The sequence below is a fragment of the Paraburkholderia megapolitana genome (assembly GCF_007556815.1).
Taxonomy (GTDB): Bacteria; Pseudomonadota; Gammaproteobacteria; order Burkholderiales; family Burkholderiaceae; genus Paraburkholderia; species Paraburkholderia megapolitana.
Genome location: NZ_CP041745.1, coordinates 2,791,446 through 2,904,175, shown reverse-complemented (window position 1 = coordinate 2,904,175; position 112,730 = coordinate 2,791,446). Strand labels below are relative to the sequence as shown.

The 112,730-nt window shown below is 61.9% G+C and carries 109 protein-coding genes, 1 pseudogene and 1 riboswitch (2 of these 111 cut by a window edge); of the genes and pseudogenes, 68 read left to right on the top strand and 42 right to left on the bottom strand.

The window, feature by feature from the left end; all coding sequences use genetic code 11:
* The 7 genes from FNZ07_RS26235 to FNZ07_RS26205 all read left to right on the top strand — a co-directional run.
* Positions 1-466: the 3' end of an iron-containing alcohol dehydrogenase gene (locus FNZ07_RS26235; RefSeq protein WP_091014674.1), read on the top strand. The gene continues 683 nt to the left of window position 1, outside the view; 466 of the gene's 1,149 nt are visible here — the last part of the coding sequence; its start codon lies off the left edge, out of view; its stop codon occupies positions 464-466.
* Positions 467-526: 60 nt separating this feature from the next.
* Positions 527-973, top strand: a complete 447-nt coding sequence (locus FNZ07_RS26230; protein ID WP_091014673.1) for an acyl-CoA thioesterase — start codon at positions 527-529, stop codon at positions 971-973.
* A 6-nt stretch (positions 974-979) separates the two neighbouring features.
* Positions 980-1,918, top strand: coding sequence for a branched-chain amino acid ABC transporter permease (locus tag FNZ07_RS26225; RefSeq protein ID WP_091014672.1), 939 nt, complete (start codon positions 980-982; stop codon positions 1,916-1,918).
* On the top strand, positions 1,911-3,227 hold the full coding sequence (locus FNZ07_RS26220) for a branched-chain amino acid ABC transporter permease (protein WP_091014671.1): 1,317 nt from the start codon (positions 1,911-1,913) through the stop codon (positions 3,225-3,227). The genes FNZ07_RS26225 and FNZ07_RS26220 overlap by 8 nt, the downstream gene beginning before the upstream one ends.
* Positions 3,224-3,976, top strand: coding sequence for an ABC transporter ATP-binding protein (locus tag FNZ07_RS26215; protein ID WP_091014668.1), 753 nt, complete (start codon positions 3,224-3,226; stop codon positions 3,974-3,976). The genes FNZ07_RS26220 and FNZ07_RS26215 overlap by 4 nt, the downstream gene beginning before the upstream one ends.
* Positions 3,973-4,686, top strand: coding sequence for an ABC transporter ATP-binding protein (locus FNZ07_RS26210; RefSeq protein ID WP_091014667.1), 714 nt, complete (start codon positions 3,973-3,975; stop codon positions 4,684-4,686). The genes FNZ07_RS26215 and FNZ07_RS26210 overlap by 4 nt, the downstream gene beginning before the upstream one ends.
* A gap of 417 nt (positions 4,687-5,103) precedes the next feature.
* On the top strand, positions 5,104-7,353 hold the full coding sequence (locus tag FNZ07_RS26205) for a hypothetical protein (RefSeq protein WP_091014666.1): 2,250 nt from the start codon (positions 5,104-5,106) through the stop codon (positions 7,351-7,353).
* Positions 7,354-7,424: 71 nt separating this feature from the next.
* Here the strand turns inward: FNZ07_RS26205 and iolB are convergent, their stop codons facing one another.
* The 7 genes from iolB to FNZ07_RS26170 all read right to left on the bottom strand — a co-directional run bounded on the left by iolB (position 7,425) and on the right by FNZ07_RS26170 (position 16,516).
* Complete coding sequence (gene iolB / locus FNZ07_RS26200; RefSeq protein ID WP_091014665.1) at positions 7,425-8,231, bottom strand: 5-deoxy-glucuronate isomerase; 807 nt, start codon at positions 8,229-8,231, stop codon at positions 7,425-7,427.
* On the bottom strand, positions 8,228-9,142 hold the full coding sequence (gene iolE, locus FNZ07_RS26195) for a myo-inosose-2 dehydratase (protein WP_091014663.1): 915 nt from the start codon (positions 9,140-9,142) through the stop codon (positions 8,228-8,230). The genes iolB and iolE overlap by 4 nt, the downstream gene beginning before the upstream one ends.
* A 10-nt stretch (positions 9,143-9,152) precedes the next feature.
* A complete protein-coding gene (gene iolD / locus FNZ07_RS26190; RefSeq protein WP_091014662.1) occupies positions 9,153-11,129 on the bottom strand; it encodes a 3D-(3,5/4)-trihydroxycyclohexane-1,2-dione acylhydrolase (decyclizing) in 1,977 nt (658 codons plus the stop codon).
* Positions 11,126-13,150 carry a bifunctional 5-dehydro-2-deoxygluconokinase/5-dehydro-2-deoxyphosphogluconate aldolase gene (locus FNZ07_RS26185; RefSeq protein WP_091014661.1) on the bottom strand — a complete coding sequence of 675 codons (2,025 nt, stop codon included), beginning with the start codon at positions 13,148-13,150 and terminating at the stop codon, positions 11,126-11,128. Before FNZ07_RS26185 ends, iolD begins: the two co-directional genes overlap by 4 nt.
* An 83-nt stretch (positions 13,151-13,233) precedes the next feature.
* Entirely contained in the window at positions 13,234-14,037 is an 804-nt protein-coding gene (locus tag FNZ07_RS26180; RefSeq protein WP_091014815.1) for an ATP-binding cassette domain-containing protein, read from the bottom strand.
* Positions 14,038-14,098: 61 nt separating this feature from the next.
* The gene (locus FNZ07_RS26175; RefSeq protein WP_091014658.1) at positions 14,099-15,265 is read right to left on the bottom strand and encodes an ABC transporter permease; all 1,167 of its coding nucleotides are present in this window, start codon (positions 15,263-15,265) and stop codon (positions 14,099-14,101) included.
* A gap of 204 nt (positions 15,266-15,469) precedes the next feature.
* Positions 15,470-16,516, bottom strand: coding sequence for a sugar ABC transporter substrate-binding protein (locus FNZ07_RS26170; RefSeq protein ID WP_091014653.1), 1,047 nt, complete (start codon positions 16,514-16,516; stop codon positions 15,470-15,472).
* A 252-nt stretch (positions 16,517-16,768) separates the two neighbouring features.
* On the opposite strand from FNZ07_RS26170, the gene FNZ07_RS26165 reads away from it, so the two are divergent.
* The 4 genes from FNZ07_RS26165 to FNZ07_RS26150 all read left to right on the top strand — a co-directional run bounded on the left by FNZ07_RS26165 (position 16,769) and on the right by FNZ07_RS26150 (position 20,048).
* Complete coding sequence (locus tag FNZ07_RS26165) at positions 16,769-17,653, top strand: MurR/RpiR family transcriptional regulator (protein WP_091014652.1); 885 nt, start codon at positions 16,769-16,771, stop codon at positions 17,651-17,653.
* Positions 17,646-18,671: an inositol 2-dehydrogenase gene (gene iolG / locus FNZ07_RS26160; RefSeq protein ID WP_091014648.1), complete on the top strand. Its 1,026-nt coding sequence runs from the start codon at positions 17,646-17,648 to the stop codon at positions 18,669-18,671. Before FNZ07_RS26165 ends, iolG begins: the two co-directional genes overlap by 8 nt.
* Positions 18,668-19,729, top strand: a complete 1,062-nt coding sequence (locus FNZ07_RS26155) for a Gfo/Idh/MocA family oxidoreductase (protein WP_091014643.1) — start codon at positions 18,668-18,670, stop codon at positions 19,727-19,729. The genes iolG and FNZ07_RS26155 overlap by 4 nt, the downstream gene beginning before the upstream one ends.
* Positions 19,730-19,820: 91 nt before the next feature.
* A complete protein-coding gene (locus FNZ07_RS26150; RefSeq protein ID WP_091014813.1) occupies positions 19,821-20,048 on the top strand; it encodes a sulfurtransferase TusA family protein in 228 nt (75 codons plus the stop codon).
* Between the two features lie 28 nt (positions 20,049-20,076).
* Here the strand turns inward: FNZ07_RS26150 and FNZ07_RS26145 are convergent, their stop codons facing one another.
* The 9 genes from FNZ07_RS26145 to FNZ07_RS26105 all read right to left on the bottom strand — a co-directional run bounded on the left by FNZ07_RS26145 (position 20,077) and on the right by FNZ07_RS26105 (position 29,426).
* Entirely contained in the window at positions 20,077-21,042 is a 966-nt protein-coding gene (locus FNZ07_RS26145; RefSeq protein WP_245811535.1) for a glycosyltransferase family 9 protein, read from the bottom strand.
* Positions 21,039-21,917, bottom strand: coding sequence for a glycosyltransferase family 9 protein (locus FNZ07_RS26140; protein ID WP_245811534.1), 879 nt, complete (start codon positions 21,915-21,917; stop codon positions 21,039-21,041). The genes FNZ07_RS26145 and FNZ07_RS26140 overlap by 4 nt, the downstream gene beginning before the upstream one ends.
* A 231-nt stretch (positions 21,918-22,148) precedes the next feature.
* The gene (locus FNZ07_RS26135) at positions 22,149-23,438 is read right to left on the bottom strand and encodes an MFS transporter (RefSeq protein WP_144269491.1); all 1,290 of its coding nucleotides are present in this window, start codon (positions 23,436-23,438) and stop codon (positions 22,149-22,151) included.
* A 70-nt stretch (positions 23,439-23,508) separates the two neighbouring features.
* A complete protein-coding gene (locus tag FNZ07_RS26130; RefSeq protein ID WP_091014640.1) occupies positions 23,509-24,336 on the bottom strand; it encodes a phosphodiesterase in 828 nt (275 codons plus the stop codon).
* A gap of 52 nt (positions 24,337-24,388) precedes the next feature.
* The gene (locus tag FNZ07_RS34575; protein ID WP_091014634.1) at positions 24,389-25,447 is read right to left on the bottom strand and encodes an ABC transporter ATP-binding protein; all 1,059 of its coding nucleotides are present in this window, start codon (positions 25,445-25,447) and stop codon (positions 24,389-24,391) included.
* A complete protein-coding gene (locus FNZ07_RS26120) occupies positions 25,444-26,373 on the bottom strand; it encodes an ABC transporter permease (RefSeq protein ID WP_091014631.1) in 930 nt (309 codons plus the stop codon). The genes FNZ07_RS34575 and FNZ07_RS26120 overlap by 4 nt, the downstream gene beginning before the upstream one ends.
* A 35-nt stretch (positions 26,374-26,408) precedes the next feature.
* Positions 26,409-27,233 (bottom strand): ABC transporter permease, encoded by an 825-nt coding sequence (locus FNZ07_RS26115; protein ID WP_091014630.1) that lies wholly within the window; start codon positions 27,231-27,233, stop codon positions 26,409-26,411.
* Positions 27,230-28,321: an ABC transporter substrate-binding protein gene (locus tag FNZ07_RS26110; protein WP_091014808.1), complete on the bottom strand. Its 1,092-nt coding sequence runs from the start codon at positions 28,319-28,321 to the stop codon at positions 27,230-27,232. The genes FNZ07_RS26115 and FNZ07_RS26110 overlap by 4 nt, the downstream gene beginning before the upstream one ends.
* Positions 28,322-28,391: 70 nt before the next feature.
* A complete protein-coding gene (locus FNZ07_RS26105) occupies positions 28,392-29,426 on the bottom strand; it encodes a LacI family DNA-binding transcriptional regulator (RefSeq protein ID WP_091014806.1) in 1,035 nt (344 codons plus the stop codon).
* A 940-nt stretch (positions 29,427-30,366) separates the two neighbouring features.
* On the opposite strand from FNZ07_RS26105, the gene FNZ07_RS26095 reads away from it, so the two are divergent.
* Positions 30,367-31,482: a glycosyl hydrolase gene (locus FNZ07_RS26095; protein ID WP_091014622.1), complete on the top strand. Its 1,116-nt coding sequence runs from the start codon at positions 30,367-30,369 to the stop codon at positions 31,480-31,482.
* A 95-nt stretch (positions 31,483-31,577) separates the two neighbouring features.
* Here FNZ07_RS26095 and FNZ07_RS26090 read toward each other — a convergent pair whose 3' ends face one another.
* The gene (locus FNZ07_RS26090) at positions 31,578-32,585 is read right to left on the bottom strand and encodes a saccharopine dehydrogenase (RefSeq protein ID WP_091014621.1); all 1,008 of its coding nucleotides are present in this window, start codon (positions 32,583-32,585) and stop codon (positions 31,578-31,580) included.
* 128 nt (positions 32,586-32,713) lie between these two features.
* Here FNZ07_RS26090 and FNZ07_RS26085 point away from each other — a divergent pair, with 128 nt between their 5' ends.
* Together FNZ07_RS26085 and FNZ07_RS26080 are read left to right on the top strand one after the other, a co-directional pair.
* Positions 32,714-33,313 (top strand): TetR/AcrR family transcriptional regulator, encoded by a 600-nt coding sequence (locus tag FNZ07_RS26085; protein ID WP_177228299.1) that lies wholly within the window; start codon positions 32,714-32,716, stop codon positions 33,311-33,313.
* Positions 33,314-33,625: 312 nt separating this feature from the next.
* Entirely contained in the window at positions 33,626-35,014 is a 1,389-nt protein-coding gene (locus FNZ07_RS26080) for a phospholipase D-like domain-containing protein (protein WP_245811533.1), read from the top strand.
* Between the two features lie 77 nt (positions 35,015-35,091).
* Here the strand turns inward: FNZ07_RS26080 and FNZ07_RS26075 are convergent, their stop codons facing one another.
* Entirely contained in the window at positions 35,092-35,898 is an 807-nt protein-coding gene (locus FNZ07_RS26075) for a hypothetical protein (protein WP_091014593.1), read from the bottom strand.
* A gap of 423 nt (positions 35,899-36,321) precedes the next feature.
* Here FNZ07_RS26075 and FNZ07_RS26070 point away from each other — a divergent pair, with 423 nt between their 5' ends.
* Entirely contained in the window at positions 36,322-37,020 is a 699-nt protein-coding gene (locus FNZ07_RS26070) for a hypothetical protein (protein ID WP_091014590.1), read from the top strand.
* A gap of 172 nt (positions 37,021-37,192) precedes the next feature.
* On the opposite strand, the gene FNZ07_RS26065 is transcribed toward FNZ07_RS26070, so the two are convergent.
* On the bottom strand, positions 37,193-38,086 hold the full coding sequence (locus FNZ07_RS26065; protein WP_091014588.1) for a LysR family transcriptional regulator: 894 nt from the start codon (positions 38,084-38,086) through the stop codon (positions 37,193-37,195).
* 108 nt (positions 38,087-38,194) lie between these two features.
* On the opposite strand from FNZ07_RS26065, the gene FNZ07_RS26060 reads away from it, so the two are divergent.
* From FNZ07_RS26060 to FNZ07_RS25995, 14 genes and pseudogenes are all read left to right on the top strand, one after another.
* Positions 38,195-38,521: a carboxymuconolactone decarboxylase family protein gene (locus FNZ07_RS26060; protein WP_091014586.1), complete on the top strand. Its 327-nt coding sequence runs from the start codon at positions 38,195-38,197 to the stop codon at positions 38,519-38,521.
* A 10-nt stretch (positions 38,522-38,531) separates the two neighbouring features.
* Positions 38,532-38,948 carry a (R)-mandelonitrile lyase gene (locus FNZ07_RS26055; RefSeq protein WP_091014584.1) on the top strand — a complete coding sequence of 139 codons (417 nt, stop codon included), beginning with the start codon at positions 38,532-38,534 and terminating at the stop codon, positions 38,946-38,948.
* The gene (locus FNZ07_RS26050; protein WP_091014582.1) at positions 38,945-39,703 is read left to right on the top strand and encodes an SDR family NAD(P)-dependent oxidoreductase; all 759 of its coding nucleotides are present in this window, start codon (positions 38,945-38,947) and stop codon (positions 39,701-39,703) included. Before FNZ07_RS26055 ends, FNZ07_RS26050 begins: the two co-directional genes overlap by 4 nt.
* 110 nt (positions 39,704-39,813) lie before the next feature.
* Positions 39,814-40,365, top strand: coding sequence for a hypothetical protein (locus tag FNZ07_RS26045; RefSeq protein ID WP_143098100.1), 552 nt, complete (start codon positions 39,814-39,816; stop codon positions 40,363-40,365).
* Between the two features lie 50 nt (positions 40,366-40,415).
* Positions 40,416-41,006: a hypothetical protein gene (locus FNZ07_RS26040; protein WP_091014569.1), complete on the top strand. Its 591-nt coding sequence runs from the start codon at positions 40,416-40,418 to the stop codon at positions 41,004-41,006.
* A 151-nt stretch (positions 41,007-41,157) separates the two neighbouring features.
* Positions 41,158-41,583, top strand: coding sequence for a lipocalin-like domain-containing protein (locus FNZ07_RS26035; RefSeq protein ID WP_091014568.1), 426 nt, complete (start codon positions 41,158-41,160; stop codon positions 41,581-41,583).
* Between the two features lie 225 nt (positions 41,584-41,808).
* Entirely contained in the window at positions 41,809-42,186 is a 378-nt protein-coding gene (locus tag FNZ07_RS26030) for a DUF3592 domain-containing protein (RefSeq protein ID WP_091014567.1), read from the top strand.
* A gap of 21 nt (positions 42,187-42,207) precedes the next feature.
* The gene (locus FNZ07_RS26025; RefSeq protein ID WP_091014565.1) at positions 42,208-42,780 is read left to right on the top strand and encodes a hypothetical protein; all 573 of its coding nucleotides are present in this window, start codon (positions 42,208-42,210) and stop codon (positions 42,778-42,780) included.
* 161 nt (positions 42,781-42,941) lie between these two features.
* Positions 42,942-45,052: pseudogene (locus FNZ07_RS26020) on the top strand (type VI secretion system Vgr family protein).
* An 11-nt stretch (positions 45,053-45,063) separates the two neighbouring features.
* The gene (locus FNZ07_RS26015; protein ID WP_091014555.1) at positions 45,064-46,407 is read left to right on the top strand and encodes a DUF2169 family type VI secretion system accessory protein; all 1,344 of its coding nucleotides are present in this window, start codon (positions 45,064-45,066) and stop codon (positions 46,405-46,407) included.
* Complete coding sequence (locus FNZ07_RS26010; RefSeq protein ID WP_091014553.1) at positions 46,400-48,109, top strand: PAAR-like domain-containing protein; 1,710 nt, start codon at positions 46,400-46,402, stop codon at positions 48,107-48,109. Before FNZ07_RS26015 ends, FNZ07_RS26010 begins: the two co-directional genes overlap by 8 nt.
* 29 nt (positions 48,110-48,138) lie before the next feature.
* Positions 48,139-48,630, top strand: a complete 492-nt coding sequence (locus FNZ07_RS26005; protein WP_091014551.1) for an SMI1/KNR4 family protein — start codon at positions 48,139-48,141, stop codon at positions 48,628-48,630.
* A gap of 38 nt (positions 48,631-48,668) precedes the next feature.
* The gene (locus tag FNZ07_RS26000) at positions 48,669-49,028 is read left to right on the top strand and encodes a hypothetical protein (protein WP_091014548.1); all 360 of its coding nucleotides are present in this window, start codon (positions 48,669-48,671) and stop codon (positions 49,026-49,028) included.
* Positions 49,029-49,119: 91 nt separating this feature from the next.
* A complete protein-coding gene (locus tag FNZ07_RS25995) occupies positions 49,120-49,356 on the top strand; it encodes an alpha/beta fold hydrolase (protein ID WP_245811532.1) in 237 nt (78 codons plus the stop codon).
* 158 nt (positions 49,357-49,514) lie between these two features.
* Here FNZ07_RS25995 and FNZ07_RS25990 read toward each other — a convergent pair whose 3' ends face one another.
* Positions 49,515-50,060 (bottom strand): GNAT family N-acetyltransferase, encoded by a 546-nt coding sequence (locus FNZ07_RS25990; RefSeq protein WP_211367940.1) that lies wholly within the window; start codon positions 50,058-50,060, stop codon positions 49,515-49,517.
* A 69-nt stretch (positions 50,061-50,129) separates the two neighbouring features.
* Here FNZ07_RS25990 and FNZ07_RS25985 point away from each other — a divergent pair, with 69 nt between their 5' ends.
* Positions 50,130-50,573 carry a VOC family protein gene (locus tag FNZ07_RS25985; RefSeq protein WP_091014546.1) on the top strand — a complete coding sequence of 148 codons (444 nt, stop codon included), beginning with the start codon at positions 50,130-50,132 and terminating at the stop codon, positions 50,571-50,573.
* A gap of 57 nt (positions 50,574-50,630) precedes the next feature.
* Here the strand turns inward: FNZ07_RS25985 and FNZ07_RS25980 are convergent, their stop codons facing one another.
* Positions 50,631-52,421, bottom strand: a complete 1,791-nt coding sequence (locus tag FNZ07_RS25980; protein WP_245811531.1) for a chloride channel protein — start codon at positions 52,419-52,421, stop codon at positions 50,631-50,633.
* A gap of 123 nt (positions 52,422-52,544) precedes the next feature.
* On the opposite strand from FNZ07_RS25980, the gene FNZ07_RS25975 reads away from it, so the two are divergent.
* Complete coding sequence (locus FNZ07_RS25975) at positions 52,545-52,781, top strand: universal stress protein (protein ID WP_245811530.1); 237 nt, start codon at positions 52,545-52,547, stop codon at positions 52,779-52,781.
* Positions 52,782-52,850: 69 nt separating this feature from the next.
* The gene (locus FNZ07_RS25970; RefSeq protein WP_091014541.1) at positions 52,851-53,267 is read left to right on the top strand and encodes a MarR family winged helix-turn-helix transcriptional regulator; all 417 of its coding nucleotides are present in this window, start codon (positions 52,851-52,853) and stop codon (positions 53,265-53,267) included.
* Positions 53,268-53,294: 27 nt separating this feature from the next.
* Here the strand turns inward: FNZ07_RS25970 and FNZ07_RS25965 are convergent, their stop codons facing one another.
* Entirely contained in the window at positions 53,295-53,729 is a 435-nt protein-coding gene (locus FNZ07_RS25965) for a MarR family winged helix-turn-helix transcriptional regulator (protein ID WP_091014538.1), read from the bottom strand.
* Positions 53,730-53,950: 221 nt separating this feature from the next.
* Here FNZ07_RS25965 and FNZ07_RS25960 point away from each other — a divergent pair, with 221 nt between their 5' ends.
* From FNZ07_RS25960 to FNZ07_RS25930, 7 genes are all read left to right on the top strand, one after another.
* Entirely contained in the window at positions 53,951-55,039 is a 1,089-nt protein-coding gene (locus tag FNZ07_RS25960; RefSeq protein WP_245811529.1) for a substrate-binding domain-containing protein, read from the top strand.
* A 183-nt stretch (positions 55,040-55,222) separates the two neighbouring features.
* Positions 55,223-56,740 carry an amidase gene (locus tag FNZ07_RS25955; protein WP_091014536.1) on the top strand — a complete coding sequence of 506 codons (1,518 nt, stop codon included), beginning with the start codon at positions 55,223-55,225 and terminating at the stop codon, positions 56,738-56,740.
* 84 nt (positions 56,741-56,824) lie between these two features.
* Entirely contained in the window at positions 56,825-58,051 is a 1,227-nt protein-coding gene (locus FNZ07_RS25950; RefSeq protein WP_091014534.1) for an urea ABC transporter substrate-binding protein, read from the top strand.
* Positions 58,052-58,099: 48 nt separating this feature from the next.
* Positions 58,100-58,966, top strand: coding sequence for an ABC transporter permease subunit (locus FNZ07_RS25945; protein ID WP_091014531.1), 867 nt, complete (start codon positions 58,100-58,102; stop codon positions 58,964-58,966).
* The gene (locus tag FNZ07_RS25940) at positions 58,963-60,138 is read left to right on the top strand and encodes a branched-chain amino acid ABC transporter permease (protein WP_245811528.1); all 1,176 of its coding nucleotides are present in this window, start codon (positions 58,963-58,965) and stop codon (positions 60,136-60,138) included. Before FNZ07_RS25945 ends, FNZ07_RS25940 begins: the two co-directional genes overlap by 4 nt.
* Complete coding sequence (locus FNZ07_RS25935; RefSeq protein WP_091014529.1) at positions 60,135-60,854, top strand: ABC transporter ATP-binding protein; 720 nt, start codon at positions 60,135-60,137, stop codon at positions 60,852-60,854. Before FNZ07_RS25940 ends, FNZ07_RS25935 begins: the two co-directional genes overlap by 4 nt.
* Complete coding sequence (locus FNZ07_RS25930) at positions 60,851-61,573, top strand: ABC transporter ATP-binding protein (protein WP_245811527.1); 723 nt, start codon at positions 60,851-60,853, stop codon at positions 61,571-61,573. The genes FNZ07_RS25935 and FNZ07_RS25930 overlap by 4 nt, the downstream gene beginning before the upstream one ends.
* 111 nt (positions 61,574-61,684) lie before the next feature.
* On the opposite strand, the gene FNZ07_RS25925 is transcribed toward FNZ07_RS25930, so the two are convergent.
* A complete protein-coding gene (locus FNZ07_RS25925) occupies positions 61,685-62,965 on the bottom strand; it encodes a carbohydrate-binding protein (protein ID WP_245811526.1) in 1,281 nt (426 codons plus the stop codon).
* Between the two features lie 304 nt (positions 62,966-63,269).
* Between FNZ07_RS25925 and FNZ07_RS25920 the strand changes: the two genes are divergently transcribed.
* Positions 63,270-64,436, top strand: a complete 1,167-nt coding sequence (locus tag FNZ07_RS25920; protein ID WP_091014526.1) for a glycosyl hydrolase family 28-related protein — start codon at positions 63,270-63,272, stop codon at positions 64,434-64,436.
* Between the two features lie 22 nt (positions 64,437-64,458).
* On the opposite strand, the gene FNZ07_RS25915 is transcribed toward FNZ07_RS25920, so the two are convergent.
* Positions 64,459-65,172: an autoinducer binding domain-containing protein gene (locus FNZ07_RS25915; protein ID WP_091014523.1), complete on the bottom strand. Its 714-nt coding sequence runs from the start codon at positions 65,170-65,172 to the stop codon at positions 64,459-64,461.
* Between the two features lie 269 nt (positions 65,173-65,441).
* Between FNZ07_RS25915 and FNZ07_RS25910 the strand changes: the two genes are divergently transcribed.
* From FNZ07_RS25910 to FNZ07_RS25900, 3 genes are all read left to right on the top strand, one after another.
* A complete protein-coding gene (locus FNZ07_RS25910; RefSeq protein WP_091014521.1) occupies positions 65,442-66,833 on the top strand; it encodes an amidase in 1,392 nt (463 codons plus the stop codon).
* A gap of 57 nt (positions 66,834-66,890) precedes the next feature.
* Positions 66,891-68,207, top strand: a complete 1,317-nt coding sequence (locus FNZ07_RS25905; RefSeq protein WP_091014518.1) for an MFS transporter — start codon at positions 66,891-66,893, stop codon at positions 68,205-68,207.
* 91 nt (positions 68,208-68,298) lie between these two features.
* Positions 68,299-68,937 carry a VC0807 family protein gene (locus FNZ07_RS25900; protein WP_091014516.1) on the top strand — a complete coding sequence of 213 codons (639 nt, stop codon included), beginning with the start codon at positions 68,299-68,301 and terminating at the stop codon, positions 68,935-68,937.
* Between the two features lie 31 nt (positions 68,938-68,968).
* Here the strand turns inward: FNZ07_RS25900 and FNZ07_RS25895 are convergent, their stop codons facing one another.
* From FNZ07_RS25895 to FNZ07_RS25885, 3 genes are all read right to left on the bottom strand, one after another.
* On the bottom strand, positions 68,969-69,592 hold the full coding sequence (locus tag FNZ07_RS25895) for a LysE/ArgO family amino acid transporter (RefSeq protein WP_091014514.1): 624 nt from the start codon (positions 69,590-69,592) through the stop codon (positions 68,969-68,971).
* Positions 69,593-69,684: 92 nt separating this feature from the next.
* A complete protein-coding gene (locus FNZ07_RS25890) occupies positions 69,685-71,118 on the bottom strand; it encodes a nicotinate phosphoribosyltransferase (protein WP_091014512.1) in 1,434 nt (477 codons plus the stop codon).
* Positions 71,119-71,177: 59 nt separating this feature from the next.
* Positions 71,178-72,215, bottom strand: coding sequence for a bifunctional nicotinamide-nucleotide adenylyltransferase/Nudix hydroxylase (locus tag FNZ07_RS25885; protein WP_091014509.1), 1,038 nt, complete (start codon positions 72,213-72,215; stop codon positions 71,178-71,180).
* Between the two features lie 254 nt (positions 72,216-72,469).
* Between FNZ07_RS25885 and FNZ07_RS25880 the strand changes: the two genes are divergently transcribed.
* The 3 genes from FNZ07_RS25880 (at position 72,470) to FNZ07_RS25870 (ending at position 75,206) form a co-directional block, all read left to right on the top strand.
* Positions 72,470-72,853, top strand: a complete 384-nt coding sequence (locus tag FNZ07_RS25880; protein WP_091014507.1) for a DUF488 domain-containing protein — start codon at positions 72,470-72,472, stop codon at positions 72,851-72,853.
* A gap of 51 nt (positions 72,854-72,904) precedes the next feature.
* Positions 72,905-73,531, top strand: a complete 627-nt coding sequence (locus FNZ07_RS25875) for a TetR/AcrR family transcriptional regulator (RefSeq protein ID WP_091014505.1) — start codon at positions 72,905-72,907, stop codon at positions 73,529-73,531.
* 88 nt (positions 73,532-73,619) lie between these two features.
* Positions 73,620-75,206: a Na+/H+ antiporter gene (locus FNZ07_RS25870; protein ID WP_091014504.1), complete on the top strand. Its 1,587-nt coding sequence runs from the start codon at positions 73,620-73,622 to the stop codon at positions 75,204-75,206.
* 14 nt (positions 75,207-75,220) lie between these two features.
* Here the strand turns inward: FNZ07_RS25870 and FNZ07_RS25865 are convergent, their stop codons facing one another.
* Positions 75,221-75,949: a TetR/AcrR family transcriptional regulator gene (locus FNZ07_RS25865; RefSeq protein ID WP_091014502.1), complete on the bottom strand. Its 729-nt coding sequence runs from the start codon at positions 75,947-75,949 to the stop codon at positions 75,221-75,223.
* Between the two features lie 431 nt (positions 75,950-76,380).
* On the opposite strand from FNZ07_RS25865, the gene FNZ07_RS25860 reads away from it, so the two are divergent.
* The 5 genes from FNZ07_RS25860 (at position 76,381) to hydA (ending at position 83,634) form a co-directional block, all read left to right on the top strand.
* Positions 76,381-77,646: a Zn-dependent hydrolase gene (locus FNZ07_RS25860; RefSeq protein ID WP_091014500.1), complete on the top strand. Its 1,266-nt coding sequence runs from the start codon at positions 76,381-76,383 to the stop codon at positions 77,644-77,646.
* A 151-nt stretch (positions 77,647-77,797) separates the two neighbouring features.
* Complete coding sequence (locus tag FNZ07_RS25855; RefSeq protein WP_091014498.1) at positions 77,798-79,171, top strand: NAD(P)-dependent oxidoreductase; 1,374 nt, start codon at positions 77,798-77,800, stop codon at positions 79,169-79,171.
* 93 nt (positions 79,172-79,264) lie between these two features.
* Positions 79,265-80,572, top strand: a complete 1,308-nt coding sequence (gene preA / locus FNZ07_RS25850) for an NAD-dependent dihydropyrimidine dehydrogenase subunit PreA (protein ID WP_091014496.1) — start codon at positions 79,265-79,267, stop codon at positions 80,570-80,572.
* 56 nt (positions 80,573-80,628) lie between these two features.
* Positions 80,629-82,140, top strand: coding sequence for an NCS1 family nucleobase:cation symporter-1 (locus FNZ07_RS25845; RefSeq protein ID WP_091014493.1), 1,512 nt, complete (start codon positions 80,629-80,631; stop codon positions 82,138-82,140).
* 27 nt (positions 82,141-82,167) lie between these two features.
* Positions 82,168-83,634: a dihydropyrimidinase gene (hydA, locus tag FNZ07_RS25840; RefSeq protein ID WP_091014490.1), complete on the top strand. Its 1,467-nt coding sequence runs from the start codon at positions 82,168-82,170 to the stop codon at positions 83,632-83,634.
* A gap of 22 nt (positions 83,635-83,656) precedes the next feature.
* Here hydA and FNZ07_RS25835 read toward each other — a convergent pair whose 3' ends face one another.
* On the bottom strand, positions 83,657-84,184 hold the full coding sequence (locus FNZ07_RS25835; RefSeq protein ID WP_091014488.1) for a GNAT family N-acetyltransferase: 528 nt from the start codon (positions 84,182-84,184) through the stop codon (positions 83,657-83,659).
* A gap of 384 nt (positions 84,185-84,568) precedes the next feature.
* Between FNZ07_RS25835 and FNZ07_RS25830 the strand changes: the two genes are divergently transcribed.
* Positions 84,569-85,801, top strand: a complete 1,233-nt coding sequence (locus tag FNZ07_RS25830; RefSeq protein WP_091014486.1) for an aromatic ring-hydroxylating oxygenase subunit alpha — start codon at positions 84,569-84,571, stop codon at positions 85,799-85,801.
* A 162-nt stretch (positions 85,802-85,963) separates the two neighbouring features.
* On the opposite strand, the gene FNZ07_RS25825 is transcribed toward FNZ07_RS25830, so the two are convergent.
* The 6 genes from FNZ07_RS25825 to FNZ07_RS25800 form a co-directional block, all read right to left on the bottom strand.
* Positions 85,964-87,067, bottom strand: a complete 1,104-nt coding sequence (locus FNZ07_RS25825; protein ID WP_091014484.1) for a porin — start codon at positions 87,065-87,067, stop codon at positions 85,964-85,966.
* A gap of 123 nt (positions 87,068-87,190) precedes the next feature.
* Positions 87,191-88,312, bottom strand: a complete 1,122-nt coding sequence (locus FNZ07_RS25820) for a hypothetical protein (RefSeq protein WP_211367938.1) — start codon at positions 88,310-88,312, stop codon at positions 87,191-87,193.
* 4 nt (positions 88,313-88,316) lie between these two features.
* Positions 88,317-89,651 (bottom strand): MFS transporter, encoded by a 1,335-nt coding sequence (locus FNZ07_RS25815; RefSeq protein ID WP_091014481.1) that lies wholly within the window; start codon positions 89,649-89,651, stop codon positions 88,317-88,319.
* 90 nt (positions 89,652-89,741) lie between these two features.
* Positions 89,742-90,911 carry a DUF5624 domain-containing protein gene (locus FNZ07_RS25810; protein ID WP_091014478.1) on the bottom strand — a complete coding sequence of 390 codons (1,170 nt, stop codon included), beginning with the start codon at positions 90,909-90,911 and terminating at the stop codon, positions 89,742-89,744.
* Between the two features lie 63 nt (positions 90,912-90,974).
* Positions 90,975-91,853, bottom strand: a complete 879-nt coding sequence (locus FNZ07_RS25805; RefSeq protein ID WP_170275838.1) for an amidohydrolase family protein — start codon at positions 91,851-91,853, stop codon at positions 90,975-90,977.
* Positions 91,854-91,918: 65 nt separating this feature from the next.
* Positions 91,919-92,701: an HpcH/HpaI aldolase family protein gene (locus FNZ07_RS25800; protein WP_091014475.1), complete on the bottom strand. Its 783-nt coding sequence runs from the start codon at positions 92,699-92,701 to the stop codon at positions 91,919-91,921.
* A 104-nt stretch (positions 92,702-92,805) separates the two neighbouring features.
* Here FNZ07_RS25800 and FNZ07_RS25795 point away from each other — a divergent pair, with 104 nt between their 5' ends.
* From FNZ07_RS25795 to FNZ07_RS25780, 4 genes are all read left to right on the top strand, one after another.
* On the top strand, positions 92,806-93,699 hold the full coding sequence (locus FNZ07_RS25795) for a LysR family transcriptional regulator (protein ID WP_091014472.1): 894 nt from the start codon (positions 92,806-92,808) through the stop codon (positions 93,697-93,699).
* Positions 93,700-94,031: 332 nt separating this feature from the next.
* A complete protein-coding gene (locus FNZ07_RS25790) occupies positions 94,032-94,445 on the top strand; it encodes a FecR family protein (protein WP_245811525.1) in 414 nt (137 codons plus the stop codon).
* A gap of 2 nt (positions 94,446-94,447) precedes the next feature.
* Positions 94,448-95,056 carry an OmpA family protein gene (locus FNZ07_RS25785; RefSeq protein WP_245811547.1) on the top strand — a complete coding sequence of 203 codons (609 nt, stop codon included), beginning with the start codon at positions 94,448-94,450 and terminating at the stop codon, positions 95,054-95,056.
* 54 nt (positions 95,057-95,110) lie between these two features.
* On the top strand, positions 95,111-96,592 hold the full coding sequence (locus tag FNZ07_RS25780; RefSeq protein ID WP_091014463.1) for a CHASE2 domain-containing protein: 1,482 nt from the start codon (positions 95,111-95,113) through the stop codon (positions 96,590-96,592).
* A 21-nt stretch (positions 96,593-96,613) separates the two neighbouring features.
* Here FNZ07_RS25780 and FNZ07_RS25775 read toward each other — a convergent pair whose 3' ends face one another.
* Positions 96,614-97,096 (bottom strand): MerR family transcriptional regulator, encoded by a 483-nt coding sequence (locus FNZ07_RS25775; protein ID WP_091014460.1) that lies wholly within the window; start codon positions 97,094-97,096, stop codon positions 96,614-96,616.
* A gap of 68 nt (positions 97,097-97,164) precedes the next feature.
* On the opposite strand from FNZ07_RS25775, the gene FNZ07_RS25770 reads away from it, so the two are divergent.
* Positions 97,165-98,400, top strand: a complete 1,236-nt coding sequence (locus FNZ07_RS25770) for an NADH:flavin oxidoreductase/NADH oxidase family protein (protein ID WP_177228298.1) — start codon at positions 97,165-97,167, stop codon at positions 98,398-98,400.
* 27 nt (positions 98,401-98,427) lie between these two features.
* Here the strand turns inward: FNZ07_RS25770 and FNZ07_RS25765 are convergent, their stop codons facing one another.
* Both FNZ07_RS25765 and FNZ07_RS25760 read right to left on the bottom strand, forming a co-directional pair.
* Positions 98,428-99,762 carry an APC family permease gene (locus FNZ07_RS25765; RefSeq protein WP_091014456.1) on the bottom strand — a complete coding sequence of 445 codons (1,335 nt, stop codon included), beginning with the start codon at positions 99,760-99,762 and terminating at the stop codon, positions 98,428-98,430.
* Positions 99,763-99,967: 205 nt separating this feature from the next.
* Positions 99,968-100,810, bottom strand: coding sequence for a carbon-nitrogen hydrolase family protein (locus FNZ07_RS25760; protein WP_091014454.1), 843 nt, complete (start codon positions 100,808-100,810; stop codon positions 99,968-99,970).
* Between the two features lie 127 nt (positions 100,811-100,937).
* On the opposite strand from FNZ07_RS25760, the gene FNZ07_RS25755 reads away from it, so the two are divergent.
* Positions 100,938-101,774 carry a response regulator transcription factor gene (locus tag FNZ07_RS25755; protein WP_091014452.1) on the top strand — a complete coding sequence of 279 codons (837 nt, stop codon included), beginning with the start codon at positions 100,938-100,940 and terminating at the stop codon, positions 101,772-101,774.
* Positions 101,775-101,802: 28 nt separating this feature from the next.
* Here FNZ07_RS25755 and FNZ07_RS25750 read toward each other — a convergent pair whose 3' ends face one another.
* Both FNZ07_RS25750 and FNZ07_RS25745 read right to left on the bottom strand, forming a co-directional pair.
* Positions 101,803-103,716, bottom strand: a complete 1,914-nt coding sequence (locus FNZ07_RS25750; protein WP_091014450.1) for an SMP-30/gluconolactonase/LRE family protein — start codon at positions 103,714-103,716, stop codon at positions 101,803-101,805.
* A gap of 270 nt (positions 103,717-103,986) precedes the next feature.
* Entirely contained in the window at positions 103,987-104,547 is a 561-nt protein-coding gene (locus tag FNZ07_RS25745; RefSeq protein ID WP_091014448.1) for a histidine phosphatase family protein, read from the bottom strand.
* A gap of 14 nt (positions 104,548-104,561) precedes the next feature.
* Positions 104,562-104,704: riboswitch (cobalamin riboswitch) on the top strand.
* Between the two features lie 48 nt (positions 104,705-104,752).
* Between FNZ07_RS25745 and FNZ07_RS25740 the strand changes: the two genes are divergently transcribed.
* Positions 104,753-104,962: a CbtB domain-containing protein gene (locus FNZ07_RS25740; RefSeq protein ID WP_091014446.1), complete on the top strand. Its 210-nt coding sequence runs from the start codon at positions 104,753-104,755 to the stop codon at positions 104,960-104,962.
* A gap of 12 nt (positions 104,963-104,974) precedes the next feature.
* Positions 104,975-105,709 carry a CbtA family protein gene (locus FNZ07_RS25735; protein WP_091014444.1) on the top strand — a complete coding sequence of 245 codons (735 nt, stop codon included), beginning with the start codon at positions 104,975-104,977 and terminating at the stop codon, positions 105,707-105,709.
* Positions 105,710-105,772: 63 nt separating this feature from the next.
* Here the strand turns inward: FNZ07_RS25735 and FNZ07_RS25730 are convergent, their stop codons facing one another.
* The gene (locus FNZ07_RS25730) at positions 105,773-106,648 is read right to left on the bottom strand and encodes a LysR substrate-binding domain-containing protein (protein ID WP_091014786.1); all 876 of its coding nucleotides are present in this window, start codon (positions 106,646-106,648) and stop codon (positions 105,773-105,775) included.
* Positions 106,649-106,744: 96 nt separating this feature from the next.
* On the opposite strand from FNZ07_RS25730, the gene FNZ07_RS25725 reads away from it, so the two are divergent.
* The 8 genes from FNZ07_RS25725 (at position 106,745) to FNZ07_RS25690 (ending at position 112,313) form a co-directional block, all read left to right on the top strand.
* Positions 106,745-107,356, top strand: a complete 612-nt coding sequence (locus tag FNZ07_RS25725) for a LysE family translocator (protein WP_091014441.1) — start codon at positions 106,745-106,747, stop codon at positions 107,354-107,356.
* Positions 107,357-107,358: 2 nt separating this feature from the next.
* Positions 107,359-107,742, top strand: a complete 384-nt coding sequence (locus FNZ07_RS25720) for a cupin domain-containing protein (RefSeq protein WP_091014438.1) — start codon at positions 107,359-107,361, stop codon at positions 107,740-107,742.
* A gap of 196 nt (positions 107,743-107,938) precedes the next feature.
* The gene (locus FNZ07_RS25715) at positions 107,939-108,565 is read left to right on the top strand and encodes a LysE family translocator (RefSeq protein WP_091014436.1); all 627 of its coding nucleotides are present in this window, start codon (positions 107,939-107,941) and stop codon (positions 108,563-108,565) included.
* Positions 108,566-108,612: 47 nt separating this feature from the next.
* A complete protein-coding gene (locus FNZ07_RS25710) occupies positions 108,613-109,227 on the top strand; it encodes a glutathione S-transferase family protein (protein WP_091014434.1) in 615 nt (204 codons plus the stop codon).
* Between the two features lie 185 nt (positions 109,228-109,412).
* The gene (locus tag FNZ07_RS25705) at positions 109,413-109,601 is read left to right on the top strand and encodes a hypothetical protein (protein ID WP_091014432.1); all 189 of its coding nucleotides are present in this window, start codon (positions 109,413-109,415) and stop codon (positions 109,599-109,601) included.
* Positions 109,602-109,709: 108 nt separating this feature from the next.
* Positions 109,710-111,110, top strand: a complete 1,401-nt coding sequence (locus tag FNZ07_RS25700; RefSeq protein WP_091014430.1) for an FAD-containing oxidoreductase — start codon at positions 109,710-109,712, stop codon at positions 111,108-111,110.
* Between the two features lie 112 nt (positions 111,111-111,222).
* On the top strand, positions 111,223-111,798 hold the full coding sequence (locus FNZ07_RS25695; RefSeq protein ID WP_091014427.1) for a TMEM175 family protein: 576 nt from the start codon (positions 111,223-111,225) through the stop codon (positions 111,796-111,798).
* A 32-nt stretch (positions 111,799-111,830) separates the two neighbouring features.
* A complete protein-coding gene (locus FNZ07_RS25690; RefSeq protein WP_091014783.1) occupies positions 111,831-112,313 on the top strand; it encodes a metallophosphoesterase family protein in 483 nt (160 codons plus the stop codon).
* 132 nt (positions 112,314-112,445) lie between these two features.
* Here FNZ07_RS25690 and proP read toward each other — a convergent pair whose 3' ends face one another.
* Positions 112,446-112,730, bottom strand: the final stretch of a protein-coding gene (gene proP, locus FNZ07_RS25685) for a glycine betaine/L-proline transporter ProP (protein WP_091014425.1). It continues 1,179 nt past the right edge of the window; 285 of the gene's 1,464 nt are visible here — the last part of the coding sequence; its start codon lies off the right edge, out of view; its stop codon occupies positions 112,446-112,448.

Below are 112,730 nucleotides of genomic sequence, written 5' to 3'. Positions count from 1 at the left end.
CGCGACGCGCGACGGCAGCGACCGCGATGCGCGCCTGAACATGATGAGCGCATCGATGCAGGGTGCGATGGCGTTCCAGAAGGGACTCGGTTGCGTGCATTCGCTGTCGCATCCGCTGGGCGGCGTGCCGGTCAACGGACGCACGTCGCTACATCACGGCACGCTGAACGCGGTCGTGCTGCCTGCGGTGCTGCGTTTCAACGAAAGCGCGGAGACCGTGGTGGCGAACAATCGCTATGCGCGCATGCGTCGCGTGATGAATCTGCCGGACGGCGCGGACCTTGCGCAGGCGCTGTTCGACATGACCGCGCGCCTCGGGCTGCCGACCGGGTTGCGACAGATGGGTGTCGACGAGCAGGTGTTCGACAAGGTGATCGCAGGCGCGCTCGCCGATCATTGCCACAAGACCAACCCACGCGAAGCGAGTGCCGACGATTATCGGCGCATGTTGACTGAATCGCTCTGATCGCGCCGCCGCATTCGGCAATTATTCACTCGCTCATTTACGGACCCATACACCCGCCCGATGAACAAGCCCGCTCCCGCGCTGCGCAACGCTTACCGCCACTTCCTGCCGATCACGACACGCTGGATGGACAACGACGTCTACGGCCACGTGAACAACGTCGTCTACTACAGCTACTTCGATACAGTCGTGAACGAGTACCTGATCCGCGCGGGTGTGCTCGACGTCGAGCATGGCGAGACGATCGGGCTCGTCGTCGAGACACAGTGCAACTACTTCTCGCCGCTCGTGTTCCCGGAGCCGGTCGAGGCAGGGCTGCGCGTCGCGCGGCTCGGCGGTTCGAGTGTGCGTTATGAAGTCGGGCTGTTTCGCGCAGGCGAAGCCCAGCCGGCGGCGCAGGGTCATTTCGTGCACGTCTATGTGGACCGCGCGACGCGTAAGCCGATCACGTTACCCGATGCGTTGCGCGCGGCGCTCCTGCCGCTCGTGGTCGCGCTCGCGGAGTAGTCGCGCATGCAGTCGTTTGCGATCAACCTGCTGAACGGCGTCAGCTATGGGCTGCTGCTGTTCATGCTGTCGGCGGGGCTGACGTTGATCTTCAGCATGCTGGGCGTGCTTAACTTCGCGCACGCAAGTTTCTACATGCTCGGTGCGTATGTCGGTTTCGCGCTGACGGCGCACCTGGGTTTCTGGGGCGCTCTGGTCGGTGCGCCGCTCGTAGTTGGCCTGATCGGCGCAGCGTTCGAACGCTGGCTGTTGCGTCGCGTTCGACCGCATGGACATCTCGCCGAGCTGCTGCTCACGTTCGGTGCCGCGTATCTGATCGGCGAAGCGGTGAAGCTGGTCTGGGGTTTGCAGGCGATCGCCGCACCGGTGCCGGCCGCGCTCGACGGCGCGTTATTTACCTTCGATGGCGCCGCGTTTCCGCGTTATCGCGCGTTCATGATGGTGGTGTCGCTTGCGATGCTTGCGGTGCTATACGCGGTGTTGCGCGTATCGAAGACGGGCTTGATCGTACGCGCGGCGCTCACACATCCAGGTGCCGTCGAAGCACTCGGCCACAACGTGCCGCGCGTATTTACCTGCGTCTTTGCGGCGGGCACCGCACTCGCCGCGCTGGCCGGCGTGATCGGTGCGCCGCTCTTCGTGGTCGAACCGGCGATGGCCGAATCGGTCGGCTCGATCGTCTTCGTGGTCGTCGTGATCGGTGGACTTGGATCGCTGGGCGGGGCGCTTGCGGCGTCGCTGCTGATCGGCTGCATCCAGACTTTCGCGGTGGCGAGCGACGTGTCGCTCGGTGGTATCGCGGCGGCACTCGGGCAGCCGCTGTCCACTGCATGGGGTGGGCTCACGCTTGCACAACTCGCACCGCTCGTGCCGTATGTGCTGCTCATTGCGATGCTTGCGTTACGGCCGGGCGGACTCTTCGGTCTGCGCGACGACGATGTCTGAGCCGCGCGACACCGCTTCCCGACACGCAGCGCCGCAGACGCTTGCCGCCGCGCGCGCACGGCGCACGCCGACATGGCGCGCCGCGTTGCCGTGGCTCGTGCTGATCGCCATGCTCGCCGTGCCACCGCTCGTCTCGTCGCAAAGCTGGTTGTTCGCATGGCTCGCGCAGGCCGCGGCGATGATCGTGTTCGCGCTGTCGTACAACCTGCTGCTTGGCGGCACCGGCTTGCTGTCGCTCGGTCATGCCGCGCACGCGGGGCTCGGCGCGCTCGTGGCCGCGTATCTGTTCAACGCATGGCGCTTGCCGTTGCCGCTCGTTCCGCTGGTGGGCGGGGTCGGCGGGGCGCTGTCCGGTCTGCTTGCCGGTTATGTATCGACGCGGCGCGCAGGCACGGCGTTCGCGATGATCACGCTCGGTATCGGTGAACTCGTGGCGGCTGCCGCATGGACGCTGCCCGACTGGTTCGGCGGCGAAGCGGGCGTACCGATCGATCGCGCGAGCGGCCTTGCACTCGGCACGTGGACCTTCGGCCCCGCGCGCGAAGCGTATCTGCTGATCGCGCTGTGGTGTCTGCTTGCGTGTGCCGCGATGTTCGCGTTGTCGCGCACGCCGTTCATGCGCGTCGCGAATGCGGTGCGCGACAACCCGGTGCGGGCTGCGGCGATCGGTTGCGAGCCGCGCCGCATCCGTTATGCGAGTGTCGTGTTCGCGGCGTTCTTTGCGGGTATCGCGGGCACGCTTGGGTTGATCAACGTCGAGCTGGTATCGACGGAAAGCGTCGGCATGCTGCGCTCGGGCGCGGTGCTGATCGCGACGGTGATCGGCGGAACCGGTGCGTTCTTTGGGCCGGTGGCGGGGGCGGTCGTGCTGACGTTTTTCAGCGTCGCGGTGGCGAGCGTGACGCGTGCCTGGTTGTTCTATCTTGGGCTGTTGTTCATCGTGATCGTGGTGGGCTCGCCCGATGGCATCGCCGGGTTTGCGCAGCGCCAGGCCGCGCGGCTCGCGCAGCACGGCTGGCGGGTTTGCACGAAGTCGTGGCTATGCGGCGTGAGCGCGGCGCTCGCGTGGACCGGTGCGGTCGTGCTTGCGGTGCAATGGGCGTACGCGCGACAGTTCGGGACAGATGACGGCACCGGTTTGCCGTTCAGCGGTTTCTTGCTTGCCGGTGCGACGTCTTCCGGTGAATGGATCGCCGCTGCTGTCGTGTTGCTCGCAGGCGCCGGCTGGATTGCTTCGCGTGGTGCACGGCGCGCATGGCCGCGCGATGTGCAGGCGGCGAACGCACGCGAAGCCGGGAGCATTCGATGACTGCCGCGCTCGCCGTGCAACGGGTCCACAAAAGCTTCGGTGCCACCGAGGTGCTGCGCGGTGTCGATCTGTCGATCGAACCCGGCGAGCGCCATGCGCTGATCGGACCGAACGGCGCGGGCAAATCGACGCTGTTCAATCTGATCGCTGGTGGTGGCCGGCCGAGCGCGGGTCGCATCGAACTGTTCGGTGTCGACATCACGCGGCTTGGGCCGGCCGCGGTGAACCGCCGCGGGCTTGCGCGCAGCTTCCAGAACACGAGTGTGTTCGCGGGGCTGTCGGTGTTCGACAACCTGCGATGTGCCGCGCTGTTTGCGGAGCGCGGGCGCGGCAGCCGGTGGCGTCGCTGGACGCATGCGCGTGCCGCCTCCACGCGCGCCGAACAGGTACTCGATGCCGTGGGCCTCGGCGCACGCGCCCAGGTGCTGGCCGGTACGCTCAGTTATGCGGAGCAACGCGCGCTCGATCTCGGTCTAGCGCTCGCGGGCGGCGCGCACACGCTGCTGCTCGACGAACCGACGGCCGGCATGAACCGCGCCGAAGCCGCGCGCGCGATCGAACTGATCCGCAGCGCGACCGCTGGCCGCACGCTGCTGATGGTCGAGCACGACATGGATGCAGTCTTCGGTCTCGCGGACCGCATCTCCGTGCTCGTGGAGGGGCGCGTGATCGCGACCGGCACACCGGCCGCGATCCGCTCACACGCGGCGGTGCGCGCCGCCTATCTCGGCGACGGATTCGAACGATGACCGTGCTTCTCGATATCGCCGGTCTGCATGCGTGGCATGGTGCGAGCAAGGCGCTGCACGGCGTCGATCTGCGCATCGAGGCAGGCGAGATCGTGGCGCTCGCGGGGCGCAATGGTTCGGGGCGCTCGACGCTCGCGCAGGCGATCATGGGCCTCGTGCACACCGAGGGCGAACTGCGTTTTGCGGGCCGCTCGCTGGCGGGCCTGCGGCCGTTCCAGATCGCGCGGCTCGGCATCGGTTATGTACCTGAGCATCGCGATGTGTTTCCGACGCTCAGCGTGCACGAAAACCTGCTGCTCGGCGTAGCTCCGGCCAGGCGCGCGCGGCCGCCGCGTTTTACCTTCGACGATGCCTACGCGCTTTTTCCCGTGTTGCGCGAACGACAGCGCACGCGTGCCGCTGCACTCTCGGGCGGCGAGCAGCAGATGCTGACGCTCGCGCGCACGCTGCTCGGCGATCCGGATCTGCTGGTGATCGACGAGCCGGCCGAAGGGCTCGCCGCGCAGCGCGTCGCGCAGGTTGCAGCGTGCCTGCGGACCTTGCATGCGCGCGGCGTCGCGATGCTGCTGATCGAGCAACGGCTCGCAATCGCACACGAACTGGCGAGTCGGGTCGCGGTGATGGGGCATGGCGAGATCGTGTTCGACGGCAGCTTCGAGGCGTTTCGCGCGCGTCACGATGTGATGCAGGAATGGCTCGGCGTCGGCTAACGCGGCTCATTTGCGTGCGGCGCAGCGGGCGCAACCTGTCGTTCTCGGCCAACGCCGGTTTCCCTTCTGTTTGACCCGATTGCGCGCAGCGGCGTCGCATGTCCGCCCCGCGCGGGTTGGCGGCCCGTGCTCTGTTTCATTCAAACGTCTGAGCGTTTGGTGTCGGCCCTCCAGGAATCTTGTCGGCAGCGCGGCCACAAATAAAGACAATCGAAGGCAAAGATGCCCGGTCATCCGTGCCGGCGCGAGACAGTCCGGCGTCCCGCCTGCGCGGGCGCACCGGACCAGGGAGGAGACGATATGCACGATACCGACGACAGATTGCATCTGCCGCGTACCCACGCCGGCAGCGAACAAGGCTGCAATTCCAGGCGTAACGGAGGGAGTGGGCGGCACTCTGCGGCTGATAGCGGGCCTATGCGTCACGCGCTGAGCGTGTCCGCGGTTGTGATCGTCATCGCATCGCTGCTGGTGTGTGCGTGTGCCGATGCGAGTGCTGACGCGAGTTCGGCTGCGAGTTCGGCCGCCGGTGCGTCGGGTGCCGCGAGCGCTGCGAACGTAACGGTTCCTGCGGCGGCAAGCGCCGCAAATGTAGCCGCACCTGCGGATTCAAGCGCGACCGGGACCACCGCACAGAATCCCGGCGGTGCCGCCGCACCACAACCCGCATCCTCAACGCTACCCACGCTCGAAGTTGCGAAGGCGCGCCAGCTAGCAGAGCAGCAGCAAGTCGCGGCCCGCATACCCACCGCCGGCGGCATGCGCGTTACACGAACGCGGCCATTGACGTTACGCGACTCCGGCATCGACGGTTCGATGATGTTTGCGCGCGATGTCGATTTCCGCCTGACCGGCGACATCGGTTTCCTGATCCACCGCATGGCTGCAACGCTTACGCCGACGCGCGCCGGCAATCCGATCGTGTTCGACGATCCGAACAGCGTGACGATCAACGTCCACCGCGGCGAGGTCACGCTCGATGCCGCGAAGCTCACAGCAATCTTCAATCGCTATCTGTTCCAGTACCAGGGCTCGCCGCTGCGCAATATGCGGGTCGAGCCGCAGCAGGGGCAGTTGCGGATCACCGGTGAAATGCAACGCGACGGCTGGGTGCCGATTGCGCTCACGGGCACGCTGGCGATGCGCAACGCGACCGAACTCGTATTTCACGCGGACCATACCGAAGTCGCGGGCGTCGCTGCGGACCGTCTGATGAAGGCCGCACACGTGCGCATGGCAGACCTGCTGAAGGTGAACACGCCGATTGCGCGACTCGACGGCGACAACGTCGTGATGCTGGTCGCGAAACTGACGCCACCGCCCGCGTTGCGCATGACGATCACGCGGATCGACACGACGCCGGCCGGCGTGCGCTTCACGCTCGACGACGGTACGCTGCCCGACGTCGCGTTCCCCGCGGAGATGCCCGCGCGCGGCATGTTGCTCGAAGGCGGCGACGTGAAGTTCATGCGCTCGATCCCGATGAACATCGAGATGGCAATCACGCCGCTCGACACCGGCACGTCGGGCGCGCCGTTCGTGCTCGACCTGTATCACTATCGCGAGCAGATGGCGGCGGGGTACTTCACGTTCGACGAAAACGGTGCGCTCGATGTGCATCTGCCGTCGTACACGACGCTGCCCGGTGCTGCGCGCGATGCAGCACAGACAGCGCAAACCGGTAGTGCGGCGGCGCGCTACAACGACAGCTACATCCGTGCGCAACAGGCCGCGCTTGCGGTCGCACGCGAGCAATGGCGGCGCATCCCGGTGAATCTGCGTACGACGTCGGGCAGCGCGCTCTCCGACGAACGCCATTCACCGGGCGGCACACCGCTGATCCACGTGCAGAACGTCGACTTCTACGTGTCGGGACGCATCGGCTTTCACGTGCGCACACTCGATGCGCAGCTCGTACCGAAGAAGCCCGGTCAGCCCGTCGATCTCGACGATCCGAACCAGTACGACATTCATATCCTCGGTGGCGAGGTTGTCGAACCGTGGCCGGCGATGGCATCGCTCTTCAACGACTATCTGCTCGACTACACGCCGCGCTCGCTGAACGACATGCAACTGACGCCCGCCGACGGCGGTCTCGACGTAACCGGCGGCATCAAGCTATGGAATCACTTCCCCGGCGTCTGGCTACCGACGAAGATGCACGGTACGCTCGCCGTACGCGACGAACGGCATCTGGTCTACACACCCGAATCGGTGTCGGTGCTCGGTGTGCCGCAGGCAGGCTTGCTGCGCGCGCTGAATATTCCGCTCGCCTCGTTGACACCGTTTGCCCGCAAGGGCGTCAAGCTGGAAGGTAACGAACTGGTATTCGATCAGTACACGGTGTTTCCGCCGCCGGTGTTGCAGGGGCGTCTCGCGGGTGCGACCGTGACAAACGAAGGGCTCGTGCTGAAGTTCAAGCGGCAGACGGGCGCGGCCGTCGCGCATCCGCCGGCGGGCGCGGGCGGCAGCTACGTGTGGATCGAATCGGGCGACATCAAGATGTACAACTCGCTGGTCGTGAACGGCCATACGCTGATACGCGATAGCGCAAACAGCGACCCGATGCATTTCGATCTGTACGGGTATCGCCGCGATGTGGCGAAGGGGACGGTGCGGATGGCGGAGGATGGTGCGCTCGCGGTGGATGTCGCGGCGCGGAAGTGACTTACGGGTAACCACATGCACGATCATCTGGGCCGCGCGCATCGACGCGGCCCGGCTACGTTCAGTTGTCTTCAGCTACGCGCATCCCGTTCGATAATCCATTCATGCGCGGGATCGTTCTTGAAGTGCCACGTGCGCCGACTACCCGCCATCACGTTCAGATAGTACGAGTCGTAGCCATACGGCACGACCACCGGATGATAGCCGCGCGGCACCATCACGACATCGTGATCCTCGACGGCCATCGACTCGTCGATATCGCGCGCATCCGTATACACGCGCTGAAACGCGAACCCCTGCGGCGGATTGAGCCGGTGGTAGTAAGTCTCTTCCAGCGAACTCTCGACTGGCACATTGTCGGTGTCGTGCTTGTGCGGCGGGTAGCTCGACGCATGCCCCCCCGGCGTGCGCACTTCGACGACGAGCAGCGACTCGGCGGGTTCGGTTTGCGGCAGGATATCGCACACGTAGCGCGTGTTGAGGCCGGTGCCGCGCGTCGAGCGCGTCATCTGCGACGGCTGGATGAGACGCGCCGGATAGCGTCCGGTGGCAGGCGCACTGGCCACACCGATCTCGGCATTGTTGCGTGCGCGTATCGTGGCGCGCACATTCGGCGGCAGGTACACCGCATGCGGCGCCGCATCGTCGAACACGCTGCGACGCGTACCAAGACTGAGCCATTTTGCAGCGGGCGTATCGATGTCGATCGTGCCGGACAGCACGACGATGCACGACTCGCGGTTCGTCTCGAGCACCCGCATGACGCCGTCCGCCGCGAGCCGGTGGGCGGTGAAGCCGACATACTGCCAGCCGGCCGACTCCGGCGTGACGCGCGCGATCGTCTGACCTTCGCGCTGGGCTTTGACTAGCAAACTCATGCAGCCTCCCTGGCAGGATTGAGCGGCGCATCGACGAGGGCACGCAGCGTCTGGTAGCCCTTTTGCGCATACGCGAACGAAGGCGCGACGACCGGGTCCTGTTCCGCCTCGACGACGAGCCAGCCGCGGTAGCCGTGCCGCTTGAGCCGCTCAATGATAGCCGGGAAATCGATGGTGCCGTCGCCGGGCACCGTGAATGCGCCGGCGATCACTGCTTCAAGAAAGCTCCAGTTGCGATTGCGCGCGAGCTTCGCAACCGCGGGCCGTACGTCCTTGCAGTGCACATGGCACACGCGCGCGATGTGGCGGTCGAGCACATCAATCGGATCGCCACCTGCGAACGTGATATGCCCCGCATCGAACAGCAGACCGACGGCGTCGCTGGTTTTTGCCATCAGACGGTCGACGTCGGCGGGCGTCTCGACATACGCGCCCATGTGATGGTGATACGCGAGCCGCACGCCGTGGCTCAGCGTGTAGCGCGCGAACGTCTCGACGCGCGCCGCGTATTCGTCCCACTGCGCCTCGCTGAAAAAACGCGGCCGCTGATACAGCGGACGCGGCGCGCCCTGAATCGTGTCGGCGACTTCGCCGTACACCATCACAGTCGCGCCGTTCTTCGCGAGCAGCTCCAGATGCGGCCCGACCGCGGCAATTTCCGCTTCGGCGCTGCGTCGGGCCAGTTGACCCGAATACCAGCCGGAGACAAGCGCGAGATCGTATTGCGCGAGCAGTGCCTTCAGTGCTTCTGGCTCGCGCGGAAACTTGTTGCCGAGTTCGAACCCCTGGTAGCCGATTGCGCGGCCTTCGGTCAGCGCGAGTTCAAGCGGCGTTTCTCCGCCGAGCGACGGCAGATCGTCGTTCATCCACGACAGCGGGTTGATGCCGATACGTACGTCGAAGGAAGTCATGCGCGGGTCCTTAATTGTTGGCGTCGCTGGCGTCGTCGCTGGAGGGATGATTCGCGCCTTCGACGCGGGCCGCGAGATGAGTTTCGTACTGCGCGCGGGCCGTTCGAACAGCCTCGCGTGCCGACACTTCGGGTACGGCGACTTCCCACCACCAGCCGCCGTCGTCGGTGGTGCGTGTAGCGTCGGTGTCGATGCTGATCACGTAGGTGCGATCGGCGGCGCGGGCGCGTTGCAACGCGGTTTCGAGTGCCGCGACATCGGCGACGTGTTCCGCATGCGCGCCGAGCGAGCGTGCATGTGCCGCGAAATCGATTGCGGGAGCACCGAGCGGACCTTGCGCGCAGTCGTCGAACATATTGTTGAACGGTGCGCCGCCGCACGCCTGTTGCAGACGGTTGATGCAACCGTAGCCGCGATTGTCGAGCACCACGATGATCAGCTTCGCACCAAGCATCACCGAGGTTGCGATCTCGCTGTTCATCATCAGATAACTGCCGTCGCCGACCATCACGATCACTTCGCGCTCGGGCCGCGCGAGTTTCGCGCCGAGGCCGCCGGCAATTTCGTAGCCCATGCACGAGTAGCCGTACTCGACGTGATAGGCACCTGGGCGGCCTGCGCGCCACAACTTGTGCAACTCGGCGGGCAGGGTGCCGGCTGCGCAGACGACGATGTCGTCGGTGGTGGACTGCGGGCTCGAGCGCTGCACGGCGCCGATCACGTCGGCGTCGTACGGCAGCACGGTGTCGCGCTGTGGCGTGTGCGTCAGCGTGCCGACAGTGTGGCGCCAGTCGGTCGCGGCCTGCTGTGCGCGCGCAGTCCACGCGCGGTCCGCGTGCCAGTCGTGCAGGCGTTCGGTGAGTGTGTCGAGTGCAAGGCGCGCATCGGCTTCGACAGCAAGCGCGCGATGCTTCAAACCATCGAACGCGTTTGCATTGATCCCGATTACGTCGGCCTGCGTGAAGAGCGTGTTCGAGCCGGTCGTGAAGTCCTGCAAGCGCGTGCCGATGGCAAACACGCAATCGGCGTCGTGCGCGAGTGCATTCGCCGCGGGCGAGCCGGTCACGCCGAGCGCCCCAGTATTCAACGGATCGTCCCACGCTAGCGAACTCTTGCCGGCCTGCGTTTCCGCGACCGGCACACCATGCGTTGTCGCGAACGCCTGTAGCGAAGCGGTAGCGCCACCGTACAGCACGCCGCCACCGGCGACGATCATCGGCCGTTTCGCACGGCGTAGACGCTCGACGGCTACATCGATTTCATCGGTGCGCGGAGCAGGGGCGTGCGGTTTGACGACGCGCGGTTCGAAGAAACTGAGCGGAAAGTCCCACGCAGTTGCCTGCACGTCTTGCGGCAACGCGAGCGTGACCGGGCCGCATAGCGCGGCATCGGTCAGCACACGGATCGCACGCGGCAACGCATTGAGCAGTTGCGCCGGGTGGACGATGCGGTCGAAGTAACGCGAGACGGGCTTGAGCGCATCGTTGGCGGAGATGCCGCCGTCGTGGAAATCCTCGACCTGTTGCAACACCGGATCGGGCGCGCGCGAGACGAAGATGTCGCCAGGCAGCAGCAGCACCGGCAAACGGTTGACGTGCGCGAGCGCAGCAGCCGTGACGAGATTCGTCGCACCGGGTCCGATCGAGGTGGTGACCGCCATCATCCGGCGGCGGAAGTGCGCTTTTGCGTAGGCGATCGCGCTGTGCGCCATCGCCTGTTCGTTGTGCGCGCGCAGCGTCGGTAGTTCGTGGCGGTGCTGATACAGCGCTTCGCCGATCCCCGCCACGTTGCCGTGACCGAAGATCGCGAACACACCACCGAAAAGCGGTTCACTGCTGTTGGGATCGTCTTCCGTAGCGACACGTTGCGCGGCGAGGTAGCGTACGAGCGCCTGCGCGGTGGTGAGACGGATCGTGCCGTGCGTGTCGCCTGCGGCTGGAACGGCAGCCGGCGCAGCTTGATCCTGATGCAACACGCGTTGGTTCATGCCGCCTGCTCCTGATGAACGTTGCGCGGCTGCGCCGACTGTGTAGCCGACGCGCTGCGCGTATCGCGCCATGCGGCGATCAGCGTTTCGAATGTCTGCCGTACGCGTGCAATCAGTTCGTCGTCGCCGATCTGCCCGGCGAGCCAAGCATGGCTCGGCTCATGGAAGATCGTCCGGCCGACCGTGAAGCCACGACAGGTCGCCGATCCGGCCGCTGCCCGGAAGCCGTCGCTCAATTGCTCGACCCCCGCCGACAGCCCGAGCAGCACCACGCCGCGGCAATACGGATCGCGCTCCGCAAGCAGTGCGTCGATTGCTTGCCACTGCGTGGCGTCCACCGGCTCGAGCTTCCACCATTCCGGGTAGATGCCGATGTTGTACAGGCGCTTCAATGCACGATAGACCGTATCAGGTGCCTGCGGCAAATGTTTGGGTGGAATCACTTCGAGCAGCAGTTCGTGACCGCTTGCCTGCACGGCGTCATAAAGCGCGCGCAGTTGCGCTTCCTGTTCGAGCCGCTGTTCGATCGGCTCATCAGGATGAAACTGCACGAGACACTTGACGATATGTTCGCGCGGCCAGCTCGCCAGCGTCGTTCCGACCGAGCGGCCGTGATCGAACACGAGCGGCACCGAACCGGGCAGTTCGACCGGACGACCGACCCACCAGCCGCGTCCGGTTGCCGCGTTCAACGCGTCCTGACCGTAGCGGTCGTCGATCAGCACGGCGATGCGGCCTTGCAATCCCAGTGCGGTTTCCGTTTGCGCGACTGCTTCGACGAACAGCCCCTTCAGTTGCGCGATGCGGCTTTCATCGGCGCCGGTCTGCTGCGCGAGATCGAAGAACTGGTTGCGGTGATCGAATGCGAAGCCGAGCACTTCGTCGCGCTGTGTGCGCGGCGGTGTGACGCGATGCAGTCGAGCGAGCGTGGCGTCGCGGTCCGGCCGGCGCATGCGCTGCGGATCGGCTTGCGCTTCGCGCAGGAAGTAGTCGAGTTCGGCGGGCGTCGGCATCGCGGGTGCGCAGCCGTGGCGCGATACGACCAGCGCGCCGCTCGCGTTTGCGGCGCGCGCGCAGGCTTCGAGTGGTTGATCGCGCAGCCAGCCGGACAGGAAGCCCGACGCGAACGCATCGCCTGCGCCGAGCACGTTCAGTACTTCGACCTCGACGCCGCCATGCACCGGCACGCTGTCAAGCGACGCAGGTACCGCGCCGTCGACAATCTGGCAACCAAGCGGCCCGCGCTTCACGACAAGCGTCGCCGGTGTGACGGCGCGGACCATCGCCAGGGCTTCACGCAGATCGGTCTTGCCACCCGCAATGCAGAATTCCTCTTCGGTGCCGATCACCAGATCGAATAGCGGCAGGATGCGCTGCAGATGCGCGGTGACGCTTTCGTTGGCGATAAAGCGGGTCTCGCCATCGGCCTTGCCGGTGAGGCCCCACAGCACGGGCCGGTAATCGATGTCGAGCACCGTACGCACGTCGTTACGCCGCGCGTAGTCGAGTGCGCGGCGGCTCGTGCGGTTCACCTGTTCGGTGGAGAAGTGCGTACCGGTAATGAGCAGCGCCTTCGACGATGCGATAAACGCTTCGTCGAAATCGTGTTCGTCGACGGCCATGTCCGCGCAGTTCTCGCGATAGAAAATCAGCGGAAACGTGTCGCGATCTTTGAGGCCGAGCACCACGAGGGCTGTCAGCCGTTCGTGATCGATGCGCACGTGGCCGACATCGCAGCCTTCACGCGTGAGCGTTTCGGTCAGAAAGCGCCCCATGTGATCGTTGCCGACACGTGCAAGCATCGCCGCGGCGAGACCGAGCCGCGTGCAACCAAACGCGATGTTAGCCGACGAGCCGCCCAGATACTTTGCGAAGCTCGATACGTCTTCGAGTCGCGAGCCGACCTGTTGCGCGTAGAGATCGACCGCGAGACGGCCGAGGCAGACGATGTCGCGGCTACGGCCGGCGGCGAAGCGGCTCGGGCTCGTGGTCGCTGCGCTGGAGTTGCTGGAAAGTGCCATGGAATGTCCTGAGTGTCTGGGTTGCGCCAGGGCGCGCGAGCGGTGATAGCGCAGCAGCGTGGCAGCGTAGGGTGGCTCGTGCGTCAGATGACGGCGCCGTCGAGTTCGCCGATCATCTTCTGCATTTCAGCGCCGCCGGCCATCATGTCGAGCACTTCGTCCTTGCTGATGGTTTCCTTCGTATAGGTACCGAGCGATTTACCGCGATTGAGCAGCGTGAACGAATCGCCGATCGGATACGCGTGGTGCACGTTGTGCGTGATGAAGATCACCGAGATGCCTTTGGCGCGCGCCGTGTGAATCAGCTTCAGCACGTTGAAGCTCTGCTTCACGCCGAGCGCGGCGGTCGGTTCGTCGAGAATCAGCACGCGTGCGCCGAAGTGAATGGCGCGCGCGATCGCGAGACACTGCCGCTCGCCGCCGGACATCGTGCCGATCGGCTGATGCGGGTCGCGCACATGAATGCCCATTTCCGCGAGTTTTTCGCGTGCGGTGGTGGCGCTCGTCTGCAGGTCCATCACGTTCAGAAAGCCGAACATTTTCTTCTGCGGTTCGCGGCCCATGAAGAAGTTGCGCGCCACCGACAGCAGCGGTACGAGCGCGAGATCCTGATAGACGGTGGCGATGCCGAGATCGAGTGCGTCTTTCGGCGACTCGAAGTGCACGGGCTTGCCGTCGACGAGATACTGGCCCGACGACGGTTGATGCACACCGGCGAGCGTCTTGATCAGCGTCGATTTGCCGGCGCCGTTGTCGCCGAGCAGACAGTGCACTTCGCCGCGTTTCAGGCGCAATGTGATGCCGGACAGCGCGATGACCTTGCCGAAAAACTTGCTGACGTTTTCGAGCGCGAGAATCGTGTCGCCGGTATCGACTGCAGGAGTCATAGCGTTGGCAGGCGCGTTGTTACCGGGGAGGGTATCGGACATGTTTGTCTCCTCGTGACGGTTACGATTGCGCGACGCGGCGGCGCACGTAGTGATTGAACAGCACGGCGATCAGCAGCATCACGCCGAGGAACACACGGAACCAGTCGGAACTCACGTTGGTATAGGTGATGCCGATCTGCACGACGCCGAAGATCAACGCGCCGAAGCAGGCACCGATCACCGAGCCGTAGCCGCCGGTCAACAGCGTGCCGCCGATCACCGCGGCGATGATCGCCTCGAATTCCTTTTGCAGGCCGCGGTCCGCCGCAGCCGATCCGATATCGCACACCTGCAGCACAGCGAACAGGCACGAGCAGAACGCGGTCAGCACGAACAGCGAGATCTTGACGCGCCGCACCGGCACACCGACGTTCTTCGCAGCGTTCGCATCGCCGCCAACCGCGAGAATCCAGTTGCCGTAACGCGTTTTGGCGAGCACGAACGCGCAGATCGCGGCGAGTGCGAACCACCACAAGATCACCTTCGGAATGCCGGGCACGAGCGGTTGGCCGTTGTCGAGCATCTGACCGATGCCCATATGCGCGAGCGCCGTGAATAGGCCGGTGAACGCGACACCGTGAAACAGCGTATTGGCGATCCAGTCCTGCTTCGCGAGATCGCCTACACCGGAGATGATCGTGCGGTCCGCGACCATGATCGACAGCGCGAGCGTCAGGCCGCGCAGGATGAACAGGAACGCGAGCGTGACGATGAACGACGGCAACCGCGTGCGCATCACGAGATAGCCGTTCAGTGCGCCGAGCAGCATCGAACCGGCGAATGCGAGGAGGATCGACAGCGAGAGCGGCCAGTGGAAGTAGACCGACGGAATCGCGACCATCATGCCGGCGAAGCCGATCATCGAACCGATCGACAGATCGAACTCGCCGGCAATCATCAACAGGCACGCACCGACCGCGAGTACGCCGAGGTACGCGGACACCTGCGACCAGTTCATCACGCCGTCCAGGTTAAACATGCCCGAGCCGCCGGCTGCAAACGCGAACACGGCGAATACCAGCACGGCACCCGAAATAGCAGCGAATTCCGGACGGTTCAGCAGATGGCCAAACCACGATTCCTTGCGAACGCGCTCGTCGGCGCCGGCCGGAGCGGGCTGCCCCGACGATGCCGCGTCGGCGTCCTTGGCCGCGTGCGAAGGAAAGTGTTTACCGGCTACGCCCATGATGTCTCCTTGATGCCGGTCCCCCGACGACGCGACGTGCGCGCTGGCAGACCGGTGAAATACGGGGAAAACCGCGGCGCCTCGTGCTTCGCGCCCTGTGCGTGGCGGTAAGCGCACCGGAGTGTCCGGTGCCGGATGTACCGCTGTCTACGAGTGGCGCCGCGTGCGACTGACGGCCGGCGTGTCAGGCCGACCGGGTGACCCTCAACGGTACTGGCCCGCGTACTTGATGACCTTGTCGAGATTGTCCTTCGTGATGAAACCCGGGCCCGAGCGGATGTTCTTCGGTCCGTACGACGGTTGCAGCCCATACGCTTCGAGCCGCGCCTTGAACTTCGGATTGGCCTGCAGGATCTGGCGGATCTTCGTCGGATCGGTGGTGTGCTGCTGCTTCACGATCGCGAGCACGGCTACCGGGATATAGCCCTGCAGATACGGCTGCTGGTCGATCGCGAACTGGATCGTTCCGGCCTGGATCGCCTTCGCGATGTCGTCGGAGAAGTCGAACGTGCAGAAGTAGATCTTGCCCGCGAGGCCCATCTGTTGCACGGCCTTCAGCGTTGCCGCGGCGGGTACCGGGCCGAGCGTGAGGATCGCGCCAGTGTTCGGATGATTGCGCAGATACGCGCTGACCTTCGACTGGATTTCGGTCGGATCCTGGCCTGAATCGATCGTCGAGGTCTTGTAGTCGACGCCGATTGCTTCGGCGAAACCGCGGCAGCGATCGAACGACACCGTATTGGTGGCGAGGTGGTTCACGCACAGGAACGACTTCACGCCGGCTGCTTTCGCTTTCTCTCCGGCCGCATGACCGGCTACGTATTCGGGCTGGCCGACGTGCATGATCGCGCCGAGTTGCGCGCTTTGTTCTTCAGTGCCGGAGTTGATCGTGACGAGCGGAATCTTTTTCTCGGTCACTTTCGTGATCGAGCTTTTCAGTACGTCGAAGTCGGCGATGGTGACGATCACGCCGTCGTAGTTGCGCGCGGCGGCCTGTTCGACGAGGCGCGCCATGTCGGCGATGTCGCCGTTCGGCGGGTTGCGGTAGTCGGTCTGGACGTTGAAGTCCTCGTCGGCCTGCTTGATCGCGTTCTTGATCGTGTTCCACCACGAATCGGAGTCCGGTGCGTGGCTGATCAGGACGAAGTGCGCGTCTGCTGCCTGGGCTACCGATGTAGCAGCGAACCCCGCCGCGAACGTGAGCGCGGCCACCAGAATTCTGAGCGAAGCCTTGCCATTGCCAAGTCTCATGTCTCCACCTTTTGTCGGTCTGTCGTTTTTGAAGGAGCGTGACGTCGTGCGTCGCAACGCATGCCGCGTCGCTGCTCAAAATCAAGATTAGGCGATCTTTCCTGGCGATGCAACGAAAATTTCATTACAAATAAAAATGGAAAATCCGTTCCATTTATGCGGAGCGCTGCCTATAATCGGCAGCGTCGACAGGCCGTTCGGCGGCACGTGAAACAGCGGTTTTGCAGCGCAAAAAATATCTGAGGGAGCACCATGGCGGACGACAGCACCGAAGAGTTGCCGAGCGTCGAAGAATTGATGCAGCGCATCGCGGAAAACTACGAAGACCTGCCGCGGCAGTTGAAGAGCGTGGCGACGTATATCGAGCAGCATCGCGCGAGCGTGATGGTCGATCGCACGAGCGATATCGCCGCGAGTTGCGGTGTGCATCCGTCGGCGGTGGTGCGTTTTGCGCAGCGCTTCGGTTTCTCGGGCTTCTCCGATCTTCAGGCGGTGTTCAGGCAGGCCTACACGGGGCAAGGTGCGTCGTCGCCGAGTTACCAGCAGCGCATTCGTAAGCTGATTGACGAGAAACCAGGCGGGCGACTTTCCGGCGGCGCGGTGGCACGCGAATTCGTTGCCGCGTGTCGCGGCGGTCTCGATGAGCTGGAAGCGGGTCTCGACGATGCGCAGATCGATGCGGCGGTGAAGATGCTGCAGCACGCGGACAACATCTACGTGATCGGCGTGCGGCGTTCGTTTCCTGTCGCGAGCTACATCGTCTACGCGTTGCAGCACACACCGAAGCGCGTACATCTCGTGTCGGGTTTTGGCGGTATGTATCGCGAACAGATTCGCAGCGTGAAGAAGGGCGATGTTGTCATTGCGATCAGTTTCGCGCCGTATGGAAAGGAAACGCAGTATTGCCTGCGCGTCGCGCATCACCACCAGGCGAAGACGCTCGTGATCACCGACAGCCAGCTGTCGCCGCTCGCGCGCTACGCCACGACGCAACTGTATGTGAAGGAGGGGAGCGCGTTCGCGTTCCGCTCGCTCACGAGCACGATCTGCCTGTGCCAGGCGCTCTTCATTGCGCTCGCGTACAAGCTCGAACTGAACGTAGAAGAATCGAAAGACACTGGAGGATACGATGACTGACACAGCAGGCGGCAAGCCGATCGAAGTCGCGGTATTCGGCGCCGGCCGGATCGGCCGCATTCACGCGGCGAATCTCGCGCGCCAGCCGGGCGTGCGGCTTAAATACGTGGTGGACGTGAATCGGGAAGCCGCTGCCGCGCTCGCGGCGCAGCACGGCGCGCAGGTTGCGGATATCGACGGCGCGATGGGCGATGCCGCGATCGGTGCGACGGTGATCTGTTCGAGCACCGACACACACGCCGAACTGATCCTGCAATCGGCGGCGCAGAAGAAGCATGTGTTCTGCGAGAAGCCGGTCGACCTCACGCTCGAACGTGCGCGTGCCTGCGCAGATGCCGTGGCGCGCGCGGGCGTGGTCTGCATGATCGGTTTTCAGCGACGCTTCGATCCGACCTTCTCGGCACTGAAGGCGCGCATCGACGCGGGAGAAATTGGTACGCCGGAAATGCTCGTCGTGACGAGCCGCGATCCTGGCGCACCGCCGGTCGATTACATCCGTCACTCGGGCGGCATCTTCAAGGACATGCTGATTCACGACTTCGACATCTTCCGCTGGATTCTCGATGACGAAGCCGACACGCTGCATGCAACGGGTAGCGTGCTGACCGACCCGGCGATCGAGGCGGCAGGCGATATCGACTGCACCGCGGTGACAATCCGCACGAAGCGCGGGCGGCTGTGCCAGATCAATACCACGCGGCGCGCGGCCTATGGCTACGACCAGCGCTTCGAAGTGCTCGGCAGTGAAGGCCTGCTGCAGGCGGGCAACGTGCGGCCGACCGAAGTGGTTGCGTATTCGAAGACTGAAGTGTCGAGCGACGTGCCGGAAGCGTTTTTTCTTGAGCGTTATCGTGCGGCGTATGCACTGGAAATTACACATTTCTTTGAAGCTGTCACGCAGGGGAAGCCGGTGCGCACGACAGTTGCCGATGGTGTGAAAGCACTCGAACTCGCCGAGGCGGCGACGCGGTCGTGGCGCGAAGGCCGCACGGTGAAACTCGATGAGGCGGCGCGATGACTGTGGCGAACGGGGCGGGGCAGGAACCTGGCGGTAAGGGCAAGCAGAGCGTACGCGTCGGGGTGGTGGGACTGGGGCGACTGGGGCGTCGACACGCTCAGAATCTCGCGTATCGCGTGCCGGGCGCGCGACTCGTGGCGGCATGCAGTCCGCTCGACGAAGAACGCACATGGGCACGCGACACGTTGCCCGATCTGCGGCTCTACGACGATTACGCGGCGCTGCTGGCCGACACGACGGTCGACGCGGTGTGGCTCGTCACACCGTCTGCGTTGCACGCGCAGCAGATCGTCGATGCGCTGCACGCGGGCAAGCACGTGTTCTGCGAGAAACCGCTTTCGCTGGATGTTGCCGAATGCGAACGCGTGCTGGCGGAAGCGGCGCGCTATCCGCATCTGCAGGCGACGATCGGTTTCATGCGGCGCTTCGATCCGAGCTACCGCGATGCGTTCAACAAGGTGCGCGACGGGGCGATCGGCAGGCCGTTTCTGGTGCGCTCGCAGACTTGCGACTGGAACGATCCGGATGGCTTTTTCGTGCGCTTTGCGCCGACGTCGGGCGGCATTTTTCTCGACTGTACGGTGCACGACATCGACGTGGCCCGATGGTTGCTCGGCAAGCCGCGAGCGAAGCGCGTGTTTGCGAGCGGCACGGTAGCGTTGCACGAGGGCCTGCGTGAATTCGGCGATGTCGACAATGGCGTCGCGATCTGCGAATTCGAAGACGGACGGCTCGCGGTGTTCTACGCATCGCGCACGATGGCGCACGGCAACGACTCGGGCAGCGAAGTAATCGGCACGGCGGGCGCGCTGTCGATCGGCCGCAATCCGCGTTTGAATCGCGTCGAGATTCTGGATGCGCACGGCGTGCGTAACGAATGCACGCCGACGTTCTTCGAGCGCTTCGAAGACGCGTTTCTGGCCGAGGCGCAGGCATTCGTCGCGGCGGTGCGCGGCGGCGCGCAAACGGGCGCGAGCCTCGCGGATGCGCTGGAGGCGACGCGCATCGGCAGTGCGCTGCGGGCTTCGCTGGCAAGCGGGGAGGCGGTGACGCTGTGAGCGCGGAGCGGCTGCGGTAGAATCTGGGCCTCTGTGCGGTGCCGTTGCCGCCGCTGTTGCCGCTCTGGCAGAAAGGTTTTCCTCGATGCAGATCCAGATTCACAAGGAAGTCGACGCACGCGGGCTGAACTGCCCGCTGCCCATCTTGCGCGCGAAGAAAGCGCTTGCCGATATGGAAAGCGGTCAGATTCTCAAGGTGCTCGCCACCGATCCCGGTTCGCAACGCGACTTCGCCGCGTTCGCGAAGCAGACCGGCAATGAGATCGTCGAAGTCTCGACTCAGGACAAGGTTTTTGTTTTTCTGATGAAGAGACGGTAGGTCTTGTCGGCGCTCGACATGGCTACTGTCATGCGGGCGCCGGATATCGCCGCGTCATCCTCACAAACGCCGACAGCACCCGCGAACAGGTCAGCGTCTCCTTCCACAGACGCTCCTTCAATCGCGACGTCGGCACCCACTGCCACGGCAGAATGATCTCCACCGCACCCCATGCCGGTCGCCAGCGTGCCGACACGCCGCGGCGGCGAAACAGACTCACGGCTGGAATGTCGAGATTCGATGCCAGGTGCCCGATGCCTGAATCGTTGCCGATGAAGTAGCCGGATTCGTAGACCCACGCAGCCAGCGTACCGAGATCGGCGAAAACCGGCGCGGGCACACCGGACATATCGATGTCTTTCCAGCGCGCCCGCTCGTGTTCCGCGATCACGAAATGGGGTTCATAACCTTTGCGTTGCAGCCGCCGCGCCAGTTTCACGAAGCGTGCGGCGGGCCAGCGCTTGTCGTCGGTGCTGGCTTCGGGGTGAATGACCACACGTCTCGCGTGCCGCCGGTGCAGCAGACCGGCGGGCGCTACAACCCCGTTGGCCAGATCCACGTCGTCGAGATCCAGCTCGTTGCGGCAAAAGTCGGCGAAGCGTTCCGCCATGCACCCCGAATGCTCGCCGAACTCGACGTCGTGTAGCGTCCGCACACGCGAGTGTGCATCCAGCAAGCGGACGAGCGGCTGGTTCCACTGCATCTGCAGAACGGTGTCGTAGGCGGCGAAGGTGTTCGCGCTGTCTTCTTCGGCGGGCAGGCGGTGCACGACGACACCGGGAAACCAGTGTCGAAGCGCGTACGCGGGGTTGCCGTAGACCGCGATGTCGATGCCGTTCTTCAGCAGATTGCTCACGATGATCATCGAGATCAGCGTGTCGCCGATCGCGTTCGACATCGAGAACGCCATCCGGCCAAGATTGCTTTTGTGCAGACGGGGTTCGGTACTTGGATGTTGTCGGGCCAGCATGCGCGCTTCGAGGCGCGCGTTCATACCGTTTCCCGCACGAACGCCGGTGCCGTGACGGCCGGCGCCGCTTGCGCCGAGACTTGACCGGTAGCGTGCCGCAGCCGTGCGAACGCGCGCTCGACCCGGCCCACCGTCAGCGCGTATTTCCAGAACCGCTCCTTGAGGTGTGCGCCGGGAATAAACGAACTGCCGATCAATATCTGCCCGCCGCCCCAGCCCGGACGCCAGGTCCGCGCAATACCGCGCCGCATGAACAGCGAGAGCGTCGGTATATCGAGGTTCGACGCGAGGTGACCGATGCCGGAGTCATTGCCGATAAACCAGCCGCTCTCGTAGACCGAGGCCGCGACGTCTTCGAGCGTGTCGAATGCGGGCAGATTCAATCCTTCGCGCAGGACGTCGAGCCACTCAGCGCGCTCTTCGGGTGCAACCACGAAATGCGGGTCGAAGCCATTGTGGCGTAACCGTTGCGCGAGATTGACGTAGCGCGACTTGAGCCAGCATTTGTCGGTGGTGCTTGCGGTGGGATGAATGATCACGCGGCTCGCGTGCTTGCGATGCTGAAGGTCCGCCGGAGCAGTGAGGCCGTTGATGTTCTGCGTGACCGGCAGGTTGAGCTCATCGCGACAGAAATCGAACAAGCGGCGTGCCATCGGTTCCTGCGAACCGCTTCTGCAAAGATGGTCGAGCAACACGACGCGAGGATGGGTGCCGGTCAGATCGAGTGTGGGGTGCAGGGCGAGGACCAGCGAAAAATCGCCGAGTGCTGTTTGCGCAGTTGCGGGTTCGAGCGGAGGTCGGACTTCGACACCGGGGAACCACTTGCGCAACGCATGGATGTGGCGGCCGAATACCGTAACCGTTGCACCGTTCAGTTGCAGGTTGTGGGCAACCGTCATGAGCAACAATGAGTCGCCTATTGCTTTCGATGAAATTACAGCAACACGCCCCGTTATCGGAGAGTTATGACCCATGATTGCCCCGTCGGCCCTTTTCGAATTGGTGCCTGGTCAATGTTTACGACATCTTTCGGCGGCAAGTATAAAGTGCCGTAAGGATTTTGTCCCACCCGCCATAGTTACGGGTATTGCCCCTTTAGTTGCCGCTTTGGTTGCCCTTTCAATTGCCCCTCAAAGCGTGGGGTTTGCGTCGCAATTCCTCTGGGGATTCTGCTGGCGTCCGCGGGCATGGCTCCACGCCGCAAGCCCGGCAAACAGCAACCCGGCAACCGACACGCCAACCCATCCGAAGGCCGGCCAGACCACGGCACCCACGCCTGACCCCACAGCACCGCCGATGAAGTAACACACCATGTAGACCGTGTTGACGCGGCTACGCGCTTCCGGCTTGAGCGCATAGATGCGCGACTGGTTGGAAATCTGCGCACCCTGCACGCCGACGTCGAGCACGATCACACCGATAACGAGTCCGACGATGCTCGCCCCTGATAGCCCGAACACGACGAACGACACGGCTACTAGTGCAATCGACAGCGAAATGATCGCGCGCGGCCCGCGCCGGTCGGCAAACTTGCCGGCATACGGCGCGGCCAGCGCACCCGCTGCGCCGACGATGCCGAATAGTCCCGCCGCCTGCGGCCCGAGATGAAACGGCGCACCGGCAAGCAATAACGCCAGCACGCTCCAGAAAATGCTGAACGCCGCGAACAGCGCCGCGCCTGTCAGCGACGATTCGCGCAGGCCGCGTAGTTCGACGGTCAGATGCCAGAGCGAAGCGAGAAGCTTTCCGTAAGGTAGCGTCGAAGTGGGCTGACTGCGCGGCAAGCGCACGATGATCAGTACCGACAGCGCGAGCAGCGCCACCACCGATACGCCGAATACCGCACGCCAGCCGAAATACTCGGCGACGAAACCCGCCGCGGTCCGCGCGAGCAGGATGCCGAGCAGCAAACCGCTCATCACGGTGCCGACGGCGTGACCGCGCTGCGAAGTGGGCGCGAGTTCGGCGGCGAATGGCACCGCTTGCTGGGCGATCGTCGCGAGCACACCGATCGCGAGACTGGCGGCGATCAATACCTCTAGCGTCGGCGCGGTCGCTGCGACGATCAGCGCGACACAGATCGCGGCGATTTGCAGCAGGATCAGACGGCGCCGGTCGAAGCGGTCGCCGAGCGGCGCAAGCAGCAGCATGCCGGCCGCGTAGCCGAGCTGCGTGACCGCCGGTACCGCGCCGACCCACGACGCGCTATGCGGAAACGACAGGCGGAAATTGTCGAGCAGCGGCTGGTTGTAATAGATATTCGCAACCGAAACGCCGGCGATCGTCGCGAGCAGAAACAGCAGGCCGGCGAGCGACCGTTCGGGCACGGCGGGAGAAGAGGGGCGGGCGTAGACATGAGCGGGACGACTGGCGGTAAGCCGGCGCACCGGCCGGCAGAAGGCTTCAAGCGTGCCGATCATACCGGAGCCCCCGCGATCGTGCTGGCGGCCCGGCAGGCCGCCATACGACGTGCCGCACACGCTCAATCGCTCAATCGATCAGCGCGCCTTCGGGCTCGTAGAACGGATAGGGGCCGTCCGCCGCTTCGACATAGGCATGGTGCGTGACGATCCCGGTCGCCGCATCGTAGCGATGCAGCGCGAATGCGGGCGGTTCCATCGTGAACGCGGACGGCGCATCGTCGCGCAGATCGAGCGCGACCTGATGTGCTGGCGACGGAATCGCCGATGCGATCGTGCCGCCGAAACGCGCGAACATCGGCCGGTGCACATGGCCGCACAGTACGCGCTCGACATTCGGATGCTGCGCGATGAGGGCGGCGAGACGTTGCGACGACGGCGCATCGAGCCGGATCTCGTCCATGTGGCCGATGCCCGCGTCGAACGGCGGATGATGCAGCGCGACGACTACGGGTTTTCCACGCGCGTCATCGAGTTGCGTGGCGAGCCATGCGAGGCGCGCGTCGCAAAGCGTACCGCCGCTCTGGCCGGGTACCAACGAATCGAGCGCGATGAACCGCAATGGGCCAATGTCGAGCGCGTATTGCACGAATTCGCCGCCTGTCGACAGTTCCGGACGCTCGCCGAAGACCTCTCGCAACGGGCCGCGTGCATCGTGATTGCCGACCAGCAGGTAGTACGGAATGTCGAGCGTGGCGAGCAGGGTTTTCAGATGCGCGTACTGTTCGGCGGTGCCTTGATCGACCAGATCGCCGGTCATGACGATCGCGTCGGGACGCGGGTCGAGCGCATTCAACCTGGCGATGCAGCGCACGAGATACGCCGCGGTGTCGACGCGCCGATAGGCGAGCGCGCCGGGGCGCTTGATGTGGAGATCGCTGATCTGGGCTAGCAGCATGGGGAATCCTTGACTTTGAATGCGTGTGTCCGGGTTTGACGCGTTGTGGCTCTCACGATAACGCAATCAGCCCGTCCTGCGCGATCGAGATGCCGACCGGTGTGCCGCGCGCCAGTTCGACGCGGCCGGCGACATCGATGACGAGCGCATCGGGAGCCGCGCCGGCGATCGTCAGGCGGGTGCGTTCGCCGAGGAAGGCGGCAGTCTCTATGGTGCCGCGTAGATGGGCTTGTGCGGGGTCGGCGAGGTAGGCGTCTTCGGGGCGGAAGAAGAGCTCGTGTGGTGATGACGACCCTGCGTGCGTATGAGTATGTGCGGCGGGTAGTGGCACAGCACCGCCGGTCGTGGCCAGTTGTCCGTTACGCGTTTCGCCCGCGAGACGATTGATCGTGCCGATAAACTGCGCAACCGTGCGATTCGCAGGCCGGTAGTAGATGTCGCGCGGCGTGCCGATCTGCTCGATGCGCCCCGCGCTCATTACGACGATGCGGTCGCCGAGTTCCATCGCTTCAGCCTGATCGTGCGTGACGTACACCGTCGTGATGCCCAGGCCGCGCAGCAGCGTGTTCATTTCGCTGCGTAGCGTGTCGCGCAGACGCGCATCCAGCGCTGTGAGCGGCTCGTCGAGCAGTAGCACGCGTGGCTGCAATGCAAGTGCACGGGCCAGAGCGACACGCTGGCGCTGCCCGCCGGAGAGCTGATCGATCGGTTTGTCGGCATGCGCGGTGAGCCGCATCATCGCGAGCAGCTCATCGACGCGGCTGCGAGCGGCGCTCTTCGCGACGCGCTTGATCCGCAAACCGTAGCCGATATTGCCGCGCACAGTCAGATTCGGAAACAGCGCGTAGCTCTGGAACACCATGCCGACTTCGCGACGTTCGATCGGCAGAGCAGTGACGTCTTCATTACCGAAGACAACACGGCCACCCGCATCGGGCGTTTCGAGCCCCGCGATCATGCGTAGCGTCGTGGTCTTGCCGCAACCGGACGGTCCGAGCAGCACCAATGTTTCGCCGGCGGCGATATGCAGGTCGAGCGGCTCGAGCACGCGGGTACCGCGGAACGTTTTCGCGCATTGCGTGAGCGTGACCGGAACGGAGGCGAGTTTCATGGCGATTCGTCGGAAAGCGAAGAGGGATTCTGCAGATTGGCGGAGCGCGCGCGACGCGGTTTTGCCGTGTTGCGTTGACCGGTAGCGTCGACACCGAACCATTGCATCGCGACGAGCAGCGGCATCGTCATGATGAAGAACAGGATCGTGTACGCACTGCCGATCTCGATGCGCAACGACGCATACGTATCGGCGAGCCCGACCGGCAACGTTTTCGTGTCGGGCGTGTGCAGCATCCACGTGAGGTTGAATTCGCCGATCGACAGCGTGAGCACCGCGAGCGCACCGGCGACGATGCCAGGCCGCGCATTGGGCAGCACGATGGTGATGAAACGCTGCATGAAGGTTGCGCCGAGGCTCGCGGCGCCTTCTTCGAGTGTGCGCAGATCGGCGCTCGCGCAGATTGCGGCAACTGCGCGAACCATGAACGGCAGCGTGAACACGACGTGCCCGACGACGATGAACAGCACGCTCATCCGGAACGCCGTGAAACCGCCGTACACGACGAGCAGCGCGAGTGCGGATGCGAGACCCGGTAGCGCGATCGGCAGCACCAGCAGCTCCTCGATGAAACGTGCCGCTCGCGTCTTGCTGCGCGCGAGCGCGTATCCCGCAGGTACGCCGGTAATCAACGTGACTGCGAGCGTCAGCGCCGCGACTTCGAGTGACAGGAACACCGAGCCGTTGTACTGCGCCCATACCTCGGCGAGCCAGCGCAGTGTGAGACCGCTCGATACGCCCTTGAAATAGTTGACGGTAAGGCCGGCGACGATCGACATGACGACCGGCACGATCAGGAACGCGCACAGCAGCAGTGTGACGAACCATTGCCCGGCGGCGAGCGGGGTACGCGACGATATGCGCGGCAACGGTCGCGGTCGCGGCCGGGCGGCGGGAGGTGGGGCGGTGTCGGTGAGCGGGTTCATGCCTATCAGCGGATCGGAACAGAGAGAGACATCGTTCAGGCAGTAGCCGCAACCGCGGAGCCGGTCGCGTTGCGCGCAAGTGCCAGCACGAGCCAGGTCACGATGCCGAGCACGATCGACAGGCCAGCGGCCGTCACCATGTTCGCGTTCAGCGTGAACTCGGTGTAGATGGTCATCGGCAGGACGGAGATATCGGTGGCGAGCGTGAACGCCGTGCCGAATGCGCCCATCGAAGTGGCAAAGCACACCGCGCCGGCTGCGATCAACCCCGGCGACAACGCGGGCAGTACGATGTCGCGCATGATCTGCCACGGCGACGCACCGAGCGAACGCGCGGCTTCTTCAAGTGAGGCATCGAGTTTTGTCGCAGACGCCATCACCGTGACGATCACGCGCGGAATCGAAAAGTACAGATACCCGACGAAAAGCCCCGCCATCGAATACGCGAACACCCAGCGGTCACCGGTCAGCTTCAGCGACAACGCACCGATCAGCCCCTGACGGCCCGCAAGCATGATCACCATGAAGCCGACGACGACGCCCGGAAACGCGAGTGGAAACGTCAGCAGTGCAAGCAGCATGCGCTTGCCGGGAAACTCACGCCGCGCGAGCAGCAACCCCGATATCACCGACAACACGAGCGTAGCCGCCGTGACCGCCGCCGACAGCAACACGGTCGCACCCAGACTCTCCATGTAACGCGAGTTGGTCAGCAACGCGCGATAGGTGGCGAACGCATGACCGTCGGCGCTCACCTGGACGAGCGTGCCCATCGGCAGCAGCCAGAACGCGCAGAACACCGCGAGCGCCGGCGCAAGCAACGCGATGCGCCAGCGCAGCGGGAACGTGACGTCGTTCAATGCATCACCTGTAGATACTGCTCGCCGAAGCTTTGCTGCTGACCGGCCATCTTCGCGAAATCGACGGTGTGTGCGCGCGCATAGTCGCTGGCCGGCAGGAACTTCGAGGCGACATCGGGGCTCATCGCGCTCGCGCGGACCGGACGCAGCCATGCATTGGCCCACAGCTTCTGGCCTTCGTCGGAGAGCACGAAATCGAGCACCTTCTTGCCGTTTGCTTCATGCGGCGCGCCCTTGACGAGGCTCATCACGTACGGCACGGAGATCGTGCCTTCCTTCGGAATCACAAACTCGACGTTCGCCTGGTCCTTGTATTTCGCGCGATACGCATCGAAGTCGTAGTCGAGCAGGATTGGAATTTCACCGGACAGCACACGCGCGTAAGCGGTCTGCTTCGGCACGATCGGCGCGTTGGCTTTCAGCTTGCTGAACCAGTCGAGCGCCGGTTTGAAATTGTCGAAGGTGCCGCCAAGCGCCTCGTTGACGGCGACCGCACCCGCATAACCGACAAACGCGCTCGACGGATCGAGGTAACCGATCATGCCTTTGTATTCGGGCTTCAGTAGATCGGCCCACGAACGCGGCACCGGCTTGCCTTCAAGTGCATCCTTGTTGACGAAGAAGCCGAGCGTGCCCGAGTGGATCGCGAACCAGTAGCCCTGCGGGTCTTTCAGATTGGCGGGGATGTCGTTCCAGTGTGCGGGCTTGTACGGCTGGATCACGCCTTTATCTTTTGCCTGGAATGCCGACGACACACCCAGATAGACGACATCGGCCACCGGGCTTTTCTGCTCCGCCATCAGTTGCGCGATCGACTGCCCCGAGTTCTTGTTGTCGAACGGCACACGGATGCCGGTCTTTTGCTGGATCGCCTTGATCTGGCTCGCCCAGTCGGCCCATTCGGGAGGGCAGTTGTAGCAGATCGCGGTTTCGTCTGCGTAGGCGAACTGCGGTGCCGCAACGCCGGCGAGCAGGGTGGTGCTGAGCACGGCAATCGAGGTCGCGACGGGCGCGACACGGACCGCAGCGGCAAGCCGCGCGATGCCTGCCGCGGATGCGGATAACGCCGTGCGCGCGAGGCGTAGCAGCGGGACGGAGTTGCAATGGGAACGGCGGGTCACAGGAGGTCTCCTTGTGGTCAGAGCGGAACGTAGGGAGTCAGGCGGTGGTGCGAGGGGTCTCGCTTGTATGCGAAATTGCGGCGATCGTTGCGCCTGTGCGCAGCGTGTGCGGCAGCGTGAGCGCGAGTGACGTATCGGGTACGGTGCGATCGATGCGCGCGATCAACCGATGCCACGCGGCGCTGCCGATCTCGCGATTCGGCGCACAGATGCTCGCGAGCGGTGGCGATAGCAATTCGCCCATGGCGAGACCGTCGAAGCCGAGGATCGACATGTCGTTGGGAACTTGCAGGCGTGCACGATGCAGGCCGCGCATCACGACCATCGCAAGTAGATCGTTGCTGCAAAAGAGCGCGGTAGGGCGGTGCGGGCCAGTGGTTAGATGCGCGAGCACAGCAGGTGCGAGCTCGTTGGCGTTGAAGTCGATTTCGAGCGCGGGCGCAGCGGTAAGGCCGGCTTCTTGCATTGCTTGCGCGTAACCGAGATGACGTAACCGCGCGCGGTCCGAGGCCGCGAGCGTGCCGGCCAGCATCAAGATGCGGCGATGACCGTGTGCGATCAACATGCGCACGCCGTCGAACGCGGCGAGCCGGTTGTCGACCGATACCGCCGGACGACGCACCGTATCGTTGTGCATCAGCACGTAGAGCAGCCCGTCGCGGTCAAGCTCGTCGAGCAGCGGATGCGTGTCGGCATCGGCGACGGTCAGGATCAGCCCTTCGACGCGTTGCGCGCGCAGCGTTTCGATCGCGTGGCGCTCGCGATCGGCGTCGTATTGCGTCGTCATCAGCATCAACCGATAGCCGTGTGCGGCGGCGAGGTCATCGATGCCTTGTAGACATTCCGCGAACACGGGGTTGGCGAGCGTCGGCAGCACGACACCGATCAAGCGCGTGCGTTCGCCACGCAGTTGCCGGCCGAGCGGGCTCGGGCGGAAGTTCAGCGTGTCGATCGAGCGGCGGATTTTCTCCAGTGTGAGTGGATTGACCGTGTGCGGCGCGTTGATCGCGCGCGAGACCGTCGCGATCGAAAACCCCGCGTGGGCGGCTACGTCCTTGATGGTCGGAATCATCGAAATCGGCCTGTTGTAAACGTTTTCGTCGAGCGGATTATCGATATGCTTTATGACTACGCGATGACGTGCGGCGGGTGATCGGGGTGAGGGAGGCAGAGATTTTGGAGCGCCTGCGGTGCGATGGTAGAATCGCGTCCGCCCTTGCCGGGGTGATGAAATTGGTAAACATAGCGGACTTAAAGAATTGAGTGCCCGGCTGGAAACGGCCGGTGCAGAACCCCTCAAATTCGGTGAAACCCCTGGAGCGCGACGAGCGCTGCCGAGGCAACGCCGAGCCAAGCCTGCCTGGGTTTGTGGTCTTGATCTTGATCTCGATTGCGACGCGTGGTGTGGAAGGTGTAGAGACTAGACGGGGGGCGCCTAAGGTTGCGCGGCGGGTACAGCCCGACGCGCGCGATGGTGAAGGCATAGTCCAGCGCACGAACGGTCTGGTTTTTTCTTGCAACAAGACCGGCGTCGAAAGACGTGGTGTGACGAAAATCCGCCGCTTAACAGCTTGCCGGTTCGAGTCCGGTCCCCGGCACCACTGGACATTTCTCGACGTATTCTGTCGAATGTCTAATTCTGTAGAAACTGGGGCTTAAGCTCATCATCTTGTCGCCCCTGTGGCGCGCACGCACCTCGCGCTGCCTTCAACTTGCCCGTACCCGAGAGCGGGTCATAGCGGCAAGTGCCTGCGGCGCCCACCCGCCGGCATCCCTGAGCAATCGATCGGTTAGGTCCGAAAACTTCGCATCGCAAGTCGTAAGTTCGTGCTGCACGCCAACTCCCCGCAGCGCACGCCGTACATTCAAAAGCGGCCGTCGCGTTCGATACAGCCGATCTATCCCGTAGCCAGACGGCATCCAGATGCATCGGAAGGGCAGAACAGACGCGCAATGCGGAATGGCGCAAAGCAGAGTACGTCGACCATCTAATATTGCAGGCGAGGGCGATCATGTCAGGCATTACGCTTCAAGGCGGCTACGGCGTCACGCCGTACGATACGGGGACCAGTCCCTCAGGCGGCATCAACGTGCAGCAGATCGAGCAGATCATTCAGGAATTGCTCGCCATGCTGCAGAGCGCGATGCCTGGCCAGAACAACGACGATTTTTCGTCGCCGCCGGTCGGTGGAGCATCGGGAGCCAACGCACCGAGTTTTCCTCAGGCCTTCGCCAATGCGCCGCCGCCTCCTCCTCCGACCAATACGATCCCGCAGAGCTCTTCGGTCAATCCACCGGGCGGCGCATCGGGTGCGGTCGCACCCTCCGGCGCAACGAGCCCGTCGAACAACGCAGGCAGCGCTCCACAGGTGCCCGCGAACTATGCCTTTCTGAGCAGTGGCAAGGAGGGCCTGGGTATTTCGCCGACCTCGGCCAACGGAAATGGCTCGAATATGGGAGATTCAAGCTGGTATTCGAACTGGGGCATGCAATCGACGGGCGATGCCAAAGGGCAATTCATTCCAACGGTTTTCAATACCAATGACGCATCGAACGAAGGCCAGCTGGAAAGCGCGTTCAAGTCTTCCGGCTCTCCGCTCGCGTTCACCTTCAATGAGCCCGACAATGCCGGCCAGGCCAATATTTCGGTAGGCGACGCGGTCAAGAGCTGGTCGAACATTGCGACGGCCGCGAACAATACGGGAACGCAGCTGGCATCGCCGTCCGTTACCAACAGCACTAATCCTGGAGAGGGCCTGGACTGGCTGAAGCAGTTCATGAACTCGGACACCACGGTTAATGGGCAAACCAAGAAGGTGGGCGACACGGTTAGCGCGATCAATCTGCATTGGTATGGGAGTACCGGGAATCCCAATGATCCGGGCCAGGTCGGCCAGGCCGTGAACAATTTGAAGAGCTATCTTGAGCAAGCGCATAGCGAGTTCCCTGACAAGCCCATTGTCCTGTCGGAATTCGGCCTGAACCCGAACGGCAACAGTGCGGCGTCTAGCCCTGAATTTCTGAAGCAGGCGGAGCAAATGCTGAATTCACTGCCGTATGTGGAAATGTATGCGCCTTATGGGCTTGGCACGCCGGGTGGCAACGCCAGCGCGTCCAGCGCGACATAAAAGCTCAGACGTCCGGGTTGTTTTAGCAACGAGGTAGGGTGCAGGTTTGCGGCCCTATACCGGACGGTGGAGTATTTGCGACGAAGGGAAACCAGTTAGAGAACATCCAGTGTCATAACCGCTCCGCCGATTTCCTTCAGACGGGCAAGATAGGTTGCGGGATCAAGCAACTGATAGGGGAGGTAGAGGCCGGGGGGGACTACCGGTTTGTCACCGGGCCCAACGAGCCCTTCCAGAAGCATGGCAACGCCCAGAGCAGTTAGCGGCATCTGTCCTTGCGGATGGAGAACGGCATGGCGGGTGCGAAGTGGATGGCCCGCCCGATCTTTCCCGCTGAGTTCGATGACGATCTCGGTCGACATGGGTTTTCCACTGCGTCGCGTCGAACTCACGCCAGTGGCGAGGTTGAACTGCACATTCGGGGCGTCCGTTGCGACAGCCAAACCCATGATGTCATACGGTGAGAAAGCGACAGCCTCCATCCTGGTGCCGTCGATGGCGCGAAACTGAGCTTTGGCTTCTTCGCCGAGGCGCCAGAAGAAGGCGCCGTTGCGCCGGGTGAGTGCGGCGGGCATGATTTCACCGAGGCGATGCAGGTCGATGGCCGACGCGGGACCACCCGTATCCTGTTCGTCTAACAACGCACCGATGGTGATGTCGTCCACGTGGCTGAATTCCTTGACGAACTCTAGCGTGGGCACCGTTACGGCACCAACAAGCCATTCGGCGCCGAGAACCACCGGTGAAGCATTCGGCTTTTGAATATAGGCGGCTACTTCAGGGCCGATTTCGGACGCGCCCGATGAAATACTGATATGCGGTACGCCACGCGTCTGGGCGAACCGGAGGCACGCGATGGCGTCATCTTTCACGAAGACCGCGATGGCGCTCACCGCACGTCCACCGAGACTCAGGTTATCGACAGCCAGATCGAGCACGACGCCTTCGGCGTTTCCAATTTCGGCGGCGACCTCTTTGGCCTTACCCAGGTTGCGACCGCCGATCAGCAGAGGCAGATCTGGATAGGCAGCACGAAGATATTGAGCTGTGCAGCGGCCAACAATTCCGGAACCGCCGGCAAGGAGAATCGGAGCTAGTGTCATTGCGAGACCTCACAAGATTAACGATAACAACCTACGTTTAGTAAGTTACCAATAGTAGTTTATAGTGATGCTTGTTACGAGGAGGATCGAATTCGTGAAATGCAGATCGGCACCGGGAGGAACATAAGATGGCTACTCGTCGGCTTTCGAAGGCGGATCGACGGCGCCAGTTGCTCGATATGGCACTGGTTGTCATTCGCGAGGAAGGGGCTGACCGGCTGACTCTGGGATACCTCGCCACTCGTGCCGGAGTCTCCAAGCCCATCCCGTACGAACATTTCGGCACGCGATCAGGGCTGCTGATTGAGCTTTACAAGTCTCTCGACAAGGAACAGGTAGATGCTCTGCGCGAGGCCTTGGGAAGCGTCCAGCAAAGCTTGAAGGAAACCGCTGATGTTCTGGCGAGCGCCTATATTCACTGTTCTGCGGACACAAGTGGCGAATGGCACGCGGTGGGGGCGGCGTTGACTGGCAGCGGAGAAATGGGTGCGGTGTACCAGGAACTAATAGACGGGTATGTCCAACTGTTCGTATCCGCGTTACGGCCGCATAGCGGGCTGACGCCCGATGCGCTTCAACAGCGCTGTGTTGGTCTAGTCGGAGCAGGGGAAGCGCTCTCGGTTATGATGATCGGCGGTCATTGCAGCGAGAAGGACGCTGCTGAAGCGCTTTCGTCGCTGATCCAGGGTGGGCTTCTGGACATATTCGGACGTCAGGTCAGTGAGTGACTGCCTCAGGGTGTTCAGGAAACAGCCAGTCATAGCTGTCGTCTGGTTGTCCGGGTGGGGTTAACTGCGGACGACTGGATACAGTCACCAAGGCGCCAGTGCGAAACGAGGCGTTGTGTTTCTGCAGTGGGGTACCACTTAGGTAACAGGTTCGAATTCGGTCCCCGGCACCACGGGTTCTTCGATTGTCGATCGCCGTTCTGTTCACCTTCTCGAAGTAACAGCAAGCCACTTGACCACGCTAACGCGACAAAGCCTTCCAGACCTTCAAGGACATAGGGCCTGAGACACACCGAACCAGTTCGCCACATCATGACCACAACGAGAAGCCTGGCGCTCATTCTGGCATGCGTGTTTGCCTTTTCTCGGCACGGCCACGCGCAATGTGTCGACATGGTCGCCACTCTTGACGACGGTCAGTTGATGCAGTCGCGGATTGCGCTGATCGACCGTGCCACGCCTGCCGAGCAGATCCGCATCCTCGCCTACATCTTCGAAATCGATCAGACCGGCGGCCTGCTGTTGCGTCATCTGGTCGACGCCGCGCGCCGAGGCGTGCCGGTCAAGCTGCTGATCGACGGCATCGGACCCGAGCCGCACTATCCGTTCGAGGACGAACTTATCGTCGCGCTGCACGAGGTGGCTCCCGGCGTCGAACTCCGAATCTTCCATCCGCGATCAGATGTCGTCGAGCTTTCGCATCGCATGCACGACAAGCTGTTCCTGGTTGGCGACACGGCGGTGATCGGCAGTACCTCGATCTGGGATGAGAGCTTCCGCAACTGGCTCAGCGAGCGCGATCTGATGGTGTCGGGCGACGCCCGCCAGGATGCTTCCTCCCTGCACGCCATGTACCAGCATTTCGCCTTGTTCTGGAATAGCCCGCAAGTGGTTCGCCCCGAGCCGGAAAAATTCCTCCAGGTCGCAAGTCCTTATCGCGTCTCGCAGGGTCATGCGACGCTCGACCCGGTGCGCATCCGTTATTGGCGCGAACGGCTGCAGGCTCCGCTCGATGGTGCAGCCCGGGCGACGGACCTGGCCGCTACCGATACACCGGCTGCCTCCGATACGCCCAATGATCCCGCCTGGACACCGATCGCCTGCGAGCGCCTGCGCTATGTCCACGACTGGCCCGACAAGCGCTCGCCTGGCACGTTGCAGGACATGCTAGACGCGTTCGATACGGCGCAGCACGAGATCCTGATCATCAACCCCTACCTGATCCTGGTGCCGGAACTGCGCGAGGCGCTTGAGCGCAAGCGGCGCGAAGGTGTTCACGTGATCCTGGTGAGCGCCTCGCTGGCGAGCATCACGCAGGAATTCCCCGCGGTCGGGCGCGCCTACGCCAACGATCTGCCCGGCCTGGTGAATGCCGGGATCGAGGTGCGCGAATATGCCGACCGGGAGAACCGCATGATGCACGCCAAGCTGGTCCTCATCGACGGCCATCGATACTATCTCGGCAGTTTCAATTTCGACTCGCTGTCGGCCCGCTTGAATACCGAAAACGGCCTGTGGATAGATATCCCTGAGGACGGGCTCGATCCGTTGCAAGACAGTGTGGCGTACTTCCTGCGCAACTCGAGTTCGGTGAGCGACGCTAATGGCCGTCTTTTGGCGGATCCCGATGCGCGCTGCCGGGCCGTTGGGTGCGGGGGGGCGTGGCGGTGGGTGACGGTGCTGATCAGGGGGTTTCTCTGAGCGCGGTGAATCGTGTAAGAAGCGGAATTTCTCTGAGGAGAGTCCTATCGATGGAAAGATAGGGCTGCCTTCAGCTACTACACAGCTTTCAGTGAAAACCGATCATCGTATGGAAACTGATCAACGTTGTCCTTGGTGACGGTAACAAAACAGCGGTTCGCCACTAGTTCCATGCGCTCTCTCGGCGTCAGTCCTTCTTCATTGAGCGATTCAGCTCGCAGTCCCAAAAGATCAACCGCGCCATCGACATTAAAGTGAAAGGTGTCGCCCAAGTGGTAATCGCGCCTAAAAGAAGTTCGCCATGATGAGTTGTGTCCCCATCCGTGGGCGAGGTCGTGGTGCGGTCGTGTCTTTCTGCGATGGGCCCAATAAAGAGTGGAAGTGCCAGCGACCTCCGGGTGCATAACGCTGGAACTTGCAGATACGGTTACGCCTGCCCGGATCAAGAGAAGAGGACCGAGCATCAGGCATGGCCAGTGGTACTTGATAATTTGAGGTGATTGAGCGGTCTTTGGGGAGCAAGATAGCGCAGCGATCTCGTGATAGAAAGGCGAGTACCTATCGGGGCGCATGACATCTAAGCCGATGCGTTCTGCGAAGCACACAAGCTCGTCCTCTGAGATGGTCGGGCCAGGCCAGTCACTTCCATCGGCTCGTCCACTCTGGAAACGAAGCACTAGAAGCTCGAACACGCGGCTTGCCGCGTAAAGCAACCAGAGTTCGTCTTCGGATACATTCGGAATGAGTCTGCCGGTTCTTAAGCGGATGGATCGGAGCCATTCGATTTCAGCAGGATTCTTCTCTATCCAAGGAATCAACACATCGACGAAGGCGGTCTGGCCTTGGTATTCAAGCAGCTCATCGTGGAGGAATCGAAATGACATGTAGAAATACTTGCGTCAAGGGGCTTAACGTGATCGGGACCGCACTAACGCGCAGAGGGTATCTGGCGTTTGTTCTCTAGTTGATGGCGCTTTTGGCCTCGGCACTCTCCACAAACTGCCCGCGATCGTGCGGAGTACCGCGACGCCTATTGGTTCGAGTCCGGTCCCCGCACCACTGATTTTCTCAACGTTTCCCATCCACTATCAAAGCCGGGTGATGAGTCTGCTACTCGTCCACCGAGTCATCCCGATCGTTCGCAGCACATCAAGGGTTTAACCTAATACTACCTACCGGTACAACCATTACAGTGTTCAATGTAATTGTTGTGTAGGAAACCCGTGACTACTGATCCAGATCCGCACTAGAACTCCGACATTCCTCACCAAGCGACTAGTCAGGATGATCCAAGGATAAAACGAATCGTGAGCTCTTCTTACGCTGCAAAGCGAACGTTCTACGTGCCCAAGGCTTTCTTTTACATTCAGGGCGCAGTCGCCTCGGTTTTATTGAACGTCGTTCTTTACTTTTATCTGGCGAACTTCCACGACGGAACATCGATTCCTGCGATGTTGTCCGCTTATACGGCTCATGCTTTTCAGTTCAAAGCTACGACCATCCTGCTCGCGTTCTTGCTGGGGCCAATGATAGTAATATCGGGGATGCTGGCAGGCCGCCTATGGCACGCGGATACGAGCCAATATCATCAGTTGAGCTGGATCGCATTGATCAGCGATATTGCGTTTCTCGGCGCATGGGGCGCTGCCATTGGCCTTGGTCTGGCAGCCATGGGCGTTCAGGAGTATTCGCCGCAGACGGTGTCTTATACGCTGATCGCCGGTTTTGCGTCCATCGCATCTGTGCTTGGGGTTCTTTGGGCACCATTTGGACTTTCATGCTTTTGTATTTCGATTAAATCCGGGCTACTACCCGGCTGGCTGAATATCCTCACGCTGATTGCCGTCTTGATGAACTGTTGCGCCGTGTTCGGAATGTTCACCATGACAGGTCCGCTTAACCCAATCAATGGTCAGATCGCCGCTGGATTCCCGTTTTATGGTCCGGTGACGTGGTTCAACATGGTCCTCGCCTGGTTGCTGTCGCAGATGTTCAGCAGAAAATAAGTTTTGCGAACTTGACCGGTATGGTTGTCTGCGCCGGATAGTGCAGAGGGGTGCGCATCACGGGGCGCTGAACACGCCAGTACGGTCGTCGATACATCGACGTGTAACGCTCGACAACTGCTCCGTGTCGAACCCGGACGATGGATATCGCACTTGCCGAACCATCAGCTATTCATCCACCATTTCGTATGGCATCCACGACCACCGACAACGCGCGGGAATATTCACGGCGGCTGGGATAGAAGATGTGTAACCCGGAAAACGTCGGGAACCAGTCTTCCAGCACCCATCGCAGCCGTCCGGCAGACACATGCGGCTCCGCGAGATCTTCCGGCACGAAGGCTAATCCTGCACCATCGATGGCCGCATTCAACATTTGATAGACCCCATTGAATGTGAGCTGCCCGTCGACGCGGACCTGTATCTCCCGCTTCCCCTTCTTTAGCTCCCAGGCGTACAAACCACCTCGCGTGGGCAAGCGCAACTTGATGCAATTGTGATTGAGCAGATCTTTTGGCCGAACCGGCGCGGGATGCTTCGCCAGGTACGCAGGGGAGCCGACTATAGCCAGTCGAGCGCGGGGTCCAACGCGAACCGCAATCATGTCCTTGGCTACCTGGTCGCCCCAACGCACTCCAATATCGTATCGGTCAGCGACGATGTCCGACAGGCCGTAGTCCACCACCATTTCGACCTTAATGTCTGGATAGTTTGGGAGGACTTTCGCCAGGCGCGGCCACAGCACGGTATCGGCTGCGTAATCGGTGGTTGTGATGCGGATTGTGCCGGCCGGCTTTTCCCGGGTTTCGATAATCGCGGCAAGTTCGCTCTCGATTTCGTCGAAGCGAGGTGCAATGGCATGCATCAGTCGTTCCCCAGCCGCGGTCGGCGCAACACTGCGAGTCGTCCGACTGAGTAGCCGTACTCCCATGCGCGCTTCCAATGCGCGCAACGCATGACTGAGCGCGCTTTGCGAGACCCCGAGTGTGGCGGCCGCACGCGTGAAGCTTCCTTCGCGCGCAACGGCGATGAAAGCCAAAAGGTCGGAGACATTTTCGCGCAGCATTGATGAGCACCTCTCATAAGTCCTAGCAGATTCTACTGCCTAGTCGGCATGAGCATCCGCGCGCAGAATTTCGGATGTGCTGATCAGATACGCCACGCAAGGAGAAACATGTCAAGCAAACTAACTGCAGCGCGCCAGTCCTTCGGGGCAGTTGCGCCGAAGCTCGCGGAACTGAGCGATGAAATCCTGTTCGGCGATATCTGGGAGCGCCCGCAACTGTCGAGGAGAGATCGCAGTCTCGTGACCTGTGCCGCGCTTGTCGCGCAAGGCAAGACGGAACAGATGAGTTTTCACTTTCCGCGCGCCATCGAGAACGGTGTCACGCACGCTGAACTCGTCGAGCTTGTCACCCATCTCGCGTTTTATGCGGGCTGGCCCAATGCAATGTCGGCCGTGACGAAGCTCAACGAGTTGTTCCCGGCCCCGAACATCTAAAGGAAACGTCATGGAATTGAAGAGACCCGGTTCGCAGGCATCAGTCAGAGGCCCCGCTCAGTGGTTCACGGGCACGGTGCGCATCGATCCTTTAAACGCACCGCCGCCGCCCGCCCGCGTTTCATGCGCAAGTGTGACCTTCGAACCGGGCGCGCGGTCGAACTGGCACACCCACCCGCTGGGCCAAACACTGCTTGTCACAGCCGGCTGTGGCTGGACGCAGTGCGAGGGCGAAGCGATTGTGGAAATACGGGCCGGCGATGTGATCTGGTGTCCGCCAGGCCACAAGCACTGGCATGGCGCATCACCCACGACCTCGATGACGCACATTGCCATCCAGGAAGCCCTGGAAGGGAAGAACGTGGAGTGGATGGAACGCGTTACCGACGAACAATATTTCGCCGGGCTTCAAGGAGAGCAATCATGAATCCGGTCTACGATTTCAAGGGCAAGGTCGCGCTCGTGACGGGCGCGAGTTCGGGAATGGGTCTGGCGACTGCCAGGGCGTTCGCTGAAGCGGGTGCGGCTGTCGCCCTGGTCGATATAAATGCCGATAAATTGAGCGCCGCGACCGAAGAACTCACGAAGCTTGGTCACACGGCAATCGGGATCGTTTGCGACGTGGCCGACGAGTTGCAGGCAGAAGCCGCAGTCGAGCGCACGGTTGCGGAGTTTGGCCGACTCGACATGGTCTATAACAACGCTGGCATTCTTGGCCCCATGTGCGAGATGTCCGACGAAACGGTCGACGCATACGACCAGACGCAGGAGGTCAACCTGCGCGGCGTCTGGACGTTCATGAAGCATGAGCTACGCCAGATGAAGAAACAGGGTAGCGGCGCGATCGTAAATTGTTCATCGCTGGGTGGTCTGGTCGGGCTGCCAGGACGTGCGGCATACCACGCGAGCAAGCATGGAGTGATTGGGCTTACCAAGAGCGCCGCCCTGGACGTTGCCGCGCTAGGTATACGAGTGAATGCGATATGCCCGGGTTGCATCGACACCCCAATGAGTGACGGGATCGATCCCGAGGCGACGAAGATATTTCTCAAGGATCAGCCGATTGGCCGTGCGGGCAGGCCCGAGGAGGTCGCCGCAGCTGTACTCTGGTTGTGCAGTCCTGGCGCTAATTTGATTGTCGGTGTAGCGTTGCCGGTTGATGGCGCCTTTGTCGCGCATTGAGATTGTGCCGCCTGAGAGTTGTCGTGCCCCTTGCTATGCGACGTCTACATACATGATTAACCGATGCGACCGGTGACCGTTATCGCAACAGAACCATGGTGCGGACAACTATGAATATTCCGCGGAAGGTATCGACCAGGACGTGGCGAGCACTCGGCCTGAGCCTGTTGCTGGGGGCTGGTTTGGGCTGCCGCCAAGAAGCTGGCGCGCACGTTTCACCGACACAGGTGGGCGTTGCTCGAACGCAAAAAGAATCGGATATGAATCTGCAGATCGCCACGAATGTGGATACAAGCGATGGACATGTCATCGTGCACGTGACGTGGAAGAATACTTCGGAGACGGATACTTACCTGTTCAGTCCGTGGCAACTCTTCCGGGACAATTTGATGGAAGGTAGTCTTCTGGAAATATCGCAGGCGGGACAGGAGGTTGATTTTCTGGGGGCGATGGTTAAACGAAGGGCCACGGAAGAGAAAGATCTGGTACGGCTGGCACCCGGACAGAACTTGCAGGCGCAGCAGGACATCACCACGCAATACCGATTTGCGACAGGCACGCACGTTTATAGTGTGATTTATTCCGCTTTCGTACAGGTAAACAGTCCTGAAAAATACATGACGGTGCAATCGCCACCGGCGACATTTACCTTGATGCGTTGACGTTCGCCGTAACCAGATAACCGGGCAGTATTTTCGGCAAGGAAGGGTAGATGGACAAGTTCCGACCAATCAACCGGAGTAAAAGACCGGGTAGGCTGGTGCTGATCGTCCTGACAGTGTTTGCCCTGATCTGGGTGCTGCTCAATCCCAAGGACACGCTCGAACGGGTGCGTGGCTTCATGCCCGGCACTTCTTCCAGCTCTATCAAGGGCGAATGGGTTGGTCACATCGACATCTACGGTATTCAGGACCCGTGGCACCGTGCTCTCTCGAAACCGGCTGTCATCCGCTTTGAACTCGGCCCCCCCGGCTACTTTCTCGGCAACCACGGCGGAACCGGCGAAATCTCTATCGCCGGCCAGCCGCCACGGGCCTTCCGCATACAAGCACTCTCCATCTCTGCAAAAGATCCAACCCGCGAGTTTCGCACCAGCCTTTGGCTCGATAGTTATCATCCCAATGACCCGAACGACCTCGTATCGGGTGGCTTTCACGGGCAGTGGAAACCTGGCGAAAGTCTCTCCATCGAACGGGATCTGTTTACCGGGTACAGCATGAAAGGGTTGCTCGTCAAAGGCACCGACGACGACTACAACTCACTCGTACAGGTTATGAACGCAGCGGTCGGCGCGAAACCTTAACGGATTTCGGTACGAATGCGCTCATTGGATTGGTTAGGGTAGCGATCCAGTCAATCGGGTGGCCAGTGACGAGCAAGGAGTGGTTCGAGTCCGATCCCCGGCACCACCGATTTTTTCTGGTACATCCAGGCAAACTACAACAGGACTAAATATGTCTGAGCGCGACAGCAAACTCCACGGTAGCTGGCGGTTGATTTCTTTCGAAACTGAACTTCAGGATTCGAACGAGCGCAGTCAACCGTGGGGCACCGACCCCAATGGCTACCTTATGTTTGGCGCCGACGGGCGAATGATGGTGCTCGTTACCGCAATGGCGCGCGAGCCAGGGAATACGGATGAGAAACTGCTGGCGCTTTTCCGTACCTTGATGGCCTACACCGGACGGTATCGGATAGACGGGGATAGGTTCATCACGAAGATTGACGCATCTTCGAATGAAGCCTGGAACGGGAGCGAGCAGGAACGCTTCTACAAGCTCGATGGAGACACGCTCGAGGTCTCTACGGCCTGGATGCCGAATCCGTTGGTGTCGGGAAATCCAACAGGAAGGGCTACTCTGCGTTTTAGACGTGAGTGATTTTCCCAGGACTGAGTTTGCAACTGGTCGCTAGTTCGCAGGCCGCCGACTCAACGGTGAGTCTGACAACTCGGCAGCAACCTTCCCCACGAACTTCCCGCGACCGCGAAGCGTGATCGTCGCACAAGTCTGTTTTCATCGATCCAGCGATTGTTCGTCCAGACAGGCTCGGATTATGATGTGTCGGCGAATTTTCGATGTTAGACATTCAAGTGACCTTTCAATATGCTAAAAGCGATCATTGCTCTCGTCATCGGGATCGGCCTGCTGATCGCGGCGGCGGTTAGTGTGCAGTCAACACGTGAATTCCTGCAAACGTCGATCGTTGTGCCGGGGCGCGTGGTCAGGCTGAATGCCGGCGGTTATCACCCGCAGATCGAATTTGTCACAAAGGCGGGCGAATCGGTTTCATATCCGCAGGGTGGAATCACGACGCGCATGAACGTGGGCGATCAACCTGAAGTCCGGTATTTACCCGATAATCCAATTCCCACGGCGACGATAACGACGTTCGAAGCCATCTGGGGTAATACGATCTTTTTCACGGTGCTGGGCATCGGTTTTCTTGTGAGTGGGTTAGTGACCCTGCCGTGGCGAAAATAAACTGATGACGGAGCGGTGCGTATGTCTTTCATGAGGCGCAGCAAATGGACGTACACCACCGGGGCGGGTGGCGGTGCCGGCTTCGAATTCGTGATGGCGACAGGCGGCGACATTATCCTGGCGGATCCACAGGGAAAACCCCAGAGTTTTGGTTATGGTGGCGTTGGGGTTGGCCTGAGCTGGTCGATAAAGATACCCAAGATCAAGCTGCCGAAGTTTTCGATACCTGAGGTCAAGCTGGCGAAAGTTGGCGGTCACAGCGTGGGCGCAACTGGATCGACCTTCGACTTTCCCAGCTATGGAGACATCTTCATAACCCCTTCATTTCACGGCGCAGAGCTGACTCGCGCAGATCTTCAGGGTTCGATTCTCTATATCGATGCGTCGATCGGCCTCATCTACGGCTGGGGGGGAGATCTGATGCTGCTGGGCATCGATACGCCGATGTTTCTCCTTGGGCTTTCGAATCCTGCGTTCTCGATGCTGATGGAGGATGCGGTGGCGCATGCGCCGGCCCTGCTGTTTATGCGCGGTCGGACGTTGGGCCTGCAAGCTGGGGCCAGCATAGGCATCCTCGCCGGGTACATGCACTGAACCTGCGGTGGATCCGGGAATCCGCGTCCCAGGGGCAGATCGCCGTGAATCTCAATTGAAAGGGAAAAGTTAAATCGCGCAAGGTTGAGGCGCGGAGGTAGCATTTTAAAAACATCTGAGGTTAATATCGACACTCCTTCCGGAGGTGCTCCGAGGCAGCCATGCAAATGTCCGATATCGCAAGTTTCTTTCAGCTCCAGAACAACCGCCTGTTTTCGATTGATAGCCCTTTAAAAGGGAACTCGGAACTGGTGCTGGTCGATTTTCACTGCGATGAAAGCCTGTCTGATCTGTTTCATATAGACGTTCAACTGGCTTCGCAGGACCGGACAATTGAACTGAAGAAAATGATCGGCCAGGCTGTGACAATTACGTTACAGCTCACGGACGCGACCGCGAGTTCGGATGAACGATATTTTCACGGTTATGTCGTGTCATTTTCACATATCGATACTGACGGTGGCTTCGCGAAATACCGCGCGACGATCATGCCGTGGCTGTGGATGCTCTCACGACGCCAGGATATCCGGATTTTTCAGGAACAGACTACGCAGGATGTGCTCACGAAGGTGTTTCAGGAGTATGGCAATCTCGCGTCGTTCGAATTCCGTCTTTCGAAGGCGACGGCGAATCGCAGTTACTGCACGCAGTACAAGGAAACGGATCTTCAGTTTGCGCAGCGGCTGATGCAGGAAGATGGCCTGTTCTATTACTTCGAACACGCGAAGAACGGGCACAAACTGATCATTACCGACACGTCGACTACGGCAAAACCGATCGATGGCCAGAGCGCGGTACTGCAGTACAACAAGGGGGAAGCCCTCGACAACCTAGCCGTCGTCAAGTCGTTCACGGCGCGGCGGGAGCTGGCATCGGATACGGTCGGCGTGAAGACGTTCGATTACAAGATGCCGGGTGCTCGCCGTGCTGCAGCCGGCAGTACGGACGTCGACCAGGGGGACGTCCCATCGTACGAGATTTACGATTACCTCGGCGAACATGGTTTTCCCAACAGCGACCGAGGCGAGGAAATGGCGCGTTTCCGGACTGAGGCGCTAGCTGCGCACAGCAAGCTTTTCAGCGGTATGACCACAAGCCGGCGTCTGATGCCGGGCCGGTATTTCGAGCTCGATAATCACTACGATCATGAGCAGGCCGAGCAGGATGACAGGCAGTTCGTGCTGCTGAGTGTGGTTCATTCCGGCACGAACAACTATCAGGCGGGCGAGGGTGCGGCGAACTATGCGTGCAGCTTCACCTGCATCCGCAAGAAGATTCCCTACCGGCCGCCGTTCGTGATCGACCGGCCGACGAACATCGGCCCGCAGTCCGCAATCGTGGTCGGTCCAAAGGGCGAAGAGATCTATACCGATTCGCTCGGCCGGGTGAAGGTGCAGTTTCATTGGGACCGCCAGGGGAAGCGCGATCAGGGGAGTTCGTGCTGGGTTCGCGTGGGGCAGCCGTGGGCAGGCAGTGGCTTTGGGATGGTCCAGATTCCGCGAATCGGGGATGAAGTAGTCGTGATTTTTCTGGATGGCGATCCGGACCGGCCTCTGATTATCTCGCGGGTTTATAACGCGATGAATATGCCGCCCTGGGCGTTGCCTGACAATGCGACGCAGAGCGGGATATTGACCCGTTCGAGTAAGGGGGGAGCGTCAATACGGCGAACGCCATTCGGTTCGAAGACAAGATGGGGCAGGAGGAGGTCTGGATCCATGCTGAGAAGGATCAGCGGATCGAGGTCGAGCATAACGAATCGCATACCGTGGGTAACGATCGCACCAAAACCGTCGACCATGATGAGACTGTTCAGGTCAACAACAACCGGACGGAAACTGTCGGCAACAATGAGACGATTACGGTGGGGGTGAACCGGACGGAGACGGTCGGCAGTAATGAAACGTTGACGGTTGGCGGTAACCGCACCGAGACCATTGAGGGGATGGAGAATCTGGTGGTCGCGCTGACTTCGACTGAGACGGTCGGCCTGGCCAAGGCGCTTACGGTGGGCGGCGCCTATGGAGTGACAGTCATCGGTGCCGCAAACACTGCGGTCGGCCTGGCGAGTGCGGAAGAGGTGGGACTCGCAAAAACCACCAAGGTTGGCAAAACCTACACGATCACGGCAGGCGACAAGATTGAACTCAAGACGGGCAAAGCTGTGCTCATTATGGAAAGCAACGGGCACATCACATTGCGCGGGACGCAACTGCTTATCGAAGGCTCCGGTCCTGTCCAGATCAATGGCAAGGACGTTGACATCAACTGACGGGGGCGGCGATGGAGTTCTCCAATTTCACGCCCTTTCCGGCGCTGGCTTTTGAATCATTTGCGCCCAATGGAGCGTCATTTCATACCGTTGTCCTTCGACAGACCTTCGAACTACGCAACGGCTCGTTGGTGCTTGCGCAGAAGCAAAAGCCTCTGGCAACCACCGATCGTTTTTTTGGTGAACCGAACCAGTCGAGCGTCGTGGAGGAAAGCGATCTCGCGCCGTACAAACCGTTTTGTGACGTGCTCGTTGATGCAACTGCGTATGTCCCCCAAGGGAGGCCGTTACCGCGCTTCGCGGTGGGCGTCAGGCTTACTTCGGCACCGATGATTACAGATCGAGCCTCGGCCACTGCGTCGACTCAGGTCCTGCTTGATCGACGTTTGGTTGTCATGGGGGAAAGGTATTTTGTCCGGCGATCGACGCTCGTACGGTACCTGAACAAGGCCGTCGCCATAGGCACCTTCGGTGCAGTGCGTCGCGCGGACTGGAAACTTACAGCACCGAAGCCGATTGCCGCATTGCCTGTCCGCTACGAATACGCATGGGGCGGGCAGTGTCGCGTCAATGCTGATCATGCTGCGGCCGGGCGCGTACCGAAGGCCGTTCGACTCGATGACCAGCAGCAAGCCGGGCATCCGGATCAGGGGCAAATCCCCGTTGCCCATACGACGTGTGAGGCGAATCCGGTAGGCCTTGGATTTGCATGCCGGTGGTACGTAAAGGCGATGAAGTTGCGGCAGGTGGCCGCTCCGCAGATTGAGGCGGCAGGACAGTCGATTACGGTACAAGCATGGCTCCGTGCGTCGGAAGAGCAATCTCCCGCCTCATTGCGTCCTGCTGGTATTGGCGTTGTCGGTAAGGCATGGACTACTCGGCTCAGCTTGGCAGGGACCTACGACGAGCGCTGGCTCGCCGAGCGTCATCCAGGATTGCCTGACGACTTCCAGTTTCGTTACTGGAATGGTGCGCATGCGGACATGCAGGTTCCGCATCTGAAGGGTAATGAAACCCTCGTACTAACGAACCTCGTTCCGCACGGAACACTACATTCGAAGGTAGACGAGCGGGGCAATACCACTTTGCGCATTCCCTTGCCGGGTCACCTGCCGATGGGCTGGATTTACACCGATCAGGGACTCGGGTTCGCCCCCTTCCTGCTGGATACGCTGTCGGTGGATTTGTCGGAGACGACAAAGCCAGAAGTCACTCTAGTTTGGCGGGCCACACTCATGAAATCGGTCCGCGCCCAACGCTTCGAGGCGAGATTTATCGATAGCGACGAGATGGCACGGCTTTCTGCATCGACACCAACGGTTCTGGACGGTTCAGCGGGAGAACGCCATGGCTGATCCCGTTCCTGTAATCACGATCACCGGTGACGCGGGAGACGTCTTCCGCGAACAGTTCAACATCCAGAACGTCGAGCAGGCTCGCGACGCGGTTAATAATCTGGACGCGCTGTGGAATACCCCGAATCCCTGGAGTGAGCGCGGACGTCCGGTCGATCGCGAGACGTTCGATGAAGCGGCGCAGGAGGTGAAGCAGCGCTTCGAATCTGGCAGATATAAGCCCGAGGAACAGGCGCAACCCTCGGATCATTTTTCGACCGGCAACCCGATTGCGTCGAGACAGGACGGAACCTTCAAGGCGGTGAGCAGTACTCCGGATGTATGCAAGACTCCAATGGGAGGGGCAACGCCACCTGTGCCGTACCCGGTGATTTCTGATCTCGGTGGCTCGGCGGAGATCGTTCCAACTGTACGATTCAATGGCAAGCCGGCCTATGTTCTCGATCAGAGTGTGGTACCAACGTGTACGGGCGACGAGGCCGGTGTGGCCGATGGGGTGAAGTCCGGTACCGTTGGGGGTGAAACCAAGCCGAGCCGAGGCAGTAGTACGGTTCGAGCGGGAGGACATCAAGTCATTCGTGACGGCGATCCGTGCACGATGAACAGCGGCAATTGTACCGGCACGTATGTGACCGCGCCGTCACCGGGCACTGCAGTGGATGGCAGTGGAAATGTGGTCGGGGACGCCAATCCGCCGCCCGACAAGGGGGCTTTGCATCAGGTCGGTGGGTTCTTCAAGGGGGCTGGCGGGGCCTTGTGGGACATGGGGAAGGGGCTGGTGGGACTCGGAGTCGGAGCCGCGAAGCTATCGCCCGTGTCGCAGCTTGCGGAAGGCCTTTCCGACCTGACGGGAGCGAATGTCTACCATGGCTACTCGGAGACACAACAGGCGATCAATCAAACGGCACAGGCGGTCTATAACCATCCTGGAGCGATTGTTGATGGCATCACCAAGCCCTATATGGAAGCTTGGAGCCAGGGAAACTATGGTGAAGCTGTCGGTCGCGGCGTTGTTGATGTCGGAGGTTTCTTCGCCGGTGGAGTCGGAGTTGCCGGCAAGGCGGGAGAGGCGGGCAATATAGCGGGTAAGGTGGGTGAGATTGCGAATGCCACCGGTAAAGTAGGTGAAACAGCAACCACTGTCGGCAAGATCGGTGAGGGTGCTGACGCCCTGAATACCGCCGACAAGGTGGCGGAGGCCGGAGACGCAGCGAAGGTAGCTGATGCTGCTGGCGCGGCAGGAACGAAAGCGCCGGTCGTTCCAAAAGCCGAGTTCGAAAAATTGGCTGATATTTCCGGCGATGGTGTTCGTGTCAAACCTGCCGGAGGTGCTTGGAAGTACCCACCTAACTGGAGTAGCTGGATCAAGAAGGGCGGTAAGATCGTTACCCATGAAGATGGTTCCGTGACGTACATTCGCAAAGATGGTGTTCAAGTCACTTACAATAAGGAAGGGTTCCCTGACTTTTCTCCACATGCCACGCAGACGGTTGAGATTGACGATATGCAGTTCAACCATACTAGCGATTTCCGGAAGGCGAACGAGGAGATTGGATTGACTGGCAGTGATCCGCCGGACGGCTTCACCTGGCACCATGTCGAAGATGGGAAGACGATGCAACTGGTGCCTCAGTCGATTCACAATGTTGCTGAAGGCGGCTTCCCGCATGCGGGTGGGGTATCTGTGGGTGGTGGCGGTTAGCGGGTTCGAGCTTAGACACGGTGAAGGACATGAAAGAACTTACATATTCGAAGCATGAGCATTCGTCTGTTCGGCACGATGGTGCTAGCGACGAGGAAATCGATGAATTCTTTTCTTCCCGCGGTTTGGCGTGTCCAGCTGACTACCGGGCGTTCTTGCAGAAGTACAACGGTGGCTGTTTCAATGAGGGTTATCTAGCAGATACGTCATTGGGACCATTGCTTGTGTCCTATTTTTCGACGCTGGCTCCCAGCAAAAATCGCCACATCCCAACACAGATCGAAAATCTAGACGAGTACATCCCATCGGGCTTTGTACCTATCGCTGACGATCCGGGTGGAAACTTGTATTTGCTAGATTGTGACCGCAACTCGGAGCGTAACGGCAAAATCTACTTCTGGAATCATGAGAGTGCCGAGCCATCAGAGGATCCTGTCCTGAGCAGCTTTAACAACATAACATTGCTCTTTGATTCTTTTGCGGATTTTTTAGATGCGATGAAAGACAAGAGCGAGGTCTGACGAAAATGCGTTCAAAAGTGAATTTGTAAAGGTTTGCAATGGACTATCCGTTAAGCGGTGAAACTGAGGCACATGCTTCCTTCATCCTGAATGCCGTCCCACAGCAAAAACAGATTGGGAGTAAGGTTGTCAATTCTATCGAACGGGGCGATGGGGCGGTGACTGCGTATTCTCAGAACGGGAAAGTTTATTCCGTCCGCATTAGGAGTCCGTTTTCTGGCGATGTGCGTGGGATAAGAATCGGGTACACCAAAGACGAAGTGATTCGCGTGTTGGGGAAGCCGAATAAACTATGGCCAGTTCATGATGGGATTGCTCGCTGGTTCTACGATGCGGAATCGTTCATGAGAGTGGATTTCGATCCTGAGACCAACGTGGTTGAGGTTATATACGTCTGAGAGATTGTTGATATGATCGTTCGGTGCTCGAAATTCTAATGCGCTACTAGTGTCCTGCCTTGGCAGAATTGGACTCCTATCTATACTGAACATGCTGGCCACAGCAAATTTCGTCGATGACGTTCGCGGCCTTAAAACGCCGTATCTGATCGTTGTCGGCGACAAGGATCCCGGACTTGACTCCACAGCCATGCAGCACACTTTTCTGGCGCGGCATCCGAATGCAGAATTGCACGTCATTCCCAACTGCGGCCACTACCCGATGCAGGAGTGTCCACCGTATTTCGCAACCGTTATCGAGGGTTTCCTGAAACGCAAAGCCGTTTGACCTGAAGGGCGGAGGTCACGTTGAACGCGGACATATTCGGGCCTGGGCCTGGATTGTCCGCAAGGAGTCGACCGCGGACGGATGGAGAAGCGAGGCCCAACGTTCACATGCTCTCGACGGGCCTACACCCACAAGCACTAGCACTTAGAAAAAACTACTCACTTCACACGCTCTAGCACCACATGAAGCGAGCCTTTATAGCTGCGCTCAGCAAAGGGCTTATATCCCAGACGACTCGCGATCCGAAAGGACGGAAGATTCTCCTTCCCAATCAGACACACAGTACGCTTCGGCGATAGCGTCTCATCGATCCACCGATGCGCCGCAGCTGCAGCTTCGAGCGCAACGCCTTGCCCTTGCATGGATCGGGAAATGATCCAGGCTGCTTCCGGATATCCATCGAAGTCTTCACCGAGGGCACGATGAAAATCCGCCAGTCCGGTCTCACCAATGAACTGTCCGTCGGACTTTCGAAAAACAGCAAAGAGGCCGAAGCCTAGCAGCGACCAGTGCCCTGCATATCGCAGCAGCCGGTTCCACCCATCCTCGCGCGACAGCGTAGGCGCAGCGATGAACTGAAACAGCTCACGATCAGTAAACATGGCGTACCACGCCTCAAAATCGGCAAGGCGATGGGGGCGTAAGATAAGGCGTTCGGTCTCGATCATTGGGTGAATATAACCTAGGTGCAGAATCGGACGCACGAGTCCCTCAGTGCCATGGAAGCGGTTGGCAATCACCCTATAACCAAGGCCGGACGCCAAGGAGACATCATGCCCATCAAGAGTATGCACAACGTCGGCATCGTGGTCGAAGATATGGACGCAACCATCGAGTTCTTCACCGAACTCGGTCTCGATCTCGAAGGGCGTGCCCCAGTAATTGAAGGGGACTGGGCAGACGGCGTCACCGGACTGCGTGGCATGCGCGTCGAGATTGCCATGATGCGCACACCAGACGGTCACAGCCGGATCGAGTTCTCCCGTTTCCTCGCACCACCCGTGGCCGCGGATCACCGCATGGCCCCAGTGAACGCGCTCGGCTATCTACGCGTCATGTTTGCCGTCGAGGACATCGACGATACGCTCGCGCGCCTTGCCAAACTCGGTGCGAAGCTCGTCGGCGAAGTGGTCCAGTATGAGAACGTGTATCGGCTCTGCTACATCCGCAGTCCCGAGGGAATTCTCATCGGGCTTGCGGAAGAACTCGGGCAGTAGACTTCGCGGGAGAATCCCATCGAACACGGTCGTCGAGACGCGATACGACGCCTCGCGCTAACGCTGCGACGTACGTTCACCAACATCCACCGACCGCTTCCCACGCGTCAACGAAACACTCCGGAATTGTTCGCGCTGACGCTCTTCGTTAAAGATCGACAGCGACGGCTTAACCAGATCATGTCGCGACACGATACCCACTAACAAACGGCCCGTTTCATCCGCCACCACCGGCACACGATCGAGCGAGCGCGAGGCAAGACGCGCCGCGACAAGCCGGCATGTTTCGTCGGGCAACGCAACATCGGGATGCTGACCCACGCACAGATCACCGACGCTAGTTGTTCTGGCATCGTCCTGCGCTACCGCAATCAACATCTGCCGATCCACCATCCCGACCAGCACTCCAGCGCGCACGATGGGATACGCCCGGTGCAGTTGCTGCGAATCGAAGTACTGCTCAAGCGCATCGGTCACGCTAGCATCCGCATCGATGGTTTTTACCGTACGCGTCATGACTTCGTCGACGTGATGCCGTTCGAGCGGATCGATCCCGTATTCGCGGTAGATGTGGTATCCACGACGCGCGATCTTCTCGGTCAATATCGAGCGACGCATGAACAGCACCGTGAATCCGTACGACACGGCTGCGGAGGTCAGCAACGGCAGCAACGCATTCGCATCGTGCGTCAGTTCAAATGCGAACACCACCGCCATGATCGGCGCGCGCATCATCCCGCCGAGCGCCGCTGCCATGAAAACCAGCGGCCAGACAGCGGGGTCGCCACCCGGCATCATCGGACCGAACACAGCGCCTAGGCCCGCACCCATCATCAGCAGCGGGGCGAGTACGCCTCCCGACGTTCCGGACCCTAGCGCGATGACCCAGATCACCGCCTTGACGAGCACGATTGCCAATACAACGCTCACCGTCAGGTGATTCAGCAGCAAGTCGCCGATCACGTCGTAACCGACCCCAAGTGCACGAGGCTGAAAATAACCGCCGATGCCTACGGCAATACCGCCCAACGCAGGCCACCACATCCAGTGGATCGGCAGGCGCGCAAACAGATCTTCCACCTTGTAAAGCCAGCTCGACAGCGCCCACGAAAGCGCACCGGTCATGAGTCCCGCGACCGCACACGAAGCGAGGCCAATCGGGCCAAGCGGCAGCGTCTGCAGAGGAAACAGCGGGCCAGCGCCCATCAAAAGAGGTCGTGTAAACCCAGCCACCGCGCAGGCCACCGCAACCGGCAACAAACTGCGTGGACGCAGCTCGAACAGCAGCAACTCGACAGCGAGCAATACCGCGGCGACCGGTGTGCCGAACACAGCAGTCATACCGGCCACGGCACCCGCAACCAGCAGCGTCTTACGCTCGCCGCTCGACAGATGAAAGTACTGCGCGATGAGTGAGCCGATCGCGCCACCCGTCATGATGATCGGACCTTCCGCGCCAAACGGACCGCCGCTGCCGATCGCAATAGCAGACGCAAGCGGCTTGAGCACGGCGACCTTCGGCGACATCTTGCTCTTGCCGAACAGGATGGCTTCGATCGCTTCTGGAATGCCGTGTCCGCGGATCTGTTCGGAGCCGAATCGCGCGATCAATCCGACAACCAGACCGCCGATCACCGGCACGACGAGCACCCACCAGCCTAGCGTGTTAGTGGAGGGCGAGTGGTTCCCGATCGATACCGTCTGAAAGAAGAACAGATTGGTAAAGAAGCGAATCAGGTGGAGCAGGAAGCCGGCCGCGAGGGTACTCATTACGCCTAGCGTCGCCGCAATGAATGTGATTCTGAGCAGCCGGGTATCGGTGGCGAAATCGCCTTTGGAGGTGTTCACGTGTACGTCGAATCCAGATAGTCGGGTGTAAGAGCCAGTTTCAGGCACATGTTGCACGGAATTATACATCACAATATGATGTATAATCGGAGCATGGTCACGCGGCTTTGGGAGTACCGACCTGTGCTGACTCCGCTCAAACGGATTCTTCTGTGCTACGACGCGACGCCGGAAGGGCGGTGTGCGCTGCGGTGCGGCGCGATGCTCGCGCGACAACTGCAGGCTGAAACGCATCTGCTGTCTATTCTCGACATCAACTGCTGGATGAGCGGCTTCGACGTTCTCTCTTCGATGAGGCTCGAAGTCGACGAACTGGCGGCAAAGGAGACGCTGCACGATGGGAATGTCCAGACGCGCTGACTTCTTCCCCGGCGCTAACGCATATCATTCTGCGATATAGTTTCCGCTCACTGCATAGATGGGATTCCGATGAAAGAACAGATTCGTGCGCTAACCAAGGCCAACTTCGAGCAGTTGTCGGAATTCCGCTACCAGATGCGACGCTTCGAGCGCTTCTCCGAACAGGCTGCGCAAGACGAAGGCATCACGCCGTTGCAGTACCTGTTGCTGCTGCACATAAAAGGTTATCCGGAGCGCGACTGGGCGACGATCGGCGAACTGGCCGAGCGGCTTCAGGCGCAGCATCATGGAGTGGTTGCACTGGTTTCGCGTTGCGAGGCGCTTAGCCTGGTTCGACGTCAGGTGAGTGAGGTCGACCGCCGTCAGGTGGAAGTACACCTTGAAAAAGCCGGCGAGCGAGTGCTCGTGAAGCTTGCTGAGTTGCATCGTGCAGAACTGAAATCGCTTAAAGGCGCGTTTCAGATTCCGCAAATCGACTTTGAATAGCGGCGTTTAAGCGGCATTTAAGCGGCTTCAATCCGCTTGCGATTCGCGGATCAGCTTCCCAAGCAGGCGCTTCAGTTCTTTCGTGTTGCGCAGGCCGAGTGCTTCTTCGATCGCATCATGATGCGCGTCGACGCTACGCCTTAGACGCGCAACCAGTTCCAGACCCCGATCGCTGATATACACGAGCACCTTGCGGCTGTCGTTTTCATCCTGCGCGCGTTGCACAAGGCCGCGACTGACGAGCTTGTCGATGTTCTTCGTCAGTGCAGGATGATTGAGCAGCACCGTCTCGGCCAGTTCGCCCATTGCATGACCTTGTTCGTCGGACACCGCCTGAAGAATGCGCCAGTGTTCTTCGGTCACCTGTTCGTCGGCGATCGACTGGGTCACGCCGAGCTTCATCTGACGATTCGCTGACGCCAGCAAATAGGCGAGATAGTCTGAGAGTGCTTGTTCCGGCATGGTAGATGCATATCGTGGGTTGAATGCCATCGATCTTACGCAAGTAAACTTTCCCAGGAAAGTATCGGTGCGAAAATACACCGTGGCGGTGCGACGCGGGCCTCTGTGCGCCCGTTGATGGTGCGCGCGCGAGCGTAGAGTATGGAGTGTCGTGCTTCTTGCCAGAACCAGGAGACTGCCTTGCCCGCCTGTTCGACCGTCAACGTAGTACTCGAGCGACGATGAAGCGACGTTCCCCTTCGCGACGCCATGCGAAAGAACTGACGATTGCCCTGTGCGTGCCGCTAGGCGGCGCGGCGGGCCTTTGGGGGCCGGCCGCGCTCGCGTCGGCACGCCTTGCCGTGGCAGAGCTCAATGCATCGTCGGGCATTGCGGGCCGGTTTTGCCGGCTGGTCACGATCAATGCCGGCGACGACGCCCACGAAATCGAGGCAAGCCTGATCGAGCTGGTCGAAGCCGAAGAGGTCGACGCACTCGTCGGCATGCATACGAGCGCCGTGCGCCACGATCTGCTCAACGCCATCGGCGGAAGCATTCCGTTCGTCTATACGCCACTCTACGAAGGCGGTGAACGCACGCCCGGTGTGTTCGCGATTGGGGAAACCACCGTCAACCAGTTGCGTCTCGCGATTCATTGGCTTGGCGAGCATCGCCATCCGCGCCGCTGGATGTTTGTCGGTAACGACTATGTATGGCCGCACGTGACGCATCGGCTCGCGCATCGTTTCGTCGGCGAATCCGGCGCGAGTGTTGTGCGCGAAATGTATCTGCCGTTCGGCGGCGGCGATTATGGCTACGTGCTCGACCAGATACGTGCCCAGAAGGCCGACGCTGTATTGCTGTCGTTGATCGGTCAGGACGCGATCGACTTCAATCGCGCTTTTGGCGCCGCAGGTCTTGCGGGACGTGTGGTGCGTCTGTCGTGTGCGCTCGGTGAGAACGAACTGCTCGGCATCGGCGCGCAACATACCGACGATCTCTACGTCGCATCGGGATACTTCGCCAGCCTGAATACCGACGCCAATCTGTCGTTCAAGGAGCGCTACCACAGTCACTTCGGTGCCCGTGCGCCGACGCTCGATACCTTCGGCCAGTCCACGTATGAGGGCGTTCACTTTCTAGCTGCGTTGCTCGACGATGCCCGCCGGCGCAATCCCGCCGACGAAGGTGGACTTGCCCGGCTCGGCACCGCTCCGCTCGCGTATCGCAGTGCGCGTGGCGCGGCCTATGCCGGTGGCCGGGTCAATCGTGTACCGATCTACCTCGCTCGAGCAGCAGGTCACCAGTTCGAGGTGATCACACCAATTTGATCTCCATGCTGCGCAGCAACGATTTATTTTCCACGGAAAATAAATCGTTGACTTGGAAAATAGTCCTTCCTACCATTGCTCGCAGGTCAGGTGTGCCGCATCCAGGATACGGCTGACCGTCAAGGCACGTCGGCCTGAAGAAGAGGCCGACCTGTCCCGATTCCCATCGAGTGAGGAGTCGTCATGGCAGTCAAACGTCCTACGCCTGGTCAGCTTGACGAGGTTGCGTTGAGTCTCGGTATTCATCTGTCGGAGTCCCAGCTTGCCAGCTACAACCAGCTGTTGCAGGCCAATTTCGATGCCTACGATGTCATCGATGCGTTGCCTGACTATGTGCCGCGCGTGACGTACCCGAGAACGCCAGGTTACCGGCCGTCTGCCGAAGAAAACCGCTACGGCGCCTGGTATGTCAAGACCGAGGTGAAGGGCGCGCCGACCGGCAAGCTGGCAGGCAAGACGGTGGCGCTCAAGGACAATGTTTGCTTAGCCGGCGTGCCGATGATGAACGGTGCCTCGACACTCGAAGGCTATGTGCCCGATGTGGACGCAACGATCGTGACGCGCCTGCTCGACGCGGGCGCGACGATAGTCGGCAAGGCCACCTGCGAATATTTCTGTTTTTCGGGCGGCTCGCATACGAGCTCGCCTGCGCCGGTTCATAACCCACGACGCGCCGGTTATTCCGCGGGCGGCTCGTCGTCTGGCAGCGCGGCGCTCGTTGCAGCAGGGGAGGTCGATCTTGCGATCGGCGGCGATCAGGGCGGATCGATCCGTATGCCGGCGTCGTATTGCGGCGTGTATGGCATGAAGCCTACGCACGGACTCGTTCCCTATACCGGTGTCATGCCGATCGAACTGACCATCGATCACACAGGGCCGATGTCCGCGACGGTCGCCGACAACGCGCTGATGCTGGAGGTGCTCGCGGGCCCCGACGGTCTCGATCCTCGCCAGTATGCGGAGCAAACCTCGAAGCCCTACGCCGATCTGATGAAAGAAGGCGCGCGCGGACTAAGAATCGGTGTCGTACGCGAAGGCTTTGGCTGGCCGCAATCGCAGGCCGCATCCGACGACAAGGTGCGCGAGGCCGCCAATCGCCTCACCGATCTCGGCGCAAAAGTCAGCGAGGTGTCGATTCCCATGCATAAGCTTGGACCCGCCATCTGGCTGCCGATTGCAGCAGAAGGCGCGACCCAACAGATGATGAAAGACAACGGTCACGGCTTCAACTGGAAGGGTCTCTACGTGACGGGCATGATCGACTTTCATGCGGGCTGGCGCGAGCGCGCCGACGAACTGTCGGAGACACTCAAGATCACGATGGTGCTGGGCGAGTATTTCATCAAGCACTATCGCGGGCACTTCTACGCAAAGGCGCAGAACCTGTCGCGGCAACTGAAACTTGCTTACGATACGGCATTGTCCGACTATGATCTGTTGCTGATGCCGACGTTGCCGCTAACCGCCACACCGCTTCCCGAAGCGGGCGCGCCGCTGGAAGAGGTGATTACGCGCGCTTTCGAAATGCTGCCGAATACCTGTCCGTTCGACGTGACCGGACACCCGGCAATGAACGTTCCGTGCGGCATGATCGAAGGATTGCCGGTGGGCATGATGCTGATCGGCAGGCATTGGGACGAAGCGACGATCTATCGGGCGGCCTGGGCGTTCGAGCAATCCGCCGACTGGACCACGCTTTAAGTTGCATCGTACGAGCCATTCCTCTTAAGCGCGTGAAGAGACGCATACGCTGTTTAACCGCCGCATCTTATTCTGGACCCTTCCATGGATCGTCGTTCGTTCATCAAGTCGTCCGCTCTTTCCCTTGCCGCCGGCGTGGCCGGTGCGGTGCCATTTGCAGCGTCAGCTGCGGATGAAATCCTGGTTGGCGGCATCACGGACCTGTCGGGTGGTCTCGACATCTACGGCAAGCCTATGGCCGATTGCCTGACGATCGCAGTTGAAGAATGGAACGCGCAAGGCGGTTTGCTTGGCAAGCAGATCAAGCTGTTGACCTACGATCCGCAGTCCAGCATGCAGCTCTATACGCAGTTTGCGCAGCAGGCAGCGCTCAAGGACAAGGTCGCGGTCGTGCAGGGCGGTATCACATCGGCCTCGCGCGAAGTGATGCGGCCGGTGCTCGATCGCTATCGCACGCTCTATTTCTACAACACGCAGTACGAAGGCGGTGTGTGCGACCGCAATACGTTTTGCACCGGCGTGACACCGGGGCAGACCGTCGCGAAGCTCGTGCCGTACGCGATGAAGAAGTGGGGCAAAAAAGTCTATGTCGTCGCGGCCGACTACAACTACGGCCAGATCACCTCGCAGTGGGTCAAGAAGTTTGTGCAGGATAACGGCGGCTCGGTCGCATCGATCGATTTCTTTCCGCTCGACGTGACGAATTTCGGTTCGACCATTTCGAAGATCGAGGCGGCTAAACCGGACATGGTGGTGTCCGCGCTGGTGGGCGGCGCGCATATGTCGTTCTACCGGCAATGGGCGGCAGCCGGTTTGCACAAGAAGATCCCGCTTGCGTCGACGACCTTTGCGGGCGGCAATGAGCAGATCGTGCTCTCCCCCGAGGAATGCGACGGGTTTCTGGTGTCGTACAACTACTTCGAAAATCTCGACAATCCGGTCAACAAGGCATTCAAGGACCGCTTCCACAAACGTTTCGGCAGCAATTATCCGAACATCACCGAGCTCGCGATGGGCACCTATCAGGGCTTCAATCTGTGGGCGCAGGGCGTGAAGAAAGCGGGCACGCTAGAACGAACCAAGGTAATCGAGGCACTCGAATCCGGTATCAGCATCGATGCACCGAGCGGCAAGGTATCGATCGATCCGGCCACGCACCACTGCGTTCTCAACGTCAGTATTGCGCAGGTGCGCAATCACAAACTCGATATCGTCGAGACATTCCAGGCGCAGCCACCTAGCGATACGAGTGCCGTGTGCAACCTGATCAAGAATCCGCGCGACAACCAGCAATACGTGATCAAGCTGTAAGGCTCGCCTCGTCAGGTAACCGGCAATACGCGATGTGAAGGAGGTTCGATGGATCTCGCCGCCATTGTGGTCATTCAGGTGCTGTACGCAATCGCAAGCCTCGTCGTTGTCTCGGCGGGACTGGCGGTCATCTTCGGCATGATGAAGGTCATCAACCTCGCGCACGGCGAGTTCATGATGCTGGGCGCCTATGCGGCAATCGAATCGATCCGGTTCGGCGTCAATCTGTGGGTCGCGATTCTGGTCGTGGCGCCCAGCGTGGTCGGCGCGATCGGCATCGTGCTGGAGCGCCTCTTCATTCGCCGGCTGTATGGGCGCATGGTCGACACGATGCTCGCCACATGGGGACTCTCGCTGCTGTTGATCGGCATCGTCACTTCGATTGCGGGCAATACCACAGCTGGAATCTCCGCTCCGCTGGGCAATTTTTCTATCGGCGCCTATTCCGTCAGTACCTATACGCTGGTCATCATCGCGGTTGCGCTCGTGCTCGCATTTGCCTTGCGATGGGTGCTGCTGCATACGTCGCTTGGACTGATCGCGCGCGGCACGATGCAGAACCCGCAGATGGCCGATGCGCTCGGTATCAATCCGGGTGTCGTCTATTCGACGACCTTTGCGATCGGTGCGGCACTCTCGGGTCTGGCCGGCGCCTTGCTCGCGCCGATGACCGGCGTGGTGCCGACGATGGGCGGTGCGTTCGTCGCCAAAGCGTTCATTACTGTTATCGGTGGCGGACCTGCCATCGTGATCGGGCTTGTCAGTGCATCGACGCTGTTTGGCGCGATCAACCAGATCGCCACGTTCGCCATGACACCTGTCATGGGCGAAGTCGCGCTGCTGATCGGCGCAATCATTATGCTAAGACTGCTTCCACAAGGCATCACTGGGCGCTTCTTCAAGGGGACGCTGTGAGCACATCGACGCCGGATGCCCCTGTCATACCGGGACCGAATGCGCTAGAGCGTTTCTCCCGTTCGTGGAAAAGCGCGGCATTGACGCTCGCGGTCGGCGTGGTGCTGCTCGTCGCTTTGCCACACATGCTCGACGACTTCGCACTGGTGCAGGCCACGATCTACGTGGTGATGTCGATCCTTGCCGTGAGCCTCGGTTTTATCTGGGGTTTTGGCGGCATCTTGTGCTTTGGACAATCGGCGTTCTTCGGATTGGGCGCCTACACCTATGCGATTGCCGTCACGAACCTCGGCGACAGTACGGTGCCGTTTCTACTCGCGATTGTCTTGCCCGCCGCGTTTGCGGCCGTGCTGGGCTATCTGATCTTTTACGGTCGCCTTTCCGATGTCTACATGGGCGTCATCACGCTGACCGTCACGCTGATTCTCTTCAACCTGATCAATTCGACGGCAGGGCCGGAGTGGAAGATCGGCAATGCGCCGCTCGGCGGCTTCAATGGCATTCCAGGCATTGCGCCACTCAACGTGCCCGGCAATATCGACGATGTGATCGGGCCGCGCGGGTTGTTCGAGCTGTCACTCGGTGCATTGCTTCTTGTGTATGTGCTGCTGCGTGCGTTGCTGGCGCTCAAGGTCGGTCGTGTCATCGTCGCGGGCAAGGAAAATGAACAGCGTCTGTTGCTGCTCGGCTACGACACGCGTGCGTACAAACTCTTTACGTTCGTACTGGGTGCGGCGATTGCCGGACTAGCCGGATGTCTCTTTGCGAACTGGGGCGCCTTTACGAGCCCGACGATCTTTGGCCTTGCGCAATCGGCGCAGATCATCATCTGGGTGATTGTCGGTGGTCTGGGTACGCTGGTTGGGCCGATAGTGGGCTGCGTCGCCATTCAATGGCTGACGACGCAGATCGGCACGCAGCAGACCGTCAATTCGAATCTCGTGCTCGGAGCGATTCTCGTCGGCTTCGTGTTGATGCTTCCACGCGGTATCGTGCCCGCGATCGGTTCGTTGGGCGCCATGCTCGTTCGGAAGTTGCGCGGCGGTACCGTCGCAGCGACGACTGCGGAACAGCGGCGTGCGTCGACCGCGCGGGATCGTACGCAACGCACCGAGCAGGGTAGTGCCGCTGAAACCGCGCCCGCCGATCCGCATCAGGAGGCCGCACGATGACGACACCGTTACTCGAAACGCGCGATCTGAACGTGCGCTTCGGTGGCGTGCACGCCACACGCGATGTCAATTTCACGCTAGCCGAAGCCGAATTGCGCTGCGTGATCGGCCCAAACGGTGCCGGTAAAAGTACCTTCTTCAAGCTGCTAACCGGCCAGGTCAAGCCGACTTCAGGACAGATCCTGTTTCGCGGCAAGGACGTCTCCAACATGCGACCGCATGAGCCCGGCCGCCTCGGCATCGGGATCAAGACCCAGGTGCCGAGTCTTTTCAATGGGCTCTCGGTATGGGACAACGTCTGGCTTGCGGCCCGTCGCGTGCACACGCCCGCACAAACGGAGCGCGTGACACGCGAGGTCCTCGAACGGGTCGGTATGTCGGCTTATCGTGAAGCGACCGTCGGTCTGCTCGCACACGGCCAGAGGCAATGGGTCGAACTGGCGGTCGTGATCGCCGCGGACCCACCGCTGATCCTGCTCGACGAACCCGCCGCCGGCATGAGCGATGCCGAAGTCGCACGCACGGCGGATCTGATTCTGGACATCAACCGTCGGCACGCGCTCGTGGTGGTCGAGCACGATATGAGCTTCATTCGCCGCATCGCGAAGACGGTGACGGTGCTGCATCAAGGCGCGATCATTCGCGAAGACACGCCGGATCGCATCATGAGCGACCCGTTGATCCAGCAGATCTATCTGGGCAAGAAACCGCAATGAATGCAGATGGCGCAATGCTCGACATCACCGGGTTGTGCTCGGGCTATGGCTCGATTCCGGTGCTCTACGACGTGTCGTTGTCGATCGCGCGCGGCGAATCGATCGGCATCCTGGGGCACAACGGCATGGGCAAGACGACGCTGCTGCGCACGCTGATCGGCGCATTGCCGGCGACGTCGGGCACGATCCTTTTCGACGGTGCCGATGTGACGCGGCTCGCACCTCACGCGAGGTCGCGCCGCGGTATGGCTTACGTGCCGCAGGGGCGTGAGATCTTCGCGGCGTTGAGCACCTACGACAATCTGCGTCTCGGCCTGATCAAGACCGGGCGAAAGCCCGATGCGGTTATCGACGCCCTGCTCGAAGATTTTCCGCGTCTGAAGCCGTTGCTCGATCGGGCCGGCGGTTCGCTCTCAGGGGGCGAGCAGCAGTTGCTGGCACTTGCGCGTGCATTGGCGGGCAAGCCAGACTTGCTGTTGCTCGACGAGCCAACCGAAGGCATTCAACCATCGATCATCGATGAGATCGCGGAGACACTCGTCAAGTTGCGCGAGCGCAGCGGCCTGACCATCGTGCTGGTCGAACAGAACCTCGATTTCATTGCGGCAGTATCGCAACGCGTGCTCGTCATTCGACGCGGACAGATAGGCGGAGAGATTCCGCGCGAGCATCTGTCGGACGTGGAAATCGTGAGTCAGTATGCCGGCGTGCATGCGTGACTGTATGCTTTGCGCACGTAGCAGGCCGGGAGGACCTGGGTCACTCCCGGCCTGTACGAACGGCTACTCCGAAGGCATCGGGCCGTAGCCACTCATCTTCGGCTGCACGCGTTACTGGCCTAGATCGCTGGCAAAGTGGTTGGTATAACCCAGCGTGCCCACCCCGCCGATCGTATTGCACGTCGGCGATGCGGCACCGGGCGCACAGTCGACATCGCGATCGAACGACCAGAAATGCAGACCGGCCAGCCCGTTCTGTTTCACGAAGTTCGACACAGTATCCACATCGGACGGCGTGAACGTTTCACCGGCAGAGTCGTTACCGCCGATCATCGGCGTCACTTCGATCTGGCTATACGGCACGCCCCAGTGGTCATGCAGGTTTAACGCAGCCTGGACAGTCGATTGCCCCATCTGGCAGGCCCCCCCTGAAAGCACGCAATTACCCGGCAGTGCCGAGCCGTAGTCCATCGTCATCAGGTTGATCGTGTAGTTCTTCAGCCCGTAGGTCTGGATGGCCTGCATCACCCAGTCGCCGTAGGTGTTGAAGCTGTCCGGAGCACTCGAGCCCCATGAGGTGGCCTGACTCGCACCCGACGGAGCAGGCGCGACGGTAGCAAGCGTAAAGCTGAAGCGCAGATTCGGATACGTTTTCTGCGCCGCGACGACGCGCTGCACGAGATTGTTGATGATCGCCTGGGTCTGTCCGCCTTCGATGTCGAAATCGATCCCGACGAGGTTATTGGACGCATAGCGATTGATGAACGTCGTCATGCCCGCATCGGTGCCGCACGTAAATACCCCCGACGCGCCGCCTGTCGAAATCACATAGTTGATGTTTTTTGCAGTGAAGAGCGACACGTTCGACGAGGCGAGGGTACTGCCACCGAGGCCGGCCCAGCTCTCGCTGCCGCACTCGCCGGTTGCGAAGGCAAGCGTGAGTGCCCGTACGCTGGTCGGCAAGATGGACAGCACGGGGCTCAGGGTGCCGGTTACGTTCGTCGAGATCGTGTTGGTGTTCCAGTTCATCGAGATCGACGTGTCCTTGTAGGGGCTGTAGATGAATCCCGCTGCGGTTCCGGTAGTCGTGCCACCTGTGCCGCCCGAACCTGTAGAACCGGTGCCGCCACCCGAACCGGAATCGGGACCGACGAGCGTCCACAGGGAAGCCGTCGTCGGATTCCATCCGGTGCTGGAGTAGTCCGTCTGATTGACGAGTGCCTGGTAATCGTTGCCGTTGTAACTCACGATGGTTCCAGCCGTGTAATACGTATCGGGCGCCCATGCGCTGACCGCGAATGCCTGGCCCGACGACATTCCGAACAACAGCGATGCTGCTGCGGCGCCGAATGCGGCACGCAGCACGGTTGCAGATAGTCTCTTCGTCATCATGTATCTATCCTTTTCTCGTCTTGAGGGGAGTGACTGAAGCTCTACGATCTCTACGATCAATGAAGGCTGACTCGTATCCGGCGGTATGTGAAATGGATATCGGTGCTATGAAATATGCATGGCGTCCCTCCATTTTTTTGATTTTCGGTGTGCGATGAACGACGAGCCATGATCGGGAATTCCGGTCGAGCGGTGAACTGGCATGGTTGTCAGGTCCATGACGAAATCGATTGACCTATGACGCGAATGTGCTTTTCTTAATGTCGGGTTCCTAAGCTTCTGAGCATCATCGAGGAGGCGTGACATGAGAATCGAACTGATGCGTGTCGTATCGACGGCACTTATGCTGTGGGCATGTGTGGGCTGCAGCGGTGACGGGCCTGGTTCGTCGACCAGATCGACCGCGTTGTCCGCGGCTAATGCGTCTTCCAATGTCGCGGTGCAGAAAGCCGCGTCGAGTGCTTCGAGCAGCACACCCGGTGCGCAAACTGGCACGCCGATCTCACAGCCTTCAGGTTCGATCAACGTCGCGAGCTATGGCGCAGTGGGCGATGGGAACACCGACAATACGGGTGCGTTGCAGAACGCCTTCAATGCAGCGGCGTCATCGCATCAATCGGTCTACATTCCTGCCGGCACGTATAACCACAGCGGGACGTTGTCGCTAAACGGTGTGAACGTAACGGGCGCGGGGAGCCAGACGGTATTGCGCGCGACCAATCCCGACGAGGAAGCGATCAAGCTCGGCAGCAATTCGACGCTAGCGAACATCGAGACTTCCACGCGGGCGCTCGATCGTAGCTCGCAGCCCGATGCCGCGGCGATCGACGTAACCGGATCGAACGATGGCGTCAGCTACGTCACGACGCTAGGCGCTGCGTCGAATGGCATTCGCCTCGACGGCGCGACAGGGGCGACGATCAGCAGCAATCTCGTCGAAGGAACCAATGCGGATGGTATTGCGTTGATGAACGGCTCCTTGAACAACTTCGTCGCGAGTAACGAGGTCTATCAGGCCGGCGACGATTCGTTCTCGGACGATTCATATACCTTCGATAGCAGGCAGGATTCCGGCAACGTATTCAGCCACGACTTCGCGCTGGCGAATGCCTACGGGCGCGGATTTGCCCTGATGGGTTCGACTGGCGATACGATCGAGAACTCAGTCACGGACGGCTCTCAATGGATGGGTATCGTGGTCGGCACCGATTCGAACAGCAGGACCATGAACGGCTCGAACGACACAGTCTCGAACAATCTCATCGTGAATGCCAAAGGCGACGCCGTAGACGTCATGAACCCTGGCGGTTCATTGAGCCAGAGCGGTGCCGGTATGAACATCTGGGGCAACAGTACGAGCGGTTCGGAAGCGTCGGTGTTTGGCTTCACACCGGCGACGAATCTCGTCGACCGTTACTCGATCACCAGCTATCAGCCCGGAACAGGAGATGGTTCCCATAACGGTTCTTAAGCTGGCACGATCTCGTCGCCAATCAAAGAATGCCTAAAACCGTGGCCCGAATCACTGCCTGAACCTTATTCGTCACATCGAGTTTTGCAAGGATATTGCCGATGTGAAAGTTCACCGTCCGCGTGCCCACGCCGATGATCAACGCGACTTCGGCGGCTGTCTTGCCGAGCGCGGTCCACTTGAGCACTTCCAGTTCGCGCGAGGAGAGCCTGGTGTCGATAGGGGCGTGCCGGCGTCCGGGCCTGTTTAGCCGGGCACGGATGAGACTGCTGACCCACGCCAGATAGGGCGAGACCGAGGCGAATTCGGCAGCGCTAACGGGATCCGATTCCCGTGCAACGGTGAGCAAACCAAACATGGCGAGCCGGTCCCACGAAGGATGGGCGAGCCCATGTTTCAGGCCAAAATCCGCAGCATCGTCCCATAGCCGGTCGCCACCAGCAGGTCGTGCCTCGGCCCATGAGATCGTGGTCGATCGTTTCATGGCGAGCGAGACCGATGAATCTATTTCGATGTATTCCTCGGCCAGGTAATGCGACATCCAGCCAGACGGATAACTATCGAGCACTTCGACACTGCGGCTGCCCGGCAAATTTCTTGTTTTAACGCCGTAGGCCCAATAACGAAAGCCGAGTTTGACGGCAATCTCGTCGAGCATTTTGATGACCTGATCTTTATTGTCCGCAGCATCCAGCCTCGCGAACAGATCGATCCATGTCGATGGTTGCAGGGTCATGCGTGAGATTCCCGATCTATGCTTGCCGGATAACGGATAGATGCGCGCAGGGATACACGGGTAGAGGCAACCGTGCTGTCGACTCTACCAGTTGCTATCTGCAGATGCAGCGGGAATTCGGAGTGAACGATTACAGGTGTAATTAACGCGCCATACCGCGCACTAAAAAACGGGGCTTCGCATTGAATAACGGCGATAAAAAGAGAGCCTTGCTACGAAAAGAGACATCGCGCAGACTTCTGGAGAAATGCCGATCGGAGTTCGAGAACATGCCAGAGTTATACGATCTAACGGCCGTCGCGCTTGCCCAGCGCTTTAGCGAGCGCAGCCTGACACCGGCCGACTACGCCGAGGCGCTACTTGGCCATATCGCGTGCTGGGAGCCGCATATCAATGCGCTATACCGCTTCGATCCGCAACGTGTTCGTACTCAGGCGGCAGCTGCTACGCAACGCTGGGCAGCAGGCATACCGCTTAGCCCAATAGATGGGATTCCGGTAACGATCAAGGAACTGATTGCCACTGAAGGCGATCCGGTACCGCAAGGCTCGGCTGCAACGGTGTTAACGCCTGCTACGGTAGACGCGCCGATCGCGATGCGCTTGCGCGAAGCCGGCGCGGTCTTGATCGGCAAAACGACCAACCCGGATTACGGCATGCTGACGTCGGGGATGTCGAGCATGCACGGACTCACACGGAACCCGTGGCGACTCACGATGAACCCGGGCGGCTCGAGCAGCGGTGCCGCCGCTGCGGCAGCGGCGAGCTATGGACCATTCCACGTCGGCACCGACATCGGCGGCTCGATCAGGTTGCCGGCCGGATTGTGCGGTCTCGTCGGATTGAAGCCATCGCATGGCCGCGTCCCGATCGACCCGTATTACATCGGGCGCTGCGCGGGTCCGATGACCCGGACCATCGACGACTGCGCGCTGCTGATGCAATTCCTGTCCCTCCCGGACTCGCGCGATGCGACCAGCCTGCCATACGAAGCGATCGACTGGACAATCGACGCGGCGGACGTTCGTGGCATGCGCATCGGGCTGATGCTGGAGGCAGGTTGCGGGCTCGCGCCCGAAGCCGAGGTGGTGGCGGCAGTGCAAGCCGCCGCAGAGTTGTTTGCTCAACACGGTGCCGTGATCGTTCCGGTTGCGCCGGTGCTCAATCGCGAGATGCTCGACGGAATCGACCGCTTTTTTCAGGCCCGGTTGCTCGGCGATCTGGAAAAACTGCCGGAAGATCGGCGCGCGCGAATACTGCCGTACATACTCGAATGGGCGGGACAGGGCGCGGCCGTTTCCGGTGTCGAGGCAATCCGCAGCTTCAATCGAACCTTCGAGATTCGCGCCGCCGCGGCCCGGCCGTTCCAGGACGTGGACGCTATCTTGTCACCGGTCAACCCGATAAGCAGTTTCCCCGCGGAATGGGCCAGCCCAATCAACGATCCGCTACGTCCGTTCGAGCACATCGGCTTTACCTTGCCCTGGAACATGGGCGAACAGCCGGCGCTCTCGATCAACTGCGGGTACACGTCGAACGACATGCCAATCGGCCTTCAGATCGTCGGCCCACGTTTCGCAGACCGGTTGGTGCTGCAGATCGGCAAGGCATACGAAAACTGGCGCGGAGCAATGCCGCGCTGGCCCGTGCCACCCGCCTGAGCGCGTTGCCGATGTGTAGCGAAGTTCCGCGTCGTTGTTTCCCGATGAAGGATGCCCATGGAAAACACGCTTCGACCCGCGATGACCGAAACCGGTAGCGTGGCGTCCCGCACGGATGCGCGTCGCAGCGTGGTCGCAGTCGCGCTCGGTAACGCAGTCGAATTCTTCGACTTCGGCACTTACGCGACTTTCGCCGTGATGATCGGACACGCGTTCTTCCCGACCAAGAGCGCGTTCATGAGCCTGTTGTTGTCGGTCTCGGTGTTCGGGCTCGGCTTTATCGTGCGACCGCTCGGTGCGGTACTGATCGGCGCCTATGCGGATCGCGCGGGTCGCAAGCCGGCCATGATGCTGACGCTGCTGATGATGACTGTCGGCACCGGCGCGATCGCCGTGCTGCCTGGTTACGAATCGATTGGTATGGCGGCGCCGATCCTGCTCGTGTGTACGCGGCTTGTGCAAGGGCTCGCGTGGGGCGGTGAGGCGGGGCCCGCTACCACCTATCTGCTCGAGGCCGCACCGATCGAGCGGCGCGGCACGTACGCCTGCTGGCAGGTTGCGACTCAAGGGTTCGCGGCGGTCGCGGCCGGGCTCGCGGGATTTGTGCTGACGATGCTGCTATCGGAATCGCAACTGTATTCGTGGGGGTGGCGTGTGCCTTTCGTGTTCGGGTTGCTGGTGCTGCCTATCGGCATCTATATTCGCCGCCGCCTGTCGGACACCATCGACTCGCACGGCGCACCTGCTTCGACACGCGAGATCCTGCGCGAACTGAATACGCAGCATCGCCGCCCGATCGTGATTGGTCTTTTGATTCTGCTCGGCAGCACGATTACGCAGTACTTCCTCAACTACATGACGACGTTTGCGCTGACCGAACTGCATTTGCCGGGCAGCATCGCGATGCTCGCGACGTTGACGACGGGCGCTACGCTTGCAGCAGGGTGTCTCGTGGGAGGGCGTCTTTCCGATTCGATTGGACGCAAACCGGTGTTGATCTGGCCACGCGTGCTCCTGCTTCTGCTGATTTTTCCGGCACTGCACCTGATCGTGTCCCAACCGACACCCGCGGTATTTCTCATCACGCTTGCGGTGCTTTCCGCGCTGCATGGCATGAGCGGTGCTGCACTGATCATTCTGATCGCCGAGAGTTTTCCGACGCGAGTTCGCTCGACCGGTTTTTCGATTGTCTATGCCGTTGCGGTGTCGCTGTTCGGCGGTACGGCGCAAAGCATCATCACGTGGCTGATCGGGGCCACCGGCAATCCGATGGCGCCGACCGGGTATTTGCTCGTTACGACTGCGATCTGCATAGGAGCGGGGATGATGGCAAACGAAACTGCGCCGATCCGGCGCGGTGCTGCAAGCATCTGACGCAACGGCGTTGTTGAACTCGCAGCGACACGTGCCGCACGGCTTTCGGGCACGACGCTAACGTTGTCTTCCAGAGCAGCACACGGGACTTATGAAGAACCCATTGCGTTATCTGTCCGCGCTGGGCGTCAACCTGGTCTTGCCGTGGCTTGCGTACCACCTCGCGTTTCCGCATTGGGGATACGTCGGCGCGCTGGTCGCGTCGGCGGTGCCGCTACTCGCGTGGATCACGTGGGATCTGGTGCGCCTGCGGCATTTCGATGCGTTGAGTGCGGTCGTGCTGGCGGGCATCGCGCTGTCTCTGCTGGTGATGGCCTTCGTCGACTGGCCGGCCATGCATGCCGCGGGCGACCCGATGGTGTCGGGCATGATCGGCGTGGCGTTTCTGGTTTCTCTGCTGCTACCCCGGCCGATGGTGTACTACCTTGCACGCTCGACGTTCGCGCGCGAAAGTGCAAACGGGGCGATCCGCTTCGAGCGGCGCTGGCGCGAGCGACCCGAGCTGGCAGGAATGGTCCGGCATATGACGATCGTCTGGGGCGTTGGACTGATCGTCGAAAACGTCATGAGAAGCTGGGTCGCATTGACATGGACCGACCGGCAACACGCGGCGATCGCGTCGGCGCTGATCCGGTATGTCGTCTTTGGCGGGCTCATGCTCTGGACGATCTGGCAGCGGCGATCGTATCGGCACAGCGTGCAACAGCGCGCGGGCGGACTGGACGACTAGACCGTGCAACGAGCGCGCACTGACCGCGGGGCTACTGCAAACGTGCCGTAGCCAGATGCACGGCCATGCCGAACATCATCACGGCGACAAACGCATCGAGTGCCCGCCACGCGATAGCACTAGAAAATAGCCGGCGAAACGCGTGCGAAAAGCTCGTCAAACCGCAGAACCAGGCAAACGACGCGACGATCGCACCGAGCATGAACGGCCAGCGAGCGCCCCCCGGCTTGCTCGCCGCAATCGAGCCGACCACGAGCACGGTATCGACCCACGCGTAGGGATTGAGCAGCGAGACAGCGGCCGTGGCCATCAGCGTTTGCAGAAATGCATTGCGTGCGGGCGTAGCGTCGCCGTCGGCATGATGGTGGCCGGCAATAGCCGCGCGCAGCGCAAGCAACCCATGGCAGACGAGATAACCGATGCCGCTCCATAGAGCGACAGAGAGCAGGAGCGGATGGCGGGCGAGTAGTGCGGAGAAACCGCCGGCACCGAGTGCGATCAGCAGTGCATCACTGCCCGCACAGACCGCCACGATAAGCAGTAGATGCCGGCCCGCCAGCGAACGTCTGATGACGAACGCGTCTTTCGGACCCACCGAGGTGAACAGGCCGGCGCCAAGCAGCAGTCCTTCGACAAAAGCAGAGGTGTCTAACATGAATCATGCCGACAACCTCTCAAGCTGGACCGGAACCGTTAAGTTGCTTGCCACTATAGGGGCGGTTTGTGACGATTGCAATTGAGGCGATCTCAGCCTTCGTCCGCATGCGCACGAGCGCGCACCTCGGCAAACGTCGTATCGACGAGCAGCCGGCCCGCTTCGAACACCGTGACAAGCGCGTCTTCCCAGTCGTCCTCCATCCGCCTGTCGTCCCACGCAAGCGGCAATTCAATGGTCCGATACTCGCCGGTGCGGCGGTGGCGCAATAGCGTCAACCGACCCTTCTTCGAACGCTTGCCCGCATCGGTCACGGGGTCCTTGTAGACGCCTTGCCACGTATCACCGAGTCGGACGGCGGAGCATTTCATCGCGAAGCGCTGCGTGTCGCGATCGACCTGCTGCAACAGCGCGCCGCCCATTCCGAAGACGAGGTTGTCGGCGGCATAGCCGGCATCGTCGAGCGCGCTGAGAATCGCTTCGATCGATGTAGCGTTGACGCCGTCGCCCTGGATCACACGAACGTGATTGAGCACGCGCCGCGCCTTGCTGTTTAGCGTCGAGCCAAATGTTGCATCGAGCGCGCGGACGGTGGCCAGCACGATCGTGAGCGGATCGCCGGAGTCGGGGCGGATTACGAGCGTGGCACCCGATTCGATCACGTCCTGCTTGAGCTGCGTGCCCCACATGTCGAGTGCGGCGAACAGATCGTACGAGTCGGACACGACCGAGACGATCGTGCCTTCGCGGCCGAACTGCCGCAGCATGTTGCGATACGCATCCACCTCGCGCGGCCGGCCCCACGACGTGATCGTGCTGTGCTCGGCAGCGGGCACGGAGAACGCGGCCATTGGTTCGTTGTAGTAGCGATTCGCGGCGACCACACCGAGCACCGTATCCGAACCCATGAAGCTAACCAGATGCGCCGCGCCGCCGATCGCCGCCGACTCCGCACTCGACACACCACGCGCGCCGAAGTCGTGCAGCTTGAATGGCAGTTGCGAAAGATCGTCGCTGGTTTTAGCGAGGAAACCGCGGATCGTTTGCCGCAGATGCCAGCTCTGCGTCGCTACGGTGACCGGATACCAGACGCGCAGCAGCATCGTCTCGAGATACGACGCGAGCCAGAACACGGCCGGATCGTCGCATTCGACGGTAACGAGCACGTTATGCGTCGGCACCACCGATCCTTCGGCGACCGCCCGAATCCGCACCGGCAGATAGCCATCGTATTGCTTCACGATGTGGCGCCAGCCTGCTTCGTTGAACGGTTCGCCGTGCGCGGCGAAGAAGGTCTTCGCTTCGTCGATCATCTCGTTCGTGATCGGACGGCACAGATATTCTTTCAGCAGCATTTGCAGGCCGAAAAACAGCGTGCGCTCATATCGTCCGCCGCGCGATTCGATGTACGAAAACATCGCGGACGCTTCGGGCGGGTATTGAAGAAAGTGGGACGCCTTGTACGAATCCGTGTTGAGGATCGGATTGGACAGGATCGACGCGAGACTGCCGGTGGTGGCTTGCATGGCTAGAGCTCCTCTAGGCCGTTGATGTACCGCCGGGTCTATCCCGGCGGGTGAATGAATCAGAGTTTCCCCAGAAAGTGATAGGCGATGTCGAAGTGATCCTCGAACATGACGTTGCGCATGCGCGCGAACACGTTGAGCGGTACCCAGCGCGCCTTGTCCGCATCGTCGCCGCCCTTCACGCGCGGCAGGTCGCCGACCGGAAAGCTGAACAGGAACGCATGCGTGATCGTGCGGCCACGCAGCGAGCGCTGCGGGTGATCGAACACCTGACGGTCTTTGAGCGAGCCGCGAATCACGGGCTCCGGCAGCTTGAGGCCGGTTTCTTCGCGCAATTCGCGAACGCACGCGGTTTCGAGTCGCTCGTCCTGATTGACGAAGCCGCCCGGCAGCGCCCATAGCCCGCGTCCCGGTTCGCTGCGGCGGCGCACGAGCAGGATGTGGCCCGAGTGCACGACGAGCGCATCGACGGTGACGAAAGTGACCGGGTAGGGCGCCGCGGCCCACGCCTTGCGATATGCGGCGATAAATTCCGCTTCCGCTTTCAGCTGCGCGAATTCGGGCTGGGTGCGGAACTGTTCGAGCCACTCGAACACCGGTGCGGGCACGGCCCACGAAACAAAACTGTTGCTGCGCTCCGCAAGCAACTGTTCGCGTACTTCCGTTGCCGAGATGTCTTCGGATGCGTCGACTTCGACCAGTTCCCACTGCGGGAACATCCGCAGGTAGTACGACGAGCCGTCTTTCTCGTGACCGATCAGCCCGATTTTCGCGCTACTCGCGTCGCCGAGTTCGGTAGCGACGGCATCCTGTACCCAGCGGACCCAGTCGCTATCGTTGTAGGTCGAATCCTGCACCGGCGAAATGATGACGCGCTCGCGTTCGCTGTCCGTGAGCACCGAGGTGATCATCTGACGGCGTTCGTCGAAGGAAAAGGGATCTTTGATCGTGCGCGGCCGATCGGTCGAACCGATCAAGACGCAGACTCGCGTGGCGAGACTCAACGCGCGCCGCAGCACTTCGACGTGACCGCGATGCAGGGGTTGAAACCGACCGATGAAAACGAGCGCATCGAAGCGCCTGGACAACGTGCTCATGAGGCTCCCTCAAGAGATTGGCGGCTGCAGGTCTGTCCTTTAGCCGTATCGGCATGATAGTGCGCCGATGTGCGGATGGTCAATGTGCGCTTTAGAGCCTTCTCTTTAGAGGGTTTTCTGACAGATCCGTGAACATGCTCGTCTATGCGGCGCACGTGTGCGGATTGCGATCGCGCATAAAGCCGGCTACTGTCGCACGATAGGCCATCGCCCGGCGGCGACGGAGCATCTCCCGATCACAAGGAAACCAGCGTATGAGCATCAGCATCGTCCGGTTAGGTTCGCCACGCGCCCCGGCAGAAGGCGTACGCATCGGCACCGTGCGGCGGCCGCCACGCGGCGTGCCGAAAAGCGAGTTCGGTTCGCGCAACTACTACGACGTCTGGCTACCGATCCTCTCGCCCAGCCCGTCATTGGTGGCCGACGCGAAAGCGGCGGAGGACGCCGCCGCCTGGAAAGCCTTCACGCGCAAATTCCGCACGGAGATGGAAGGCGACGCCGGCAAGGTGCTGGACCTGCTTGCGGTACTCTCGCACACCGCACATTTCTCGATCGGTTGTTACTGCGAGCACGAAGATCACTGCCATCGCGGCGTTCTTCGCCAGATGCTGGCGGAGCGGGGCGCGTCGATCGTGTGATGTACAAGATCGTTACGCACCTGCCGTGATATTCAAATCCCGCATCCGACCATGACGCCAAAGCCTCCAGAAAACCCGCTCTCGCCCCGCAAGGCGCCGCTGCAGCGCCGCGCCGCGGCAACCGTCGACGCGATCGTCGAAGCCGCCGCCCGCATTCTGGAGACGCAAGGCCCCAGCGGCTACACGACCAACGCGGTGGCCGAGCGCGCGGGCGTCAGCATCGGTTCGCTGTATCAGTACTTCCCGAATCGCGATGCGTTGACCGCGGCGTTGATCGAGCGCGAGACCGGCACGTTGCTCGAACAGGCCCGCAGTGCAGCTGCCGAGCCGACCTGCGCGGCAGTGCTCGGCGCCCTGATCGACGCGGCGATTGCGCATCAGATGCGCCGACCGGCGCTCGCTCGCGTGATCGATTTCGAGGAACGTCGTTTGCCGCTCGGCGACCGCAACCTGCATGTGGCGCAGCAACTGCATCGGGTGATCGTCGAAGCGCTCGGTCGACCCGATGCGCCGGCCATTACGGATCGCGAAACCGCAGCGCAGGACGTGCTCGCGCTTGCACACGGCATCAACGATGTCGCCGGCGAGCGCATGGAAACCGATGCGCAGTCGCTGCGCGAGCGCGTGTGGATCGCGGTGCGCGGCTATCTGGTGGGCATGGCGGAGATTGGGCGTTGAACGGGCATCGTGCGTGGCCACCGCGCTGCAATGACGAATACGACCTAACGCGACCGCATACGATCTTTCTTTTCTAACAGGCGCTTTCATGTCTTCTGTACTGGCATTCAAGCTGGTGTTGCTGTCGTTGATTGCGATCATCGTTCTCGAACTCGTCGCGAAGCGCCTGCGTCTGCCGCCCGCCGCCGCGCTACTGGTCGGCGGCGCTGCGATGGCGTTTATACCCGGCCTGCCGCCGGTGAACCTCGATCCGGATCTCGTCCTGATCGTGTTCCTGCCGCCACTGCTGATGGACGGCGCGTACTTCTCCGTATGGGACGATTTCAAGCGCAACCTGAGCGGCATCCTGCTGCTCGCAGTCGGTGCCGTGGCGTTTACGACGTTCGCGGTCGGCGTCGTCGCGCACTGGGCCGCACCTGGCTTGCCGTGGGCGGCATGCTTTGCGCTCGGGGCGATCGTTTCGCCGCCCGATGCGGTCGCCGCCAAGGCCGTGCTCGAACGGGTCGCGTTGCCGCGCCAGTTGATGGTGCTGCTCGAAGGCGAGAGCCTGCTCAACGACGCAGCCGGGCTCGTGCTGTTTCGTTTCGCGGTCGCCGCAGCGCTGACCGGCGTGTTCAGCATCGAGCACGCGACGCTGAGTTTCGCGACGCTCGCGGTGGGCGGCGTCGCGGTCGGATGGATTGTCGGGATGCTGGTCGTGCTACTCGTGCGAGTACTCGACGACGATTACCTCATCATCATTGCATCGGTGATGGCGGGATGGTGCAGCTATATCACGGGCGATCTGGCCGGGGTATCCGGTGTCATCGCCACCGTGACCTGCGGGATGGTGCTCGGCTGGCATCAGCACGAAGTGTTCTCGGCGGCAGTGCGCACGCGTGGCACCGCATTCTGGCAGGTCATCGTGTTTCTGCTCGAAGCGCTGGTGTTCGTGTTGATCGGGCTGTCGCTGCGCGGCGTGATGGTGCGCCTGGGCGGGATCGGCGACGTGATGGCCGCTTTTGCGCCCGCGGTCGGCGCGGTACTCGGCGCTGTCGTCGTGTCGCGCTTCGTCTGGGTGTTCGGCGTCGATGCGTTGCGCGCGCTGTTGCCGCGCATCGTACGGCGCGTCCCGCGTGCCTTCGAATGGCGTGCGGCGACGGTCGTGAGCTGGGCCGGCATGCGCGGGGTCGTGACGCTCGCCATTGCGTTGTCGCTGCCGGAAGCGATGCCGGGCCGCGATCTGATTCTGGTGGCCGCATTCGCGGTCATTCTCGTGACCGTGTTGTTGCAGGGTACGACGATCGGTCCGTTGATTCGCCTCGTCGGTCTCACGGGCGGCGACGCGCGAGCCTCGCATCATCTGACGGAAACGGGGGCATGGGCGCGGCTCGAAGCCGCGCAGCTCGCTGCGATCCTGCCGCTCGTGCACGCACCGGACGGCACCGTGATTCACCCGCGGTTGCTCGAGCAGTACAGCTATCGCGCGCGCATTACCGCTGAGCACCGGGACGAAGAGGCGTATCCCTCCGAGGCGCGCAGTGCGCACTACGATGTGGTGCTGGCGGCGGTTGCCGCCGGTCGCGCGGAACTGTTGCGTATGCATCGAGCGGGCATCGTGCACGATGAAATGCTGCATACGCTCGAACACGATCTGGACTTGCAGGAGGTGGCCGCGCGGCATGCGCGCGGTTAGCGTCGATTGTCGCGTCAGTCGCGGCGCGTGCCTGAATCTGCCACTGCGCCCGACGCATCACCCGCATCCACCGGACTCGCCCCGCACGCCCGCAGCACGAGCGCGACGACTTCTTCAGTCGTCGCCTCGAACGCTTTCTTCGACAGCGCGCGCTTGCCCGCCAGTGCCTGGATCTGTGCGTCGAAATCGGCGAAGTGCTGCGTCAGCGCCCAGATCGTAAACAGAAACGTCCGCGCATCGACGCGCGCAAGCAGGCCGCGTTCGATCCAGTCGTCGATCATCGTGATGCGGGTTTCCATCCACGGCTTCACGCGATCCGTGAGGATGTCCTGCATGTGCGTCGCACCATGGATGATCTCGTTCGCCCACACCTTCGAACCGAGCGGTCGCCGGCGCGATAGCGCCATCTTCGCGCGCACGTAGCCGGCAATCGCGTCGGCGGGATCGTCGCTGCTCTCGAACGTATCGGCCGCACGATGCCATTCTTCGAACACATCTTCGAGCACGCGCCGGTACAGGTCGAGCTTGGTCGGGAAGTAGTAGTGCAGGTTGGCTTTGGGCAGCCCTGCGCGCTCCGCGATCATCGCAGTGCTCGCGCCGTCGAGACCGCGTTCCGCGAAAACCGCTTCCGCACATGCGAGCAGATGCGCTTCGTTGCTGTGACGGATGTGTGCCTTGCGTCGCCTCGGCGGCGTGCTGGCTTCGGGTTCGGTCGCCACGGCGGGCGTGTCGTCGCTTTTCATTGTCGGTTCTCGTTCGGCGGGTCGCCTGATCGCGCCTCGGTAGCGCCTCATTGTAGCCACATTGCCGCGCTGCACGTTTGCCTCGCGCGATGACCTCGCACACTACCCAGGGTTTCTGCTATATCGCAATGGCATACTTTTCGCTCACAAAGAAGTCATTGAAATATAGGCGTTAATCGTATAAAACCTGTCCATTCGGACAGGATTAGAGCAGCAACAGCAGAGAAGCGAAAGCAGGGTTTGCATCGTTGCACCGGCTACGGGCGCGCAGCCCCAAAGCCCGTCACGGATGCACTGGTTGCGCGCACTCGCGCACAGGTCGAATCATGGAACAAGGAAGACGCTGTAGAAGCGTCCGTCATCCCCACCCGTCGTGCGACGCACGGCGGCCTTCAATACGGATCGCCCGATCCGGATGAGGAGTGCATGCGATGAACGCAGTAACCGAAGCCGCGCTGGACGTATCGATCAATGTGAACGGCCAGCGTCTGTGGGACAGCCTGATGACGGTGGCGAAGATCGGTGCTACGCCCAAAGGCGGTGTGTGCCGCCTCGCGCTGACCGATCTCGACCGCGAAGGGCGCGACCTGATCGTGAGCTGGGCCAAAGAGGCGGGCTGCACGGTCACGGTCGATCAGATGGGCAATGTGTTCATGCGCCGCGCGGGGCGCGACGCTAACGCAACGCCGGTGATCACCGGTTCGCATGCGGACTCGCAACCCACAGGTGGGCGCTTCGACGGTATCTACGGCGTGCTTGGCGGGCTTGAAGTGATCCGCAGCCTGAACGATCGCGGCATCGAAACTGAACGTCCCGTAGAAGTCGTGATCTGGACCAACGAAGAAGGCTCGCGCTTCGCGCCGGCCATGGTCGCCTCGGGGGTATTCGCCGGAGTATTCACGCTCGACTACGGGCTTTCGCGCAAGGACGTCGATGGCAAGACGATCGGCGAGGAACTGCAGCGCATCGGTTATGCGGGTGACGTGCCGTGCGGCGGTCGCCCGATTCACGCCGCGTTCGAACTGCATATCGAGCAGGGGCCGATACTCGAAGCCGAACACAAGACCATCGGCGTCGTGACCGATGCACAGGGTCAGCGCTGGTACGAAATCGTGCTGACCGGACAGGAAGCGCATGCGGGCCCGACGCCGATGCCGCGCCGCCGCGATGCGCTGCTCGGTGCGGCGCGCGTGGTGGATCTGGTGAACCGGATCGGTCTGAACCACGCGCCGCTCGCCTGTGCGACGGTCGGCATGATGCAGGTCCATCCGAATTCGCGCAACGTAATTCCCGGCCGGGTGTTTTTCACCGTCGACTTCCGTCATCCGGAAGACGCCGTGCTCGCGCAGATGGATGCGGAACTGCGCGAAGGCGTCGCGAAGATCGCGGGCGTCATCGGCCTCGAAACGCAGCTCGAACAGATCTTCTATTACGCGCCGATCGCCTTCGATGCCGCCTGCGTGAAATCCGTGCGCAACGCGGCGGAGCGCTTCGGCTATCCGAATCGCGACATCGTGTCGGGCGCAGGTCACGACGCGTGCTACCTGTCGAAGGTTGCGCCCACATCGATGGTATTCGTGCCGTGTGTCGACGGCATCAGTCACAACGAAATCGAGGACGCGACGCTCGAATGGATCGAGGCCGGCGCGAACGTGCTGCTGCACGCGATGCTGGAACGCGCACGCGAACCGGCGTAGTGATGGTGTGGTGAGCGCGCGGTCGCGAGGTGGGTCCCATTGCGCCGCGTGAGAAATAAAAGATTGTGAGCAACCCTTGTCGGACAAGCCGGTCCTCGTACTGCAAGGCCGGCGATTTTCATTCGCCTCTCTTTTACGAAACGGAGTGTGCATGGCTATCAAGGAAACCGGCGACATCGCCGCCGGCCGTCTGCCCGCCGACCAGTTGGCCTGCCAGTTCAGCGACGTCGCGCCGCTGCTCGATGCACAGGCGGCTGCCGTCGCGGCCAGTCGCTGTCACTACTGCTATGACGCGCCGTGCGTCCAGGCTTGCCCGACGCAGATCGACATTCCCAGCTTCATCCGCAAGATCGGCAACGGCAACCTGAAGGGCGCCGCGAGCGACATTCTCTCTGCAAATCCACTCGGTGGCATGTGCGCGCGCGTGTGCCCGACCGAGATCCTGTGCGAAGGAGCCTGTGTGCGTAATCATCAAGACGGCGATCCGGTTGCGATCGGTGCGCTGCAACGCCACGCCACCGACTGGGCCATGGCAAGCGGCGTATCGCTGTTCCACCGCGCGGCGCAGACCGGTCGCCGCGTTGCGGTGGTCGGTGCCGGTCCGGCAGGGCTTGCCTGCGCGCATCGTCTGGCGCTGGCCGGGCACAGCGTGACGCTGTTCGATGCGCATGAGAAAGCGGGTGGCCTGAACGAATACGGCATCGCTGCGTACAAGACCGTGGACGATTTCGCGCAGCGCGAGGTGGCGTGGCTGCTGTCGATCGGTGGCATCGAATGGCGCGGCGGTCATGCGCTCGGTCGCGAGCTGCATCTGGCGGAGTTGCGCAAGCAATACGATGCGGTGTTTATCGCAATCGGTCTCGCCGGGGTGAGGGCGCTGCAGATCGAAGGCGAGCGTTTTGCCGGCGTGTACGACGCGGTCGATTTCATCGCGCGGCTGCGCCAGGCCGACGATCTTGCGACGCTGCCGGTAGGCCGTCGCGTCGTCGTGATCGGCGGCGGTAACACGGCCGTCGATGCCGCGGTGCAGAGCCGCAAGCTCGGTGCGCAGAGCGTGACGATGGTGTACCGGCGCGGCGTCGACACGATGAGCGCAACGTGGGCCGAACGCGAATTCGCGCAGACCCAGGGCGTGGCATTAATCGTCAACGCCCGGCCGGTGCGTGTGCTCGGCAACGGTGCAGGTGTGACAGCAGTCGAGTTCGAATTGACCGGTAGCGACGCAGGCGCACTCACGGGAACAGGCACAGGTACAGGCGAACGCTTCATCGTCGCCGCCGACATGGTGCTGAAGGCGATTGGCCAGACGCTCATCGTGTCGGAACTGAGCGCGGACATTCTGACGCTCGACGGTACGCGTATTTCGGTGGACCAGGAGCGCAGAACCTCGTTGCCGGACGTATGGGCGGGCGGCGATTGCGCGGCCACCGGGCTCGACCTGACCGTGCAGGCGGTGCAGGACGGCAAGCTCGCGGCCGCGTCGATCGACCGGATGTTTGCGCGCACGGCGGCTCGCGCAGCTTAAGGTGGTTCCAGAGCAGGACGGTGCAACGGATCGCCAGACATCGCGGCGTGCACCGGTTGCCGATATAAAAAAGCTTTCCCCACGGAGCCGAATATGGCCGATCTTCGCTGCACGATAGCCGGCATCACCTCGCCGAATCCTTTCTGGCTCGCCTCCGCGCCGCCCACCGACAAGGCCTACAACGTCAACCGCGCCTTCGAAGCGGGCTGGGGCGGCGTGGTATGGAAGACGCTCGGTCTCGACCCGCACGTGGTCAACGTGAGTTCGCGCTACGGCGCGGTGCAGTGGAACGGCCAGCGCATCGCCGGGTTGAACAACATCGAACTGATCACTGACCGCCCGCTCGACGTGAACCTGCGCGAGATCGCGCAGGTGAAACGCGACTGGCCGGATCGCGCGATGATCGTCTCGCTGATGGTGCCGTGCAACGAGCGCGACTGGAAATGGATTCTGCCGCTCGTCGAGGACACCGGCGCCGATGCCGTGGAACTGAACTTCGGTTGCCCGCACGGGATGAGCGAGCGCGGCATGGGCGCCGCGGTGGGTCAGGTGCCCGAGTATGTGGAGATGGTGACGCGCTGGGTGAAGGAGGGAACGCGGCTGCCGTGCCTCGTGAAGCTCACGCCGAATATCAGCGACATCCGGCTCGGTTCGCGGGCTGCTTTCAAGGGCGGCGCGGATGGCGTGTCGTTGATCAACACGATCAATTCGATCGTCGCCGTCGATCTCGACCAGATGGCACCGATGCCGACCGTCGACGGCAAGGGCACGCACGGTGGCTACTGCGGCCCGGCGGTCAAGCCGATTGCGCTGAACATGGTCGCTGAAATCGCCCGCGATGCGGAGACACCTAACCTGCCCATTTCCGGCATCGGCGGAATTACGACGTGGCGCGATGCCGCGGAATTCATCGTACTCGGCGCCGGTAGCGTGCAGGTTTGCACGGCCGCGATGCATTACGGCTTTCGCATCGTGTCCGATCTCGTCGACGGTCTCGCGAACTGGATGGACGAAAAAGGCTACGCGACACTCGATGACATCCGTGGCCGCGCGGTACCGAATGTCACCGACTGGAAATACCTGAACCTGCAGTACGACATCAAGGCACGCATCGATCAGGACCGTTGCATCCAGTGCGGGCTGTGCCATATCGCCTGCGAAGACACGGCCCACCAGGCGATCCTGGCCGAGAAGGATGGCGTGCGGCACTTCGAAGTCGTCGACGAACACTGCGTCGGGTGCAATTTATGCATGCATGTATGCCCGGTTGACGGCTGCATCACGATGGAGCGCGTCGACTCGGGCGCGTCTTCGAACTGGACCACGCATCCGAACAACCCGGCGCGCGTCGTTGCCGATGGCAGCCCGGATGGTCAGACGATCGCAGCGCACGCAGCCTGACTCTGGACGCATCGCGACGACGACGCGCCAGCCTTTCGACGATTGGAGAACTTTCAATGAATCAGTCCGCGGGAACCGGCGCTTCGCCGCTGCAGGCAGACGTTCACAGCAGTGCGCTCTACAACGACGACCTCGCGCCGACCGGCAGCGCGCAACGCACGTGGCGCTGGTATCACTTCGCGGCGCTGTGGGTCGGCATGGTGATGAACATCGCGTCGTACATGCTGGCCTCGGGTTTGACCGAGCAGGGTATGTCGCCATGGCAGGCCGTGGCGACGGTGCTGCTCGGCAACCTGATCGTGCTCGTGCCGATGCTGCTGATCGGTCACGCAGGCGCGAAGCACGGCATTCCCTACGCGGTGCTGGTGCGTTCGTCGTTCGGCACGCAGGGAGCAAAACTACCGGCGTTGTTGCGGGCGATCGTCGCGTGTGGCTGGTACGGTATCCAGACGTGGCTTGGCGGTAGCGCGATCTATACGCTGCTCAACATTCTGACCGGCAACGCATTGCAGGGCGCAGCACTCCCTTTGATCGACATCTCGATCGGGCAGGCCGCGTGCTTTCTCGCGTTCTGGGCGCTGCAGATCTATTTCATCGTCAACGGTACTGACTCGATCCGCTGGCTCGAAAGCTGGTCTGCGCCGATCAAGGTCGTGATGTGTATCGCGCTCGTGTGGTGGGCGACTTCGAAGGCGGGCGGCGTCGGCTCGATGCTGTCGACACCGTCGCAGTTCGTCGCCGACGGCAAGAAGGCCGGGATGTTCTGGGCCACCTTCTGGCCGAGCCTCACCGCAATGGTCGGGTTCTGGGCGACGCTCGCGCTGAATATTCCGGACTTCACGCGCTTCGCTAAAACACAGCGGGACCAGATGGTTGGCCAGGCGATCGGCTTGCCGCTGCCGATGGCGCTGCTGTCGGTGATCTCGGTGGTGGTCACGTCGGCGACTGTGGTGATCTACGGCAAGGCGATCTGGGACCCGATCGACCTGACGAGCCGCATGACCGGTATCGGTGTCGGCCTCGCGCTGATCATCCTGACGCTCGATACGATGTGCTGCAATCTCGCGGCCAACCTGGTCGGTCCGGCCTACGATTTTTCGAGCCTGTGGCCGAAGGGCATTTCGTATCGCACGGGCGGGATGATCACCGCGACGATCGCGATCGTGATGATGCCGTGGAAGATCCTCGCCACCACGCAGGGCTACATTTTCACTTGGCTGGTCGGTTACTCCGCGCTGCTCGGACCGGTGGCCGGCATCATGATGGTCGATTACTTCCTGATTCGCGGTACGCGGCTCGATCATCGCGAACTGTTCGACGAGCACGGCGAGTATGCGTATGTGGGCGGCTGGAACATCGCAGCTGTAGCCGCGCTCGTGATCGGCGTACTGCCGAATCTGCCGGGTTTTCTGAACACCGCGTTTCCGGCGGCGTTTCCGAATGTGCCCGATGCGTTCAAAAGCCTCTATACGTATGCATGGTTCGTCGGGCTTGCGCTGGCAGCACTGGTGTACGGCTTCTGGATGAAGTTCGCTGGCAGAGGGAGCACGCGCATTGCGCGTGCGTAAATGAAACAGGAACCAGGAGACAGCAACATGGCAATCCTCATTCGCGGCGGCACCGTGGTGGACGCCAACCGCACGTGGCGCGCAGACGTCCTGTGTCACGGCAGTGCGGCAGGCGGCACGATCGCGCAGATCGGTCCCGACCTCGCGGCACCCGCGGGTGCCACGGTGATCGATGCGGGCGGCCAGTACGTGATGCCGGGCGGTATCGATCCGCACACGCACATGGAGTTGCCGTTCATGGGCACGAAGGCCAGCGACGACTTTTATACCGGCACGGCCGCGGGTCTTTCGGGCGGCACGACGAGCATCATCGATTTCGTGATTCCGTCGCCGCGCCAGCCGCTGATGGCCGCGTTCAACGAGTGGCGCGGCTGGGCGGAGAAAGCCGCGGCCGACTACGGTTTTCACGTTGCGGTGACGTGGTGGGACGAGTCGGTGCATCGAGACATGGGCACGCTCGTGCACGAACATGGCGTGTCGAGCTTCAAGCACTTCATGGCGTACAAGAACGCGATCATGGCCGACGACGGCATCCTCGTGAACAGTTTCGCGCGTGCGCTCGAACTCGGTGCGCTGCCGACCGTTCATGCCGAAAACGGCGAGCTCGTCTTCCGCCTGCAGAACGAACTGCTTGCGCGTGGTTTTACCGGGCCGGAGGCGCATCCGTTGTCGCGACCGCCGGAAGTCGAAGGCGAAGCGGCGAATCGTGCAATTCGCATTGCGCAGGTGCTTGGCGTGCCGGTCTATATCGTGCACGTGTCGGCGAAAGATGCGCTCGATGCAATCGTGCGCGCGCGCAGCGAAGGGCATCGCGTGTTCGGCGAAGTGCTCGCCGGCCATCTGGTGATCGACGAAGCGGTGTATCGCGATCCAGACTGGACCCGCGCGGCAGCCCACGTGATGAGCCCGCCGTTTCGCTCGAAGGAGCATCGCGATGCGTTGTGGCATGGCTTGCAGGCCGGCCACCTGCACACGACGGCCACCGATCACTGCGTGTTCTGCGCATCGCAGAAGGCGATGGGGCGCGACGATTTCACGCGGATTCCGAACGGTTGCGGTGGCGTAGAAGACCGCATGTCGGTGCTCTGGCATCACGGCGTCAACGCAGGTCGCCTGACACCGAATGAGTTCGTCCGCGTGACGTCGACGAACGCCGCGCAGATCTTCAACCTGTATCCGCGCAAAGGAGCGATCGAGGAGGGCTCGGACGCGGACATCGTCGTGTGGGACCCGCAGGCGACGAAGGCGATCTCGGTCAAGACGCATCACCAGAACGTCGACTTCAATGTGTTCGAAGGGATGCAGGTGCAGGGGCTCGCCACGCACACCGTGACGCGCGGCGAACTCGCGTGGGCCGACGGCGATCTGCGTGCGCAGCGCGGTGCGGGCCGCTATCTGAAGCGTCCGCCGAACCCGGCGTATTTCGACGCGGTGCGTGTCGCGAACCGGCGTAAGGAAGTCGAGCCGGTGGTGCGTGAGCGGCAAGCGGGGTGAAATCGCTGTGCGGCTGCGTCGCCTATCGTGACGCAGCCACGCGGGCCGCCTTGAAGACGAGGCTCGGCGGCTGTCCGCTGATGTCGTCTATCTCGCCGATCCGGCGCATGCCGGCTTTTTCGAGCACGCGTATCGATGCGGCGTTGCCCGGCGAGACGACGGCCAGCACGTCGGCGGATACCTTGCGATGGGCGAAGTCGATTGCGTCCTGCGCGAACTCGGTGGCGAGGCCGCGACCCCAGGCGCCCGTGGCGAAGCGATAACCGAGTTGCAGCCGCCCCGTGTAACCGCGCAACGGGCGCCAGAGCAAACCGCCAAACCCGATCACCGTGTCGGGCACGTCGGTTTCATGAATGGCCCAGTAGCCGAATCCATACTCGTCCCAGTGCGCAATCCATGCTTCGAGACGCGCCCGCGCCGCGCCGATATCGCGCATCGGCCCGGCCGGATTGAAACGGCTGGTGGCCGGATCGCCGAAGATCGCGAGTACGGTGGCGGCGTCGTCGAGCGACGGTTTTCTGAGGCGCAGCCGGGCGGTTTGTCTTTCCATGAGCGGGTCCGGAGCTATCGATTGCGTTCGTGCGCAGGGCGACATCGACCGCGCAGGACATCCACACGCTTGCGCTGCGATACGCGAGGGCAGGAATGCAAATCGGCCGTTGCAGGTCCAGAAATTGCTGGCACGTTGCCGACCATGATGCGTCGCAATGCCGCCTGTGGCAACGCTCGCGTCGCAACCGTTGCCCATCGACCTGTCGACTCATCTTCTGCCGACAACTTTACGCTGCCCATATTGCGTTAAATGCCGGCCGAAACCCGGTGTAGACACCAGGCCCATGGCGTCGCAAGGTTCGAGTAAACTGTGCGGCGATGTCGACGTTCCGTTTGTGGCTTCGGCCAACCCAACTCCCCGTCGTGCAAGGAGGCATTACCCGTGCATGCAGTTCCCCCGCTGGAAGGCAGTGCAGTCGGTTCTGCCCCTGAAGTCCCCGAAGCGCCGGAAGCCCTCGAGCGCGATCTGCGCCGGGTCGATATCCACCCCGATTTCTGGTATCCGCTCGCCTGGTCGCGTGAGGTCAAGCGCGGCAAGGCGCATGGCGTGCGCTTCGCGGGCGAACCGATCGTGCTCGTGCGCACCGAATCCGGCGCCGTGTTTGCACTCGAAGACCGCTGCGCGCACCGCCAGGTGCCGCTGCACGGCGGTGTGGTCGACGGTGAATCGATTCGCTGCTGCTATCACGGCTGGACCTACGACTGCACCGGCCGCTGTATCGACGTCCCCTACCTCGGGCGCGAGCGTCTGCCGAACGGCGTGCGCTCGTATCCGTGCCGCGAAGTGGAAGGCCTGATCTTCGTTTTTCCCGGCAACGCCGCGTTGGCCGAAACCGTTGCGCTTCCCGTAATGAACGCCGCAAGCGACCCCAAGTACAAGACACGACGCTTCGGCCGCGAAGTCGCGTGCCACTACTCGTTCATGCACGAGAACCTGATGGACATGAACCATCAGTTCCTGCATCGCAAGCAGATGGGGCAGATGCGCGCGCGCTCGCTCGGGCGTCGGCGCGGCGAGGGCTGGGTCGAAGTCGATTACACGTTCGCGCGGATGGAAGGCCAGCAGCCCGTCGGCGAGGCGATCATCTTCGGTCAGAGCCGGCAGGGCGCGTCGGGCAACGACAAGGACGTGATGACGATTCGCACCGAGTATCCGTACCAGACGCTGCGCATCGTTAATTCGTCGAAGACGGTCGTGATGGATCTGTGGATCGTCTATGTGCCGCTCGATGCCGAACAGCGCACGAATCGCACGTTCGGGTTGCTGTCGATACGCCGGCCGGGTGTCGGCGTGTTGCTCGATATCGCGTGGCCGTTGCTGGTGTGGTTCACCGAACGCATCTTCAAGGAAGACCGCTGGATCGTCGAGCGCGAGCAGGAAGCGCACGATCGCCAGGGCGCCGACTGGAATCACGAAGTCTTTCCGGTGATTAACGAACTACGTTCGCTGCTGCGCGAAAGCGGCGCAGCGGAACGCGCTGCTGCGCCGACCGGGCCGTACCATCGGCGCATTCCGATCGAGGTCGTCACGCAAACCCAGCATGAGGCGGGTGCGAGGCCGGTTCTGCGCACAGCTGCGGCAGCAACCGAAGTCCTGCAAGGCAGCGACGAATAAGCGGAGTAGGTGGGGTAGGCGAACTAGGCGAACCACAAGGGCCGAACCCGCAAGAGCCCACCTGCTGCACCTGCTCAAAGTCACATGAAGTAATTATCGCAGCGCACGACGACCCCGTGCGCTGCGATCATCTCGCCAGCAAGACCCTCCGCTACGCTCCGCTCAAAACCGCGTGCGAACCCCGATGCGCACCGCGGTCGATGAATTGCCGGTTCCCACATACGTACCATTGACGAACACCGGCGCCGCCCCACCGCCGAGAAACACCGGCGCCGCGCCGCCCGACGCGCGCAGATAGGTCGCGCTCGTATAGATATCGGTGCGCTTCGACAGCGCGTAGTCGAGCAGCAGCGTAGCGTTCTGCCAGCGCTGGTCCTCGAGCTTGCTGTACCAGTAGCCTGCAAGAACCGTAGTGGTGGGCGTGAGCTGCAGCACTTCGTTGATTTCGTAAGTCGGCATCGAGCCGTTGTCGTCGCGAACCCGGAAGTGGGTGTCCGTGAACAGGATGCGTGTGAGCGAGATGCCGTAGGTATAGCTCGCGCCCGCACCGAACGTGCTCATGTTCGTCACGAGGGTAGGTCCAGCTGGCAGGTCCGCAAACAAGGTCGTGCCGGCCTGAGTCGGGGCGTTCAGCCCCATGTCGTGGGTATTGGTGTACGCGAGGCCGATATGCAACGGACCGTTGTCGTAGCGGGCACCGAACGCCATCACGCGCCCGGTACCCGCCGATATCGACTGCGACGGAAACGCATACAGCGCTCCCACCGTGAAGCCGTAGAAGCTCGGCGAGCGATACTTCACCGCGTTGTTGATGTGCAGCGTGCCCGCGAGGTGATCGAAGTCGCCGGGGTGCCACGAGTACTGGCCCGCATACTGGCCCATTGCGAACTGCGTGAGGTTGTCCCAGAAGAAGTCGTACTGTTTGCCGAACGTCAGCGTACCGCGCCGGTTGTCGGCGAGACCGAGCCAGGCCTGGCGGCTAAACAGCACGCCCGACTGCACCATCGTGCCGCTGTACAGGTTGAAGCCGTTTTCGAGTGTGAAGATCGCTCGCGTTCCGCCGCCGAGATCTTCAGTGCCAGTCAGCCCCCAACGGTTCGACTGGATCGAGCCGTCGTTTGCGACGAACGCCGAGTGGCCGTTCAGGTTGCTGAAATACGTGAGCCCCGCGTCGATGATCCCGTACATCGTCACGCTGCTCTGCGCGTGCGCCGTCTGAGCGGCGCACGCGGCGAACAACGCACTGCAAACAAGCATCTTCTTCATCGTGTCGTCTCCATTGGTTTAGCTTTTTTCGGGCAAAGCAACGCCCTGTCCCTTCGGCGAGGGACTTTGGGAGGGCGTCGAGAAACTGCGTGAAACGGGCGCGCTAAAGCGCGCGCCTTTGGGTCAACCGTCGAACCGGTACAGCACGGTATCCGCGCGGAAACGTACGTCCGCGCTCAGGCTGTTGCTGACGAGCAGATAGCGCTGAGCGTCGGCGACGAAGCTCGCGGCATCGGTGCCGCCGGTGGTCGGAAAGGTGTCGGCCAGATCGAAGCCGTTGCCGTTCCAGCGATAAATCTGCGAAGTCAGCGAGGTATGCGGATCATGCGGCGTGCCGGTGATGAAACACACACGCACGAGATAGCGGCCATGCACGCCGTCGATCAGTTTCAGCTCGCGCCCGCCGGCTTCGCCGAGCGTCTGCACCGGCTCGAACTGCGTACCGTCGAACCGGTACAGACGGGTTGTGCCGCTCAGATTCGCGTAGACCATCCACAGCGTACCCGCGTCCTCGAAGAAGCAGAACGCGCGACCGCCCGTCTGATCGAAGCGTTGCAGCGGCTCGAAGCGTTCGCCCGCCCAGCGATAGATCAGCGAACCGTCCACATGGTCCGCATACGCAAGCAGATGCTGCGCACCGATGCTAGCGAAGGCCCAGTTGTAACCCCAGCGTCCATCGAACTTCTGGAATGGCACGAAGCGTTCGCCATCCCACTCGAACAGATACGATTCGCGCGGATGGCGCGGCACGACACCTTCGAGCGTCACACCCTGCGCCAGCGCGAGGAAGTGCCGCTCGCCGAGTGTGAAGAAGCGCCACTGCTTCGCCGCGAAAACGGCAAAGCGCTGAAACGACTGCCACTGCGTGCCGTCGTATTCGTACAGCACGGCTTCGGTATCGAGCGAATACGGACCGCGGCCGGAACGCACGCCACAGGTCGCAAGAAAACGGCGAGTACCGAGCGTGAAGAATTCGATATCTTCGCCGCCAGGCAGCGGCAGCGTTGCGGCTTCGACAAAGCGACCGGCTTCCCAGCGATAGAGCAACGCGTCGGTGTCGCTGTCGCCGCCGTTCATCGCGGCTGGCTGGCCGGGAATGTCTAACGCGAGCTGCGGTATCGCGAGGTGCAGTGTGCCGTCGATCATGAAGGTTTCGACGGCCCGCGCACCGCTCGTCGCGAGCGTTTGTACGGGAGTGAGCAGGCCGCCCATCGTCACTGCGGGCGATACCGTTGCCGTTGTCATTGACTCAAGACTTTCCATTGCCTGACTCTGCGTGGGTGATGGTGAACGGAGAGGTTGGCGCGCGCGCATCGACGTCCTCGCGTGGCCGCCATGCGGCGACGAGTGCGATGCCGAGCGAGCCGCACACGGCGAGCAGCGCGGCGATGACGAAGATCTGTTCGAGCGGCAGTTTCTGTGCGAGCAGGATGCCGCCCACCAGCGGTCCGATGATCGATCCCATTCGTCCGATCGCCATCGTCCAGCCGATCCCTGCCGCGCGGACGGGCGTCGGAAACAGCCGGCTCGCGATCGCGGGAATCGTCAGTTGGCCGCCGACGAGGCATGCGCCAGTGATGAAAAGCATGCCGAACGCCGCGTTGCCCGTGCCGATCACGCGGCCTAGCGCGAACACCAGCACTGCGCCGCACGCGAACGAAATGGCCACCGGCACGAACGGTCCGATGCGTCCGACGACCGCTGAAATGAGCAACGCGCCGACGATCGCACCGAGGTTCAGGATGACTGCACCAAGTGCTGCGCGATCGGGTGCGATGCCGTTGAGATTGAGAATGGTCGGCATGAAGCTGACGAGAAAGCCCGACAGGATCATGCTCGACAGCACACCGAACCAGAGCGCGAGTGTCGATGCGAGTCGGCCGTCCGCGAGCAGGTCGCCGACGAACGAACCGAATGCGCGACCGGCGAGACTACGGTGCGTGGATGGCGCGACGACCTCGGTGCGTGCGGCGCTCGTCGACGGAATCACCAGCAACACCGGCACGATTGCGACGAGCGCGCAAATGCCGCCCATCAGAAACACGAAGGGCCAGCCGAAACGCATCATCAATGCAGCGGTGATCGCACCGCCCACCACAGCGCCAAGCGGAAAACCGATAAACATCAGGATGACCAGCGACGAGCGGCGCTGTGTCGTACTGCTCTCGGCAGTGATGGCCGCGACCGCCGGAATCGCGCCGCCCATCCCGAGCCCGCCGAGAAAACGCAGCGTCGCGAGCGACGTCGCCGAGCCGGCGAACGCACACGCCAGCGTAAACACACCGGTGACAGCGAGCGCCAGCAACAGCATCGGGCGACGTCCGAAACGATCGGCGAGCGGACCGGCAATCAACGAACCGAGCACGGTACCGACAAAGCCCGCACCGAACACCCGGCCGAGCGCCGCGTGATCGATGTGCAGCGAATGCGCGAGCAGCGGGGCGACGAACGACAGCATCAACGTGTCGAATCCGTCGATCATCGATACCGCGAAGCAGATCAGCGTGATCCGCACGACGGTTGCGGTCGGCAGGACCGGTGCTGTGCTGCGCGGGTTCAGCGATGCTGCGTCGAAATGGGTCATGGTGATGCGTCTCCGTGGCGGGCTTTCTATGTCGGCCGGCTGCGTCGCCCTGCGCGCCGGTATGTGCGGGATCGTGTGCGATCGCGTGCGTCAGTGCGGCGCAATCTCCGGATAGCGAACGTGCGTGAAGCCGGGAATCGTCACGTCGGCGGGCCGGTTACCGTTGTCGTGCAACTGGTCGATGATCAGGTCCGCGACGCAGTTCGACAACAGCTGTGACGGGTCTTCCATGATGCGGCGCAGACGCGCGCTTATCGCGTGGCGGTCGTCGGGGGCGGCGAAGGGCGGCATGCCTTCGGCGGCGCTCGGCTCGAACCGGTAGCCCTCGTTGTCGGGGAACAGTTCGCGCGCCACGTCGATGCTCGCGCGCGTGTTCTGCCACAGCGTGCGATAGGTCTGTTCGAGCGCGGCAAGCCCGGCGGCGTCCGGCAACTCGGCCACCGAAAACGACGGCGCGTGCGGCGCGATGAACAGCCGCTCGGGCGGCAGCGCGCGGCCCGATGCGCGCCAGATCAGATGACACATGTTGTTCGACGCCCACGTGGCGCCCGCGGTCGGCCGCCCGGAACGACCGCTGACTAGCACCATCGTGCGGCTCCAGTCGAGTGATTGAGCGCGCAACCAGTTGCCGATCCGGTAGACGATGTCGACGAACGCGAGCCCGAAGGTCGCGAACATCACGTCGTTCATCGGCACCGGCAGAGCGTGTTCGTCGAGCGGCGCGAAGTAGCGATCGCGCAGCGCGTCGAAGGTTAACAGGTCGGGTTCGTGTTGCGCGCGCTCCAGCATTTCCAGTGATACGGCGCATGTGTAGTCGACCAGCGCGGTGAGCTTCGTTTCCTGTCCTGCGAGACTGTGCACCGCGATGTCATCGCGCCAGAGCGCGACCGAATTCGCTTCGCGCACGTGCGCCGCATGCACGGCGAGTTGCGCGGCGGCTTGACGCCAGCTGCTGTCGGCGGCGTCGCGCGTGGCGGGCTCAGCGAGTTCGCGCATGCGTGCGAGGTAGGCGAGCGCGAGCGGCAGATGCGATACCGCGGTCAGCTCGATAAAACCGCGCGTCGACTTGCGAAAGCTTTCGATTAGCGGCGCGCGACCCGCGCCAGGAAACAGCGCGATGTCCGAACCGGTCGATACGATCAGCGGTGCGTCGGCGTCCCGCTCGTTCATCTGCTGCGTGAGCTGGTTGCCGATGCTGGCCGGGTCCGACGTGAATGCACGGAACAGGCCCGCAAACGCCGCATTCGGTTGATAGGTCATCGCTGTTTGCCCGATCCCTGGAGTAAGTGGAGAGGTGTTGCCCAGTAGTCGCTCAGTAGCCGCTCAGTAATCGAACAGCCGCGCCGGATTGTCGGCGAGGATCATCTTGTGTACGGCCGGATCGGAGGTCCATGCGCCGAGCAGGTTCAGCAACTCGCCGCTGTCGCGCGTCGAATCGGGAATGTGCGGCCAGTCGGAACCCCAGATCACCTTGTGCGGTGCAGCCTCGATAATGCCGCGCGCCATCGGCGCTACCGCATCGTAACCGCGGTGCTTCGCAATGCGATATGGCGCGCTCAGTTTTAGCCAGCAACTGCCGGTTTTCAGCAACGCGAGCAGGCGTTCGAAGTCGGCGGGCGTGAGGCCGTCTTCTTCGAGCATGTAGCCCATGTGATCGATGACGAAGTCGGTTTCGACATCGCCGAGAAACGGAATCAGGTTGCGCACGACCCATCCCGGCGCATAGAACTGCAGATGCCAGCCGAGGCCCGCGCAGCGCTGCGCCATCCGCGAGATGTAGTGCTGGATTTCCGCGGTGGGTTGACCCGAGCGCGCGAACAGATCGAGACGCACGGCGCGCACGCCGGCTTCGTGAAAGCGGGCCAGCGTGGCATCGTCGGTGTCTTCTTCGATCATCACGACACCGCGTGCGCCTGGGCCGGCAACCTGCAGCGTGTCGAGCAGACAGCGGTTGTCGGTGCCGTAGAAGCTCGGTTGCACGATCACGAAGCGCTCAAGGGCGAGTACGTCCATCAGCTTCAGGTAATGCGCGAGCGCGCCGTCGGGCAACGTGTAATGCGGATGCGCAACGCATGGATACTGGTCGAGCGGTCCGAAGACGTGCATGTGCGCATCGCATGCGTGAACGGGCATTGCGAAGGCGGGGCGCGACAGCGTAGCGGGGTCGCGCATCGGTGTGGAGATCAGCGGGGTTTCTGCCATGACGGGTCGATAAATAGGTAGATCGATTGGTTCGATTGAAGAACGATGTAGTCGTGTGTGCTGTATCAGGAAAGCGCGGCGCGGCTGCTGTCGATGCGCTGCCGCAACGCGCCGAGAAACAGATCGGTGTCGATGCCGGCGAAGATGTAGCGCACCGCGCCTTCGCGGCGCAGTGTGGTGAGCGCTTCGCCATCGGGCATGCCGCCGACCAGCGCGACCTTGCCGTGCCGATGCGCGGCGGCGATCACGCGACGGCACGCGTCGACCACCTCGGGATGCGTCGATTCGCCTGCATGACCGAGATCGGCGCTGAGGTCGTTGCAGCCCACGCCGATCACGTCGACGCCGGGGACTGCAGCGATCGCATCGGCGGCGTCGACACCGGCGCGGCTTTCGATCAGCACCTGGACCGCGGTGGCATCGTTCAGGCGCTGGTTCAGTTCGCGAGCGTGCAGTTTTTCGAAGTGGACGTAGGGAAGGGTGGCGAGTTGCGAGCGCTGACCGAACGGCGGGAAACGCGTCGCGGTGACTGCATCTAGTGCCTGAGTTGCCGTTTCGACGCGCGGCACGATGATGCCGAGCGCGCCGCCGTCGAGCACGCGATTGATCGTGCCGTAATCGCGTTCCGGCACGCGTACCCACGGCGACAGACCGATGTCGAGCGCGCATCCGCACATCTGCGCGACGGTGTCGACGGGCAGCGTGCTGTGTTCCATGTCGATCCAGACCGTGTGATAGCCCGCGACCTTGGCCCAGCGAATCACGTCGGTCGTGCGCGAGGCACGAATGCCGAGTGCATAGACCGGTTCGCCCGCGCGCAGCCGTTCGGTCAGTTCGATGCCGTTCATCGTGTCTCCATCGTGTTTCGTGTTATCGGTGCGAACCAGTATCGCCCTGAAAACAGATTTGATTTATTCTCTAAAACCAGTTTATTGATTTGGAGAAAAAATCAATGAATCTCCGGCATCTCGAGTATTTCGCGGTTCTTGCCGAAGAACTGCATTTCAGGCGCAGCGCCGAACGGCTCGGCATTACCCAGGCGCCGCTGAGTCTCGCGATCCAGTCGCTGGAGACCGAACTCGGCGCGCGGCTGTTTCATCGCACGCGTCGTACGGTTTCGCTGACCGAAGCGGGGCTCTCGCTGTTCGACGATGTGCGCGGCGTGCTCGCGCGCCTCGAGATGGCGAAAGAAAATGTCTGGCAGACGGTGAGCGGCCAGGTGGGTCGGTTGCGGGTGGGGTTTACGAATGCGTCGTCGCTGTCGCCGTTTTTCCCGCGGCTGATTCACGCGTACCGGACGAGTCGCCCCGGTGTGCAGATCGTGCTGCGCGAGCTGTCGTCGTTACAGCAGATCGAAGCGCTCGATACGCGTGAGCTCGATGTTGGGTTGTTGCGGTTGCCGCCGGAAATGCCGGCGCCCGCGCAGGATCTCGTGCTTGCGCCGCTGCTCGAAGAACCGTTGCTGCTCGCGGTGCATGCGGGTCATCGGCTGGCGAAGAAACGCACGGTGTGCATCGCCGATCTGCGCGGCGAGCCGTTTATTGCGTACCCACGCCAGGCCGGTGTCGCGCTGTTTTCGCAGACGCTTGCGCTGTGCGAGAAGCGCGGTTTCACGCCCGATATCGTGCAGGAGGCGCAACAGGCGTCGACATTGATTGGTTTGACTGCGACGGGGCTCGGTGTGGCGCTCGTGCCGGCGTCGCTACGCGCGATCTCGGTGCCCGGTGTTGTGTTTCGCGAACTGAGCGATAGCGATACGACCGCTACGCTGTATATCGCGCATCGGCGGGGGGATGCGAATTCGCGGGCGGTGCAGTTTGCGGAACTGGCACAAACAGTGCAGTAGGCCGGTATCGATCTGCGGCCATTGATAGAACGGGCGATGGTAAAAAAGCGCCAGGTCTGCCGAAATGCTTGTGCTGGCGTTCTATTCAGTCAAATACTATTCTGTTACAGGTTTCGGGTTGCTGCCTGCGCTTATGCACCGGCTTTCGACAACGTCATTCAACACAACCTCGCCTTAGGCACTCTGAGAAGAGCCCTCTCGCGACGCACGTTTCAAGGGCCGGGCTGCAACGCGGCACGGCGGAACTGACGAGTAACTCATCACTACGGTGGTCGCCCATGCATAGCCAAGCCATCAAATGTGTCTTGCTTCTCGTGTGCGGGTGCCCGCTTGTGGCGAACACTTACGCCGCCGAATCGATTGGCACGGTCAAGACCGTCAAAGGGGCGGTACATATCGAGCGCACCGGGCAGAACCTGGATGCTGCGATCGGCAGCGATGTGTTCGGCAGCGACCGCGTCGTGACGGGTCCCGCTTCCTCCGTTGGCATCACGTTGCGCGACAACACGCTGTTATCCGAAGGCTCCAACTCCGTACTCGAACTCAACAAGTTCGCCTTCAACACCACCACCTACCAGGGGACGCTCGACGCCACCATCCGGCGCGGCTCGCTCGCCGTCGTGGATGGCGAGCTCGCAAAGGCGAATCCGGAATCGGTGCGCTACAGCACGCCGACCACCACGCTCGGCGTGCGCGGCACCGAATTCATTATCGAAGTCGGCGGCGAAAGCGGGAGCGGGCGTTGAAAGTGTCCATCCAGAGCGACCGGTTGAGACCGGCGGCGTTAATCGTCACAACCTGCCTTTGCGCGTGCAGCTCGACGCCGGACAAGATCACCTTGTTGCCGGATCCGGGCGGGAGCGTCGGCGCCGTCGTCGTCAAGAGCGTTAACACAACGCAGGTGATCGACACCGCCTATGCGCAGGCCAGTGTTGCGAGGAACGGCGCGATCGAAGTGACCGAGGGGAACCCGTCCGACGTGCAGGGGCGCTATGGCGATCTGCTGGCCGCACGCCCCCCGCGTCCCATGACGTTCACCATCAACTTTCTGTTCGACTCCGCTACCCAGATGGCCCCGGATTCGGCGGCCACTGTCACGAAGCTGAAGACTGCGCTGGCAACGTGGCCCGCTCCCCATCTCACGGTGGTCGGTCATACCGATTCACCAGGTTCCGTCGAATTCAACGACAGGCTCTCGATACGCCGCGCCCAGACTGTCGCCGCATTCCTCACCAAGGCCGGCATACCCGCGCAGCAAATCGAAACCGCCGGACGCGGCAAGCGCGAGCCGATCGTGCACACGGCAGACGGCGTGCCGAGCCAGATGAACCGCCGTGTCGTGATCACGATTCAGTGAACCGGACCATGGCGCACCGCCTCGCGTGATCGTCGCCTCTTTTCCGCCGTCGACATGAAGCGCTATCTCAACACCGGGCTCATCTTCATTAGAAGCATGCTCAGAGCGCGTAAAGGGCGGCCCTGGGCGCTCGTCGTGCTGTTCACCCTGGTCCTGCTCGATCTATGCGGCGAGTGGCCGACCAATGTGTCGCGTCCGGCCTTTCTCAATACGTTCAACGGCGTGCTTCCGGACGCCTTCGGTTCGGCGCGGCAACTGCTGTTCGACCACTACCAGCGCCGTTTTCCGCGCGTGCCGACGACGCAGCCGGTAATCGTTGTCGAAATCGACGACAAGACGCTGGAAGCCGTCGGTCAATGGCCGTGGCCGCGCAACCGGCTGGCTACCCTCGTCGACGCGATCGCCGCACAGAAACCGCTGGCGATCGGTCTCGACATCTACATGCCGGAACTCGATCAAACCTCACCGGCCACGGTGGCCGACAATCTGCCGCCCTCGGCGGCGGACATTGCGACCCAGTTGCGGACACTACCGAGTCACGAGCGCATTCTTGCCACGTCGTTGCGCGCGGCGCCGTCCGTACTCGGCGCGGCTGCTTTCGATCACGCCACATCCACGACCAGTACGGACCTGCTGAGCACGCCGATCCTCGTGCATGGCCCGGACCCGCTGGGCAAGATGCAGCGCTTTCAGTACGTGCTGGCGAGCCTTTCAGAGCTGCAGGGCGCGGCGCATGGCCAGGCGATGCTGAACGTGGCCCAGGAACAGGGCACAGTGCGGCGGGTTCCGCTCATCATGGGTCTCGGTGACAAGATGGTTCCCGGCCTGCCGATCGAGATGCTGCGGGTCGCTATCGGCGCTCCCGCGGTGGACGTGTACGCGGACGAGTCAGGCGTGCAGGCGGTGGGTGCCGGGGACCTGCGGGTTCCCACGCAGCCCGACGGCGACATCTGGCTATATTTCGCGTCGATCCAGGCGACGCAGCAACGCTATGTGTCGGCAAGCGATGTCCTGCAAGGCAGGATCAGTGCGACGCGCTTTCGCAACAAGCTGGTGCTGGTCGGGCTGACAGGCACTGGCCTGACCGACACGCGCACCACAGCGCTGGGCGAGCTGGTGCCCGGCATCGAAATCCAGGCGCAGGGTATCGAAACGATCTACGAAGGCCGGCTCCTGCGCAGGCCAATCTGGCTTCAATGGGCGGAAATCGGCTTTATCGTCGCGTTTGGCCTGCTGTTCGTCTGGTACGTGCCGCACTCCGACTCGCGGATCGCGGTATTCATCAACACGGTGCCGAAGGCGTCTGCGCTTCTCGGCCTGTCGCTCAACCTGCTGATACTTTCCGTCTGCATGGTGTTGTTCAAGTATTTCAACCTGCTGGCCGATGCGACGTCGGCCTTCATCATCCTTTTCGCGGTCATCGGCAGCTTTTTCTCTACCTCGGTGCTGGCTCAGGAGACGCGAAACCAGCCCGATGACGCCGAGGCCCACACGTCCGAGGATGACGTCCGCACGGGCAGCAACGCGGCGGAGTAGTGCGACGTCCTGCGAATAGATTTACTGCCGATGGGCCAACGGTTGCAAAGGCCGCTGCGCTGGTTGCTTGCGCTGCTTCGATGGCTTCTTGCCATGCAGACTAGCCGGCCCTCCCGCCACATCATCCGCAAGCTGGCCCGCGTCGACGCACTTGCCCGCTTCCCACGTATCAGTCAGCGTTTTGCGCAGTTTGCGCAATTCGTCGCGCTGCGCACGCAACGTAGCCATCAACTCCCCGATCTCCCCGAGCCGCATGTCGACCCCGTGCAGCAGATCCTCTTTCGACAGATCCTGCTGATTGGCAAACGCACAACGCAGCCGCTCAAGCGAAAACCCCAGACTCTGCGCGATCTGGATCAACCGCAGGCGCTCGAGCGCCGTATTCCCGTAGTCGCGATAACCATTGGCGCCGCGCTCCGGCTCCGGCAGCAGCCCGCTTTGCTCGTAATAGCGAATCGCGGACGCTGCCAGCCCCGTTTTTGCCGCCAGTTCACCGATTTTCATGGCACTTGACCTTCAAGTTGACTTGAATCTTAGTATAGCGGCATCTCATCTTTTGTTTGTGTGCTGACATGACTACATCTTTGTTTACGCCGCTCCGTTTACCGAACGGGACCACCTTACCCAACCGCATTGCCAAGGCCGCGATGGAGGAAAACATGGCCGCTGCCGGGCAGCTTCCCGGCTCGGCGCTGTACCGGCTGTACGGCGCATGGGCCGACGGCGGCTCCGGGTTGATCATTACGGGCAATGTGATGATCGATGGGCGCGCGCTGACCGGCCCCGGCGGCATCGTGCTCGAAGCGAACACGCCGCTTGCGCCGTTCGAGGAATGGGCGCGCGTCGCGCGCCGCAAAGGCGGCCATGTGTGGATGCAGATCAATCATCCGGGCCGTCAGGTCAACGCCGATATGGGTGGAACCGCATGGGCGCCGTCGGCTGTCGCGCTCGATCTCGGCAAGTACAGCAAGCGCTTCGCGCAACCGCAGGCGATGAACGAAGCGCAGATCCAGGAGATCATCGAGCGCTTCACGGCGACATCTGTGGCGGCCGAACGGGCAGGCTTCACCGGCGTCGAAATTCACGCGGCCCACGGCTATCTGATCTCGCAGTTTCTGTCGCCGCTCACCAACCAGCGCACCGATGCGTGGGGTGGCAGTCTCGCCAATCGCGCGCGTCTGTTGCTGGAAGTCGTGCGGGCGGTGCGCGAGCGCGTGTCGCCCACATTCTGCGTGAGCGTGAAGCTGAATTCCGCCGATTTCCAGCGCGGCGGTTTTTCCGAGGACGACGCGAAGCAGGTCATCCTGTGGCTGAACGAAATGCAGGTCGATCTAGTCGAGTTGTCGGGTGGCAGCTATGAAAGCCCCGCGATGCAGGGACGTACCGCAGACGGCCGCACGCTCGCGCGCGAAGCGTACTTCCTCACGTTCGCGAAGGAACTGGCGGCCGCGGCCAAGATGCCGGTGATGACGACCGGCGGCATCCGTCGGCGCGCAGTTGCCGAAGACGTGATTGCGAACGGCGTGGCCGTCGCGGGCATAGCGACCGCGTTGGCGCTGGCGCCCGATCTGCCAGCGCGCTGGCAGGCAGGCGGCGATCACACCACGGTGAACCAGCAGGTCGGCTGGAAGGATCAGGTGATGGCGGCGCTCGCCCGCATGGCGCTCGTCAAGCGCCGCCTGCGGGCGCTCGGAGCGGGGCGGCTGTCACCGCAATCGTACTCGGCGGCATTTACGCTGGTGGTCGACCAGTTGCGCACGCGCCGGCTCACGCGTCGCTATCGGCGCTGGAGCCAGGCGCGCGCGTGAACCTGGGTCGAAGAAGAAGTCTGTCCGTCAGATCACCACTTCCGGTGGCGGCTGACGGAACAGACGCGTGATCCAGCACAGGTACACGAGGCCGAGCGCAAACCAGATCGCGCCAAGCACGAGTGCGGTCTTCTCGAGGCTGACGAGCAGCCACAGATCGGCAATCGCGCCGATGAGCGGAAACAGCAGCCCGCCAATCACACCCATGCGTCGATCGCCGTGATTGCCCGACAGGTAAATGCGGATCACACACACGTTGACGGCGGTGAACGCGAGGAACGCGCCGAAATTGATGAACGACGTCGACGTAGCGACATCGAGCTTCAACGCAATCAGCCCGACGATGCCCGCAATCGCGATGTTGATCGCCGGCGTCTTGAAGCGCGGATGGATGAAGCCGAAGATGCGCTTCGGCAGGATTTCGTCGCGGCCCATCGCATACAGCAGACGCCCGACGCTTGCCTGCGCGGAAATCCCAGAGGCGAACTGCGCGAGAATCAGCCCGGCAAGAAACACACTCACGAACAGGTCACCACCGATCGTCTTCGCAACTTCGAACGCGGCCGAGTCGGTGTCCTTGAAGTCGACGCCGGGATGCGCGAGCTGCATCGTGTACGACGCGACCACGAAAATCGCGCCACCGATCAATGCAATGAGCAGAATCGCACGCGGCATGTTCTTCTTCGGATCGATGGTTTCTTCGGTCAAGGTCGAGACCGCGTCGAAGCCGAGGTACGAATACGCCGCGATTGCCGCGCCTGCCATCGTCGACGAGAGTGGCACGTGCGCCTTGAAGAACGGCTCGGCCATCGCAATGCCGCCGGGGCCCGCCGCTGCGGCGGCGTAGTGCCAGCACAGCGCGACGAACAGCGCGACGATTGCAAGTTGCACGACCATCAGCACGATGTTGAAACGCGCCGCCAGTTCGATGCCGACGATATTCAGCGCACTGGTCAGCACGATGAACGCGACGATCCAGATCCACGAGGGCACAGTCGGAAACGCGGCGTTCAGATACGCGGCGCCGATCAGCCAGATCACCATCGGCAGGAAGAAATAATCGAGCAGCGTCGCCCAGCCGATCATGAAGCCCAGATGCGCATTGAAGGTCTTGCGCGTATAGGTGTACGCGGAACCCGCCACCGGATAGAGCCGTGCGAGCTTGCCGTAGCTAAGCGCGGTGAACGCGATCGCGATCAGTGCGAGCAGATAGGCGAGGGCGGCGGTGTCGTCGCTGGCCTTGGCGAGCACACCGTAGGTGCCGTACACGATCAGCGGCGCCATATAGGCGAGGCCGAACAGCAGCACGGACGGCAGCCCGAGCGTGCGTTTCAGATGCGGTTGAGCTTCCGTGTCTTGCATGATGTCTCCGAGGCCCTGTGCAGGCTTGAACGACCGCGTCCGGAGCGTGAGCTTTGCGCGGGCATGGTATGGCGTTGGCTGAAATGGGCCGCCTGAAACAGCGCGGTCCGCAAAACGCGTAAAAGAAAGGCTGAAACGCGGTAGGGCAACGACTGAAAAGCGATGACTAAAAGCGCTTGAGAAATTCGCTTGAGAACTTCGCCGCTCAGTCGTAACGACGACGTGCTTCGATCACCAGCGAGCGCGAGCCGTCTTCATGATCGACGCGCGTGAGACCGAGCGGCACGCGCGCATCGTGCAGATAGCGGTAATGCTCGCGGCTCGTTTCGAGCCGTGTGAGATCGATGCGCGCACGCAGCACGGTCTCTTCGGCACCGGCTTCGGCGGCCACGTCCCCTGACGGCTCGAAGAGCGTCGATTCGCCGGGGAAGGTCAGGTTGTCGTCGCCCGCGCCGCAGCGGTTCACCATTACGGCGAACATCTGGTTTTCCATCGCGCGCGCAGTCATCGCGCGGCGATGCACCGGGCCGAACGGATCCATATTGCCGTTGGTGACGATCAGCAGATCGGCGTCGAGCGTGGCGAGTGCGCGCACGCCTTCCGGAAACTCGATGTCGTAGCAGATCTGCAGGCCGACCGTGAGGCCGTTCCACTGGCAGACTTCGAAGCGGTCGCCAGGCGTGAAGACGCCGACATCGGACGCCCACAGGTGCACCTTGCGGTAGCGCAGCAGGATCGCGCCGCTCTTGTCGATCAGCACGGTCGTGTTGTAGAAGCGGCTGCCGTCGCGTTCGGCGAAACCTACGGCGGCGGCGACACCGGCCTCGCGTGCGGCATTGCGCACGGCGCTGAGCGCGGGACCGTCGACCGCCTGGGCGACGTCTCCGACATTCTCGCGGGTCGGAAAACCCGACAGCGAGGTTTCGGGGAAGACGATCAGTTGCGTGCCGCCTGCCACGTCGGCGCGACCGATGGTTTCGATTACCTTACGGGTATTGTGTTCGACGTTGCTGTCGACGAGCGCGAGTTGCGCGAGTTCCACCTGCATCGTGTGTCTCCTTCCAGATACCTTGCAGTCGCCCGGGCAGCGCTGCCGCATGATTCCGTCCGGCGCATTATCAGTGTGTTATTTTTGTCCGGAAATTACCCACGTGGGTTACCTCACCGGAGCAGATATGGAGTTCGAATGGCGCGATCTCGCGTTTCATCGGGAGATTGGCTCAGCCATCGACGCTCTCGACAGCCCGCATTTCTGGGCCCGTCTCACGCGCGTGCTGGAGCGGCACATCAAGTTCGACAGCTGGGTGGCGCTGCGCTTCACGCGCGCGGCTCCGCCGTTTGTGTGCGCCGAGCAGGCGTTGCCGGACGGCAAGCCCGACCTGATGTTTCAGGACTATCTCGCGGCGCTCTATCAACTCGATCCGTTCTATCTCGCCGCGCTCGAAACGCGCGCGTCGGGCTTCTTCACGCTCGCTGACGTGGCGCCCGACAACTTCCGCATGACCGAGTACTACCAGCGGTATTTTTGCAAGAACGTCGTCGGCGACGAAGTGCATTTCAATGTCGTGATCGACGCCGATCACACGATGGCGTTTTCGCTCGGCAGCAGGCGTCGTTATCACGAGCGCGAAATTGCGTTGCTCACGCTGTTCGCGCCGTGGGTGCTTGCGCTCATGCAGCAGCGGCTGCGCTATGAGAATTTTGGTCCGGCCGGCGAGACTGTGCTTGTGACCGAAGCCGACGCCGCCGATGCCACCGATCTACCCGCGCGCATCGGCGCATTGTCCGGCAGGAACGGCCGCGGTGTGCTGACCGCGCGCGAGATCGAAGTGGCGATGTTGTCGTTGAGCGGGTTTTCAACGCGCGCGATTGCGGAGAAACTCGCGATCTCGTTCGAGACCGTGCGCGCGCACAAGAAACACATCTACGCGAAGCTCGGCATCGGCTCGCAGTCGGAACTGTTCGCGATGTTCTACGAGCCGGGACATCGCGAGAGCGATATCCCGGCGTAGCGGTGTCGCCGCTTACGGCGTTACAGCGTTACGGCGTCCAGCGATGCACGATGATGCTTGAGTCGTTGTAGTTATCTTTGGTGATCACGTACTGCCCGGTCGACTGCAGATACGCTCTGAGCCCATACATCGAATCGACGTCGTTACCGACACTCACGGTGCTCGGGCTCGCATTGATCAACGTTGTGTCGAGGTTGCCGGTGGTGAGATTGAACACGTCGATGTTAGGCACGGTGTGCACGTATCCGGCGAACAGATAGTTGCCGGCCGCCGTAATCGACTTCGGATTGGCGACGGTGAGCACAGGGTTAGGCTTGGTCATGTTGCCCGCGGCCCAGCCGTGATACACCTCGATCCGCGTGCCGATCGACGTCCAGTCGATGCTGCCGATAATGCCTTGCGCGAGGATCATCGTGTCGCTCTCCGCGAGGTAGATGATGCGCGTCATCGGTCTGACGCTAAGCGGAATGTAGAGCGCGATGCCCGGTCCCCACGATGGCTTGCCGGTAGCATCGAAGCCAATCAATGGATAGTGATAGATGTGGTTCGTCCGGTCGAGACCGGCCCAGATGTCTCCCTTGCTATCGATAGAAAATCCACCCGTGATCGGTGCCGTCGTATTGAACGCCGTACCCGGAATCGACGCATCCGGTATCGCGACATAGCCGTTCGCAGCGTTGAAGTGGAACAGGTAGAAGATCGCCGGGTTCTGTCCTGACGCAACCAGAATGCGGTTGCCGCCTACCGAGACAATCTGCCCGAAGTGCTCGTCGCGCTGCGTATCGTTGATGTTGAGGCGCGGATCGGATGGATAGTCGATCGGATCGACGGTGTTCGCAACGAAGGTTCCTCCGGCGGTGCCCGTGTAGATGTTAGTGCCGCTATAGAAGTACGCCCCGTCCGTACCCGGATCGGGTGCGCCGACGCCCTCGAAGTTCAGCGACTGCAGTGTCCATTGCAGGACGCCTTTGTTGTAGGCGTGAATATCGGTGCCGCCGTCGCGGCCGAGATCCCAGCCGCCGCCCCATGGATTGTTCAGCACATAGAAGTTGCCGGCGGAGTCCTTGCCGATACCGGTGACGCGCGTGAAGCGCTTGTCGCCGACCTGGCCTTTGATACCCGTCGTGTTGTCGAGATATCCGCCTTTGATCCCAAACGTACCGACCTGAAATGGAATGAGCCAGGTGTTGTAGACCTTGATGTTCATGTCCGGCCCTTCGTCGCCGACAACGAGCAGTTGTTTCGTCGTGTCGAAGAACAGCGCCGAAGGTTTCGCACCAGTGGGCATCTGGATGGTGTTCATCGCCGTGCCGGTGGAACTGAATTCGGCGATTGTGCCTGCGCTCTTCTGGGCGACCCAGAGATTGCCGGAGCTGTCGATGGCGAGCGCACCTGGCGACGTCACGTTGATGTCCTGCTGCCAGACACCGTCTGTGGTGTAGACGCGGACCCGATTGCCAGGCAGGTCGCTCGCATACAGCACCGAGCCCGAGGTGGCGAGCCCGGTCACGACATCGGCATGGGTTTCGGTTGTGTCCGCACTGACGTTGATGAGTACATCGCGCGTTTGCGTGGTGCGGTTGTAGCGTCCCACTGCGCCGCTGCCGTACACGTTGTTGAATTGCAAGGCGGCGAAGATCGATGTGGCGTTGCCGGTAATGGCGCTGCCCTGGAACTCGTTGTGCAGGCCAAACGAGCCGATGCTCTTGCCGCTCTGATAGAGCGCAACACCACCTTCGTTTTCATCCCAGAACGACGCCGTGTAGATGACGCCTTCGGGCGCGACCCACATCGAGCGCGCGGTACTGCCCACATGCGTGGCGTCGGTGCCGAAGGTGTTGGCGATCCAGTCGGTGGTGTACTGCTGCGCCTGACATACCGGCGCGATCGCAGCGATCAGCACGGCGGAAAGAAACGCGGAATAGATGCGATGCTTGATCATCGGTGAATCCTCTCAGCAGTATTGTTTTTCCCTGACCTCCCAATATAGTTCGCGAATCGCGAACATGGGTGATGTTGCGATGACAATTGCACGAGAATATCGACGCGTGTTGCATGCGACGATGTTCGCAAGCCTTACACGCGCGTTAGATTGTGCGAGTGCGATGAAGAGCTGCGCACCATGTGCGTGCGCAACGGACATGCAAATGAAAGTCGAGCCTTATGCGGAGCGCATGCAGGAGATGAGCGACGCGCAGATCGATCCCACTATCTATGCAGCGGGCCACCAGACCCAGCCGCGCGTCGAACGTTGCAATTCGATGCGCGAGAGCGGGCCGATTTCGATTCGCGTGTAAGCAGTGAGCGGTGCACGTAGCGCATGCAGTAGCGCGGCGCGTATCACGACAGCATGCGTGACCGCGACGACGGCAGGCACATCGGCAAGTTGTTCGAGCCACTGCGCAACCCGCGTCGATACCGTGGCGAACGATTCTCCATCGGGCGGCGCGGCATGGGGATCGGTACTCCAGGCGGAGAGCATCGGCAGCTCGTCTGTTGCGATGTCCGCGACGCGCTGGCCATGCCAGCGACCGTAACTCATGTCGGCAAGCGCAGGTGCGATGTCGGCGGTGAGATTCAACGCTGCGGCCGTTTCGCGAGCACATGGGGCAGGGCTGCTGAACACGAGCGCATCGCGAGGCACATCGAGTTGTGTGCGATACGCATGCGCGTCGTCTTGACCGCGCGCATCGAGTGGATCGTCGGCGGGGAAGCGGCCGCTGCGCATCGCGGCGGTCGCTGCATGACTCACTAGCCATAACCGCGTGTGCATTGCGCTGATCTCCCATGAAGCATGTGCCGCGAAGTTTAGCGCGTAGAATAACGCCGCTGAAGCAAGGAAGCCGGTGCAAGTCCGGTGCGGTCGCGCCACTGTAATCGGTTCAATGAAGAACCGGAAGCCAGACCCTCGCTTCGCGTCATCTTTTTCTCACGACCACCACGACTATCGGGGCGCGTAACCCCAGGAGAAGTCCGTCATGACCGATGCTGTTTTCAAACCGGCTGTCCAGCCGGTGCCGATCCCTCTGCGTGAATTGCTGCCGTGGATTATCTTCGGCGGCCTGCTGCTGTTACTGGCGATCTACTTCGTCGGCGCCGAAGAGGGCGCGACGTCGTTGATCCCCGGCATGTACGTGCACGAGTTCGTGCACGACGGCCGCCATCTGCTCGGCTTTCCTTGCCACTAACCGGGAGTCGACATGGTCGGTAGATTGTTGATGCGCGGGATGCTCACGGGCATCGTCGCGGGATTGCTCACGTTCACTTTTGCGAAGATCGCCGGCGAACCGCAGGTCGATCAGGCGATCTCGTTCGAAGAGAAGGCCGATGCGGCGAAGGGCGAAGCTCCCGAACCGGAAATTGTCAGCCGTCACACGCAGGCGGGGCTCGGTTTGTTGACCGGTGTAGTCGTGTATGGCGCAGCGGTGGGCGGGTTGTTCTCGCTCGTGTTCGCGTATGCATATGGCCGCTCGGGTCGGCTCGGTGCACGTGCATTGTCGGCGTTGCTCGCGCTCGCAGCGTTCGTCGCGATCGTGATCGTGCCGAATCTCAAGTACCCGGCGAATCCTCCGTCGATCGGCGACCCCGAGACGATCGGCTATCGCACGGGCCTGTTCTTCCTGATGATCGCGATCTCGCTGGCGGCGACGGTGTTTTCGTTGAAGCTGCGCCGTCACGCGGCGGCACGCTTCGGTGCGTGGAACGGAGCGATCGTGGCAGGTGCGGTTTTTATCGTCATCATCGCGGCCGTGCAACTTGGTCTACCGTCGATCAACGAAGTGCCGGTTGCATTCCCCGCTGCGCTGCTGTGGAAATTCCGCCTCGCGGCGCTTGGCATGCAGGCGATCATGTGGACGACGATCGGGTTGCTGTTCGGTGCGCTCGTCGAGCGTGCACAGCAGAGCTCGCGCAACGTGTTGCCGGCCGGGCTGTGAACGGTTGAAGTCGAGAAGTCGAGCGAGCGCGACATCGGCGAAATCCTGCTGCGCGTTGCTGCTTCACATCGGCGCGGGCCGATGTTGCCGCAGCAGTCCATCGCGAATGAACTGCGCGAGTTCGCGTCCGGCCGGGTTGGCGCCCTGCGCAGGAAATCGCAGGCTGATCGCGAACGGCGGAAGTTCGGGCAGTTGAGCATCCGCGCTGAGAATGTCGAGATCGGCGGGCACGGTCGACGTCAGCCACGCGGTCACAGCGAGCCCGCTGCGCACCGTCGCGGTGGTCGCTTCGATGTTGCCGCTCTCGAAGACCGTGCGCCACTCGATGCCACTGCTGCCCAGCGCACCGAGCACGGTCTGCCGGAATGCGCAGGTGTCGCTCACCATCGAGACCGGCAGCGGTCGCTTCAGATGCGCGCTGCCGCCGCGCGCGCCGACCCACACCAGGCGTTCGACACGCAGACATTCGCCACTTGCTTCGGTTGCAGGTTCTTCGATCACTGCGACATCGAGCGAACCGCGCGCCAGTGCCTCCGCGAGTTCCGGCGATGAACCGCAGACAATCGCCATCTCCACGTTCGGCCACGCTTCGGTAAACGCCTTGAAGATCGGCGCGAAGCAGGCGCCGACCAGATCGTAGGGGACACCCAGGCGCACCTGGCCGAGTATCGGACGGGCCGCCATATCCGCCCAGATTTCATCGTTCATGCCGAGCAGGCGTTTCGCCTTGCCGAGAAAGCGCTCGCCGACCTGGGTCAGTTCGAGCTGGCGTCCGACGCGATCGAACAGGTCGCAACCCAAAGCCTCCTCGAGGCGCTTGATCTGCTGGCTCACCGCGCCTTGGGTCAAATGCAGGCGGTTGGCGGCAACGGTCATGCTGCTGTGGTCGGCAACCACAACGAAAGTGCGCACCAGTGCGAGGTCGAGATTTCGGTTCATCGTCACATTATATTGTCTAATGTGAATCATCAGAAACTTTCGATTTTCTAATGTGAACGAGATGACTACAGTGACGTTTTGCTCCGGAACGCTGCCATGTCCTTCGTCGCCACCTCGACCGGCTCGATCGCACCGTTGATCCTGTTTGCCGCCGTTGCCACCGTGACGCCCGGCGGTGCGACGGCGCTCGCCACTGCGTCGGGCTCGCAGTTCGGCTTTCGCCGCTCGATTCCGTTGATGGCGGGCATCGCGCTGGGGCTTGCGTCGCTGGCCGCCGCTGCCGCCGCCGGTCTCGCTGGCGTGCTGCTGGCCGCGCCCGTGCTGCAGACCGGCATGAAGGCGATCGGCAGCGCATATCTGCTGTGGCTGGCGTGGCGGGTCGCGCGCAGCGGGGCGCCCGATCTCGACCGCTCGACGGCGGCGCCCACCACCTTGCTCGGCGGGGCGTGTCTGCTCTGGCTCAATCCGAAGGGTTGGGCCATGGCCCTCGGCGCGGCGGCGTCGTTCGCGATGCTCGCGAATGGGCCGCTGCATCTCGCGTTGTTGCTTGGCGGCGCGTTCGGGGTGTCGGCGGCGGTGTCGCTGTCGCTGTGGTGCGCAGCTGGCGTGCTGCTCGCGCGGCTGGTGCGCACCGAGCGGCAATGGCGCATTGTCAATACGCTACTCGGCGTGTTGCTGGCGGTATCGATTGTTCCAATGTGGAGATAGCAATGGTTGCAACAGGGTTTGCGGAATCGTTCGACCTGATGTCCGCGTTCGACGCGGTGACCGAATACTGGTCGCCGAAAGTCGTGGCGCAGGTCAACGATCAGTACATGAAGATCGCGAAGGTGAAGGGCGAACTGGCGTGGCACAGTCACCGCGACGAGGACGAACTGTTCTACGTGGTGCGCGGCCGGCTGCGGATGGAATACGAAGGCGGCCGCGTCGTCGAGCTTGGCGAGGGGGGCGTGCACGTTGTGCCAAAAGGCGTGCTGCACAATCCGGTTGCGCAGGACGAGTGCTGGATCGTGCTGATCGAGGCGGTGACGACGCGTCACACGGGCGACGTCGACACGCCGCTCACGCGCACGATCGAGCAGCAACTCGGATAGTTGTGTGGCCCCATCAGTTGTGTCTTGAATCGAAGCCGCCGGAAATGCGACACTCGCGGTTCACACATATTGTCCGCAAACGCCCCTTCGGGCGTGGGACCGGAGTAAGTGCTTTGCATGGGGCCCGAGTAACGCGCTAAAGCGCGAACTCTGGCCGACAGCTAAAGCGCTAACTCCGATCGACAGGAGGCACTGAATGTTTTCGCTTTCCACGCTGGGCACTTTCGTCGCTGTCGTGCTGGGGCTGATGCTGATCCCCGGGCCGGCCGTTCTGCTGGTCCTGACCCGCACCGTACAGGGCGGTCGTAAAACCGGCATCCTGACCGGGCTCGGCATCGCCACCGGCGATTTCATCCACACGCTGTGCGCGGCGGCCGGCCTGTCGGCGCTGCTGATGACGTCGTCGCTCGCGTTCAACGCCGTCAAGCTGATCGGTGCCGCGTACCTGGTTTATCTCGGCGTGCGCGCGCTGCTCGAGAAACCGTCCGACCCGACACTGCCGAAAATTCCCGCCGTGACACCGGCACAAGCGTTCTGGCAGGCGATTCCCGCCGAAGTGCTGAACCCCAAGACCGCACTGTTCTTTCTCGCTTTCCTGCCGCAGTTCGTGCATCCGGGACAGGGTTCGTCGTTTGCGCAGTTCGCCGTGCTCGGCGGCGTGTTCGTCGTGTTGAGCGTGCTTTACACCACCGTGCTCGCGCTCACGATCCGTCCGCTCGGCCGGCTGGTCAAAAGGCTGACGTGGCTCGTCCGCTGGCAGGGCAAGATCATCGGCACGATCTTCCTTTCGCTGGGCTTGCGAGTGGCACTGCAGCAGCGTTGAAGTTTCGGGAACGCGCAGGTCCTTTTCCACGAACCTGGAGTGACAAGATGCAGTTGATCGGCATGCTGGATTCCCCCTATGTGCGTCGCGTCGCGATTTCGCTGGCCGTGCTCGGCCTGCCGTTCGAACATCGCAACCTGTCGGTGTTTCGTCACTACGATGAGTTTGCGAAGATCAATCCGGTCGTGAAAGCGCCGACGCTGGTCGAGGACGACGGCACGGTGCTGATCGATTCGTCGCTGATCCTCGATCATCTCGACCGCAAGTTCGCGCCCGAGCGTCGCTTGATGCCCGAGGATCCGGCGGCGCGCCAACGCGCGCAGCAGGTGACGGGTTTTGCGCTCGCGGCCGCCGAGAAGACCGTGCAGAACGTCTACGAACGTAACCTGCGACCGGCGGAACGCCAGCACGAGCCATGGGTGGAGCGCGTGCAGACGCAAATGCACCACGCGTTTGCGCAGCTCGAAACGCTGGTGGCCGGCCATGACGGCTGGCTGTTCGGCGACCGCTTGATGCAGCCCGATATCACCACGGCGGTTGCCTGGCGGTTCACGCAGTTCATCTTGCCCGGTACGGTCGACCCGGCGCAGTATCCGGCTCTGGCGGCGTTCTCGGCACGTGCCGAAGCGCTGCCCGAGTTCATCGCGACACCGCTCGAATAGGCGACGGCCTGCCGCGGAGGCCCCGCCGGTAGGGCCTGCGCGGCCCGCCGCCGATTGTTCGCATCCGGCGACAAGTGACTTCGCATTCGGCCCATTTATCCGCGGGTCGCGCCTTCCTACAATGCTCCCATCGAAACGTCAATTGCGGCACGGCGCCGAAGCGGCACCGCCCGATGGGAGCAGTCATGAGAGACCTGATCGTACGTCAGCTGTATCACCCGGCAGTGGTGCTGCCGATGGTTGCGCTCATGCAATTGATGGTGTCGCAGGATTTCAATCTCGCGCAGGTCGGCGTGATGGCGGTGACGCGCGGTGCGCAGGCAGCGTTGCATAGCGCGCGATCGCTGTTCTGTCACGGTCATTGCACGGCCTGACAGGTCGCTGCGGCACATCCCCCGACCAGCGAGGCCGAAGACACCAATCCATTCACCGCCGAGGCGTAAGATGGCACGCATCCCCACACCTGCTTCGGGAGCTCCGCCATGCCGCAACACTTCGACGCAATCGTGATCGGTACCGGGCAGGGCGGTCCGCCGCTTGCTGTGCGCCTTGGGGAAAGCGGTCGAAAAACTGCGGTGATCGAGCGAGCCGCGTTTGGCGGCACCTGCGTCAATGTCGGTTGCACACCAACCAAGAGCTACGTTGCGAGTGCGCGGGCGGCGCATGTCGCGCGTCACGCGGCCGAACTCGGTGTGCAGGTGGAAGGCCCGGTTTCGGTGAATCTTGAGCAAGTGAAAGTGCGCAAGGACAAGGTCGTCGCACAGTCGCGCGATGGCCTCGAACAATGGTTGCGCGGTGCGCAGAACGTGACGGTGTTCAACGGACACGCGCGCTTCACCGGTCCGCATACGGTTCAGATCGCCGATCGCGACGGCCAGATCGTCGAACAGCTCAGCGCCGACCAGATCTTCATCAATACTGGCACGCGCGCAGTCGTGCCGCCGGTCGACGGTATCGAACGCATTCGCCATTACACGAATTCCACGCTGCTCGAATTGAGCGAGGTGCCGGAACATCTGGCTATCGTCGGCGGCAGCTATATCGCGCTTGAATTCGCCCAGGTGTTTCGCCGCTTCGGCAGCCATGTCACCGTACTCGTGCGCGAAGAGCGGATCTTGACTCGCGAGGACGAGGACTTTGCGCTAGCTGTGCAAACCGTACTCGCGCGCGAGGGCATCGAATTCCGCTACGGCGCCGATCTGGCGAGCGTTGAGCCATTGCAGGCCGATGGCAGCGGCGTGCGCGTGAAGTTCGGCAAGGGCGCCGCGTCGCTCGACGCCTCACACGTGTTGTTCGCCACAGGCCGCCGGCCGAACACCGACGATCTCGGCCTCGACGCTGCAGGCGTCACTACCGACCGGCACGGCAGGATTCCCGTCGACGGACAACTACGCACGAACGTGCAGGGCGTGTGGGCGATCGGCGATATCAACGGACGCGGCGCATTCACGCATACGTCCTACGACGATTTCCAGATCGTCGCGGCGAATCTGCTCGATGGCGGTTCGCGTAGTGTCGACGATCGCATCATGGCTTATGCGTTGTATGTCGATCCACCGCTGGCGCGCGTTGGCATGTCGGAAAGCGAAGTACGTGCGAGCGGCCGGCCCGCGCTGATTGCGACGATGCCGATGTCGCGTGTCGGCCGCGCACGCGAGCGCGGCGAAACCGACGGCTTCATGAAAGCGCTCGTCGATGCGCAGACGAAACGCATTCTCGGCGCGACGATTTTCGGCATCGAGGGCGACGAGGCGATTCATACGTTCATCGACATCATGACCGCCGGTGCGCCGTACACGACGTTGCAGTACGCGATGCATATTCACCCGACGATCTGCGAACTGATACCGACGCTGCTCGATGGGTTGAAGCCGCTGGTTTGAGAGGCAGCCGCCATCGACAAGGCAACCGCGCATCGCCGATAATCGGCTGCGCGTTCGTGTCGCGTATGCGCCGCGCCGTACATCGTTATATCAACCGACAGGGAACCCGCAGATGGGCAAAGGACGACTCGAAGCCTTCAGCGATGGCGTCATCGCCATCATCATCACGATCATGGTGCTTGAACTGAAGGTGCCCCACGGCATCGATCTTGCCGCACTGCAGCCGTTGATTCCCGTGTTTCTCGCCTATGTCCTGAGCTTCATCTACGTGGGCATCTACTGGAACAATCATCACCACACTTTCCACGCGGTGCAGAAGGTGAGCGGCGGCGTGCTGTGGGCGAACCTGCATCTGCTGTTCTGGCTGTCGCTGTTTCCGGTCATCACGGACTGGATCGGCGAGAGTCACCTGGCCGCGTGGCCCACTGCGCTGTACGGATTCGTGCTGTTCATGGCCGCGGTCGCGTATTTCATCCTGATTCAGGCGTTGATACGCAGCGAGGGCCGCGACTCGACGCTCGCGAAGGCGATAGGGCGTGACATCAAGGGTAAGGTGTCGGCGGTGATCTATCTGGCGGGGGTGGTGCTCGCGTTCGTCGCGCCGTGGATTTCCGCCGTGCTTTATACGGCCGCGGCTGCGCTGTGGCTGATTCCGGACCGGCGCATTGCGCGCGTGCTGGAGTCTTGAGTGAGGCGCCGCTCGCGCTCATTCACACCATCATGCCCACCCGCCCGTCACCCTCCCGCATCGGTCTGATTTCCGACACGCACAACCTCGTGCGTCCCGAAGCGCTGCAGTGCCTCGCCGGATGCGAGGCCATCGTGCATGCCGGCGATATCTGCGAAGCGGCCGTACTCGATGCGCTCGCCGTGCTCGCGCCACTTACTGTCGTGCGTGGTAACAACGATACGGGGGCGTGGGCCCGTGCGTTACCGACGCACGCAACGCTGACCGTGCAGCAGACGAAGATTCTCGTCGTCCACGATATCGCCGATGTACCCGACGATCTGCACCGCGACGGCATCGGCGTTGTCGTCACCGGGCATTCGCACAAACCGCTGGTCGATCTGCGCGACGACGGGGTGCTGTTCGTCAACCCGGGTAGCGCGGGGCCGCGGCGTTTTCGTTTGCCGGTGTCGGTGGCGATACTCGAGATCGACGGCGCGCATGTGAACGCGACGCTGCATACGCTGGCGGTTTGATGTTGACGGCACTTAAGCGATACGAAAGCGATACGAAAGCTATACGAAAGCGACACGCGAGCGGCGCGTGTGGCCGCCGCTCGCAATTCCTGAACCCCGCCGATCCCTGTTCAGCAGACTGCGTGCCGAGTATCAGGCCCGCGCAGTCGCCGCCGTCGCATACGCCTCATCCATTTCCTCCGCCTCGCGATGACCGCGCAACACCGCATGCGCTTCGGCGTTCGTCGCGACGCACGGGCCGGAACCTGGCAGCGGTTTGCGCGCGGTCTCGCGCAACGCAAGTACCGACACGATGCCGATCAACGATGCGCCCATCAGGTAGTACGCGGGCATCATCAGATTGCCGGTCGAATCGACGAGCCACGCGGCAACGAGCGGTGTCGTACCGCCGAACAACGACACCGACAGATTGAAACC

Bases quoted from the DNA above. Each gene is read 5' to 3' on its own strand.
- FNZ07_RS26230 (WP_091014673.1), top strand. From the start codon at position 527: ATGAACAAGCCCGCTCCCGCGCTGCGCAACGCTTACCGCCACTTCCTG.
- FNZ07_RS26225 (WP_091014672.1), top strand. From the start codon at position 980: ATGCAGTCGTTTGCGATCAACCTGCTGAACGGCGTCAGCTATGGGCTG.
- FNZ07_RS26220 (WP_091014671.1), top strand. From the start codon at position 1,911: ATGTCTGAGCCGCGCGACACCGCTTCCCGACACGCAGCGCCGCAGACG.
- FNZ07_RS26215 (WP_091014668.1), top strand. From the start codon at position 3,224: ATGACTGCCGCGCTCGCCGTGCAACGGGTCCACAAAAGCTTCGGTGCC.
- FNZ07_RS26210 (WP_091014667.1), top strand. From the start codon at position 3,973: ATGACCGTGCTTCTCGATATCGCCGGTCTGCATGCGTGGCATGGTGCG.
- FNZ07_RS26205 (WP_091014666.1), top strand. From the start codon at position 5,104: ATGCGTCACGCGCTGAGCGTGTCCGCGGTTGTGATCGTCATCGCATCG.
- iolB (WP_091014665.1), bottom strand. From the start codon at position 8,231: ATGAGTTTGCTAGTCAAAGCCCAGCGCGAAGGTCAGACGATCGCGCGC.
- iolE (WP_091014663.1), bottom strand. From the start codon at position 9,142: ATGACTTCCTTCGACGTACGTATCGGCATCAACCCGCTGTCGTGGATG.
- iolD (WP_091014662.1), bottom strand. From the start codon at position 11,129: ATGAACCAACGCGTGTTGCATCAGGATCAAGCTGCGCCGGCTGCCGTT.
- FNZ07_RS26185 (WP_091014661.1), bottom strand. From the start codon at position 13,150: ATGGCACTTTCCAGCAACTCCAGCGCAGCGACCACGAGCCCGAGCCGC.
- FNZ07_RS26180 (WP_091014815.1), bottom strand. From the start codon at position 14,037: ATGACTCCTGCAGTCGATACCGGCGACACGATTCTCGCGCTCGAAAAC.
- FNZ07_RS26175 (WP_091014658.1), bottom strand. From the start codon at position 15,265: ATGGGCGTAGCCGGTAAACACTTTCCTTCGCACGCGGCCAAGGACGCC.
- FNZ07_RS26170 (WP_091014653.1), bottom strand. From the start codon at position 16,516: ATGAGACTTGGCAATGGCAAGGCTTCGCTCAGAATTCTGGTGGCCGCG.
- FNZ07_RS26165 (WP_091014652.1), top strand. From the start codon at position 16,769: ATGGCGGACGACAGCACCGAAGAGTTGCCGAGCGTCGAAGAATTGATG.
- iolG (WP_091014648.1), top strand. From the start codon at position 17,646: ATGACTGACACAGCAGGCGGCAAGCCGATCGAAGTCGCGGTATTCGGC.
- FNZ07_RS26155 (WP_091014643.1), top strand. From the start codon at position 18,668: ATGACTGTGGCGAACGGGGCGGGGCAGGAACCTGGCGGTAAGGGCAAG.
- FNZ07_RS26145 (WP_245811535.1), bottom strand. From the start codon at position 21,042: ATGAACGCGCGCCTCGAAGCGCGCATGCTGGCCCGACAACATCCAAGT.
- FNZ07_RS26140 (WP_245811534.1), bottom strand. From the start codon at position 21,917: ATGACGGTTGCCCACAACCTGCAACTGAACGGTGCAACGGTTACGGTA.
- FNZ07_RS26135 (WP_144269491.1), bottom strand. From the start codon at position 23,438: ATGATCGGCACGCTTGAAGCCTTCTGCCGGCCGGTGCGCCGGCTTACC.
- FNZ07_RS26130 (WP_091014640.1), bottom strand. From the start codon at position 24,336: ATGCTGCTAGCCCAGATCAGCGATCTCCACATCAAGCGCCCCGGCGCG.
- FNZ07_RS34575 (WP_091014634.1), bottom strand. From the start codon at position 25,447: ATGAAACTCGCCTCCGTTCCGGTCACGCTCACGCAATGCGCGAAAACG.
- FNZ07_RS26120 (WP_091014631.1), bottom strand. From the start codon at position 26,373: ATGAACCCGCTCACCGACACCGCCCCACCTCCCGCCGCCCGGCCGCGA.
- FNZ07_RS26105 (WP_091014806.1), bottom strand. From the start codon at position 29,426: ATGATTCCGACCATCAAGGACGTAGCCGCCCACGCGGGGTTTTCGATC.
- FNZ07_RS26095 (WP_091014622.1), top strand. From the start codon at position 30,367: ATGTCAGGCATTACGCTTCAAGGCGGCTACGGCGTCACGCCGTACGAT.
- FNZ07_RS26090 (WP_091014621.1), bottom strand. From the start codon at position 32,585: ATGACACTAGCTCCGATTCTCCTTGCCGGCGGTTCCGGAATTGTTGGC.
- FNZ07_RS26085 (WP_177228299.1), top strand. From the start codon at position 32,714: ATGGCTACTCGTCGGCTTTCGAAGGCGGATCGACGGCGCCAGTTGCTC.
- FNZ07_RS26080 (WP_245811533.1), top strand. From the start codon at position 33,626: ATGACCACAACGAGAAGCCTGGCGCTCATTCTGGCATGCGTGTTTGCC.
- FNZ07_RS26075 (WP_091014593.1), bottom strand. From the start codon at position 35,898: ATGTCATTTCGATTCCTCCACGATGAGCTGCTTGAATACCAAGGCCAG.
- FNZ07_RS26065 (WP_091014588.1), bottom strand. From the start codon at position 38,086: ATGCTGCGCGAAAATGTCTCCGACCTTTTGGCTTTCATCGCCGTTGCG.
- FNZ07_RS26060 (WP_091014586.1), top strand. From the start codon at position 38,195: ATGTCAAGCAAACTAACTGCAGCGCGCCAGTCCTTCGGGGCAGTTGCG.
- FNZ07_RS26055 (WP_091014584.1), top strand. From the start codon at position 38,532: ATGGAATTGAAGAGACCCGGTTCGCAGGCATCAGTCAGAGGCCCCGCT.
- FNZ07_RS26050 (WP_091014582.1), top strand. From the start codon at position 38,945: ATGAATCCGGTCTACGATTTCAAGGGCAAGGTCGCGCTCGTGACGGGC.
- FNZ07_RS26045 (WP_143098100.1), top strand. From the start codon at position 39,814: ATGAATATTCCGCGGAAGGTATCGACCAGGACGTGGCGAGCACTCGGC.
- FNZ07_RS26040 (WP_091014569.1), top strand. From the start codon at position 40,416: ATGGACAAGTTCCGACCAATCAACCGGAGTAAAAGACCGGGTAGGCTG.
- FNZ07_RS26035 (WP_091014568.1), top strand. From the start codon at position 41,158: ATGTCTGAGCGCGACAGCAAACTCCACGGTAGCTGGCGGTTGATTTCT.
- FNZ07_RS26030 (WP_091014567.1), top strand. From the start codon at position 41,809: ATGCTAAAAGCGATCATTGCTCTCGTCATCGGGATCGGCCTGCTGATC.
- FNZ07_RS26025 (WP_091014565.1), top strand. From the start codon at position 42,208: ATGTCTTTCATGAGGCGCAGCAAATGGACGTACACCACCGGGGCGGGT.
- FNZ07_RS26015 (WP_091014555.1), top strand. From the start codon at position 45,064: ATGGAGTTCTCCAATTTCACGCCCTTTCCGGCGCTGGCTTTTGAATCA.
- FNZ07_RS26010 (WP_091014553.1), top strand. From the start codon at position 46,400: ATGGCTGATCCCGTTCCTGTAATCACGATCACCGGTGACGCGGGAGAC.
- FNZ07_RS26005 (WP_091014551.1), top strand. From the start codon at position 48,139: ATGAAAGAACTTACATATTCGAAGCATGAGCATTCGTCTGTTCGGCAC.
- FNZ07_RS26000 (WP_091014548.1), top strand. From the start codon at position 48,669: ATGGACTATCCGTTAAGCGGTGAAACTGAGGCACATGCTTCCTTCATC.
- FNZ07_RS25995 (WP_245811532.1), top strand. From the start codon at position 49,120: ATGCTGGCCACAGCAAATTTCGTCGATGACGTTCGCGGCCTTAAAACG.
- FNZ07_RS25985 (WP_091014546.1), top strand. From the start codon at position 50,130: ATGCCCATCAAGAGTATGCACAACGTCGGCATCGTGGTCGAAGATATG.
- FNZ07_RS25970 (WP_091014541.1), top strand. From the start codon at position 52,851: ATGAAAGAACAGATTCGTGCGCTAACCAAGGCCAACTTCGAGCAGTTG.
- FNZ07_RS25965 (WP_091014538.1), bottom strand. From the start codon at position 53,729: ATGCCGGAACAAGCACTCTCAGACTATCTCGCCTATTTGCTGGCGTCA.
- FNZ07_RS25960 (WP_245811529.1), top strand. From the start codon at position 53,951: ATGAAGCGACGTTCCCCTTCGCGACGCCATGCGAAAGAACTGACGATT.
- FNZ07_RS25955 (WP_091014536.1), top strand. From the start codon at position 55,223: ATGGCAGTCAAACGTCCTACGCCTGGTCAGCTTGACGAGGTTGCGTTG.
- FNZ07_RS25950 (WP_091014534.1), top strand. From the start codon at position 56,825: ATGGATCGTCGTTCGTTCATCAAGTCGTCCGCTCTTTCCCTTGCCGCC.
- FNZ07_RS25945 (WP_091014531.1), top strand. From the start codon at position 58,100: ATGGATCTCGCCGCCATTGTGGTCATTCAGGTGCTGTACGCAATCGCA.
- FNZ07_RS25935 (WP_091014529.1), top strand. From the start codon at position 60,135: ATGACGACACCGTTACTCGAAACGCGCGATCTGAACGTGCGCTTCGGT.
- FNZ07_RS25930 (WP_245811527.1), top strand. From the start codon at position 60,851: ATGAATGCAGATGGCGCAATGCTCGACATCACCGGGTTGTGCTCGGGC.
- FNZ07_RS25925 (WP_245811526.1), bottom strand. From the start codon at position 62,965: ATGATGACGAAGAGACTATCTGCAACCGTGCTGCGTGCCGCATTCGGC.
- FNZ07_RS25920 (WP_091014526.1), top strand. From the start codon at position 63,270: ATGAGAATCGAACTGATGCGTGTCGTATCGACGGCACTTATGCTGTGG.
- FNZ07_RS25915 (WP_091014523.1), bottom strand. From the start codon at position 65,172: ATGACCCTGCAACCATCGACATGGATCGATCTGTTCGCGAGGCTGGAT.
- FNZ07_RS25910 (WP_091014521.1), top strand. From the start codon at position 65,442: ATGCCAGAGTTATACGATCTAACGGCCGTCGCGCTTGCCCAGCGCTTT.
- FNZ07_RS25905 (WP_091014518.1), top strand. From the start codon at position 66,891: ATGGAAAACACGCTTCGACCCGCGATGACCGAAACCGGTAGCGTGGCG.
- FNZ07_RS25900 (WP_091014516.1), top strand. From the start codon at position 68,299: ATGAAGAACCCATTGCGTTATCTGTCCGCGCTGGGCGTCAACCTGGTC.
- FNZ07_RS25895 (WP_091014514.1), bottom strand. From the start codon at position 69,592: ATGTTAGACACCTCTGCTTTTGTCGAAGGACTGCTGCTTGGCGCCGGC.
- FNZ07_RS25890 (WP_091014512.1), bottom strand. From the start codon at position 71,118: ATGCAAGCCACCACCGGCAGTCTCGCGTCGATCCTGTCCAATCCGATC.
- FNZ07_RS25885 (WP_091014509.1), bottom strand. From the start codon at position 72,215: ATGAGCACGTTGTCCAGGCGCTTCGATGCGCTCGTTTTCATCGGTCGG.
- FNZ07_RS25880 (WP_091014507.1), top strand. From the start codon at position 72,470: ATGAGCATCAGCATCGTCCGGTTAGGTTCGCCACGCGCCCCGGCAGAA.
- FNZ07_RS25875 (WP_091014505.1), top strand. From the start codon at position 72,905: ATGACGCCAAAGCCTCCAGAAAACCCGCTCTCGCCCCGCAAGGCGCCG.
- FNZ07_RS25870 (WP_091014504.1), top strand. From the start codon at position 73,620: ATGTCTTCTGTACTGGCATTCAAGCTGGTGTTGCTGTCGTTGATTGCG.
- FNZ07_RS25865 (WP_091014502.1), bottom strand. From the start codon at position 75,949: ATGAAAAGCGACGACACGCCCGCCGTGGCGACCGAACCCGAAGCCAGC.
- FNZ07_RS25860 (WP_091014500.1), top strand. From the start codon at position 76,381: ATGAACGCAGTAACCGAAGCCGCGCTGGACGTATCGATCAATGTGAAC.
- FNZ07_RS25855 (WP_091014498.1), top strand. From the start codon at position 77,798: ATGGCTATCAAGGAAACCGGCGACATCGCCGCCGGCCGTCTGCCCGCC.
- preA (WP_091014496.1), top strand. From the start codon at position 79,265: ATGGCCGATCTTCGCTGCACGATAGCCGGCATCACCTCGCCGAATCCT.
- FNZ07_RS25845 (WP_091014493.1), top strand. From the start codon at position 80,629: ATGAATCAGTCCGCGGGAACCGGCGCTTCGCCGCTGCAGGCAGACGTT.
- hydA (WP_091014490.1), top strand. From the start codon at position 82,168: ATGGCAATCCTCATTCGCGGCGGCACCGTGGTGGACGCCAACCGCACG.
- FNZ07_RS25835 (WP_091014488.1), bottom strand. From the start codon at position 84,184: ATGGAAAGACAAACCGCCCGGCTGCGCCTCAGAAAACCGTCGCTCGAC.
- FNZ07_RS25825 (WP_091014484.1), bottom strand. From the start codon at position 87,067: ATGAAGAAGATGCTTGTTTGCAGTGCGTTGTTCGCCGCGTGCGCCGCT.
- FNZ07_RS25820 (WP_211367938.1), bottom strand. From the start codon at position 88,312: ATGACAACGGCAACGGTATCGCCCGCAGTGACGATGGGCGGCCTGCTC.
- FNZ07_RS25815 (WP_091014481.1), bottom strand. From the start codon at position 89,651: ATGACCCATTTCGACGCAGCATCGCTGAACCCGCGCAGCACAGCACCG.
- FNZ07_RS25810 (WP_091014478.1), bottom strand. From the start codon at position 90,911: ATGACCTATCAACCGAATGCGGCGTTTGCGGGCCTGTTCCGTGCATTC.
- FNZ07_RS25805 (WP_170275838.1), bottom strand. From the start codon at position 91,853: ATGGCAGAAACCCCGCTGATCTCCACACCGATGCGCGACCCCGCTACG.
- FNZ07_RS25800 (WP_091014475.1), bottom strand. From the start codon at position 92,701: ATGAACGGCATCGAACTGACCGAACGGCTGCGCGCGGGCGAACCGGTC.
- FNZ07_RS25795 (WP_091014472.1), top strand. From the start codon at position 92,806: ATGAATCTCCGGCATCTCGAGTATTTCGCGGTTCTTGCCGAAGAACTG.
- FNZ07_RS25780 (WP_091014463.1), top strand. From the start codon at position 95,111: ATGAAGCGCTATCTCAACACCGGGCTCATCTTCATTAGAAGCATGCTC.
- FNZ07_RS25775 (WP_091014460.1), bottom strand. From the start codon at position 97,096: ATGAAAATCGGTGAACTGGCGGCAAAAACGGGGCTGGCAGCGTCCGCG.
- FNZ07_RS25770 (WP_177228298.1), top strand. From the start codon at position 97,165: ATGACTACATCTTTGTTTACGCCGCTCCGTTTACCGAACGGGACCACC.
- FNZ07_RS25765 (WP_091014456.1), bottom strand. From the start codon at position 99,762: ATGCAAGACACGGAAGCTCAACCGCATCTGAAACGCACGCTCGGGCTG.
- FNZ07_RS25760 (WP_091014454.1), bottom strand. From the start codon at position 100,810: ATGCAGGTGGAACTCGCGCAACTCGCGCTCGTCGACAGCAACGTCGAA.
- FNZ07_RS25755 (WP_091014452.1), top strand. From the start codon at position 100,938: ATGGAGTTCGAATGGCGCGATCTCGCGTTTCATCGGGAGATTGGCTCA.
- FNZ07_RS25750 (WP_091014450.1), bottom strand. From the start codon at position 103,716: ATGATCAAGCATCGCATCTATTCCGCGTTTCTTTCCGCCGTGCTGATC.
- FNZ07_RS25745 (WP_091014448.1), bottom strand. From the start codon at position 104,547: ATGCACACGCGGTTATGGCTAGTGAGTCATGCAGCGACCGCCGCGATG.
- FNZ07_RS25740 (WP_091014446.1), top strand. From the start codon at position 104,753: ATGACCGATGCTGTTTTCAAACCGGCTGTCCAGCCGGTGCCGATCCCT.
- FNZ07_RS25735 (WP_091014444.1), top strand. From the start codon at position 104,975: ATGGTCGGTAGATTGTTGATGCGCGGGATGCTCACGGGCATCGTCGCG.
- FNZ07_RS25730 (WP_091014786.1), bottom strand. From the start codon at position 106,648: ATGAACCGAAATCTCGACCTCGCACTGGTGCGCACTTTCGTTGTGGTT.
- FNZ07_RS25725 (WP_091014441.1), top strand. From the start codon at position 106,745: ATGTCCTTCGTCGCCACCTCGACCGGCTCGATCGCACCGTTGATCCTG.
- FNZ07_RS25720 (WP_091014438.1), top strand. From the start codon at position 107,359: ATGGTTGCAACAGGGTTTGCGGAATCGTTCGACCTGATGTCCGCGTTC.
- FNZ07_RS25715 (WP_091014436.1), top strand. From the start codon at position 107,939: ATGTTTTCGCTTTCCACGCTGGGCACTTTCGTCGCTGTCGTGCTGGGG.
- FNZ07_RS25710 (WP_091014434.1), top strand. From the start codon at position 108,613: ATGCAGTTGATCGGCATGCTGGATTCCCCCTATGTGCGTCGCGTCGCG.
- FNZ07_RS25705 (WP_091014432.1), top strand. From the start codon at position 109,413: ATGAGAGACCTGATCGTACGTCAGCTGTATCACCCGGCAGTGGTGCTG.
- FNZ07_RS25700 (WP_091014430.1), top strand. From the start codon at position 109,710: ATGCCGCAACACTTCGACGCAATCGTGATCGGTACCGGGCAGGGCGGT.
- FNZ07_RS25695 (WP_091014427.1), top strand. From the start codon at position 111,223: ATGGGCAAAGGACGACTCGAAGCCTTCAGCGATGGCGTCATCGCCATC.
- FNZ07_RS25690 (WP_091014783.1), top strand. From the start codon at position 111,831: ATGCCCACCCGCCCGTCACCCTCCCGCATCGGTCTGATTTCCGACACG.